The organism is Streptomyces sp. NPDC079141, from assembly GCF_040686775.1.
Classification (GTDB): domain Bacteria; phylum Actinomycetota; class Actinomycetes; order Streptomycetales; family Streptomycetaceae; genus Streptomyces.
This window is the reverse complement of record NZ_JBFBLP010000018.1, coordinates 1-115343: the sequence shown is the minus strand read 5'-3', so window position 1 is coordinate 115343 and position 115343 is coordinate 1. Positions and strand designations below refer to the sequence as shown.

The following is a 115343-nucleotide window of genomic DNA, read 5'->3' as shown; positions in this document are numbered from 1 at the left end:
GTGCATACATCGCTATGAACTCGCTCAGCTCACGCACGGTGCGGACCGTCCTGGTCGCGGTGGCGTCAGGCGCCCTGGTACTGACCGGGTGCTCCGAGAACAAGGGCAGCACGTCCGGAAAGGACTCCGAGGAAGACCAGAAGGAGGCGGCGGTCCAGTCGAAGGCGGTCACCTACGCCGACGAGACCGCCTCGACCGGCCCCGCCAAGGAGGTGGCGGGCGCGCGGAGCGGCGGCACCATCACGGTCTACCAGGAAGCGGGCCTCACGCACCTGGACCCGGGCCAGATCTACGTCTCCGACGCCGGCCAGGTCGCCAACCTGCTCTACAGAGGGCTCACCAACTTCCAGGAGGACGGCAAGGGCAACGTCACCGTCGTCGGTGACCTCGCCACCGACTCCGGCAAGTCCTCGGACGGCGGCAAGACCTGGACGTACACGCTCAAGGACGGCGTCAAGGACCAGAACGGCAAGCCGATCACGTCCGCCGACATCCGCCACAGCGTCGAGCGCACGTACGCGAAGTTCATCTTCGACGGCCCGACCTACCTCCAGACCTGGCTGAGCGGTCCCGAGTACCGGGACGCCCTGCCCGACGGAGGCTTCGGCGACAAGCACCTGCCGGACACCGTCCTGGAGACCCCGGACGACAAGACGGTCGTCTTCCATTTCGACACGGCGCGCCCCGACCTGCCCCAGACGCTGGCGATGCCGGGCTACACCGTCGTCCCTGAGGCGACCGACACCAAGGAGAAGTACGACAAGGCACCGGTCTCCACCGGCCCGTACAAGATCTCCGAGTACAAGATCGGCAAGTCCCTCAAGCTCGTGAAGAACGAGAACTGGGACGCCAAGACCGACCCCGTGCGCCACCAGTACGTGGACGGCTACGACTTCTCCTTCGGGATCACCGAGTCGACGCAGACCAAGCGTCTGATCGCCGACCAGGGTGTGTCCAAGAACGCCATCCAGTTCACCGGCAGCGTCGACTCCACCCAGGTCCAGGACGTCGTCGGCGACGCGGCCACCAACAAGCGCACGATCAAGGGCTACCAGCCCTACGTCATGGTGCTGAGCTTCAACCTCGACCGGGTGAAGAACAAGACGGTCCGCGACGCCGCCGCCTACGCGGTGAACTCCAAGTCGCTCATCGCCGGCGAGGGCGGCGCCTACGGCGGTGACGTGGCCCCGAACCTGTTCGCACCGACCCTGCCGGGCTACGAGGCGGACTACGACCCGTTCGGCCGGCTCAAGTCCCCGGCCGGCAACATCGAAAAGGCCAAGGAACTCCTCGCCGACGTCCCGGCCGCGGAGAAGAAGCTCGTCTTCGCCTACCCGAACACCGAGCAGGGCCAGCGCCGCAAGGTGGCCGTCGAGGACGCCCTGACCAAGGTCGGCTTCGACGTCGTCGCCAAGGAACTCGACGGCGCCAGCTACTACGAGCAGATCGGCAAGCTCGCCAACCCGTACGACATGTACATCACCGGCTGGGGCCAGGACTGGCCGTCGCCGGGCACGGTCGTCACGCCGATCTACGACGGTGACCAGGTCGCCGACGGCGGGTCGAACTACTCGCACGTCAACGACCCCAAGGTCCAGGAGTTGATCAAGAAGGCGCTCACCCAGGAGCCGACGGAGGCCGCGGCGACCTGGAAGGAAGCGCACCACTACATCCTGGAGGAGATCAACCCGGGGCCCCCGCTGTGGTACACGAAGCAGCTGCAGCTCTTCGGCTCCAACATCGGCGGTGCCCGCTACAGCACCGAGTCCAGCTACATCGACGTCAACAACCTGTTCCTGAAGTCGTAGCTCTCCACGGCTGACCGCGGGGGTGCGCACCAGGCGGAGCGCACCCCCGGGTTCCGCGAGACCTCCCCAACCACCCGGCAGAGAGCAGCCAACCCGCCATGGTTCAGTTCATCATCCGGCGCACGATCGGTGCCCTGGTCACTCTGTTCCTGATCGGTGCCGCCACGTTCTTCCTGTTCATCGCGGCCCCCTCCGACTACGCCTCACTGGCCTGCGGCCGGGACTGTTCTCCGCAGCGGCTTGAGGACATCCGTGAGGCGCTCGGCCTCAACCTGCCGGTCGCGCAGCAGTTCTGGGACTTCATGTCCGGCATCGTCACCGGACGCGACTTCCCCGACGGGCACTGCTCGGCGCCCTGTCTGGGCCAGTCGTTCTACTCGGGCGACTACGTCTGGGACACCATCAAGGACCGCTTCCCGCTGACCCTCTCCCTGACCATCGGGGCCGCGATCACCTTCCTCATCGTGGGCCTCGGGACGGGCATGCTCGCCGCCTACCGACGAGGATCCGTGGTCGACAAGACCGCCACGGGCGCCTCCATGGTCCTCAGCTCGTTCCAGATCTACTTCCTCGGCCCGATCGCCCTGATGATCTTCGTCTACAGCACGGGCTGGATGGAGGACCCGCACTACGTCCCGATCACCGAGAACCCGGTCGACTGGCTGATCGGACTCTCCATCCCCATGGTCGTGATGGCCACCATCTTCACCGCGCAGTACACCCGTATGGCACGCTCCTCACTGATCGAGCAGCTCGCCGAGGAACACGTACGCACGGCCAAGGCCAAGGGCATGGCACAGCGGTACGTGTTCTTCCGCTACGCCTGGCGCGGCTCCCTCATCCCCATCGTCACCGTGCTCGGCATCGATCTCTCCAGCCTGCTCGGCGGTGCCGTGGTCACCGAACTGACCTTCTCTCTCCAGGGAATCGGCCGGCTCGCCGTGGACGGCGCCGTCAACAAGGACCTCCCGCTCACGATGGGCGTCATGCTGGTCGGCGCCTTCGCGATCCTCATCCTCAACATGATCACCGACATTACGTACGCCTGGATCGACCCGCGTATCCGGCTTTCGTAGGAAGAGCGACCACGTGACCACACTGACCAAGGCCGAGGACGCGCCGGCGCCGACCGGGCCCGAGGGCTTTCTGTCGGTCCGCGATCTGAGTGTGCGGTTCGCGACGGAGGACGGCGTCGTCAAGGCAGTCGACGGTCTCTCCTTCGACGTCGCACGGGGCAAGACCCTGGGCATCGTGGGCGAGTCGGGCTCCGGCAAGTCCGTGACCAACTTGACCATCCTCGGTCTGCACAACCCCAGGACCACCACGATCGACGGCGAGATCGTCCTCGACGGGCAGGAACTGGTCACCGCCACCGAGAAGGAACTGGAGAAGGTGCGCGGCAACAAGGCCGCCATGATCTTCCAGGACCCGCTCACGGCCCTCTCGCCGTACTACACGGTGGGCCGGCAGATCGCCGAACCCTTCATGAAGCACACCGGCGCCTCGAAGAGGGCCGCCTGGGCACGGGCGGTGGAGATGCTCGGCAAGGTCGGCATCCCCAACCCCAAGGATCGGGCCAACGACTATCCGCACCAGTTCTCCGGTGGCATGCGCCAGCGCGCGATGATCGCCATGGCCCTGGTCTGCGACCCGGACCTGCTGATCGCCGACGAGCCGACCACGGCGCTCGACGTGACCGTCCAGGCGCAGATCCTCGACCTGCTCAAGGACCTCCAGCAGGAGTTCGGCTCGGCGATCGTCTTCATCACCCACGACCTCGGGGTGATCGCCGACATGGCCGACGACATCATGGTGATGTATGCGGGCAGCGCCATCGAGCGCGGCACCACCGACCAGGTGCTCCGCTCGCCGCAACACCCCTACACCTGGGGCCTGCTGAACTCCATGCCGCGTCTCGACTCCGACCTCGCGGCCCCCCTCGCCCCCATCCCGGGCACCCCGCCGTCGCTGCTCGACCCGCCGTCCGGCTGCCGCTTCCACCCCCGGTGCACCTTCCAGGACCGGGTGGGCGGCAACCGCTGCGTCACCGAGCGCCCGCTGCTGGGCCCGGACCGCTCCTCGGCCTGCCATCTGACGGCCGACCAGAAGCGGACCATCTTCATCGAGGAGATCCGGCCCCGCCTGGGCTAGGACGGCAGCACCATGAAGGACGACAACGTGAGGAAAGAGGAGTCATGACAGAGGACCTCGTCCTCCCCGCCCCGCGCGGGGCCGCCGTCGACTCGGCAGGGGAGCCGCTCCTGGTGGTCGAGGGGCTGGTCAAGCACTTCCCGGTCAGGGGCGGCTTCCCGATCCGCCGTACCGTCGGCCAGGTCCAGGCCGTCGACGGCATCGACCTGACCGTGCACGTCGGGGAGAGCTTCGGCCTGGTGGGGGAGTCGGGCTGCGGCAAGTCCACCACCGGCCGGCTGATCACCCGGCTCCTGGAGCCGACCGCCGGCACGATCTCCTACCGCGGCAAGGACATCACGCGTGCTTCGCGCAAGCAGCTCGCCCCCATCAGGTCCGAGATCCAGATGATCTTCCAGGACCCGTACTCCTCGCTGAACCCCCGCCAGACGGTCGGCAAGATCATCTCGAACCCGATGGAGATCAACGGGATCGAGCCGCAGGGCGGCCGGGAGAGGCGGGTGCGCGAACTCCTCGAAATCGTCGGCCTCAATCCCGAGCACTACAACCGCTTCCCGCACGAGTTCTCCGGCGGCCAGCGCCAGCGTATCGGCGTGGCGCGGGCGTTGGCCCTGGAGCCGAGGCTGATCGTCGCCGACGAGCCCGTCTCGGCCCTCGACGTCTCGATCCAGGCCCAGGTGGTGAACCTCCTCCAGCAGGTCCAGCAGGAACTCGGCATCGCGTTCCTGTTCATCGCCCACGACCTGGCTGTCGTGCGGCACTTCTCGCACCGCGTGGCGGTCATGTACCTCGGCAAGGTGATCGAGGTCGGCGACCGCGACTCCATCTACACCCGCCCCCGCCACCCGTACACCCACGCCCTGCTGTCCGCGGTGCCCGAGGTCAACCTGGCGGACGATGCGGCGCCCGCCCGGGAGCGGATCCGGCTCGCCGGCGATGTCCCGTCCCCGATCTCCCCGCCTTCCGGCTGCCGCTTCCGCACCCGCTGCTGGAAGGCCCAGGACAAGTGCGCCGCCGAGGAGCCGCCGCTGATCCGCCTCTCCGGCAACCACGACGGCCACTTGACGGCCTGTCACTTCCCGGAGGACCCGACGATCGAGGCGCGGGACGAGGACATCGTGCTGGATCCGGCGCTGGCTGCGCTGGAGGAGTCGCTGGAGAACAGCGGCGAGGACTGACTGCGACGAAGGCCCGCACCCGGGGAGGGCGCGGGCCTTCTGTCCCCTGGAACCGGACGATCATGGGCTCGGGTCAATGGGCCGGTGATGGTCCGTTCCGTGGGCGGCGGCTGACGAAAAGGGGTGTGTCAGGCCGTCGCCTGGGGGTCCTTGGAGAGACGCGGAGCCGGAATCGTCTCCTCCGTCTCGGGGTAGTGGCAGGCGGTCAGGTGGCCGGGCTTGTTGCCCTCGACCTGGACCAGCGGCGGCGCCTCCGTCGCGCACTTCTCGGTCGCCTTCCAGCAGCGGGTGCGGAACCGGCAGCCGGACGGCGGGTTGATCGGGGAGGGCACGTCGCCGGTCAGGCGGATGCGCTCGCGGGCGGGCGTGTCGTCGGCCGTGGCTTCCGGTACGGCGGACAGCAGGGCCCGCGTGTAGGGGTGGCGCGGGTTGCCGTACAGGTCCTCGCGGTCGGCGATCTCTACGATCTTACCGAGGTACATGACCGCCACGCGCTGTGAGAAGTGCCGCACGACAGCCAGGTCGTGGGCGATGAAGACGAACGCGATGCCGAGTTCCCGCTGCACCTGCTGGAGCAGGTTGACGACCTGGGCCTGGATCGACACGTCCAGCGCGGAGACCGGCTCGTCCGCGACGATCAGCTTCGGCTCCAGGGCCAGCGCGCGGGCGACGCCGATGCGCTGGCGCTGACCGCCGGAGAACTCGTGCGGGAAGCGGTTGAAGTGCTCGGGGTTGAGGCCGACGATCTCCAGCAGCTCGCGGACCCGCTTCTCGCGGCCGCCCTCGGGGTTGATGTCGTTGATCTCCATCGGACCCGCGATGATCTTGCCGACCGTGTGCCGCGGGTTCAGCGAGGCATACGGGTCCTGGAAGATCATCTGGATCTCGGAGCGGACCGGCGCCAGCTGCTTGCGGCCCGCGTGGGTGATGTCCTTGCCGCGGTAGGAGATCGTGCCGGCGGTCGGCTCCAGGAGCCGGGTGATCAGCCGGCCGGTGGTCGACTTGCCGCAGCCCGACTCGCCGACCAGGCCGAGGCTCTCACCCTCGTTGACCTGGAAGTCGAGACCGTCGACGGCCTGCACCGCGCCGACGGTCCGCCGGATCGGGAAGCCACCCTTGATGGGGAAGTGTTTGGTCAGCCCGGAGACGTCCAGGAGGGGAGGGGTGCTGCTCATGGTGGTGAAATCCCGTCTTGAGTACGTCAGTTGGCGCGGCTGCCGGCGAGGTCGCTGAAGAACTCGCGGCGCTGGTCGGCGGTCAGATGGCAGGCGGACCCACGTCCGTCGACGATCTCCAGGAGCGGCCGCTCCGACGAGCACAGCCCGCCCTCGACCTTCTCGGGGAAGGCGCACCGCGGGTGGAACCGACAGCCCGACGGCGGGTTCAGCAGCGACGGCGGCGAACCCGGGATCGGGTTCAGCGGGACGTCGACCGGGTGGTCCAGGCTCGGCATCGAGCCCAGCAGGCCCCAGGTGTAGGGGTGCTGCGGGTCGCGCAGCACCTCCTGCTTCGTGCCGCGCTCCACGCATCGGCCGCCGTACATCACCAGCACGTCGTCGGCGATGTCGGCTATCACGCCGAGGTCGTGGGTGATGAAGATGATCGCGGTGCCGAACTCCTTCTGGAGGTCCTTGAGCAGGTCCATGATCTGGGCCTGCACGGTCACGTCCAGCGCGGTGGTCGGCTCGTCGGCGATCAGCAGCTCGGGGTCGCAGACCAGGGCCATGGCGATCATCGCGCGCTGGCGCATACCGCCGGAGAACTGGTGCGGGTAGTCGTCCACCCGCACGTCCGGCTGCGGGATGCCGACCCGGGTCAGCATCTCGATCGCGCGGGCCCGGGCCACCTTCTTGGAGCAGCCGGTGTGCTTCCGGTACGTCTCGGCGATCTGCTGGCCGATGGTGTGGTACGGCGACAGCGAGGTCAGCGCGTCCTGGAAGATCATCGACATCTTGTTGCCGCGGAGCTTCTCCAGGGTCTTCTCCGGCGCCCCGTTCAGCTCCTCGCCGTCGAGGACGATCGAGCCCTCGACCGTGGTGCTGTCCGGGTTGTGCAGACCCAGGATGGTCAGGTTGGTGACCGACTTGCCCGACCCCGACTCACCCACGATGCCCAGCGTCTTGCCGCGTACGAGGTCGAAGGACAGACCATCGACGGCCTTGACGACGCCGTCCTCGGTCGAGAAGTGCACCTTCAGATCCTTGATGGACAGGAAGGGCTGCTGTTCGGTGCTCGTCACGGGGACGCTCCAGTAAGGGGTGATGCGGGGTAGCTGGTGGGGGCGAGGGTCAGGCGAGCCTGATACGGGGGTCGATGAGGGCGTAGCAGGCATCGACCACGATGTTGGCGACCACCACGAAGGAGGCGGTGAGGATCATGACGCCCAGCAGCATCGGAAGGTCGTTGGTGAAGACCGACTTGATGGCGAGCAGGCCGAGGCCCTGGATGCTGAAGGTCTTCTCGGTGATCATGGCGCCGCCGAGCAGTACGCCCAGGTCGATGCCGAAGATGGTGACGATCGGACCCATGGCGCCGCGCCAGGCGAACCGGAAGAAGACGGTGCGCTGCGACAGACCCTTGGCACGAGCCGCGCGAACGTAGTCCTCGCTGAGCGTCTCGACCATCTGGGAGCGCGTCATACGCGTGTAGTTCGCGGTGAAGATCAGGGCGAGGACCAGCCAGGCGAGCACCAGTCCGCCGAACCAGGCGGTGGGGTCCTCGGAGAAGGGTGTGTACGACGGCTGGGACAGGATGTGCCACTGGTACACGAAGAGGAACATCGCCAGCGTGCCGACGAAGTAGATCTGCATCGACGAGGCGACCAGCGAGGCACCGCTCGCGATCTTGTCGAGCGGCTTGCCCTGCTTGAGGGCGGCGAGCATACCCGTGCCGATACCGAAGACCAGGAAGACCACGGCCGCGCCGAGGGTCAGCGAGAAGGTCGCCGGGAAGCGGTCCAGGACGGTGTTGAGGACCGGCTCGCGGTTGATGAACGAGTAGCCGAGGCAGGGCGCGTCGCAGCTGCCGAAGCCCGGGTACTCACGGCCCAGGAAGATGCCGGTGAGCCAGTGCCAGTACTGCATCGGCACCGACTCGTCCATCCCCGTGTTGTGCTTGATGAGCGCGAGGGTCTCCGGGGTGCAGATCTTGCCGCACGCCATACGGGCCGGGTCGCGCGGCACCGCGTAGAAGAGCATGAACGTGATCGCGCTGATGATCAGCAGCGTGATCACGGCGCCGAGGAAGCGCCGGGTGAGGAAGCGAAGCATCGGGAGTGGCTTTCCTGGGAGGGCCGTCGTGCGGATCGGGCCGGGCCGGGATGACCGGGGGCCCGGAGGACGAGAGCCGAGGGTGGGGGCGGCCGGTTCGGTCGCCCCCACCGCTCAGGGATGGATCAGGCCTTGACGTACATCTTGTAGAGCATGCAACCGTCGAAGTTCGGGTCCATCTTCACGTTGCCGAGCTTGGAGCCGTGCATGTAGATGCGCTTCATGTAGACGTCGGGGATGAAGGCACCCGTCTCCGTGACCTGCTTGTCCAGGGCGGCCCACATGTCGTTCGCCTTGGTCTGGTCGACCTCGGCGGTCGCGGCCTTGATGGCGGCGTCGACGGCCGGGTCCTTCAGGTGCGAGTAGTTCTGGCCCTGGTCGACGACCTGGCTGCTCTCGAACAGCGGCTGGAAGACCGAGTAACCGGTCGGCCAGTCGGAGGACCAGCCACCCCAGTAGACGTCGAAGCCGTTGTCGAGCTTGCCGACCTGGTCGTACCAGGTGGTGGAGTCGATCGGCTTGGTGACGACCTCGAAGCCGGCGGCCTTCAGGGCGTTCTCGATGACGACCTTGATCTTCGCCTGCTGCTCGTCGTTCTGGTAGGCGTAGACGACCTTGTAACCGGACTTGCCGGCCTTCTCCAGGACCTTCTTCGCGGCGGCCGGGTCGCCCTGCGGCTTCTTCAGCTTGCCCCAGACGTCCTGCGACTTGTAGCCGGCGACGAGCGGGCTCATGATGCCGGTCGCGTAGTCACCGCGGTGGGTGCCACCCATCAGCTGGCGGATCTGGGCGGTCGGCCAGGCCTTGATGATGGCCTCGCGGACGGCGATGTCGTCGACCCGGGTGGTGTTGATCCAGTAGCAGCTGACGCCGGAGCCCAGCTCCTCGAAGACGCGGTCCTTGGCCTCGGTGGTGGCCTTCTGGATGCGCTCCTGGGGGATGGTGCGCCACGAGACGGCGTACTGGTCGTTGCCGGAGTCGGCGAGCAGACGGTCGATCGCGGTCAGCTGCTCGACACCGAAGGTGAAGTCGAACTGGTCCGGGTAGGCGTTGCGGATCGGGTCCGTCGCCGCGTCCCAGTGCTCGTTGCGGACCAGGACCATCGACTTGTCGGTGACGTGCGTCTTGATCTTGTAAGGACCGCTGGAGACAGGCTTCTTGTCGTAGTCCTGCTTCGTGTCCTTCTTCTCCGGGGTCGGCGCGTAGGAGTGCATCGCGACGACGTAGTTGAAGTCGGGACGCGCCTCGGAGAGGTGGAAGGTGATGGTCTTCCCGCTCGTCTCGATCGACTTCAGGTGCTTGCCCTTGTACGGGCCCGGGTACGACTTGCGGTAGTCCGAGGAGCCCGTCAGCCAGGTCTGGACGTAGAAGGCGCCCTCGGTGATGAAGTTGGCGAAGGCACGCTCGATGCCGTGGCGGACGTCGTCGACGGTGACGTCGGAGCCGTCCTCCCACTTGACGCCGTCCTTCAGGGTGAAGGACCAGGTCTTGCCGCCGTCCGTCATGGTGCCCGTGTCGGTGGCGAGGTCGCCGACCAGGGTCATCGTGCCGTCGTCGGCGACCTTGTAGCCGGTCAGCGTGCGGGAGAGCACGACCGCCGCGAGCGAGTTCCAGGCGTAGTAGATGCGCTGCGGGTCGAGGTGCGAGAAGTCGTCGTCGTTCAGCAGGTAGACGGTGCCACCCTTCTTCGCACCGGAGACCTCGGGGGCCGGGCCCTTGGAGTCCTCGGCGGTACCGATCTTGACCGTGGTCGTGTCGGCCTTGGCGGCCTCGGCCTTCCCGCCACCACCGGAGTTGCTGGTGGAGTCACCGCTGCTGCACGCGGTCAGCACGGAGCCGGACGCGGCGGCGACGCCGGTGGCTATCAGGAAGTTTCTGCGCGAGAAGGACATCGCAATCCTGCCTTGGAATGAGAGTTGATGAGAGAGGTGGTCCGGCACCCCGGCGCCTTTGCCGTGGTCCTGAAGGGCCGGAGTCAGCGCTTGGTCTTCGGGTCGAGCGCGTCGCGTACCGAGTCACCGAGCAGGTTGAACGCCAGCACGAAGATCACCATGGCCAGACCCGGGAAGAGCAGGAAGGTGATGTCGTCCTGGTAGAACTTGGCGGCGTAGCCGATCATTGCGCCCCAGTCGGGGGTCGGGTCCTGAAGACCGACGCCGAGGAAGGCGAGACCCGCTTCCGTGGTGACCATCAGCGGGAGCATGAGGGTCGCCTGGATCAGGATCGGCGTCCAGAGGTTGGGCAGCAGCTCCTTGAAGATGATGCGGGCCGGGGACGCGCCCGTGACCTTCGCGGCCTCGACGAACTCCCGCTCGCGCAGGGCCAGTACCTGGCCGCGCAGCAGTCGGGCGATGGAGGCCCAGCCGAAGGCGGTGAGCAGCAGGATCATCGCCGTGACGATGAGCCAGACCGGGGTGTTCTCCTCGGCGCCCACGAACAGGGCGATGACGACCGGCGTGAAGGCCACGAAGAACAGCTGCTGGGGGAAGGCGAGCAGGATGTCGATGACCCGGCCTATGAACCAGTCCGTCTTGCCGCCCACATAGCCGGCCGTGACGCCGATGGCCACACCGATGATCACGACGAGGATGGTGATGGCCGTGGCGATCAGCAGCGAGTTGCGCATCGCGTAGAGCAGGAAGGTGAAGACGTCCCGCCCGAGCTGAGGGTCGATGCCGAACCAGAACTCGCTGCTCACACCGCCGTTGGGTCCGACCGGGAAGCCGTTGTCGCCCAGCAGGCCAGGAGTGTTGATCCCGTACGTCGTGTACGGGTCCTTGCCGTACAGCTTGGAGATGAGCGGTGCGGCCAGCGCGATCACAAAGAAGAAGATCACGACGAACGCGGAGATGACGCCCGTGCGGTCGCGCTTGAACCGGCGCCAGGCGAGCTGCCCGGGAGACCGGCTCTCGTTCACCTTCGGGGCGTCAGAAGTGATCGACTTCTCGACGCTCTCGTCGGTCGCCTCAAGCGGCGCAGCCGCTGATGGAGTTGGGGGGGTCATGGTGCTCCTGGCCCAAGGGAGGGTCTGAATGACTCCGCAGGGCGCTCCCCTACGGGCTACGCCGGACTTTTTCAACGCAATTCATTCAAGGTCAATAAATTCTCGGTCGGCTTGGTTGTCTCTTTACTTTCTTTACTCGGGCTTGACTGTTCCGTAGCTACGCGGGTAGCCCAATGTGATCGACTCGTGTCTTGACTCGGACCAACTGGACTAATCGGGCAAGGAGTTCGTTATGCGGACGCCCGAGTGCCGAAATGCGTACATCGGAAGGTCACATTCCAACGGTTCGGCATCGGTTGCCGAAGATCCATTGCGCCCTGCATCCAAGATCCACTGACGGAGACCCGAATGGGTCTGTGTAGGCCCCCGAAAGGTGGGGTGCGTGTGCGATGGGAGGTATTTGCCCCGATATTTACCGATAACGGTTCAGGACCCCGGCGCTGGAAGCGCAGCGCAGTGAAGAGGAGGCACTCCATGCGTGGAGCCACGCACGCCAAATGGGCCGCATGCGCGGTGGCGGTAGCCCTCGCCGCGACGGCCTGCGGGGGCGGGGACGACGACGGCGGTGGCGGCAGCGGCGACGGCGGCGCGGTGCTCAGTGCCTCCTGGGGCGACCCACAGAACCCGCTGGAGCCCGCGAACACCAACGAGGTGCAGGGCGGCAAGGTCCTCGACATGATCTTCCGCGGCCTCAAGCGGTACGACCCGGAGAGCGGTGACGCCGAGGACATGCTCGCCGAGAGCATCGAGACCTCCGACTCGCAGACCTTCGAGGTCACCGTCAAGGACGGCTGGACCTTCAGCAACGGAGAGGAGGTCACCGCGAAGTCCTTCGTGGACGCCTGGAACTACGGTGCCAGCCTGAAGAACAACCAGCGCAACGCCTACTTCTTCAGCTACATCGAGGGCTACGACAAGGTCCACCCCGAGGACGGCGGCAAGCAGACCGCCGAGACCCTCTCCGGCCTGGAGGTCACCGGGGACCGGACGTTCACCGTCAAGCTCAGCCAGAAGTTCTCGACGTTCCCCGACACCCTCGGCTACCCGGCCTTCGCCCCGCTCCCGCAGGCCTTCTTCGACGACCACGACGCCTGGCTGTCCAAGCCCGTCGGCAACGGCCCGTACATGATCGACTCGTACAGCAAGGGCTCCCAGATGTCGCTGCGCGCCTGGGAGGACTACCCCGGCGACGACTCGGCCCAGAACGGCGGGGTCGACCTGAAGGTCTACACCGACAACAACACCGCCTACACCGACCTGATCGCCGGCAACCTCGACCTCGTCGACGACGTCCCGGCCTCCCAGCTGGCAAACGTCGAGAGCGACCTCGGCGACCGCTATCTGAACACCCCGGCCGGCATCATCCAGACCCTCGCCTTCCCGTTCTACGACAAGGACTGGGACAAGGCCGACTCCGACAAGGTCCGCAAGGGCCTGTCCCGGGCGATCGACCGCGACCAGATCACCAAGACGATCTTCCAGGAAACCCGGACGCCCGCCACCGACTGGACCTCACCGGTCCTCGGTGCGGAGGGCGGGTTCAAGGAAGGGCTGTGCGGTGAGTGGTGCGAGTACGACCCGGACGCCGCCAAGAAGCTGATCGAGGAGGGCGGCGGCCTGCCCGGCGGCCAGGTCACCATCACCTACAACGCCGACACCGGCTCCCACAAGCAGTGGGTCGACGCCGTCTGCAACTCCATCAACAACGCCCTGGACAACGACAAGGCCTGCGTCGGCAACCCCGTAGGTACCTTCGCCGACTTCCGCAACCAGATCACCGACCACAAGATGAGCGGACCGTTCCGGGCCGGCTGGCAGATGGACTACCCCCTCATCCAGAACTTCCTCCAGCCGCTGTACTACACCAACGCCTCCTCCAACGACGGCCAGTGGTCCAACGAGGAGTTCGACAAGCTCGTGGACCAGGCCAACGCCGAGACCGACACCGGCAAGGCCGTGGAACTCTTCCAGCAGGCCGAGGAGGTACTGCGGGACGACATGGGCGCCATCCCGCTGTGGTACCAGAACGGCAGCGCCGGCTTCTCGGAGCGGCTCTCCGACGTCAAGCTCAACCCCTTCAGCGTCCCCGTGTACGACCAGATCAAGGTCAGCTGAGCGCCCATGGGACGGTACGTCGTCCGGCGTCTGCTCCAGATGATCCCGGTGTTCATCGGGGCGACGCTGCTCATCTTCCTCATGGTGAACGTGATGGGCGACCCCATTGCGGGCCTGTGCGGGGACCGGCAGTGCGACCCGGCGACCGCCGCCCAGCTCAGGGAGGAGTTCGGCCTCGACAAGCCCGTGTGGCAGCAATACCTGACCTACATGGGCAACGTCTTCACCGGTGACTTCGGCACTGCCTTCAACGGGCAGGAGGTCACCGAGCTGATGTCGACGGCCTTCCCGGTCACCATCCGGCTGACCATCGTGGCGATCCTCTTCGAGATCGTCATCGGCATCACCCTGGGGGTGATCACGGGCCTGCGCCGCGGCCGGCCCGTGGACACCGGCGTCCTGCTGGTCACCCTCGTCGTCATCTCCGTCCCCACCTTCGTCACCGGCCTGCTGCTCCAGCTGCTGCTCGGTGTGGAGTGGGGCTGGATCAAACCGTCCGTCTCCCCGGACGCCCCCTTCGACGAGCTCATCGTCCCCGGCCTCGTCCTCGCCTCCGTCTCCCTGGCGTACGTCACCCGGCTGACCCGCACCTCGATCGCGGAGAACAAGCGCTCCGACTACGTTCGTACGGCGGTGGCGAAGGGCCTGCCGCGGCGCCGGGTGACCACCCGGCATCTGCTGCGCAACTCCCTCATCCCCGTGGTCACCTTCATCGGCACCGACATCGGCGCCCTCATGGGCGGCGCGATCGTCACCGAGCGGATCTTCAACATCCACGGCGTCGGATACCAGCTCTACCAGGGCATCCTCCGGCAGAACACCCAGACGGTGGTCGGCTTCGTGACCGTCCTCGTCCTCGTCTTCCTGGTCGCCAACCTGCTCGTCGACCTCCTCTACGCCGTACTCGACCCGAGGATCCGCTATGCCTGAGCAGCAGCCCTACGAACCCGAAGGCGTCATCGCCGGGACCGGCATGGGCGGCGCGATGGACCTGGCCGCGAGCGAGGCGACGACATTGGAGAAGCCCACCGGACCCGACGGCATCGGCCCGCAGGAGAAGCCGCGGTCCCTGTGGTCCGACGCCTGGCGCGATCTGCGCCGCAACCCGGTCTTCATCATCTCGGGCCTGATCATCCTGTTCCTGGTCTTCATCTCCCTGTGGCCCTCGGTGATCGCCTCCGGCTCCCCCCTCAAGTGCGACCTCGCCAAGGCCCAGCAGGGCTCCCAGCCCGGCCACCCCTTCGGCTTCGACGGCCAGGGCTGCGACGTCTACACGCGCACGGTCTACGGCGCCCGTACGTCGGTGACGGTCGGCGTCTGCGCCACGCTGGGCGTCGCCCTCCTCGGCAGCGCACTCGGCGGCCTGGCCGGCTTCTTCGGCGGAACCTGGGACTCGATCCTCTCCCGGATCACGGACATCTTCTTCGCGATCCCGGTCGTCCTCGGCGGTCTGGTCCTCCTCTCGGTCGTCACCAGCAGCACCGTCTGGCCGGTCATCGGGTTCATGGTGCTGCTGGGCTGGCCGCAGATCTCCCGTATCGCCCGCGGCTCGGTCATCACCGTCAAGCAGAACGACTTCGTGCAGGCCGCCCGGGCGCTCGGCGCCTCCAACTCCCGGATGCTGCTGCGGCACATCGCGCCCAACGCGGTGGCTCCGGTGATCGTCGTGGCGACGATCGCCCTCGGCACCTACATCGCGCTGGAGGCGACCCTGTCGTACCTGGGCGTCGGCCTGAAGCCGCCGAGCGTGTCCTGGGGGATCGACATCTCCGCGGCCTCCCCGTACATCCGCAACGCCCCGCACGCGCTGCTGTGGCCCTCGGGCGCCCTGGCGATCACCGTCCTGGCCTTCATCATGCTCGGCGACGCCGTACGCGACGCCCTCGACCCGAAGCTGAGGTGAGTCGTGCTCCTCGAAGTGCGTGATCTGCACGTGGAGTTCCGGACCAGGGACGGCGTCGCCAAGGCGGTCAACGGCGTCAACTACTCGGTGGACGCCGGGGAGACCCTCGCCGTGCTCGGCGAGTCGGGCTCCGGCAAGTCGGTGACGGCCCAGGCGGTGATGGGCATCCTCGATATCCCGCCCGGGCGGATCACCTCGGGCGAGATCCTCTTCCAGGGCAAGGACCTGCTGAAGCTGAAGGAGGAGGAGCGGCGCAAGGTCCGCGGCGCCGAGATGGCGATGATCTTCCAGGACGCGCTGTCCTCGCTGAACCCCGTGCTCTCCGTGGGGGACCAGCTCGGCGAGATGTTCACCGTGCACCGGGGCATGTCGAAGAAGGACGCGCGGGCGAAGGCCGTGGAGCTGATGGACCGCGTCCGCATCCCGGCGGCCAAGGAACGGGTCAGGCAGTACCCGCACCAGTTCTCCGGCGGTATGCGCCAGCGCATCATGATCGCCATGGCGATGGCCCTGGAGCCCGCCCTGATCATCGCCGACGAGCCGACCACCGCCCTCGACGTCACCGTCCAGGCCCAGGTCATGGATCTGCTCGCGGAGTTGCAGCGCGAGTACAACATGGGCCTGATCCTCATCACGCACGACCTCGGCGTGGTCGCGGACGTGGCCGACCGGATCGCGGTGATGTACGCGGGCCGGATCGTGGAACAGGCCCCGGTGCACGACATCTACAAGGCGCCGGCCCACCCCTACACCCGCGGTCTGCTCGACTCGATCCCGCGCCTGGACCAGAAGGGCCAGGAGCTCTACGCCATCAAGGGCCTGCCGCCGAACCTGATGCACATCCCGTCCGGCTGCGCCTTCCACCCGCGCTGTCCCATGGCCCAGGACGTCTGCCGCACCGACGAACCACCCCTGTACGAGGTGTCCGAGGAACGGGGCAGCGCCTGCCACTTCTGGCGGGAGTGCCTCCATGGCTGAGCCGATTCTGGAGGTCAGCGGGCTGGTCAAGCACTACCCGCTGACCACGGGCATCCTCTTCAAGAAGCAGGTCGGCGCGGTCAAGGCCGTCGACGGGGTGGACTTCGCGCTGGAGCAGGGCGAGACCCTCGGCATCGTGGGCGAGTCCGGCTGCGGCAAGTCGACGGTGGCCAGGATGCTGGTCAACCTGGAGAAACCGACGGCCGGTTCGATCAAGTACAAGGGCGAGGACATCACCAAGCTGTCCGGCAAGGCCCTGAAGTCGGTCCGCCGCAACATCCAGATGGTGTTCCAGGACCCGTACACCTCCCTCAACCCCCGGATGACGGTGGGTGACATCATCGGGGAGCCCTACGACATCCACCCCGAGGTGGCCCCGAAGGGCGACCGCCGCCGCAAGGTGCAGGAACTGCTGGACGTGGTCGGCCTCAACCCCGAGTACATCAACCGCTATCCGCACCAGTTCTCCGGCGGCCAGCGCCAACGCATCGGCATCGCCCGCGGGTTGGCCCTGCGCCCGGAGATCATCGTCGCCGACGAGCCGGTGTCGGCCCTGGACGTCTCCGTCCAGGCCCAGGTCATCAACCTCCTGGACCACCTGCAGAACGACTTCGACCTCTCCTACATCTTCATCGCCCACGACCTGTCGATCGTCCGTCACATCTCCGACCGGGTCGGCGTGATGTACCTGGGCCGCATCGTGGAGATCGGCAGGGACGCCGAGATCTACGACCATCCCACGCACCCCTACACCCAGGCGCTGCTCTCCGCGGTCCCCGTCCCCGACCCGGAGGCCCGCGAGCACCGCGAGCGGATCATCCTGGCGGGCGACGTGCCCTCGCCGACGAACATCCCCTCCGGCTGCCGCTTCCGCACCCGCTGCTGGAAGGCCCAGGAACGCTGCACAGTGGAGGTCCCGCTCCTTGCGGTCCCGCCGCATCTGGCGCTGCTGGAGGGCCCGACGGCGCACGACTCGGCGTGCCACTTCGCCGAGGAGAAGCAGGTCGTGCCCACCGAGGAGACAGGGGACACGGAGTAACACGGAAGCAACTCGGCCGACCCGGTTCCGATATACGGACGGGTCAGTCTGAACAACGTACGGCCGTGCGGGTGCCGTAAACGGACCGGGGTGCGCCATGTCACCCCGGTCCGTTGCCTTTACAGCAGGCCCAAGGACCGCTTCAGGAAGTCCACTTGGAGCAGCAGCAGGTTCTCCGCGACCTGTTCCTGCGGGGTCATGTGCGTCACGCCGGACAGCGGCAGCACCTCGTGCGGGCGGCCGGCCTCCAGCAGCGCGGCGGACAGGCGCAGGGCGTGGGCCACCACCACGTTGTCGTCGGCCAGACCGTGCACGATCATCAGCGGGCGGTGCTGCTCGGCGGGGGAGGACAGCCCCTCGTCGGTGACCAGGGAGGACTTCGCGTACGAGGCCGGGTGCGCGGCCGGGTCGCCCAGGTACCGCTCCGTGTAGTGGGTGTCGTACAGCCGCCAGTCCGTCACCGGCGCGCCCGCGATCCCCGCGTGGAAGACGTCCGGGCGGCGCAGCACCGCGAGGGCCGCCAGCCAGCCGCCGTAGGACCAGCCGCGGATCGCCACCCGGGTCAGGTCGAGCGGGTGGGTCTCGGCAAGGGAGTGCAGCGCCTCGATCTGGTCGTCGAGGGAGACGGTGAGGTCGTGGTGGATCTCCTTCTCCCAGGCGGGCGAGCGGCCCGGTGTGCCCCGGCCGTCGGCGACGACGACCGCGAAGCCCTGGTCGGCGAACCACTGCGAGGTGAGGTGCGCGTTGTGCGCCGCCACCACGCGCGGCCCGTGCGGACCCCCATAGGGGTCCATGAGCACCGGGAGGGGGGTGTCACCGTGGTAGTCCGTTGGCATAAGCAGGGCGCACGGGACACGGCGTGCGCCCCCCTGCGTGAGCGTCACGCGCGGGGACATACCGGGATCTTCGGCGTACGAGGTGACGGTCGCCGTCTGCTTCCCGTCGCGCAGCACCCGCACGCGCGCGCCGGGCCGGTCGAGCGCCGCGGAGACCAGCACCGTCACGCCCCCGGCGCGCACCGCGGAGTGCACGCCCGCCTCCTGCGACACGCGCTCCACCCCGAGCTCGTTCACCCGGTACACATGCACCTCACCGGTCTCCGGATCGGCCGCGGCCTCCCCGGCCGACGCCGAGACGAGGACGTCGTCGTCGGAGACGTCCAGCACCGCGCGCAGCTGCAACTGCGGGCCCGTCAGCGGCCGTTCCCCCACCGCGAGCACCCGGGCGCCACCCTCGTCGGCGATCCGCACGAGCTGCCCGGACGGGCTCCAGCACGGCACCCCAGGGAATAGTTCCAGCCAAATTGGATCTTCGTCCGCGTGCACCATCCGGGTCGCCCCGGTCTCGGCGTCCACGGCCAGGAACAGCTGGCTGCGCTGGTCGCGCGCCTGCACGAGCAGCAGCGGCGCACCCGCCGCTGACCAGTGCACATGCGCCAGATAGGGATAGCGCGCGCGGTCCCACACGACCTCCGTGCGCCCCCCGTCGAGGGTCATCACGAACAGCCGTACGTCCGCGTTGGCGGTGCCCGCCGCCGGATACGCCACCCGCTGCGGCTCGCGCTCCGGATGGGCCGGATCGGAGATCCACCACCGGCTCACCGGCGTGTCGTCCACCCGGGCCACCAGCAGCCGGTCCGACTCCGGACCCCACCAAAAGCCCCGCGAACGCCCCATCTCCTCGGCCGCGACGAACTCCGCCAGACCGTAGGAGACCCCCTCCGACTCCGGCTCGGCGAGCGCCCGTTCACCCTCGCCCTCGGCGCCGACGACGCGCAGGGCGCCCTGGGCGACGTAGGCGACCCGGCGTCCGTCGGGGGAGGGGCGCGGGTCGATCACCGGTCCCGGGACGGGGAGTTCGCGTGCCGTGCCGGCCGGCAGCTCCGCCACGAAAAGCCGCCCTGACAAGGCGAAAGACGCCAACTCCACGGCCACGTCGGTGGCGTAGCCGACGATGCCGGCCCCGCCCTCGCGGCTGCGTTCGCGGCGCGCCCGTTCCTGGGGCGACAGGTTCTCCTCCCCGCCGCCCAGCAGGGCGCGCGGATCCGCCGCCACGCGCTCCTGGCCGTCCGCCGGATCGAGTACCCACAGGGAGTTCGCCCGGTCCGTGCCGGACGTGGAGCGCAGAAAGGCGACACGCGAACCGTCGGGCGCCACGGTGAACGCGCGCGGCGCGCCGAGCGTGAACCGCTGGGTGCGGGCGTGCCGTCGGGGGAAGGAGTCGGACCTCGTCGTCATGCCCCGACCATATTGGCCATGCGCCCCCTTGTGCGGCCGTGCGCCGATCGATGCGCGCGTACGGATAGTTATGATCACTAGCGCATAGTGGGTATGAACCTGCTGGCTGCTGTATGGATTTATCTGCCCCCTTAGTTCCGTAGTTCCGTTCCGGTCCGATCCCCCACGTCCCTGGGTTCTTTGGAGGTGAGCCGCCGTGGCACTCTCGATTTCGGCGGTGGTGCTGCTGGCGATCATCGTCTTCTTGCTGATCAAGAAGTCAGGCCTGAAGGGCGGGCACGCAGTCGTCTGCATCCTGCTCGGCTTCTATCTGGCCTCCTCCACCATGGCGCCCACGATCAGCGACCTGACCACGAGCGTGGCCAGCATGATCGGCAGCATCAAGTTCTGACGCCACCCTTAGGGTGGGCTCCATGACGGAACTGCCCTCCCCGACCCTGCGGGCGGGGGGACCCCCATCTCGCGGCGCTCGGCGTCTGCTGCTGGTGCACGCGCACCCGGACGACGAGTCGATCAACAACGGCGCGACCATGGCCGCGTACGCGGACCGGGGCGCCCACGTGACCCTGGTCACCTGCACCCTCGGTGAACGCGGCGAGGTCATCCCGCCCGAGCTCGCGCACCTGTCCGGCCCGGCCCTCGGCGAGTACCGCCTGGGCGAGCTCACCGCCGCGATGCGTGCGCTCGGCGTCGACGACTTCCGTCTGCTCGGCGGCCCGGGCCGCTACCGCGACTCCGGGATGATGGGCCTGGCCGACAACGACGACCCCGACTGCTTCTGGCAGGCCGACGTCGACGAGGCCGCCGCCCACCTCCTGGAGGTCATCCGCGAGGTGCGCCCCCAGGTCCTCGTCACCTACGACGAGAACGGCGGCTACGGCCACCCCGACCACATCCAGGCCCACCGCGTCGCCATGCGCGCCGCCGAACTGGCCGCCGAGGCGGGCTGCCCGGTCGCCAAGGTCTACTGGAACCGGGTGCCGCGCACGGCCGGCGAGGAGGCCTTCGCGCGTCTGGCACAGGCGCTGCCGGGGCTGCCCTTCGGCAAGACGGGCGTGCTGGACGACGTCCCCGGTGTGGTGGACGACGAGCGGATCACGACGGTCGTCGACGGTACGGCGTACTCCGCCGCCAAGACGGCCGCGATGGCCGCCCACGCCACGCAGATCGAGGTGTCCGGCGAGTACTTCGTCCTCTCCAACGAACTCGCCCAGCCCGTCTTCACCACCGAGTACTACGAGTTGGTGCGCGGCAAGCCGGACGGGAGTCCGGAGACCGACCTGTTCGCGGGAATCGAGGACGCGCGATGACGAACGACCGGACCTCGATGCTCGCCCAGCCCCTCAGGCTCCCCTCCTTCGCGCGGGCCGCCGTCCTGCTGGGCCTCTTCCTGCTCGGCGTCGCGGTCGGCGTGGCCGGTGCACTGGTGCAGGGCGCCTGGTCCCCGTTCGGCCTGCTGCTGGCGCTCGCCGGCGAGGCCGGGCTCTGTCTGGGCGGGGCGCTCGCCCTGCGCGCCCGGGCCGGGGCCGTCGCCCCCGCCGGCGGCTGGCTGCTCGCCGTCATCCTGCTCACCACCAGCCGCCCGGAGGGCGACTTCGTCTTTGCCTCGGGCGGCGGTTCGTACATCTTTCTGCTCGGCGGTATGGCCGCGGCTGTGATGTGCGCCACCCTCGCGCCGACGCGGCAACCGGACGGCGGCCCGGTCCGACTTGGCAAGTGACGTACCACTTCTCCACTCCGCACAGGTGCGAGTCCGGTGTGGGTTTCCCCGGCGGTCGTGGGATACGCGCCAGAAGTGGCCAGTATGGTGGTGCGCGCCGCCGAGCCGCCCGAAGCAGTAGTGAGGTCGAAACGGGCGGTGGAGCCAACCGGGAGAACCTGCCTTGAGTCGTGAAACTGACAGTCCGTCCTCCGGGCCCAACGGGCGCGGCGGAGCCGCTTACCCCTCGGGCACGCCGCCGTACGGGACGCCCACGGCTCCCGACGGCGGTGCGGATGCGGGCCGTTCGGCCGCGCGGCCGGAGGAACGCAAGACCGAAACCACGCTGACGACCCGGATCCGGATCAACATCCCCGGATCGCGGCCGATTCCGCCGGTCGTCGTGCGCACCCCCGTCGCGGACGCCGAAAGCTCCGACGACACCGCCGAGACGCCCGCCATGGCCACGCCCACCGCCGAGGCCCCCGCCGAACCGGCGGCCGCGGCGGAGGACAAGACCAGCGACTGGTTCGCACCCCGCAAGTCCTCGGCCCCCAAGCCCGATCAGGGTGGCGGCCAGAGCAACGGGGCCGGTCTGCCCGGAGGTTCGGGCGCCGCTCCGGCCGCCGACGCAGGCAGCGCACCGCGCCCCGGCGGCGTGGTCGGCGCCATGAACCTGCCGGGCGGTTCCCGCCCCGGCGGCACGAACGGCGCCGGGCTCCCGGGTGCGACCGGCGGACCCGTGGCGCCCGGACACGGCGGCGGCACCGGCTCCTTCGACGTCACCGAGGCACTGGCGTCGGGCCCGCTCGGCACCGGCGCCCGCCCCGGCCCCTCCGGCGACGAACCGCGCCGCGACGACCTGCCGTACTTCTCCGACAACGGCGGCCCCCAGAACGGCCAGGGCGGCCCGACCGCTCCCGGCGGCTACGGCGGCCAGAGCGGACCCGGAGCCCCGGCCGGCCCCGGTGGACCCGGCGGCTTCGACGGACCCAGCGGCTTCAACGGCCCGGGCGGCCCCGCCGGCCCCGGCCGACCCGGCGGACAGCAGGGCCCCGCGGGCCCGACCACCGGTCCGGTCACCGGCGACGGCCCGATCGTGCCGCCCGTCACCGGCGGTCCGGGAGGACCGGGCGGTCCCGGAGGCATGGCCCCCTTCGGCGGCCCCGGTGGTCCCGGCGGCCCCGCAGGCATGGGTGCCCCCGCCGCCGGTCGCGGCCCCGGTGGCGGTCTGAGCGACGACACCGCGATCCTGACGCCGCAGAAGCCGGCCCCCGAGCCGGGCAGCCCCGGCTACGGCAACCCCGCCGACAACGTCTCCGGGCACACCGTCACCAGCGGTATCCCGGTCGTGCCGCCCACCGCCCAGAACGTGCCGTTCGGGCCGGGCGCGCACACCGACGGCCCGCTGCCGCACACGCCCCCGAAGCTGCCCGAGCCGGTCGCGCAGAACGTGCCCGCGGCCCCCGCGCCCAAGAAGAAGAAGGGCCGCGGCAAGCTGGGCCTGCTCACCGGCGGTGTGGTCGTCCTGGCCGGTGGCGTCTACGGCGCCGGCCTGCTGATGAACCACTCCGACGTGCCCAAGGGCACCACCGTGCTCGGCGTCGACATCGGCGGCGGCACCCACGACGACGCGGTCCAGAAGCTCGACGCGGCCTTCGAGGACCGGGTGAACAAGGCGCTGAAGCTGTCGGTCGGCGGCAAGACCGTCACCCTCAAGCCGGACCAGGCAGGGCTCCAGTTCGATGCCGCGGCCACGGTCAGCGAGGCCGCGAAGAGCGACTACAACCCGGTCTCCGTGGTCGGCTCGCTCTTCGGCCAGGAGCGGGTCGTCGAGCCGGTCATGCCGGTCGACGAGGAGAAGCTGCAGGCGGCCCTGGAGAGCGCCGCCGGCGGCTCCGGTTCGGTGACCGAGGGCACGATCAAGTTCGACTCGGGCAAGGCCGTCGCCGTGTACGGCAAGCCCGGCAAGGGCATCGACGTCGGCTCCTCCACCGAGGCGGTCGAGGAGGCGTACCGCACCCAGGTGGAGACCGGCACGGTCGCCCCGGTGCAGGTCGCTACGACGACCCAGCAGCCGACGATCACCAACGCCGAGGTCGACCGGATGATGAAGGAGTTCGCGGAGCCCGCGATGTCCGGCAACGCCACCGTGCAGACCGACGCCGCGCACAGCATCCCGTTCGGCGACCTGTCCCTGCCGAAGATCCTCGGCGTCAAGGCCGTCGACGGAAAGCTCGTGGACACGTACGACCTGGAGGCGCTGAAGGAGGCCTACGGCAGCACCTTCGACGGCGTGCAGATCCAGACCGCGACCGGCAAGCGCGGCGTACTGCCGCAGGACGTCGTCTCCGCGCTACGAAAGGCCCTGCGCGGCAAGACGGCGGCGGAGCGCGTCGCGGTCATCGACACCAACCCCAACTAGCGGATCGTCGCAACAGCCGAGAGGGCGCCCGGCGGACACCGGGCGCCCTCTTCGGCGTCAGTTCAGCATCGCCCGGGCCGCCCGCGCCTGCCCCCGGACCTGCTCGGCCGCGGGCTCGTCCACGGCGGCGACCAGCTCCGCGTACTCCTCCAGCTCGGCCGCTCCCGCGAGGAAGTCCCCCCGCTGCACCAGCAACTGAGCACGCTCGTAGCGCAACCGGGCCGCGTGCGAGGGCAGCAGCAGCGACAGCTCCACCGCCCACAGGGCGACATCCGTCCGCTCCGGCCGCGCCGCGGCCCACGCCCGCACGTTGTTCAGGATCCGCGACACGACCTCCAGCGGCGGCGCGGGCACCAGCATCGACGGATGCAGCGCCGCCCCCGTGGCCCCCGCGACCAGCAGCTCCGCATCGGCGCCGCTGAGCACCCGCCCCCCGTCGAAGGGATCGACGAGCACCTGCTCGCCCGGGGGCCCGAACCCGACCACGAAGTGCCCCGGCAGCGCGACCCCGTACACCGGGGCCCCCGCCCGTCGCGCCACCTCCATCCACACCACCGACAGCAGGATCGGCAGCCCCCGTCTGCGCCGCAGCACCTCGTGCAGCAGGGAGGACTCCAGCCGCTGGTAGTCGGCGGGGGAACCGCGAAAGCCCAGCCGGTCGCCGAGGAGCTCACGCAGCGCCACGGCCCACGAGCGCGGCCCGCCGGGCCGGAACGGCAGCAGCCCGGCCAGCCGGTCCAGCTCCACCTGGGCCGTGTCCATGCCCGCCTCGTCCAGCGTGCCGTCCGCCTCCGCTCCCATCAGCAGGCACAGCGTCGACAGATCGGGCCGCTCGGAGCGGGCCTCCTCGGCGAACCGCCGCCGCAGTTCGGTCGAGCGTTCGGGGGGCGGGGGGTAGGGGGGACGCATAGCAGGCTCGTGCCCTCTCACGGCGATCGGTTACCGGCCGGAGCCGGAGTTCCCGGTTCGAGGTAGTGCTGATACGCGTGATGCACCGAAAAGCCCAGTCCGGCGTAGAAGGCCCGCGCGCTCGCGTTGTCCGTCTCGACCTGGAGCCAGGCTGCCGAGGCGCCTTCGTCGAGCGCCCGCTGGGCCAGCGCCGCCATCACGGTGGTAGCCAGCCCCCGCCGCCGTAGCGCGGGATCCACCTCGACGGCGGCGAAGCCCGCCCACCGGCCGTCGACGACACACCGGCCGATCGCCGCGGGCGCACCCTCGCCGGGAACGGTGGCGAACCACACCGACGGCCCGCTGCTCAGCACCCTCAGGGCCACCTCGCTCACCCCCTTGTGCTGGTAGCGCGCCAGCCACGCCTCGTCCGCCTCCCGGGACAGGACGACCTCGGCCGGCTTCCCCCGGTCGGCGAGCGGCGCGAGCGCCCCGATCCACAGCTCGGAGGTCACGTCGTGCGTCCACCCGCGCTTCTCCAGCTCCGCGCAGAGCAGCTCCTGCGTGCCCTCGGCGCCGGTCGCGGTCTGGACGTAGGCGGGCAGACCCCGTTCGGCGTACCAGCGCCGTACGACGGTCAGGGCCTCGTCCAGTGGCAGGCCGGGGTCGCCGAGCGGCAGCACCGAGTTGGCCCGCCGGGTGAACCCGGACGCGGCCCGCAGCTCCCACTCACCCAGACGCTCGCTCTCCACCGGCCGCCAAGCGCGCGTGGCGATGCGCGCGAGCTCCGCGTAGGAGGCGGCGGGCCCGCGCCGACGGGCCGGAGCGGCGGGCACGACCTTGCCCGCGACCAGCGAGGATTCCGAAATACGGACGGTCTCGCCACTCTTCCGTGTGATCAGCAGCACACCGTTGTCCCATGATGCGAGAACACCCACCGTGTCGGTGAACTTCTCACCCTCCTGCGCAGGATCGGTCAGGCATCGTACGGAGACCCGTTTACCCACGTCAGCAGCGGTGATACGGACCTCAAGGCGCCCCGTCGCAGAGATTTCCACAGGTCAGTTCACCCCTCCTGTTCGGATCATGCCCAAGAACGGAGATACTAGGGGCGGGCATCGACGACGCCGCGCTCCCGCGCGCCAGGCGGCGGAGCCTGTGGAGGCCCGCCAGCGCCCTATCGAGGAGGAACGACAGCGTGACCTACGTCATCGCGCAGCCTTGTGTCGACGTCAAGGACAAGGCGTGCATCGAGGAGTGCCCGGTCGACTGCATCTACGAGGGCTCCCGGTCCTTGTACATCCACCCGGACGAATGCGTCGACTGTGGGGCCTGTGAGCCGGTGTGCCCGGTCGAGGCCATCTTCTACGAGGACGACGTGCCGGAGGAGTGGAAGGACTACTACAAGGCGAACGTCGAGTTCTTCGACGAGCTCGGCTCTCCCGGTGGCGCCAGCAAGCTGGGCCTGATCGAGCGGGACCACCCGTTCGTCGCCGCGCTGCCGCCGCAGGCCGAGTAACCACGCAAGCGGCCCGCACAGCTGTGCCGCCTCGGTCCCGTACGGCCCGATCGTCCGCGATCGCCGTACGGGGCCGAGGCGTTTGCCGTACGGACGAGAAAGTGAGCCAGATCCCGTGTCCGCAGTCTCCGACCGCCTCCCCACCTTCCCCTGGGACAAGCTGACGCCCTACAAGGCGACGGCCGCGGCCCACCCGGGCGGCATCGTCGACCTGTCCGTCGGCACCCCGGTCGACCCGGTCCCCGAGCTGATCCAGAAAGCGCTGATCGCGGCGGCAGACTCCCCGGGCTACCCGACCGTCTGGGGCACGCCCGAGCTGCGCGACGCGATCACCGGCTGGGTCGAGCGCCGCCTGGGCGCCCGCGAGGTCACCCACCGGCACGTCCTGCCGATCGTCGGCTCCAAGGAACTGGTCGCCTGGCTCCCCACCCAGCTGGGCCTCGGCCCCGGCGACCGCGTCGCCTACCCGCGCCTGGCCTACCCGACCTACGAGGTCGGCGCCCGCCTGGCCCGCGCCGAGTACGAGGTCTACGACGACCCCACCGAGCTGGACCCGAAGGGCCTGAAGCTCCTCTGGCTCAACTCCCCGTCGAACCCCACGGGCAAGGTCCTGTCGAAGGAGGAGCTGACCCGGATCGTCGCCTGGGCCCGGTCGCACGGCATCCTGCTCTTCTCCGACGAGTGCTACCTGGAGCTGGGCTGGGAGGCCGAACCGGTCTCGGTCCTGCACCCGGACGTCAACGGCGGCTCCTACGACGGCATCGTGGCCGTCCACTCCCTCTCCAAGCGCTCCAACCTGGCCGGCTACCGCGCCGCCTTCCTGGCGGGCGACCCGGCGGTCCTCGCCCCGCTGCTGGAGATCCGCAAGCACGGCGGCATGATGACGTCGGCTCCGACCCAGGCAGCCGTGGTCGCCGCCCTCGGCGACGACGAGCACGTCCACGTCCAGCGCGAGCGCTACGCCGCCCGCCGCGAGGCGCTCCGGGCCGCACTCCTGAACCACGGCTTCCGCATCGAGCACAGCGAGGCCAGCCTCTACCTCTGGGCCACCCGCGACGAGTCCTGCTGGTCGACCGTGGCCCACCTCGCCGAGCTGGGCATTCTGGTGGCGCCGGGCGACTTCTACGGCGAGGCGGGCGAGATGTACGTACGCGTGGCGTTCACGGCCACGGACGAGCGGGTGAGGGCGGCGGTGGAACGGCTGGCCTGAGCCGGACCGCTGATTTCGCACTTCCGCACGAATAAACGGCGACGGGACCCGGGGAGGAATCCCCGGGTCCCGTCGCCGTTCAGGCCACGCGGTTGATCAGCCGCCCAGCGGGAGTCCCTTCAGCGGCAGCGAGTCCGCCGCCGGCAGACCGCCCTGGGTGAGGGACTCCGTCGGCAGACCGCCCTTCGTCGCGGTCGACGTCGTGTCGCCGACGATGTCACCGGCCGACCCGGCCGCGTCACCCGCGGTCCGCTGCGCGGCGGGCGCCGCCTTCTTGACGGCCTTGCCGCTGGTCTTGCCGGCGGCCGGCACCGACTTCTTGACCGCCTTGCTGCCGGCTTCGCCCGCGAGCCCGGTGACGTTCTGCGCCGCACCGTCGACCGTGTTGCCGACGGTGGTCCCGTCCAGGGCGGTCAGCCCGCCCAGGTTCGGGGCGGCCGGCAGATCGGGGGCCGCACTGGCGGAGCCGGCCGCACCGACCCCGGCAGCCGCTCCCGCAGCGACGAGCAGCGCGGCACGGGCGATCCGGCGGGTCAGGGGGAGGGTCATGATGCTCCTTCGACGGGTGTGTCTGCTTCGAACGATGAGGTGTCCGACCGGACTTGATCTCCGGCCTCGGACGCAGTGACTACCGCTCGAAGTCCGCGAAGGTTGCGGCGGCCCAACGTAAAGAGTTGGCAATGCGTCGCATTATCGGCTGCGGATAAAAACGGGCAAAGAGTGCCCGGTCGGAAAGTCCGCCGAATCCTTACAGCCCTTTGTTCCCAAGGGATTCGGCGGATTCAGGGGTGACCGCACGAAAACCTGCGCACACCGCCGCCCGCCGCGGCCCGGGCTAATTCCCCCGAGTGACGCCCCGTACTACTGCGCGGTCACGATCCGGACCGAGCCGGTGTCCTTCTCCGCCCCGGAGGCGCCCTCGGACGCACTCGCACGCCACTGGCTGTCCGTGTTCCCGGCGGTCCACTCCCGCCCCGCGTACGACACCCGCTCGATCCGCAGGGCGGAGGCGTTGGCCACCGCCCAGTGCGCCAGCTGCCAGCCGCGCTGCGTCAGGCTGCGCCCGGCGTCCGCGGTCTCCTCGGCCACGGGGAGTGTGACGACCCTCTCGTCGCCGTCGCCGGAGGCGGCGCTCGCCGAGGGGGTCGGCGACGCCTTGTCCACCTGCGCACCGGCCGGGGCCAGCACATCGCGCCCGAAGTCCCGTACCAGCGCCGCCCGCACCGGCTCCGTGCCCGTGGCCCCACTGGCGCCCGGGCGCCCTTCGCAGGTCAGCGTGGCCGCGGACCGGCCGGTCAGGGCGGCCGCCAGCAGCGTGGCGTCCGGCTCGTGCTTGGCGTAGGCCTGCGGGTAACCGCTGCGCTGCACGCGCTGTGCGGCGACGGTCAGCGGGAGGCGGGTGTAGTCGGGAACGTCGACGAGATGGTCGTAGAAGATCCCCGCCGAGTAGGCCGGGTCCATGATCTCCCGCTCCGTGCCCCAGCCCTGCGACGGCCGCTGCTGGAACAGGCCCAGCGAGTCCCGGTCGCCGTAGTCGATGTTGCGCAGCGCCGACTCCTGGAGCGCGGTGGCGAGCGCGATCGTCACCGCCCGCTCGGGCAGCTCCCGCCCGGTGCCGACGGCGGCGATGGTCGCCGCGTTCACCGCCTGCTCCGGCGAGAACTCGTACGTCGCCCCGTCGCCGTCGCCCGAGACGACCTTGCAGCCGGGTCCGCCCCTGCCCCCGGTGACGTACTGCACCACGAGGTAGCCCGCGACGGCGAGCAGGACCACGAAGGCCGCCCCGAAACGGAACAGGCGGCCGCGACGCTTGACGGTGGATGACGGCTCTGGCACGCGTACAAGGTACTGGAGGGTAGGAGAGGGTCCACCCCCGGTGTGGACAGTGGGCCGCACGGCCGGGGCGTTAGGGTCGAGGCCATGGCCGATACCCCGCTTGACCTCACGCTGGACGCCGCGCGGCTGACTGCGCAGCTCGTCGACTTCCCCTCGGAGAGCGGCACCGAGAAGCCGCTCGCGGACGCCGTCGAGGCCGCCCTGCGGGCCCTGCCGCACCTGACGGTGGACCGGTACGGCAACAACGTGGTCGCCCGGACGAACCTGGGCCGTGCGGAGCGGGTCGTGCTGGCCGGTCACATCGACACGGTCCCGATCGCGGACAACGTCCCGTCCCGGCTCGACGAGAACGGCGTCCTGTGGGGCTGCGGCACCTGCGACATGAAGTCGGGCGTCGCGGTCCAGCTGCGCATCGCCGCGACCGTCCCCGCCCCCAACCGCGACCTCACCTTCGTCTTCTACGACAACGAAGAGGTGGCCGCGGAGCTGAACGGCCTCAAGCACGTGGCCGAGGCCCACCCGGAGTGGCTGGAGGGCGACTTCGCGGTGCTGCTGGAGCCGTCCGACGGCCAGGTGGAGGGCGGCTGCCAGGGCACGCTCCGGGTGCTGCTCAGGACGACGGGCGAGCGGGCCCACTCGGCGCGCAGCTGGATGGGCTCCAACGCGATCCACGCGGCGGCGCCGATCCTGGCCCGGCTGGCGGCCTACGAGCCGCGCTACCCGGTGATCGACGGCCTTGAGTACCGGGAGGGCCTGAACGCCGTCCGCATCGGCGGCGGGGTGGCCGGCAACGTCATCCCCGACGAGTGCGTGGTCACGGTCAACTTCCGCTACGCCCCCGACCGCACGGAGGAGGAGGCGCTGGCGCACGTCCGCGAGGTCTTCGCGGACTGCGGGGTCGAGGAGTTCGTGGTGGACGACCACAGCCCCGGCGCGCTGCCCGGCCTGTCCCACCCGGCGGCCGCGGCCTTCATCGAGGCGGTCGGCGGCACCCCGATGCCCAAGTACGGCTGGACGGACGTGTCGCGCTTCTCGGCGCTCGGCGTCCCGGCGGTCAACTACGGTCCCGGCAACCCGCATTTGGCGCACAAGCGGGACGAACGCGTCGACACGGCGAAGATCCTCGCGGGTGAGGAGCGCCTGCGGAGCTGGCTGACGTCCTGAAGCGGCGCGGTGGCGCTTTACGGCGGACATGCGTACGTCCCCCCTCCGTAACCCGCGTAGATCTACGCTGAGGTGGAAACACGGCAAGCGGAGGGAGCGCACATGGCTACCGGCAACCCCGAGGGATCGCAGCAGCCACCGTCGGAACAGCGCCTGGGACCGGTCCTCCGGAGGCGGAGCCAGGTGACGTCGAGTACGACGGACCAGCGCCTGCTGGATGCGGGCGGCCCCTCGGACTGGGTCCACACCGACCCCTGGCGCGTGCTCCGCATCCAGTCGGAGTTCATCGAGGGCTTCGGGACGCTGGCCGAACTCCCGCCCGCGATCAGCGTGTTCGGCTCCGCGCGCACGACGGTGGACTCACCTGAGTACGAGGCGGGCGTCCGGCTGGGCCGGGGCCTGGTCGAGGCCGGCTTCGCGGTGATCACCGGCGGCGGCCCGGGCGCCATGGAGGCCGCCAACAAGGGCGCCTGCGAGGCGAACGGCATCTCGGTCGGCCTCGGTATCGAGCTCCCCTTCGAGCAGGGCCTCAACCCCTACGTCGACATCGGCCTGAACTTCCGCTACTTCTTCGTCCGCAAGATGATGTTCGTGAAGTACGCGCAGGGCTTCGTGGTCCTGCCGGGCGGCCTGGGCACCCTGGACGAGCTCTTCGAGGCACTCACCCTCGTCCAGACCCAGAAGGTCACCCGCTTCCCCATCGTCCTCTTCGGCAGCGAGTACTGGGGCGGCCTGGTCGAGTGGCTCCGCAACACACTCGTGGCCCAGGGCAAGGCCTCGGAGAAGGACCTGCTCCTGTTCCACGTGACGGACGACGTCGAGGAGGCGGTGGCGTTGGTGTCGAAGGAGGCGGGCAGGTAGTTCCGGCCGGTCCGGACGGTTCTTCCGAAGCGGGGTCCGGGGGCGCAGCCCCCGGGGACGGGACGGGTAGGGGCGGCGGGGGCGACAAACGCCCTACGCCAGCCCCCGCCGGGCCACAGCAGGCGGACGATGCCCCGCGATCGACGCCACCATCTCCAGCACCTGCCGCGTCTCCGCGACCTCGTGCACCCGGTACACCTGCGCCCCCAGCCACGCCGACACGGCGGTCGTGGCCAGCGTCCCGATCACCCGCTCCTTCACCGGCTTGTCCAACGTCTCCCCGACAAAGTCCTTGTTGGACAGCGACACCAGCACCGGCCACCCCGTCTCGACCATCTCCCCCAGCCGCCGAGTCGCCTCCAGACTGTGCCGCGTGTTCTTCCCGAAGTCGTGCCCGGGATCGATCATCACGGACTCCCGCGGCACCCCCAGCGCCACCGCCCGCTCGGCAAGCCCCAACGTCACCCGCAGAATGTCGGCCATGACGTCGTCGTACGTCACCCGATGCGGCCGCGTACGAGGCTCCGCGCCCCCCGCATGCGTGCACACCAGCCCGACCCGGTACCGCGCGGCGACCTCCGCCAGCCGCGGATCGACGCCACCCCACGCGTCGTTCAGCACATCCGCGCCGGCCTCGCAGACCGCCTCGCCGACGTCGGCCCGCCAGGTGTCCACACTGATGACCACATCGGGGAACCGCCGCCGCACCTCCGCCACGAAGCCGACCGTCCGCCGCGCCTCCTCCTCGGCGGTCACCTCCTCGCCGGGCCCGGCCTTGACCCCGCCGATGTCGACGATGGCCGCCCCCTCCGCCACCGCCTGCTCCACGCGCGCGAGGGCGGGCTCGTCCCGGAAGGTCGCCCCCTGGTCGTAGAAGGAGTCCGGGGTCCGGTTCACGATCGCCATGATCACCGGCTCGTGCGTGTCGAACTCACGCCTGCCCAGCCTGAGCATCCCCTGTGAACCTCTCCCGTACGTCCTGATCATCGCCGCCTGCGACCCTAACTGTCAGACTCGCATGGCACGATCGGACCCTGACACATTCGACCGCACACATGCACCGACCGTGGGGACCTCAGCGATGGTTATGTTCTTGTTCCTGGTCGTCGCGCTCGCCGTCGTGGTCGCCGCGGTGACCCTCGCGGTGGTGGGCGGCGGCGAGGGCGGCGGCCCGCTGCCGGAGGCCGCCCCGGAGCGCCTCAAGGACCCGCTGCCGTACGACCGCCCGGTCAACCGCGCCGATGTGGAGGGGCTGCGCTTCCCGCTGGCCGCCCGTGGCTACCGCATGGCGGACGTCGATGACGCCCTCAGCCGCCTCGGCGCCGAACTCGCCGAGCGCGACGCCCGCATCGCCGATCTGGAGTCCGCACTGGCCGGCGCCCAGGCCACCGCCCACATCTCCATGGAGAAGCCGGCGCCGGAGGACCAGCAGTGAGCGACGGAACGGCGGTCGCGGGTCCGGACGGCCGGCTGCGCTGCCCCTGGGCCCTGTCCACCGCGGACTATGTGACGTACCACGACGAGGAGTGGGGCCGCCCGGTCCACGGCGACGACGCCCTCTACGAGCGCCTCTCCCTGGAGGCCTTCCAGTCCGGCCTGTCCTGGATCACCATCCTGCGCCGCCGCCCCGGCTTCCGTACCGCCTTCGCCGACTTCAGGATCGAGAAGGTGGCGGCCTTCACCGACGAGGACCGCGAACGCCTCCTCGCCGACGAGGGCATCATCCGCAACCGGGCCAAGATCGACGCCACCCTCGCCAACGCGCGCGTGCTGGCCGACTGGGCCCCGGGCGACCTGGACGAGCTGATCTGGAGCCACGCCCCGGACCCCGGCCCGGCCCCCAAGACCCTCGCGGACGTCCCGGCGGTCACCCCGGAGTCGACGGCCCTCTCCAAGGCCCTGAAGAAGCGGGGCCTGAGGTTCGTGGGCCCCACGACGGCGTACGCCTTGATGCAGGCGTGCGGACTGGTCGACGACCACCTGGAAGCGTGCGTGGCGAGAAACAGCGCCCCATAGGGGAGGGGTGTGGGGGCTGCATCGACAGCCCCGAGCCCTACCGGCCCAAGTACTTCGGCTTCTCCTTGTTCACAAAGGCCCGCACGGCGATCGCGTGATCCTCGGACGCCCCCGCCCGAGTCTGCAGCTCGTCCTCCTTCTCCAGCGTGTCCGCCAGGGAGTGGGAGAACCCGTAGGCCACGGCTTCCTTGATCGCCGCGTACGCCACCGTCGGCCCCTCGGCCAGCGCCCGCGCCACCTTCTCCGCCTCGCCCCGCAGCTCATCCGCGGGCACCACCCGGTTGGCGATACCCAGCTCAAGAGCCTCCTGAGCCTTGATATTGCGAGGGAAGAGCAGCAGGTCAGCGGCCCGCCCCGGCCCGACGACCCGCGGCAGCGTCCACGAGATCCCCGAGTCCGCGGTCAGCGCGACCCCCGCGAACGACGTGTTGAAGGCAGCCGAGTCGGCCACGACCCGGTAGTCCGCGGCCAGGGCGAAACCGAACCCGGCCCCCGCCGCGACACCGTTCACCCCGGCCACCACGGGCTTGCGCATCTCCGTCAGCGCCCTGGTGATCGGGTTGTAGTGCTCCTTGACCGTGCTCATCACCTGACCGGACCCCTCGGCCAGCAGCCCGATGTGCTCCTTCAGGTCCTGCCCCACACAGAAGGCCCGCTCCCCGGCGGCCGTCAGCAGCACGGCCCGTACGGCGTCGTCCGCGCCCGCCGCGGTCACCGCCTCCCGCAGGGCGACCTTCGTCTCGATGTTCAGCGCGTTCATCGCCTCGGGGCGGTTCAGCGTGATCGTCGCGAGCCCGTCGCTCACCTCGTAGAGCACGGTGTCGGCCATGGCGTATCCCCTCCGGTGTCGCGGCTCATGTCTGAGGACAGCATGGCGGAGATCGCCGGGAGCGGACGTGTGACCTGTGTCAAAGAAATCGGGCCGGTTTCCGTTCGGCGGACGCGCGTGCGGCGGCGCAGTATCGCAGTCACATCGCCGAATTGAGTGGTTTTGCTCGCGCGCGTTGCCCAAGCGATGCCGACCGATGTTGGTCATCGGGTCCTGAGATGCGGGATAATGGCTTGGAAGCAATGTGTTCGATGCCGGTGTCGCGTGTCCCGCCAGGACTACGCGTGCCCTCCCAGGGGCCGTCGGCTTTGACGATGAGCTGGTTTCAGGAAGGGGAACGAGCATGGCGGCCATGAAGCCGCGGACGGGCGATGGCCCGCTCGAGGTGACCAAGGAGGGGCGGGGCATCGTCATGCGCGTTCCGCTCGAAGGCGGCGGTCGGCTCGTCGTCGAGCTGACCCCTGACGAGGCCGACGCGCTCGGCGACGCCCTCAAGAAGGTCGTCGGCTGACGCGGAACGCGACCATACCCCTTCAGCTGCCCCGGTATCGCATGCGGTACCGGGGCGGTTGTTTGTCACTCAGCGCTTGACCGCGCACAGCAGCCCGTCGCCCACCGGCAGCAGCGACGGCACCAGGTCGGGGCTCTCGCGCACCGCGCGCAGCAGTTCCCGCAGTCGCAGGACCTCCGTGGGCTGCGGGCCCGAGTCCACCGTCCGGCCGCTCGCGAAGACGCCCTCGAACGCCACGAGGCCACCCGGACGCAGCAGGCGCAACGATTCAGCTAGGTATTCCAGGAACTCCAGCCGGTCGCCGTCGCAGAAGACGAGGTCGTAGCCGGCGTCCGCGAGCCGGGGCAGCACGTCCAGCGCCCGGCCGGGGATGAACCGGGCCCGGTTGCTGGCGAAGCCGGAGGCGCGGAAGGCCTGTCGGGCGAACTGCTGGTGTTCCGGCTCCGGGTCCACCGTGGTCAGTACCCCGTCCGGCCGCATGCCGTGCAGCAGATGGATGCCGGAGACGCCGGTCCCGGTGCCGATCTCCGCGACCGCCTTCGCGTCCACGGTGGCGGCGAGCAAGCGCAGCGCGGCGCCCGTGCCGGGCGACACCGAGCGCAGCCCTGCCTCGCGGGCCCGGTCACGGGCCCAGCGCAGTGCTTCGTCCTCGGCGACATAGGCGTCGGCGAACGCCCAGCTCGTCTGCCGGTTGCCGGTAATGACCCTCTCCTGTCCCCGTGGTTGCCTGGGCGTGACTGTATCCGTTGCGGCCGGGAACCCGCAGATGGGACCGGGCGTTTAAGGGGGTGGGAGACGACAGGGGGGACACGGTTGGATCACGATGAGGGGCGAGAGCCGCAGCAACTGCTGACGCAGTCGCATGAGCCGTATCAGCCCAGATCAAATTCTCGTAAAACCGCTTATCCGGAGCTAACGGGCGAGGTGGCTATGGTAGGGGCTCCACTGGACACCACCAGAGCCGACAGGGGAGGTGCGGCTGCGCCTGTGGATCGGGGAGGAGTGCTACGGCGCTTTCTCGGATCGGCGGGTAGGCCGAAATCCGTGAACGACACCGCTGCTGACCCCAGCCACGCCGACGTCTACACCCAGACCGCGACCTTCTCCACCGACGCGGACGGGCAGGCGTGGACTCCGCCCACGTGGGAGGAGATCGTCAGCACGCACAGCGGCCGCGTCTACCGCCTGGCGTACCGCCTCACCGGCAACCAGCACGACGCCGAGGACCTCACCCAGGAGGTCTTCGTCCGCGTCTTCCGCTCGCTGTCCACCTACACACCGGGCACCTTCGAGGGCTGGCTGCACCGCATCACGACCAACCTCTTCCTGGACATGGTCCGTCGCAAGCAGCGCATCCGCTTCGACGCGCTCGGCGAGGACGCGGCGGAGCGCCTGCCCAGCCGCGAGCCGTCGCCCCAGCAGGTCTTCAACGACGCGCACTTCGACGCCGACGTCCAGCAGGCCCTCGACACCCTCGCGCCCGAGTTCCGTGCCGCGGTCGTCCTGTGCGACATCGAAGGACTGTCCTACGAGGAGATCGCCGCGACCCTCGGCGTCAAGCTCGGCACCGTCCGGTCCCGTATCCACCGCGGCCGCTCGCAGCTGCGCAAGGCCCTCGCGCACCGCTCGCCCGAGGCTCGCGCCGAGCGCCGCTCCTTCGTGGCGCCTGTGCCCGCACTGGGGGGAGGGGGCGCGACCGCGTGAGTGGATCACGGCCCGACCCCGGCGAGCGACGCCTCGCCGAGCAGCATCTGGGAGACCGACTCTCCGCCCTGGTGGACGGGGAGCTCGGCCATGAGTCGCGCGACCGGGTCCTCGCCCATCTGGCCACCTGCGCCAAGTGCAAGGCCGAGGCCGACGCCCAGCGCCGACTGAAGAACGTCTTCGCGGAGGCGGCCCCGCCGCCTCCCTCCGAGAGCTTCCTGGCCCGCCTCCAGGGCCTCCCCGCGGGAGGTGACCCGGACGGCGGTGGCTCGCCGCTGGGCGGGGGGCCGTTCGGCGGACTGTCCGAACGACCCGGCGCCACCGGGGTCTTCGGAGTGAAGCGTGGCGAGCGGTTCGAGTTCGACTACGTGCCCTCGCACGCCCCCGCGCTCGCGCCCGCCTCGCAGGGCGGCTTCCGTATCCACCCCGTCGGCCGCCAGGACGCCGAGCGGTCGGCCTCGCGCGGGCTGCGGTTCACGCTCGTCGCCGCCGGAGCGGTGTCGCTGGCCGCCATCGCGCTCGGCGGAGTCACCACCGGCACGCCGACGGACGCGGAGGCACGCGGCGGGTCCGGTTCCGGGAGCAATGTGACGCCGATGCGATCCCAGGGCGCGGGCGCCACGACGGCCCCCGACAGCCAGCGCCGCCGGGGAGCCGGACCGCTGCTGGTACAGGGCCAGGGCCAGCGGGCCCTCGGCGACGCCCCGGCCGCCCCGACCGTGGTGTCAGCGCCGCTGCTGCCGGGCGTACCGGCCCCCGCCGCGGACGAGGCCCAGGCGTCCGAGCACTCGCTGACCACGCCCGTCGTGGCCGGCGCGGCCGCCATGTCCCCCCTGATACGCCCGCTCAGCGCCACCCCGCCGCTCACCCTCACGTCCTGGCACAACGCCCCGGAGGTCACGACCCCCGGTCTGCTCGCCGCACCCGTCCCCGACACCGCCTCCTCGCCTTCCACCACCGGTCGCTGACCCGGCCTCTGCGCGGCGGCCCACGAACCTGGTTGAATCCAGGGTGGGCCGCGCTCACGGCATCAGCCGGGCGCGGAGGCGGAGTTCGACGAGCCGCGGCCACCGCCGACGAGCCGTGCCGTGGCCAGCTGTGGGGAGAACATGGACGAGGGGAAGCCCACGAAGGCGAAGTGGTGGAGCCGGCCTCGGCTCCAGGGCCCTGCGGCCCGGACGGAAGGGGCTTCGCCGACACCGGTTCCGAACGAGGACGGCGACTTCGAGCTGGAGCGGCCCGCGGGCACGGGGGTGGAGGCGGTTCCCTCGGACACCTCCGAGAGCGGCGACTTCGAGCTGGAGCAGCCCGTGGCGCCGAGTTCCTCCGACGGTGACTACGAGCTGAGCCGGCCCACAGCCGAGGCTCCGTCCGCCGCGGAGGCCGTCGTGGAGGCCGTCGCCGAGGCCGCAGCGCCCGCTGCCGGTGCCGCCGCCCCCGCGGACGAGCGACCCCGGCCCCTGCACGACCCCGACCCCTACAGCACCCCGCCGTACGGTGAGCCGGGCCCCTGGGCACCCGCCCCGCCCGTACAGCACCCGGCGACGACACCCGCCAACGGCACGGCGATACCGGCGCCGCCGTCCACACCGGGCCTCGGCACGCCGCCGGCCCCGGTTCCGGCGACGCCGACCCCGCCGCAGGTTCCCGGCATGCAGACCCCGACGCCGGTTCCAGTAACGCCAACCCCGCCGCAGGTCCACGGCACGCAGACCCCGCCGCCGGCCCCCGGCGCCCAGCCCTCCGTCGGCACCCCGGCCCCCGTCGCTGCCCCGGCCCCCACCCCCTGGCAGAACTACGACCCCTGGTCCGCGACCCCCCTCGCCGCCGCCCCCCTCCAGCAGAACGGTGCCGCGGTCCCCACCACGGAGCAGCGGCGCAAGAGAGGGCGGAAGGTCCTGCTCACCGGAGCCGTGCTGCTCGCGCTCGTCTCCGGTGGCGTCGGAGGCGCCGTAGGGGCGTACCTGGAGCGCAACGGCGGCGTCGGGGACGTGGAGCTGCCGCAGGCGGCGGCGGAGCCCACCGGGCGGGCCCCGGACACCGTGGCCGGGATCGCCGCCCGTGCCCTGCCCAGCGTCGTCACCCTGCATGTGTCCGGCGCCGAGGAGCAGGGCACCGGCACCGGCTTCGTCCTCGACGACAAGGGGCACATCCTCACCAACAACCACGTCGTCGAACCGGCCGGGGCCGACGGCGAGATCTCCGTGACCTTCCACAGCGGCGACACCGCCAAGGCCACCGTCGTGGGCCGGGACAGCGGATACGACCTCGCCGTGGTGAAGGTGACGGGCGTCAGCGGGCTGACCGCCCTGCCGCTCGGCAACTCCGACAACGTCCAGGTAGGCGACCCCGTCGTCGCCATCGGCGCCCCCTACGACCTGGAGGGCACCGTCACCTCCGGCATCATCAGCGCCAAGGAACGGCCGATCACCGCCGGCGGCGAGAGCGGCGACGGAAGCGATGTGTCGTACGTGGACGCGTTGCAGACCGACGCGCCCATCAACCCCGGCAACTCCGGCGGCCCGCTCCTGGACGCCAAGGCCCGGGTGATCGGCATCAACTCCGCCATCCGCTCCGCCGACAGCGGCTCCGACCCGGAGGGCGGTCAGGCCGGTTCCATAGGGCTCGGCTTCGCCATCCCGATCAACCAGGGCAAGCGCGTCGCCGAGGAGCTGATCAACACCGGCCGGGCCACGCACCCGGTCATCGGCGTCACCCTCGACATGGACTACACGGGCGACGGCGCGCGCGTCGGCACCAAGGGCAGCGACGGCGGATCCGCGGTCACCTCGGGCGGCCCCGGCGACAAGGCCGGAATCGAGCCCGGCGATGTGATCACCGAGGTCGACGGGCAGCGCATCCACTCCGGCGAGGAACTCATCGTCAAGACCCGCGCCCACCGTCCGGGCGACCGGCTGGAACTGACGCTGGAGCGCAACGGCAGGGAAATGACCATTTCGCTGGTTCTCGGCTCCTCCGCCGGCAGCTGAGGAGCCGCAGGACTCACAGAAACCTCACAGCGCGGCCCCCGGGAGCGGCCGCACACAGGGCCTGACAAGGCAAAAAGCCCGGAAAACCGCACGCATGCCCGCACTCGGAAGCCTCGGGACAGTACCGGTCGTAGGGGATCGCCGGGTACCGTGGACCCGGCCCGGATCGCAAGGAGCTTCAGGTGTTCAATGACATAGGTGCGCTAGAGCTGGTGACGCTCATCGTCCTTGCCGTGCTCGTCTTCGGTCCGGACAAGCTCCCGAAGGTCATCCAGGACGTCACACGGACGATCCGGAAGATCCGTGAGTTCTCCGAGAGCGCCAAGCAGGACATCCGGCAGGAACTCGGGCCGGAGTTCAAGGACTTCGAGTTCGAGGACCTCAACCCCAAGACGTTCATCCGCAAGCAGCTGGACAACGACGACCTGGGGATCAAGGAGATCCGCAACGGCTTCGACCTGAAGAAGGAGATGGCCGAGGTCACCGACGCGGTCCACGGCCGCGACTCCGAGTCGTCCTCCTCCTCGTCCAGCTCCTCCGGCGACCGCGTCGACATGACGAAGAAGCCCGACGAGCGGCCCGCCTACGACACGGACGCCACCTGAGCCGTAGCGGCACGACGCGCGGGCGCGCGGCGTCGTACGTGATGCGTTTCATACTCCGCCCGGGGGCACGCGCGGCCTGAACCCGCCCCCGCAGCGCCCCGCGCGTCGGCCGGTTTCCCGGCTGCTCTCAGCGGTGTGGCTATGCTGCCGAGTTGTTGTGGGACCGGACGAGTACGCCCGAAGGGGGGCGGGCCGCCCGGATCCGACGAGAGCGAGGAGGCGTCCGGGCACATGGAGACGACGAGTAGGGCAGTCGCGCAGGCGCCGGCCGCGGAGGGCGGACAGCAGGTCCCCTCCGCCCGGCGTACGGTCGACGGCTACCTGCTGGCGCCCTTCCCGTGGTACGGCCTCGACGAGGCGTTCACGGGGCCGCGCTGGCTGATGCAGGTCGGTACGGCGGCCGACGGGGCCGTCGAGCACGGATCGATCGGACACGGCGACGAACCCTCCGTACGGAACGAGGCGACGGAGGACCGGGAGAAGTTCGCGGTCGTGGTGACCGTCGCCGCGAACCCCTCCCGGCGGAGTGCGGACGGCACGGGGCTGCTGGAGGCGACGTCGGTCTCGTCGGCCGCGTGGCTGGCCGGCGTCGGGCTGCTGTCGTTCACCTGGCCCGGGCAGATGGACCACTCACTGCGGGACGACTGGCTGGATCAGCAGACGGAGACGGCGTGGGCGCTGGCCGACGATCTGGACGGCCCCGAGTGGTCGACGCTGTCCCTGCCGGTGGACGGGGTGCCGACGCCGTTCCACTACCGCGAGTCGGAGTTCGGCTGGGTGCTCGCCGGGTCCACCCAGGAGGGTGTGCACGTGGGGGCGTACGGCAGAGGCATGAGCGCCTACGGGCTCGGCTTCGCCATGGTCAAGGACATCGGCGAGTACGCATGAGAAAAGGGGCGCCGCCGGGTGTGCGGCGCCCCCTTTGTCGTAGGGCTAGAACTTGTTCTTCGGGGTGATCCCCAGCGACAGTCCCGAAAGACCCCGCTGCCGTCCGCCCAGCTTGCCCGCGATGCCCCGCAGGGCCGCGCCCGCCGGGCTGTCCGGGTCCGTCAGGACGACCGGCTTGCCCTCGTCGCCGCCCTCGCGCAGGCGGACGTCGATCGGGATGGAGCCCAGGACCGGGACCGTGGCGCCCGTCGTGCGGGTGAGGCCGTCGGCGACCGTCTGGCCGCCGCCCGTGCCGAAGACGTCGACCATCTCGCCGCAGTGCGGGCAGGGCAGGCCGGACATGTTCTCGACGACACCGACGATCTTCTGGTGGGTCTGGACGGCGATGGAGCCCGCGCGCTCGGCGACCTCGGCCGCCGCCTGCTGCGGGGTCGTCACGACCAGGATCTCGGCGTTCGGCACCAGCTGGGCGACGGAGATCGCGATGTCACCCGTGCCGGGCGGCAGGTCCAGCAGCAGGACGTCCAGGTCGCCCCAGTACACGTCCGCCAGGAACTGCTGGAGAGCCCGGTGCAGCATCGGGCCGCGCCACACGACCGGGGCGTTGCCCGGCGTGAACATGCCGATGGAGATGACCTTCACGCCGTTCGCGGACGGCGGCATGATCATGTTCTCGACCTGGGTCGGACGGCCGTCGGCGCCCAGCATGCGCGGCACGCTGTGGCCGTAGATGTCGGCGTCCACGACACCGACCTTCAGCCCGTCCGCGGCCATCGCCGCCGCCAGGTTCACCGTCACCGACGACTTGCCGACGCCGCCCTTGCCGGACGCGACCGCGTACACGCGGGTCAGCGAGCCCGGCTTGGCGAACGGGACCTCGCGCTCGGTCTGGCCGCCGCGCAGCGCGGTCGCCAGCTCCTTGCGCTGCTCGTCGCTCATCACGTCGAGCGAGACGCCGACGCCGGTGACTCCCTCGACCCGGGATACCGCCTCGGTGACGCGCTGCGTGATCGTGTCCCGCATCGGGCAGCCGGAGACCGTCAGGTACACCGTGACCGCGACCGCTCCGTCCGCGCCGATCTCCACCGACTTGACCATCCCGAGTTCGGTGATGGGGCGGTTGATCTCGGGGTCGTTCACCGTCGACAGTGCTTCGCGCACCGCGTCTTCCGTAACCATAAGGACGATGGTACGGCGCACTGCGGGGGCCTCGGGATGCCCGTCACCGGTCGTCTACGTCACGTCCGTGGGACCGTTCTGCCGGGAATACGACATGGCTGCCGTCCACCCGGTGTCCGTCCAGGTCCTTCATCAGGTCGGTGAGCTCGGAGCGGATCCAGTCGCGGGTCGCCACCTCGCCGAGGCCGATCCGCAGCGCGGCGATCTCGCGGGTCAGATACTCGGTGTCCGCGATCGACCGCTCGTTCTGCTTGCGGTCCTGTTCGAGGTTGACCCGGTCGCGGTCGTCCTGCCGGTTCTGCGCGAGCAGGATCAGCGGGGCCGCGTAGGAGGCCTGGAGGGAGAGCATCAGGGTCAGGAAGATGAAGGGGTACTCGTCGAACTTCAGGTCGCGCGGCGCGAAGATGTTCCACAGCACCCACACGATGATGACGACCGTCATCCAGACGATGAACCGTCCGGTGCCGAGGAAGCGTGCGATGCGCTCCGAGAGCCGTCCGAAGGCCTCCGGGTCCCACTCGGGCAGCAGCCGCCGGCGCGGCGGCCGCGGCTGGTCGAGCCGGGCCCTGGGACGGCCGGCCGCGGTCGCCCCGGACACCGCGCGCTCGCGGGTGCCCTCTCGCTCAGGAGCCATGTGCCGCCGCCCCCTCGTCGAGGTGGAACTCGGTCTCCCGCCAGTCCTCGGGCAGCATGTGGTCCAGTACGTCGTCCACGGTGATCGCGCCCAGCAGCGACCCGGACTCGTCGACGACGGGCGCCGCGACCATGTCGTACGTGGCGAAGAACCCGGCGATGACCGGCAGCGCGGCGTCCGGGGCGAGCGCTTGCAGGTCGTCGTCGAGCAGGGCGCTGACCAGGGTGTACGGCGGGTCGCGCAGCAGGCGCTGGAAGTGGACCGTGCCGAGGTACTTGCCGGTCGGCGTCTCGTCGGGCGGGCGGCAGACGTAGACCTGGGCGGCGAGCGCGGGGGAGAGGTCGGGGTTGCGGACCCGGGCGAGGGCGTCGGCGACGGTGGCGTCGGGCCGCAGCACGATCGGCTCGGTCGTCATCAGACCGCCGGCCGTGTGCTCCTCGTACGCCATCAGCCGCCGCATGTCGGCCGCGTCGTCGGGCTGCATCAGGCTCAGCAGCCGCTCCTTGTCCTGCTCCGGCAGCTCGGAGAGGAGGTCGGCCGCGTCGTCCGGGTCCATGGCCTCCAGGACGTCGGCGGCCCGCTCCTCCTTCAGCTTGCCGAGGATCTCGATCTGGTCGTCCTCCGGCAGCTCTTCGAGCACGTCGGCCAGCCGGTCGTCGTCGAGGGCGGCGGCGACCTCGGCGCGCCGTTTGGGGGAGAGGTGGTGCAGCACGTTGGCGAGGTCGGCGGGGCGCAGCTGCTCGAAGGTGGCGAGCAGGTTCTCGGCGCCCTGGCCCTTCTCCTCCAGGGAGAACCCGGTGACGGCGGACCACTCGACGGTCAGCGACTCGCCCTTGGCCCGCCTGAGCGGCCCGCTCTTGCCGCCCTTGCGCACGAAGACACGGTCGATCTCCCAGTCCCGCCGGGCCGGCAGCTGCTGCACCGACAGATCCAGGACGGTGACCTCCTCGCCGGTCTCGACGAGCGTGACCCGCCGGTCGAGCAGCTCGCCGAAGACCAGCCGCTCGGTGGGCCGCTGCTCGAAGCGGCGGACGTTGAGCACTCCGGTGGTGATGACCTGTCCGGACTCGATGCTGGTCACCCGGGTCATGGGCAGGAAGATGCGGCGCCGGGTGGACAGTTCGACGACGAGCCCGAGCAGCCGCGGGGGCCGTCGGCCGACCCGCAGCATGACGACGAGATCGCGTACCCGCCCCACCTGGTCACCGTTCGGGTCGAAGGCGGCGACGCCGGAGAGGTGCGAGACGAAGACCCGGGGTGCGCCGGCTGCCATGTCCCACCTCCTCCTTGCCGTTCCTATGTCCCTTTTGCCCGCTCGGATGGGCTTCAGGCTAGCCCGTCCCGATCGGATACGCCCTGGTGAGCGGTCCGGACGGTCTGGCTCCGCTCGGCTTCCGCGACCCCGGTACGCTGCCGTACGCCGTTCCGCACCCCCTCAGAAAGGCAGCCCACCTGTGACTGCGATTCCCCAGGGCCGTACCCGCCGGGCCGCGCTGGTGAGCGCGATGTGCGCCCTGGTCGTGACGGGAACGGGGCTGACGGGATGCGGCGGTGACGACCCCGACGCGGGCACGAACGGGGTGGGCAAGCTGCCCGCCGACCAGATCCAGCGCAAGACCCGTACGGCCGCCGAGTCCGCCGACGCGGTGCGTCTGTCCGGGAACGTGGTCACCAGCGGGCGCACTTACAAACTCGACATGCGGCTGAAGGCCGACGGCGGCATGGGATCCGTCACCTCCGAGGGGGCGACCTTCCAGCTGCTGCGGATCGACGAGCAGCTGTTCCTCATGGCCGACGCGGGCTTCTGGAGCCACCAGGACGGCAAGGGCGACGACGAGAGCGCGGACGCGGCGGCCGCGGAGAAGCTCGACGGCAAGTACGTCAAGGTGCCCAAGGGTGACCCCTCGTACAAGAAGTTCAGCGGCTTCACGGACATGGACGTGCTGCTCGACGGCCTGCTGACCCTGCACGGCAGCCTGGCGACGGACGGCCATCACGAGCAGTCCGGCATCCGCACCATCCGCATCACCGGCGACGACGGCTCCGGCGGCACCCTGGACGTCTCCCTGGAGGGCAAGCCGTACCCCCTGCGCCTGGTCCGCGGCGGCGGCGCCGGCACGCTCACCTTCTCGGCCTGGGGCAAGGACTTCACCCTGGAGAAGCCGAAGAAGAACGAGACGGTGGACTACGGCGTGCAGCTGCCGACGTCCTAGCCCTTGCGGCGCTTCTTCAGCAGCAGCCGGGGCAGCCCCGCGGGAATCGGCTGACGCGTCGTCGCAGGCGACGGCACCGGCGCCGCCGCCAGGTCGCCGTCAGGCAGGGGCGCTGTGGTCCCCGTCGGCTCCAGGCGGAGCACCCGGCACTCGCGCGACCAGCGGTGCGGCATCTCCTCGCCGTCGGGCGCGTTCAGCCGCTTGCCCTTGAGCTCGGCGACCGTCGCCTCCCACTGCTCGGAGCCCGACGTCAGCTCCACGACCTTCGCCGTCCAGGAGACCAGCCGGCCCCCCTTGTCCTTGCTGCGCACCGTCACCTCGGCGGCGGCCCCGTCGGAGAGCCCGGACAGCGGCTGCTCGCCGGGCCCGTCGCCGACGACACAGGCCGCGCCGTCGTGCCACACGTGCCACAGGGCCCGCGCGGGAACACCCGGCCCCTTGACCCAGATGAGCCCGGACTTCTTCGTGGCCTCCTCGACGAGGGCCTGGTCGAGCAGCTCGCTTGTCATGAGCCCAGCCTATCCAGGCGTGCTCAGAGCCAGCCGTTGCGCTTGAGGGTGCGGTGGATACCGAGACAGATCATCACGGTGACGCCGAGCACCAGCGGGTAGCCGTACTTCCAGCGCAGCTCCGGCATGTGCTCGAAGTTCATCCCGTAGACGCCACACACCATCGTCGGTACGGCGATGATGGCGGCCCATGAGGTGATCTTCCGCATGTCCTCGTTCTGCGCCACGGACGCCTGCGCGAGGTTGGCCTGGAGGATGGAGTTGAGGAGCTCGTCGAAGCCGATGACCTGCTCGTGCACCCGGGCGACATGGTCGGCGACGTCCCGGAAGTACTTCTGGATGTCCGGGTCGATCAGCCGCATCGGCCGCTCGCTGAGCAGCTGCATGGGCCGCAGCAGCGGCGACACCGCGCGCTTGAACTCCAGGATCTCGCGCTTGAGTTGGTAGATCCGGCCGGCGTCCGTGCCGCGCGGGCTGCCCTTGCGGCCCGGCGAGAAGACGTCCGTCTCCACGTCGTCGATGTCGTCCTGGAGCGCGTCGGCCACCGCGATGTACCCGTCGACGACATGGTCGGCGATGGCGTGCAGCACGGCCGAGGGGCCCTTGGCGAGCAACTCCGGGTCGTCCTGCAGCCGGTGGCGCAGCGCCCGCAACGAGCCCTGCCCGCCGTGCCGGACGGTGATGAAGAAGTCCCGTCCGGTGAAGCACATGACCTCGCCGGTCTCCACGACCTCGCTGGTGGCGGTGAGTTCGTCGTGCTCGACGTAGTGGACGGTCTTGAAGACGGTGAAGAGGGAGTCGTCGTAGCGCTCCAGCTTGGGGCGCTGGTGGGCCTGGACCGCGTCCTCCACGGCCAGCGGGTGCAGCCCGAACTCGCTGGCGATACCGGCGAATTCGGCCTCGGTCGGCTCGTGCAGCCCGATCCACACGAAGCCGCCGTCGCGCCGCACCTGGCGCATCGCCTCGTGCGGGCTCAGCGACCTGCCGCACTCGACGCGGGCACCGTCGCGGTAGACGGCGCAGTCGACGACGGCGGAGGGCGTCGAGGGGTCGCGCGTGGCGTCGTACGCGCCGCTGTCCAGGCGCGTCCCCTTGGCGAGCGAGGGACGGGACGGGCGGACCGCGGCGCGCAGGTCACGGATCATCGACATGGCAGGCTCCTTCGCGGGAGAGCAACGAAAGGCCGCCCGCGGCGGGTGGAACTGCCCGGAATGGGGACGTCCAGACTGCGGATGTTTGGCACGTCCACAAAGCGGGGAGCACCGCACCGTCGCGGTGGCGAGCTTCGTTGCTGATTCAGCTGCTGCTACTGACAGGCAGATCAGGCAAAACGAGACAAAGGCTCTTCCGCGGTGAAAGGCAGACGAGAGGTGGCAGCCGGCTAGGAAGCAGAGCAGCTACGTCAGCGGCGGGAAGAGCGGGTGCTACTGCACGGTCGACTTCGATCCATGACAGCCCCACCTCCTCCGGCCGGTCCCCCGTAGGGGAGTTTCGTCGGCGTCGGGGCCTGACCGCGACGCTTCTGCGTGCTGCCCCGAACCACCGGGCAAGAGTATCAGCCGACTGAAGTGTCAAGGCGCGGCTTTGCCCGGTACTGACGAGTTCTATGCTCGCCGCATGACTGATGTTCTTCCTCTGGTCGAGGCCCGGTTGCTCTCCGCGCTGGGTGAACCGGACGCCCGCGCCGCGGTCACCTTCCTCGGCACGGACCGCATCGAGGTGCTCCGTTTCCACGAGGACGACATCGTCCGCTACGCCACGCTAGGCATGTCCGCCCAGCCGATGACGGACCCCAACGCGATGCTCGCCGACCCGGTCAAGGGGCCCCGCGCCGAGCTGGTCCTCTCCGTGCGCGCCGGCCTCGCCGACACGGACAAGGTGCTCCGGACGCTGGCGGTGCTCGCCGCGTCCCCGCAGGTGGAAGGTGTCGTCGTGGCCCCGGGGGCGTCCCTGGACGTCGGCGAACCCCTGTGGCCCGGCGCCCCGTTCACCTCGGTCCTGGTCGCCGAGCCGGGCGGCCTGGTGGAGGACCTGGAGCTGGACGAGCCCATGGACCCCGTGCACTTCCTGCCCCTGCTGCCCATGACCCCGAACGAGGCCGCCTGGAAGCGCGTGCACGGCGCCCAGGCCCTCCAGGAGCGCTGGCTGACGAACGGGACGGACCTCAGGGATCCGTCCCGCGCCCCGGTCTCCCTGGCGTGAGCAAGCTCACCAACGGGCGGCTGGTGTACGTCAGTTGGTGAGCACCGGATGCGCACGGCATGTTAGTCGACCTAATTAATGCCATATGCATCCAAAATTGGCCGGTGAAGCGGTTCCGCCCGGACGGGTGATCGTCCTTGACGTGAGGAGGAAGGGGTAGGACCGTGGGGCCCTATGAGGGGCGAACCCAGTTGCCCGAAGTGTGGTGGCCGGGTCAGGGCTCCCGGACTCTTCGCCGATTCCTGGCAGTGCGATGTGCACGGCACCGTGCATCCGCTGCAGCCCGTGATCCCGCCCAGCGTCGAGGCCCTCAGCGTCGTGGTGCACCGCACGCAGGTGCCGGTGTGGATGCCATGGCCGCTGCCGGTCGGATGGCTTCACACGGGTGTGGCGTGCGCGGGGGACGACCGCAGTGGCGGGCGGGCGACCGCCGTCGCCTGTACCGGTCCCGGTCCGCTCGGCGGCATGGGTGAGCTGATCCTGGTGGCCGAGGAGCTCGGGGTCGGGCTCGGCGCGCGGTACGCGGGCATCGACGGACCGGACCCGGGGCCGTACATGAGCGTCGAGAAGCCCCCGCAGGCGAAGGTGCTGGCGGCGGGCCGGCCTACTCCGCTCTGGCATGTCACCGGGACGCCCGACGACCGTGCCGTCTTCGCGGGCGAGGCGCTGGGGCTGTGGCTGTGGGCGGTGGTGTGGCCCGAGCAGACCGGGCTGCTGATGTACGACGAGCTGGTGCTGACGGATCTGCGGGATGCGGGGGCCGAGGTGGAGCTGGTGCCGTGCGGAGCGCTTTCGCCGCGCTTGCTTGAGCCGTAGCGCCCAGTGGCTCGGGTGGTTGGAGCTGTTCTGCGGGTGCGGGTGTGTGGTGGTTTCTCGCGCAGTTCCCCGCGCCCCTTGCGCGCATGTCACGGACGTTAGTAACAAGTGAACCCTGGGTTCGACTGTGACAAGTGGGTCTCCGGAGCCGTTATGCTGGAGCGTCCGCTCCCGTACCGTCACCCTTTGGAGTTCGCGAGTGCGTATCGACCTGCACACCCACTCCACTGCTTCCGACGGTACGGACAGCCCCGCCGAGCTGGTGCGCAACGCTGCCGCTGCCGGGCTGGACGTCGTGGCGCTCACCGATCACGACACGACCCGTGGGTATGCGGAGGCCATTGCCGCGCTGCCGCAGGGGCTCACTCTGGTCACCGGCGCCGAGCTGTCCTGTCGTATCGACGGTGTCAGCATGCACATGCTGGCCTACCTCTTCGACCCCGAGGAGCCGGACCTGCTCGCCGAGCGTGAGCTCGTGCGGGACGACCGGGTGCCGCGCGCCAAGGGGATGATCGCCAAGCTGAACGAGCTGGGCGTGCCCGTGACCTGGGAGCAGGTCCTGCGGATCGCCGGGGACGGGTCCGTCGGGCGGCCGCATGTCGCCTCCGCGCTCGTCGAGCTCGGGGTCGTGCCGACCGTGGGTGACGCGTTCACGCAGGACTGGCTGGCCGACGGCGGGCGGGCCTTCGTGGAGAAGCACGAGACCGACCCCTTCGAGGCCATCCGGCTGATCAAGGGCGCGGGCGGCGTCGCGGTGTTCGCGCACCCCGCCGCCGTGAAGCGCGGGCAGACGGTGCCGGAGTCGGCGATCGCCGAGATGGCCGCCGCCGGACTCGACGGCATCGAGGTCGACCACATGGACCACGACCCGGACACCCGGGCGCGGCTGCGCGGCCTCGGCAAGGAGCTGGGTCTGCTGATGACCGGCTCCAGCGACTACCACGGCAGCCGCAAGACCTGCGTGCTCGGCGAGAACCTGACCGACCCCGAGGTCTACGGAGAGATCACGCGGCGCGCGACCGGGGCGTTCCCGGTGCCCGGGACCGGCGGGGCCTGAGGCACCACCTCCAGGCTCGTCCCGTTCGTTTCTTAGCAAGGCCCCTTCACTGATGTTCGACGTTGCCGTCTTCGGCTCTCTGTTTCTGACCCTTTTTGTCATCATGGATCCCCCTGGGATCACCCCGATCTTCCTTGCGCTGACCTCCGGCCGTCCGGCCAAGGTGCAGAAGCGCATGGCCTTCCAGGCCGTCTGTGTGGCCGGCGGAGTGATCACGGTCTTCGGGCTCCTCGGCCACCAGATCCTGAACTACCTGCATGTGTCCGTGCCCGCGCTGATGATCGCGGGCGGGCTGCTGCTCCTGCTCATCGCCCTCGACCTGCTCACCGGCAAGACGGACGAGCCGAAGCAGACCAAGGACGTCAACGTCGCCCTCGTGCCGCTGGGCATGCCGCTGCTGGCCGGGCCGGGCGCGATCGTGTCCGTCATCCTGGCCGTGCAGAAGGCCGACAGCGTCGCGACGCAGGTGTCGGTGTGGTCGGCGATCCTCGCCATCCATGTCGTGCTGTGGCTGGTGATGCGGTACTCGCTGCTGATCATCCGCGTCATCAAGGACGGCGGCGTGGTCCTGGTGACCCGGCTCGCGGGCATGATGCTCTCCGCGATCGCGGTGCAGCAGATCATCAACGGCGTCACCCAGGTGATCCAGGGCAGCTGAGCCCCGTGGACACAAGCGGAGCCCCGTACGGCGTCGATGCCGTACGGGGCTCCGAAGTATGAGGGACTCGCGGGTTACGAGGCCGTGGTGTCGGCCGGGCGAATCCACAGTCGCTGCCCGATGGCGGCGGCCTGCTGAACGATCCGGTTGACGGAGGCGGCGTCCACGACGGTGGTGTCCACGGTGGTGCCGTCGACCTCGTCGAGTCGCATGATCTCGAAGCGCATGGCTTCTCCCTTCGTCTGGTCATCCTCCTGCGGAGAATTTCTGCGTACGTGAGGAGTCAACGGGCTGCGTGTTACAAACATTCCCTACGCTAAAGAAATTTTTCGAACGGCTAACTACCAACGGGTAAGCCGGGTGTTCCGGGACGCGCTGGGACCGGTTGTGTTCGCAGCGTGACCGCCGGGACAATGGGGGTGATGAACGACGACCTCGCGGCCCTGAGTGCCCGCATCGACCGCACCAACGAACTGCTCACGCGCATGCTCGCCGAGGTGGCGAAGACACCCTCGACCCATGCGATCTTCGTCGACGCGGGGTATCTGTACGCGGCCGCGGGCCGGCTGGTCGCCGGCACGGAGGACCGGCGCGCCTTCGACCTGGACGCCGAGGGGCTCATCGAGGCGCTCATCGACCGCGCCCGGACGATCTTCGCCGACAGCAGGCTGCTGCGGGTCTACTGGTACGACGGTGCCAGGCGCCGTATCCACACCGCCGAGCAGCAGTCGATCGCCGAGCTCCCGGATGTGAAGGTCCGGCTCGGCAACCTCAATGCCAACAACCAGCAGAAGGGCGTCGACTCGCTGATCCGTACCGATCTGGAGTCCCTCGCCCGGCACCGCGCCATCAGCGACGCGGCACTGCTCGGCGGCGACGAGGACCTGGTGTCCGCGGTGGAGGCGGCGCAGGGCTACGGCGCGCGGGTCCACCTGTGGGGCATCGAGGCCCCGGAGGGCCGCAACCAGGCGGAGCCGCTCCTCTGGGAGGTCGACAGCCAGCGCACCTTCGACCTCGAATTCTTCAAGCCGTACGTCTCGCGCCGCACCGCGGCCGCCTATGAGTCGGCGGCGACCCGGCCCTCCCGGGAGGACGTCCGCTTCGTGGGCGCCCAGATCGCGGCGAAGTGGCTGGCGGAGCGGGGGCGGGACTCGCTCGTCGAGCTGTTGCCCGGGCATCCCTATCTGCCGGGTTCGGTGGACCAGGACCTGCTGGTGGAGGCGGAGGGCCTGCTGCAGTACTCGCTGCGGGGGCAGGCGGATCTGAGGAGGGCGCTGAGGGACGGCTTCTGGGGTCACCTTCAGTCGCAGTATTAGGCGGTTTCAGGGGTGCGGGGCCCCGCTGACCTGCACCTTCAAAGACCGATCCAACTCGGCGTTGCATATTCATGCGATTCCATGCATACTTGTGTGCATGTCCAAAGTGCTCACCTCCCTGCCCGTCGGCTCACGCGTCGGGATCGCCTTCTCCGGCGGCCTCGACACCTCCGTAGCGGTCGCGTGGATGCGCGACAAGGGCGCCATCCCGTGCACCTACACGGCCGACATCGGGCAGTACGACGAGCCCGACATCGCCTCGGTGCCCGGCCGCGCGAAGACCTACGGCGCCGAGATCGCCCGCCTGGTTGACTGCCGCGCGGCGCTGGTCGAGGAGGGCCTGGCCGCGCTCACCTGCGGCGCGTTCCACATCCGCTCGGGCGGGCGTGCCTACTTCAACACCACGCCGCTCGGCCGTGCCGTCACCGGCACCATGCTGGTGCGGGCGATGCTTGAGGACGACGTCCAGATCTGGGGCGACGGCTCGACCTTCAAGGGCAACGACATCGAGCGGTTCTACCGCTACGGCCTGCTCGCCAACCCGCACCTGCGGATCTACAAGCCCTGGCTGGACGCGGACTTCGTGACCGAGCTCGGCGGCCGCAAGGAGATGTCGGAGTGGCTGGTCGCCCACGACCTGCCCTACCGGGACTCGACGGAGAAGGCGTACTCCACCGACGCCAACATCTGGGGCGCCACCCACGAGGCCAAGACCCTGGAGCACCTGGACGTCTCGCTGGAGACCGTCGAGCCGATCATGGGCGTCAAGTTCTGGGACCCGTCGATCGAGATCGCCGCCGAGGACGTGACGATCGGCTTCGAGCAGGGCCGCCCGGTCACCATCAACGGCAAGGAGTTCGCCTCCGCCGTCGACCTGGTGATGGAGGCCAACGCCATCGGCGGTCGGCACGGTCTCGGCATGTCGGACCAGATCGAGAACCGGATCATCGAGGCCAAGAGCCGCGGCATCTACGAGGCGCCCGGCATGGCCCTGCTGCACGCCGCGTACGAGCGTCTCGTCAACGCCATCCACAACGAGGACACCCTCGCCCAGTACCACAACGAGGGCCGGCGTCTCGGCCGGCTGATGTACGAGGGCCGCTGGCTGGACCCGCAGGCGCTGATGATCCGTGAGTCGCTCCAGCGCTGGGTCGGCCAGGCCGTCACCGGCGAGGTGACGCTGCGGCTGCGGCGCGGCGAGGACTACTCGATCCTCGACACGACCGGCCCGGCGTTCTCGTACCACCCGGACAAGCTCTCCATGGAGCGCACCGAGGACGCGGCCTTCGGCCCGGTGGACCGGATCGGCCAGCTCACCATGCGCAACCTCGACATTGCCGACTCCCGCACCAAGCTGGAGCTGTACGCCGGTCTCGGCATGGTCGGCGGCCCGCAGGCGGCGGCGGTCGAGGCCGCGGGCGCGACCAGCCTGATCGGCGCGCTCACCGAGGGCGGGGCCGAGGCGATCGCCTCCGGCGGCAAGAGCCCCGAGGACGACGAGCTGCTCGACAACGCGGCGATGGAGTTCGGCACCGACTGACGGTTCCGCTCCCGGGAGGGCCTGTCCGGCGTACGGCGCCGGGCGGGCCCTCCTGTTTGTGCTCGTCCTATTCGTGCTCGTCCCAGAAGTCGGCCATCGCTCGGGCCGTGGGCTCCGGCCGGTCGATGTTGGGGGAGTGCTCGGCGCCCGCGACGACCGTCCGGCGCGCCTTCAGCCGTACGGCCATGTCGTCGAGGACCGGTACCGGCCAGGTGTCGTCGCGGGCGCCCGACACCACGTGGAACGACAGCGGCACGGCGGCGAGTTCGGCGACGCGGTCCGGCTCGGTGCACAACTGCTGCCCCGTCGCGCGCAGTTGGGCGGGCTTGTTGCCCATCCAGCGGCGGCGCAGCTGCTCCAGGCCGCCGAGGCCGCGGGCGGGTCCGCCGACCTCCTCGGGCGGGCCCATGGCCAGGATGGCGTCCCACGTCTCGGCCATCGTCATCACGGCCAGCGCGTCCCGCAGGAGCGTGACGCGCTGCTGCTGCGAGTCGGAGATCCGGGCCGGCCCCGACGCGATGAGCGTCAGGGACCGGAAGGGGGAGTGGTCGAGCAGTACGGCGGCCCTGGAGACCTGGCCGCCCAGAGAGTGCCCGACCAGATGGAGCGGGACACCGACGGCCTCCGCCTGCGCGAGTACGTCCCTCGCCAACTCGGCCTGCGCATAAGCGGATTCGTCTTCCGCGGGCCCGTCCGACTGGTACTGGCCCCGTCCGTCCACGGCGACCGTACGGTACCCGCGCGCCGCGAGCGGCTCGTGCAGGAGGCCGAAGTCCTCCTTGCTGCCGGTGAACCCGGGCAGCAGCAGCGCGACACCGCGCGGCTCCACACCCACGGCCACGGGACAGTCGACGACGGCGAAGTCTCCGCGGGCGGTGCGCAGAGGGTGGGCGCGGGCGCCGGGCGGCGCGGCGAGGGGGGTGTCGGGGCTGGTCACGGGGCGAGGTTAGCGGGGTTTGGTGGACGCGTTCTTCCTCGGCGGTGCGGGGGCGGGGCCGGGAAAGCGAACGGCCCGTTCCCACGCGGTGTGGGAACGGGCCGTCCGGCCGGTAGATCAGCCCTCCGCGGGCTCCGCAGCGGCCGCGGCCTTGCGGGTGCGGCGCACCGCGGGCTTGGCCTCGGCGCCCTCGACCGTGGCCGCCGCCTTGCGGGTCCGACGCGGCTTGGCCGTCGGCTCCTCGGCGGCCTGGGCCGGGATGTCGGCGGTCTCGGCGGTGGCGGCCGTCTTGCGGGTGCGCCGGGGCTTGGCCTCCGTGCCTTCGGCGGTGTCGACCGCGGCGGCCGTCTTGCGGGTCCGACGCGGCTTCGGCTCGGCCTCCACGGGCTCCGCGACGGCCGTGGCCTTACGCGTACGCCGGGGCTTGGCCTCGACGGCTTCGGCCGTGTCCACGGCGGTCTCCGCGGCCTTACGGGTACGGCGCACCGCCGGCTTGGCCTCGGTTGCCTCGGCTGTCTCCACCACGGCTTCCGCCGCCTTGCGGGTCCGACGCGGCTTGGCCGTCGGCTCCTCGGCGGCCTGGGCCGGGATGTCGGCGGTCTCGGCGGTGGCGGCCGTCTTGCGGGTGCGCCGGGGCTTGGCCTCCGTGCCTTCGGCGGTGTCGACCGCGGCCGTCGCCTTGCGCGTACGACGCGGCTTGGCCTCGACGGCTTCGGCCGTGTCCACGACGGCTTCCGCGGCCTTGCGGGTACGGCGCGTTGCGGGCTTGGCTTCGACGGTCTCCGCCGTGTCCACGACGGCCTCCGCGGCCTTGCGGGTACGGCGCGTCTTCTGCTTGGCCTCGACGGCTTCGGCCGTGTCCACGGCGGTCTCCGCGACCTTGCGGGTGCGGCGCGTTGCGGGCTTGGCTTCGACGGTCTCCGCCGTGTCCACGACGGCTTCCGCAACCTTGCGCGTCCGTCGCGGCTTGGCCTCAGTGGCCTCCGGCGCGACAGCCTCGACCGTGTCCACAACGGCCTCGGCGGCCTTGCGGGTGCGGCGACGCGGTGCGGCCTCGACGGCCTCCGGCGCGACGGCCTCGGTCGTCTCCACGACGGTCTCCGCGGCCTTGCGGGTGCGGCGGCGCGGCTTGGGCTCCGTGGCCTCCGGTGCGCTCTCCTCGGTCACCGTGGGCTCCGAGACCTGCACGGCCTGCGTCTCCGCCGACTTGCGGGTGCGGCGGCGACGCGGCTTCGCCGATGCCTCGGTCGTACCCTCCGCCGTGGTCACCGCGGCTTCCGCCGCCTCGGCCGGTGCCGACTCGACCGTCGTCGAGGCCGTGACCGGCGCCGACTCCGCCGTAGCCCCGGCGCGGGTGCGGCGACGGCGGCGCGGGGTGCGGGTGACGGTGGCATCCTCGGCGGCCGAGGGAGCCTCGGCCGCGGGCGCGGTCGCGTCCAGCGGGGTTCCGCCGCGCGTACGACGGCGGCGGCGCGGCGTACGTGCCGGACGCTCGCGCTCGGCGGGACGGGACTCCTCCCGGCCGCCACGACCACCGCGTCCGCGCGCACCGCGGCCGCCGGTCTCGCCGAGGTCCTCCAGCTCCTCCGCCTCCAGCCCGGCGCGCGTGCGCTCCGAGCGCGGCAGGACACCCTTGGTGCCCGCGGGGATGTTCTGCTCCTCGAAGAGGTGCGGGGAGGTGGAGTACGTCTCCACCGGGTCGTTGAAGTCCAGCTCCAGCGCCTTGTTGATGAGCTGCCAGCGCGGGATGTCGTCCCAGTCGACGAGCGTGATCGCCGTACCCTTCGCGCCCGCGCGGCCCGTACGGCCGATGCGGTGCAGATACGTCTTCTCTTCCTCGGGGGACTGGTAGTTGATGACGTGCGTCACGCCCTCGACGTCGATGCCGCGCGCGGCGACGTCGGTGCAGACGAGGACGTCGACCTTGCCGTTGCGGAAGGCGCGCAGCGCCTGCTCGCGGGCGCCCTGGCCGAGGTCGCCGTGGACCGCGCCGGAGGCGAAGCCGCGGCGCTGGAGCTGCTCGGCGATGTCGGCGGCGGTCCGCTTGGTGCGGCAGAAGATCATCGCCAGACCGCGGCCCTCGGACTGCAGGATGCGGGCGACCATCTCCGGCTTGTCCATGGAGTGGGCGCGGTAGACGAACTGCTTGATGTTCGCGACCGTCGCGCCCTCGTCGTCCGGCGCGGTGGCGCGGATGTGGGTGGGCTGCGACATGTAGCGGCGCGCGAGGCCGATGACCGCGCCCGGCATGGTCGCCGAGAACAGCATGGTCTGGCGGCGGGCCGGCAGCATGTTGATGATCTTCTCGACGTCGGGCAGGAAGCCCAGGTCGAGCATCTCGTCGGCCTCGTCGAGGACGAGCGCCTTGACGTGCTTGAGGTTGAGCTTCTTCTGGCCGGCGAGGTCGAGCAGTCGGCCCGGGGTGCCGACCACGACGTCGACGCCCTTCTTGAGGGCCTCGACCTGCGGCTCGTAGGCGCGGCCGCCGTAGATGGCGAGCACGCGGACGTTGCGCACCTTGCCCGCGGTCAGCAGGTCGTTGGTGACCTGGGTGCACAGTTCGCGCGTGGGGACGACGACGAGCGCCTGCGGGGCGTCGGTCAGGTCCTCGGGCGCGGCGCGGCCGGCCTCGACGTCGGCGGGAACGGTGACGCGCTCAAGGAGCGGAAGACCGAAGCCGAGCGTCTTGCCCGTGCCGGTCTTGGCCTGGCCGATGACGTCGGTGCCCGAAAGGGCAACGGGGAGCGTCATCTCCTGGATGGGGAAGGGGGTGACGATACCGACGGCCTCAAGCGCCTCGGCCGTCTCGGGGAGGATTCCGAGCTCTCGGAAAGTCGTAGTCAGGGTGCTGCCTCTTCTGTGTACGCGGTGCGAGGCGAGCGCGGGGGTCTTTGACGGACCGTGCCGGGGACGTCGGCTGCCTTACGGGCAAGCCGTAGGGCACGGGACCACTGCCGACGCTCTAGCGCTCGTACCGCTGAGGGGGTCCCCCCGGGAATCCGTACGCACAGTGCCGTACGGACGAGGGGGCTGTCGGGTCGGAGCCGATCGGGCCACCGACCGGGCATCCTCATACGTGCGGCCCGTCGAGACACCGTCGAACTGCGTCGACGTACTCAGCAGGCGCATTACCACCATACCCCGGAATCCCGCACATGCGATGGCCGATTTGGTCACGTAGTCGTCGTCACACTGATTGACCAGGGCCTTCCGCCTTGCGGCGAGCGGGCTATTGTGCGCTTCATGACCTCCTCTGACAAGCCTGAAGCTCCTGTCGAACACACCGGAGTCGCTGCCCAGGACTGGACGACGGCCTCCGCCGACCCGCAGTACCGTGCCGCGGTCGTCGACCTGCTCGGCGCGCTCGCGTACGGGGAGCTGGCGGCGTTCGAGCGGCTGGCCGAGGACGCCAAGCTGGCGCCGACGCTGGAGGACAAGGCGGAGCTGGCGAAGATGGCCTCGGCCGAGTTCCACCACTTCGAGCAGCTGCGCGACCGGCTGACCGAGATCGGCGAGGAGCCCACGGCGGCCATGGAGCCGTTCGTCGCCGCGCTGGACGGCTTCCACAAGCAGACGGCGCCCTCGGACTGGCTGGAGGGGCTCGTCAAGGCCTACGTCGGCGACTCGATCGCCAGCGACTTCTACCGGGAGGTCGCCGCCCGGCTCGACGCGGACACGCGCGAGCTGGTTCTGGCCGTGCTGGACGACACCGGGCACGCCGGGTTCGCCGTGGAGAAGGTGCGCGCCGCGATCGACGCGGACCCGCGCGTGGGCGGGCGGCTCGCGCTGTGGGCGAGGCGGCTGATGGGTGAGGCGCTGTCGCAGTCCCAGCGGGTGGTCGCCGACCGGGACGCGCTGTCGACGATGCTCGTGGGTGGGGTGGCCGACGGGTTCGACCTTGCCGAGGTCGGCAGGATGTTCTCGCGGATCACTGAGGCGCACACCAAGCGGATGGCTGCGCTGGGGTTGGCCGCGTAGCGCTGCCCCTAGGGGGCGTCCCCGTCAGGTCCTTTGGCTAAGCCGTCGCTGAGCGGCGGCCCAGTCTTCCCCGCGACGGGCGCAGCAGGAGCGACAGCGATGCCGCCGAGACCGCCGCGGCGCCTGCCAGGATCAGCAGCAGGTTGCCGAAGCCGAGGGCGGTGTGGGTGATGAAGGCGCCGAAGAGGGCGCCCGCCACGCCTGTCGACAGCACGAGGGAACGGGCGGGGAGACGGTGGGGCAGGCGGTGAGCCGCCGCCCACGCCAGGGCCAGGCCGAGGATCGCGGAACTGAGCGCTTCCAGGAGCATGGTGGGGGTCCCTCCCGCATGGCCGGCCTGCTCGAAACGGTCGTAGCCCGTCATACCCCTGACCTGCGGAATCCAATCCTCCCCTGTGTTCGAGTTGTGCTCCATCCGTGAAGGAGAGCGGGTGGAGGGGCAGTGCCGGAACGCCGGAGGGCCCGGCGGTCGTGACCGCCGGGCCCTCCGTGTGTCGTCCGCTGTCTACAGCGCGCCGAAGCCCACCTTGCGCGGGGCCGGCTCGCCGAGCTCGACGTACGCGAGACGGTCGGCCGGGACGAGGACCTTGCGGCCGTGCTCGTCCACGAGGCTCAGCAGCTGCGACTTGCCGGCCAGCGCCTCGGACACCGCCCGCTCGACCTCCTCGGCACTCTGACCGCTCTCCAGAACGATCTCGCGGGGCGCGTGCTGCACGCCGATCTTGACCTCCACGGCTATGTCCCTCCGACGGTCAGTGAAGTGCGCGACCTTCCGCGCCGTACCCAGCACACATTAGCCCGGTGAGGGGACGTACACGCTCCGCGCAAGAACGCCAGGAGCGAACAGCGGGCGGGAACAAACGGTCGGTCAGTGGTGGTCGATGCCGTGCAGCGGGAATCCGGCGATGCCCCGCCACGCCAGTGACGTCAGCAGCTGCACCGCCTGGTCGCGCGGGACGCTGCGGTCGCTGTGCAGCCAGGAGCGGGCCACGACCTGGGCGAGGCCGCCCAGACCGGACGCGAGGAGCATCGACTCCGCGCGCGAGAGGCCGGTGTCCTCGGCGATGACGTCGCAGATCGCCTCGGCGCACTCGTTCGTGACCTTGTCCACGCGCTCGCGTACCGCGGGCTCGTTGGTCAGGTCCGACTCGAAGACCAGCCGGAAGGCGCCGCCGTCGTCCTCGACGTAGGCGAAGTAGGCGTCCATGGTGGCCCGCACGCGCTGCTTGTTGTCGTTCGTCGACGCCAGAGCGTTGCGCACGGACTGGATCAGGGACTCGCAGTGCTGGTCCAGCAGGGCGAGGTACAGGTCGAGCTTGCCCGGGAAGTGCTGGTAGAGCACCGGCTTGCTGACGCCTGCCCGCTCGGCGATGTCGTCCATCGCGGCCGCGTGGTAGCCCTGCGCCACGAAAACTTCCTGGGCGGCGCCCAGCAGCTGGTTCCGACGGGCACGGCGCGGCAGGCGCGTACCTCGTGGGCGTGCCGCCTCTGTCTGCTCGATGGCTGTCACGCCGCCTCCCAAAGTCGTCCATATGCGGTGTGCGCCGCGCCGCCATCGTACTTTTCGGTAACCCTGGTGTGCGCGGTGCGAGCGCAGAATTTCACGGACCGGACGATGACGAAAGCGGTACGGAAGGTTTGAAACAGGGGCGAGGCGGGCAAAAATTTGCCTCCCTCCTGCTCAGCGCTGCCCCTCCGGCACCGTCCGTCACCGATAGTCGTCCTCGTCGAGGGACACGACCCGGGCCTGCTCCATCAGGTCCGCCTCGTTGGCGCGGTCCGGGTTCATGCCGGTCAGCGAGTCGTCGCGGTCGGATGCCACGTCGGTGTGCTGCTCGGCCGTGTCGGCCGCGGGGGCCTCGACGTCGAACTCCTCGGCTTCCTGGGTGTCGTCGTCCTCGAACGTCTCGGGGTCGGTGGGGTCAACGGCCATGGTGGGCTCCCTTCCTACGAACGTCCCTGGGGAAAGCAGGGGCCACACGCGGGTGCCCTCACTACGAGCCTAGGAGACACCCGATCGGGACGCTATGCGATCCGCGTCCGAGGGGTCACTCCCTGCGCATCAGGGGACTCTTCGACTGCTTGTGACGGCGAACACACGAACCACTGCGTGATCGTCTCGTAACATTGCCGCATGTCTTCGACCGAGCTGCCGTCCGCCTTCCCGGCGGCCAACGTACTGCCGAAGGTGGCGACCGTCCGGGTCGCGGAGGGGGAGCGGCTGCGATCGGTCGGGCTGCCGGGCATCACACTGACGGTGCGGTCGAGGCCTCCCGCGCGCGAGAGCCTGCCGCCCGCGCTCTACGTCCATGGACTCGGCGGTTCATCGCAGAACTGGTCAGCGCTGATGGAGCAGTTGGAGGGGGTCGTCGACGGTGAGGCCGTCGATCTGCCCGGCTTCGGCGACTCCCCGCCACCGGACGACGGCGACTACTCGGTCACCGCCCACGCGCGCGCGGTCATCCGTTACCTCGACGCTTCGGGGCGCGGACCCGTGCACCTCTTCGGCAACTCACTCGGCGGTGCGGTCACCACACGCGTCGCCGCGGTACGACCCGACCTGGTCCGTACGCTCAGCCTCGTGTCGCCCGCCCTGCCGGAGATCCGCGTCCAGCGCACCGCCGTTCCGACGGCGCTGCTGGCGCTGCCCGGCGTGGCCGCGCTCTTCACCCGGCTCACCAGGGAGTGGACGGCGGAACAGCGGGTCCGTGGCGTCACGGCACTCTGTTACGGCGATCCCGGACGGGTGTCCCCGGAAGGGTTCCGCGACGCCGTGGAGGAGATGGAACGGCGGCTGCAACTGCCGTACTTCTGGGACGCGATGACGCGTTCCGCGCGCGGGATCGTCAACGCGTACACCCTCGGCGGCCAGCACGCGCTGTGGCGCCAGGCCGAGCGCGTCCTCGCCCCGACGCTCCTCGTCTACGGAGGCCGGGACCAGCTCGTCGGCTACCGCATGGCCCAGCGCGCGGCCCGCGCCTTCCGCTACTCCCGACTGCTCAGCCTGCCCGACGCCGGGCATGTGGCGATGATGGAGTATCCGGACACGGTGGCCCGGGCGTTCCGTGAACTGCTTGCGGATACGGGCGAGTTGGCGGGTGGCGACGCGTCGGCGGGTGGTGAGGCTTCGGCGAGTGGCGGTGCGTCGGCCGTCGACAGTGGGGCCGTGACCGAGAACGCGGGGAGCTGAGGCGGGACGTGGGACGCCACAGCCGCCGGGGGCCGGCCCCCAAGGGCGCGACAGCGGAGACGGGCACGGGGTCCGGTTCGGGGCGCGGGCCTCGGGAGGGGCGGGCAGCGCAGGGGGTGCCCCAGGGGGCGCCGGGTTATGGGGTGCCCCGTTTCGCGGATGGGACCCCGGCTCATGGGGTTCCTCGTCTGCCGGACGGTACGCCTGCGCATGGCGTTCCCCGTTTCCCGGATGGCACGCCTGCGCATGGCGTTCCCCGCTTTCCGGACGGTACGCCTGCCCATGACGTGCCGCGGTTTGCCGACGGTACGCCTGCTCATGGGGTGCCGCGTTTTGCGGATGGGACCCCGGCTCATGGGGTTCCTCGTCTGCCGGACGGTACGCCTGCGCATGGCGTTCCCCGTTTCTCCGACGGCACGCCCGCCCACGGCACTCCTCAGGTGCGTGGTGGGCATCCCGAGCAGTGGGAAGCCGGGGGTGGCTGGGGTGAGTTGAGGGGGGCCGGTGCGCCTTCGGCGGCCGGGGCCGGAGTCGGCTTTCCGCGGCAGCGGCAGGCGCCGGGAGGCGGGCGTGGGCCGCGGCAGGACTACGTCGACGCCTTCGAGGACGTCGACGTGTTCGAGCCACGTACGGCCGCCGACCCGTACACCGCCGTCACCGACTGGTCCGCCGTCGGCGCCGGTGTCGCGAACGACGTGGACGCCGACGACGCCCCGCCGACCGGCGCACCCGCCCCCGCCAAGGGTTCCAAGGGGCGGACCTTCACCGGGATCGCGGCCGCCGCCGTCACCACCGTCCTGGCGGTCGTCGTGGCCGGGCAGGTCACGGACCGGGGCGACGACACCGACGTACAGTCGCAGTCGGCCGATGACCGGGCGCGGGACACGCGGGACTCCGCCTCGCGCAGCGACGGGCGGCCGACGCCCGCCGGGGAGCCGAGCGCGGCGGCGCCGCTGACGTACACGCAGAAGATGGACAAGAAGTACGCGCTCAGCGCCACGCTCGACGGCTCGGGGAAGTTCGACGCGATCCAGGGGATCGACAAGGCGCCCGGTACGGGGCAGAAGTTCACGTACCGCGTGGACGTGGAGCAGGGGCTCGGGCTCGACGGCGAGCTCTTCGCGCAGGCCGTGCAGAAGACGCTCAACGACGACCGGAGCTGGGCCCACAACGGCGCGCGCACCTTCGAGCGCATCCACTCCGGCACGCCCGATTTCGTGATCACCCTGGCCAGCCCCGGCACGACCGCCGACTGGTGCTCCAAGTCCGGTCTGGACACCACCGTGGACAACGTGTCCTGCGACTCGGCCGCCACCGAGCGCGTGATGATCAACGCCTATCGGTGGGCGCAGGGGTCGGAGACCTACGGCGATCAGATTCATGCCTACCGGCAGATGCTGATCAACCACGAGATCGGCCACCGGCTCGGCTACCACCACGTCACCTGCGACAAGGACGGCGACCTCGCGCCGGTCATGCAGCAGCAGACCAAGTTCCTTGAGCGCAACGGGGTCAGCTGCCGCGCCAATCCCTGGGCGTATCCCGGGGACTGACGGGCGCCGCGCGCCGGGAGTTGGCCGTGACCTAACGAAACGTAACTGCATGATCTCTTAGCGCGATCGAACGCGACCCGCGCGGGAAAGTTACGACCGTTCACCCCTTTTGGTGGCGCGATGGACAACCGTCCGTCGCGCCACCGCCTTGTCCGCATACGTTCGTCCCGCTGCGAGCCGCCGGGTCAACGGCGGCTCCCCTAACGGGAGATCGGGGGTGTACTCGTGCGCATCGGACTGCTCACGGAGGGTGGCTATCCGTATGTGAACGGTGACGCCGGACTCTGGTGCGACCGGCTCGTGCGCGGGCTCGGGCAGCACGAGTTCGACATCTACGCGCTCAGCCGCAGCGAGCGCCAGGAGGACGAGGGCTGGGTCCCGCTGCCGCCGCAGGTCAGCCGGGTTCTGACGGCTCCGCTGTGGACGGCCGGGGACGACGGGGTGGTGCACGGCCGCCGCGCGCGCCGGCGCTTCGCGGAGCACTACGGCGAACTGGCGGCCGTCGTGTGCGCCGGAGCCGCCCAGGACCACTCCGGCGCCTCCGAAGGGACGACAACCGCTGAGGCGGACCGTTTCGGCAACGCGCTGTACGGACTCGCCGAACTCGCCCGCGACGAGGGCGGCCTGGTGACGGCGCTCCGCTCCGAGACCGCCGTACGCGCCCTCGAACGCGCCTGTCGCGCGCCCGGCGCCCTGCGCGCCGCCCGCGAGGCGCGCGTCCCCGATCTGCTCGCCGTCGCCGCGCACCTGGAACGCGCCCTGCGCCCCCTCTCCCTCGACTGGTACGAGGACGACCGCCTCGGCTCGGTCGACCTGTGCCACGCCACCTCCGGTGGCCCGGCTGCCCTGCCCGGACTGCTCGCCCGCCACTTCAGCGGCGTACCCCTGCTGGTGACCGAGTACGGAGTGCGGCTGCGGACGCACTACCTGGCCGCCGGCGACTCCGCGCCCGCCGTGCGGTCCCTGCTCGCCGCCTTCCACGGCCGGCTCGCCGCCGAGATCTACCACCGGGCCGCGGTCGTCACGCCCGGCAACGCGCACGCCCGCCGCTGGCAGGAGCACTGCGGCGCCGACCGCGCCAAGCTGCACACCGTCTATCCGGGCATGGACGCCTCCCGCTTCGCGGAGGTCGGGGAGTCCCCGGAGTGTGCGGACCCGGACACCCTCGTCTGGGTCGGCCGCGTCGAACCCGCCAAGGACCTGGTGTCCCTGCTGCACTCCTTCGCCGAGATCCGCAAGGAGGAGCCCAAGACCCGCCTGCGGATCGTGGGCGCCCCGGCGGGCCCCGAGGGCACGGCCTACCTCGGTCACTGCAAGGTGCTGGCCGCGCAGCTCTTCCCCGACGAGGCCGACGGTCTGCACGCCGTCGGTGACAACCCGGTGTCCTTCGAGGAGATCGGCGGCCCCGAACTCCCCACCATCGCCGACGCGTACGCCGCGGGTGCCGTGACCGTCCTGTCCAGCGTTGTCGAGGGCTTCCCGACCGGCCTGGTCCAGGCCATGTTCTGCGGCCGCGCGACGGTGTCCACGGACGTGGGCGCGGTGGTGGAGGTCATCGGCGGCACCGGGCTCGTCGTACCCCCGCGCAATCCGCGGGCGCTCGCCGAGGCGTGCGTGGCGCTGCTGCGCGACCCGGAGCGCCGCGAGCGCCTGGGCGCCGCCGCACGCGCGCGTGCGCTCGAACTGTTCACCGTCGAGCAGAACATCACGGCATTTCACGGCATTTACCTGGAGATCATCTCGCGCTGCCCGGTCCGCCGGGTCGTCCTTGACGAGGCCGGCGAACCCCTGCCGTTCGCCGTTCCCGCCGAGGCGCACGTTCCCGGCCGCTGGACCGGTCCGATGGCGCGCGTCGTCGCCCGGGGCGGTCCGGGCTGGGCGGCAGGACCACCGGTCCGCGCCACGACCCCGGTCCCGGCCACGGAGGCAGCGCGATGAGCGGACTGGGCGAACTGGACCGCCCCGGGACCCCGACCAGCCCCGGCGCATGGGACGCGCGGTCGGAGGAGTGGCTTGTGGTGGAGGAGGGGGAGGGGGTTGCTTCTTCCGCGGGCGTGGTGGCGGGGGAGGACGAGCCCGCGGTAGCCGTGCGGCGCAAGCCGGCCGCCGGCGGCGAGCAACCCGTCGCCGCGACCGAGCGCGGCCGGACCGCCGCACGCCGCACGGCCGTGGACCCCGTGAAGGCACTGATGCACCGTCACCGGGAGCTGTGCGAACGGGCCGTGGACCCCCTGGAGATCGCGGCGGGTCTTGAGGCGCACGGCGTCACCGACCGGACCGCGGCACGCTTCCGGCACCGGGACGTCTTCTCCCTCGCGGAGGAGATGTACGCCCGTGTCTCCCGCGACGGTGACACGTCACCGCGGACCACAGCCCCTTCGACGCCGCGCGCGCGGGCCGACTGGGCCCTCCTCGCGTTGCTCCCCGGCGCGCTGTGCGCCGTGACCGTGACCGTCCTGCGCCTCGCCCACGGACAGGCCCGCCTGATCGCCGCCGCTCTGGGCACCCTCGCCGTGGCGTCGGCCCTGCGCGCGGCCCTGTCCCGCGGTCCGCTCGGCGCCACGGACCGCCCGGCGCGCCCCACAGCCGCCTGGACCTGTTGGCTGATCGCCTACGCGGCTCTGGGCGACGGACTGCTCCGAGCGGCCGTCAGCGGCGGTCCCGAGGCCCCGCCCACGGGCTCCCCGGACGGCAACTGGCCCCTGGCCGCCGCCGGCGTCCTCGCCCTCGCTCTGTCCTGTGCCCCCGCGGCATGGTGTGCCCACCTCTTCGCCGTACGCGCCCGCCGCAAACTCGCCGCCAGTCGGCACCTGGAGGAGTTCGCCGCCTCCGTACAGCCCCTGCTGCTCGGCACGTTCGCGCTGTTCCTGGTCGCGCTCACCGCTCTCCTCGCCCTGTCCGGCACCGCCCTGGACGAGCGGGCCGGCTACGCCCAGGTCCTCACCCTGGGCGCCCTGCTCCTCCTCGCCCGGCTGCTCACCGCGCACGGCTTCACGCATGCCCCGGCGGTGGTCCTCGCCACCGCCGCCACGGCCGAGGCGGCGGCCCTCGCCTCGGTCTTCGCGGCCCGCCTGCCCGGCTGCGGCTTCCTGGACGGGCCCGTGGAGGCACTGGTCACCGCATGGGGCCCGGGCGCCGTTCCGGCCCTCGTCTGCGGAGCCGGAGCACTGACCCTCCTGGTCCACTCCTCTCGCACCCTGACCCGCGCCTCGGCGCACGCCACGCCGGACCGGCCGTGCTGACGCGCCGGGCACCCCGTCCCCACCCCGGGCCCAGGCCGCCGCAGGCACCCGGCGGGACCGCCGGAGGTACGCGCACTCGCATCACCCCCCTCTGTAAGGAGAACCTCACATGATCACCTCCCGACCCGAGCTCTCGGCCCCGGGAGCCGCGCGATGAGAGTCCTGCTGATCGGAGCCAACGGCTACCTCGGCCGGTTCGTCGCCGACCGCCTGCTCGCCGACCCCGCCGTCCAGCTCACCGCGCTCGGCCGGGGCGACGACGCCGACGTCCGCTTCGACCTCGCGTCCGGCAGCCCCGGCGCCCTGACCCGTTTCCTCGACGCGGTCCACCCCGGCGTCGTCATCAACTGCGCCGGTGCCACCCGCGGCGGCGCCCGCGAACTCACCCGCCACAACACGGTCGCCGTCGCCACCGTCTGCGAGGCCCTGCGCCGCAGCGGCTGCGGCGCCCGCCTGGTGCAGATCGGCTGCGGAGCCGAGTACGGTCCGAGCCAGCCCGGCTCCTCCACCGCGGAGGACGCCGTCCCGCGCCCCGGCGGCCCGTACGGCGTCAGCAAGCTGGCCGCCACCGAACTCGTCCTGGGCTCCGGCCTCGACGCCGTGGTCCTGCGTGTGTTCTCGCCCGCGGGTCCCGGTACCCCCGCCGGCTCCCCCCTCGGCCGCCTCGCCGAGGCCATGCGCCGCGCCATGCAGTCCGGCGACGGCGAACTCAAACTCGGCGGCCTCGGCGCGCAGCGCGACTTCATCGACGTCCGCGACGTGGCCCGTGCCGTGCACGCCGCCTCGCTCTCCGCCGCCCAGGGCGTCATCAACATCGGCTCGGGCCGCGCCGTGCGCCTGCGCGACGCCGCCGCGGTCCTTGCCCGCGTGGCCGGATACGGCGGCGCCCTCCACGAACTCGACGGACCGCCCGGCCCGCTGAGGGCATCCATCGGGCACCCCCGTTCCGAATCAGACCACGCGGCCCCGGTCGCGTACCCGTATCCGGACGGCTGCGGCAGCTGGCAGCAGGCCGATGTGCGCACCGCACGCGACCGGCTCGGCTGGCGGCCCCGGATCAACCTTGAGGAGTCCCTCGCCGACATCTGGATGGAGGCGGCATGCCGCATCTGACCAGCACCAAACCAGGAACCGCCAGTACCGACCTGCGCGCCGGGATCGGCGTCCCCGGGTTCGCCCACCCCCTCGTCGCCCCGGCCGAGTGGGCCGAACTCACCCGCCCCGGAACACCCGTGCACTGGGCCGTACTCGACGTCGCCGACGGCCCCGGCTCCCGCCCGGACCCGCACTGCCTGCAGACGGCCGCGCGCCTGCGCAACGCCGGCGTCCGCATGCTCGGCCACCTCGACACCACCTACGGAGCGCGCCCCTTCGGCGAGATCATCTCCGAGGCGCACCGGTACCTCGACTGGTACCAGGTCGACGGCTTCCTCCTGGACCGCAGCCCCACCGAACGTGCCGCGCTCCCGGAGATCCGCCGCACAGTCGCCACGCTGCGCGCACTGTGTGACGACGCCCATGTCGTCCTCGGCCACGGCACCCACCCGTACCCGGGATACGTCGAGAGCGCGGACCAGCTCGTCACCTTCTCCGGCCCCTGGAGCGACTACCGCTGGTCGCAGGTGGCGGAGTGGACGGCCGACTATCCGCCCGAGCGCTTCTGCCACTTCGTCCACGGGTTGCCCCGCGGCCACCTGGACGAGGCGCTGCGCATCGCCCGCTGGCAGGGCGCCTCCACGATCTGGTTCACCGACCGCACGGACGGCGCCGGCCGCACCGATCCGTGGGAGACCATGCCCGGCTACTGGGACGAATTTGTCTCGCGGATCGGAACAGGTGTCTCGGAATGAAAAAGGCCATGGCACTGTTACGGGAAGAACAACCGTAATGATTGACCGACCAACGGAGTCCCCGTGTCGCTGCCACCCCTGGTCGAGCCGGCCCCCGAGCTCACCGTAGACGAGGTCCGCAGGTACTCCCGCCACCTGATCATCCCCGACGTCGGGATGGACGGGCAGAAGCGGCTGAAGAACGCCAAGGTGCTCTGTGTGGGCGCCGGCGGCCTGGGCTCGCCGGCACTGATGTACCTGGCCGCCGCGGGCGTGGGCACGCTCGGCATCGTGGAGTTCGACGAGGTCGACGAGTCGAACCTGCAGCGCCAGATCATCCACAGCCAGGCCGACATCGGCCGCTCCAAGGCCGAGTCCGCCCGTGACTCCGTCCTCGGTATCAACCCGTACGTGAACGTGATCCTTCACGAGGAGCGGCTTGAGGCCGACAACGTGATGGACATCTTCAGCCAGTACGACCTGATCGTCGACGGCACGGACAACTTCGCCACGCGCTACCTGGTCAACGACGCCTGCGTGCTGCTGAACAAGCCGTACGTGTGGGGCTCGATCTACCGGTTCGACGGCCAGGCCTCGGTCTTCTGGTCCGAGCACGGCCCCTGCTACCGCTGCCTCTACCCGGAGCCCCCGCCCCCCGGCATGGTCCCCTCCTGCGCCGAGGGCGGCGTCCTGGGCGTGCTGTGCGCGTCCATCGGCTCCATCCAGGTCACCGAGGCCATCAAGGTCCTCACCGGCACGGGCGAGCCGCTGGTCGGCCGCCTGATGATCTACGACGCCCTGGAGATGCAGTACCGCCAGGTCAAGGTCCGCAAGGACCCGGGCTGCGCGGTCTGCGGCGAGAACCCCACCGTCACCGAACTCATCGACTACGAGGCCTTCTGCGGCGTCGTGTCCGAGGAGGCCCAGGAGGCGGCCGCCGGCTCCACGATCACTCCCAAGCAGCTCAAGGAGTGGATCGACGACGACGAGAACATCGAGATCATCGACGTCCGCGAGATCAACGAGTACGAGATCGTCTCGATCCCCGGCGCCAAGCTGATCCCGAAGAACGAGTTCCTCATGGGCGCCGCCCTTGAGGGCCTCCCGCAGGACAAGAAGATCGTCCTGCATTGCAAGACGGGTGTCCGCAGTGCGGAAGTCCTCGCGGTCCTGAAGTCCGCGGGCTTCGCCGACGCCGTGCACGTCGGCGGCGGCGTGATCGGCTGGGTCAACCAGATCGAGCCGCACAAGCCGGTCTACTAAACGCGCGTTCCGCTGATCAGCGGGACTGACGAAGCCCACGGCTCCGACTTGGTCGGATGCCGTGGGCTTCTGTCGTTGGTGGGTGCCGATCACGCCGGAGCGGACGGGCCCGGGAGCGTTGCGAGGTCGGCCAGCATGCAGGCCGCCGGCGCCGGGTCGACCAGCCACTTCAGGTGGCTTCCCGGCAGTGTGCGGACGTCGTACGGGTTGTCCGGCGTCAGCTCGTTGCCCTCGCGGATCAGCCGGTCCTGCAGGGCGAGAGGCAGGCTCGTGTCGTCGGCCAGGCGGATGTAGGTCTTGGGGACGCGGCCCCAGGTCGCGGCCTGCGCCCGGTCGGCGGAGCCACCGGCGTCCAGGTTCTCGTCGGGCTGGAAGGTGTTCAGGAAGGTGAGGAACTGCTCGTCGGTGCCGTCGGCGAAGAAGGCCCCCTTGAGCGCCGCGAGCGCGTCCGGGTTCGCCGTGCGGAAGTTGACGCGGAGCAGGCCGAGCTCGGCAGGGTTTCCGGCCAGTGCCGAAGCGAAGGCGGCGGGGTCGACCGTGGCCATCTCCGGCTCGGCGTAGTAGTCGTTGACGTCGAGGTCGACCGGGCACCAGGCCGAGACGTAGACGACGCGGTCGATCAGATCCGGGCGGGCGTTGGCCGCGGCCGTGGCCGTGACACCGCCGCGGCTGTGGGCGACGAGGATCACGGGGCCGTTCCGCTTGGCCCGTTCGAGGATCCCGATCAGGTGCGCGGCGTTGTCGGCGAGCGTCACGCCCTTGATCGAGCCGGGCGTGGTGGCGAGCCCCTCGGGGTCCTGAGGCGACTGGTAGGCGCGGGTGAAGGTCGCCTGGAAGCCGTGGCCGGGCAGGTCGACGGCGACCGAGCGGTGCCCGAGGAGACCGAGCTCCGCCTGGAGGGGCGCGAAGGAGAAGGAGTTCGCGAAGGCTCCGTGGACCAGTACGAACGTCGGTTGCATCTGTGTACTCACTTCCGGGTGCTCACTTTCCGGTCGTCATGACGGGTGTCTCGCGCAGGACCAGGCAGAGGAAGCCGAAGCTGTCCCGGTAGCCGTGGAGCCACTGCGAACGCCGAGCGTTGGCCGTCTCCAGCACCTGAGCGCCGGCCGGATCGGCAGCACGGTCCAGAGCCCAGTCGGCCAGCGAACCCCAGCAGGCCCACTCGTAGGCGTCCAGCTCGCTGCGGGTGCTGACATGGCCGTGGACAGGGGTCCAGCCGTCGGCGACGACGCGGTCCACCGTGGTCGCCAGGTTGTGGAGGTCGCCGAACGCCTCGATCGCCGCCGGCGAAGGGGCGCGGTCCCAGAACGACTCGCCGATCAGTACGCGGCCGCCGGGGGCCAGGTGCTTGCGGGCCGCCGCGAGGGTGGGGAGGAGACCGCCGAAGGCGTGGGTGGCGCCGACGCTGATCACCAGGTCGAACGGCTGCTCGGAGACGAAGTCCGCGGCTTCCTGGTGGTGGAGGACCAGGCGCTCCTCGACCCCGAGTTCGCTCGCTGCCCGACGGGCCCGGGTCAGCGCGACCTCGGAGACGTCGACGCCCTCGGCGTGCAGGCGCGGGCGGGTCTCCAGGGCGCGCAGAAGCCACTCCGCGGTGCCGCATCCGAGGTCGAGCACACGCTCGTCGCCACGCGGGAGGGCGCGTTCGAGCAGGGCGCCTACCGATGCGTCGTCGAGCGGGGACTTGATCGGGTGGTCGGCGTGCGCGATGTCGGAGATCTGTTCGCGGCTCACCGGCGCAGCGGGCGCCGCGTCGAGAAGCAGCTGCGCTGCCACCGCCGTTCCGTCGCCCCGGACCGTGCCCGCGACGGCCTTCGCCCGGGCCGCGGTCTCGGGAGCCAGCGCCGTGCTGAGCGCGGCCGACAGGGACTCGAAGGTCGGGACCGGGCCGTCGTGGGCCGCGCCGATGCCCAGTTCGGCGATCTGGGCCGCCCAGTACGGCTGGTCCACGAACTGCGGCACCACGACCTGCGGTGCACCGGCCCGGGCGGCCGTCGTCGTCGTGCCCGCGCCGCCGTGGTGGATGACGGCGGCCACTCGGGGGAACAGCGCCTGGTGGTTGACGTCGCCGACGGCGAAGCAGTCGTCCGCGTCGTCGACCAGACCCAGGTCGGCCCAGCCGCGCGAGACGAGTACGCGTCGGCCCTGCGCGCGGACCGCCTCGACGGTCACCCGGGCGACGTCCGTCGCGGCGCGCATCGGCATGCTGCCGAAGCCGACGAACACCGGCGGTGTGCCGGCGTCCAGGAACTCCTCCAGGTCGGCCGGCAGCGGGCGCTCGTCCGGCAGGATCCACGCGCCGGTCTGCACGAGTTCGAGGTCCGTCAGCTCCTTCCACGGCGCCAGGACCGGGTCAGCCGCCAGCCACGGCCGGTCGCCGAAGACGTGGTCGCGGACGTTGTCGACCGGCGGCAGCCCGATCTCCGCCCGGTGGGCGTTGAGCGGGGCCTGGTACAGCGCGTTCACCTTCCGGACGTCCAGGTCCCACAGGGCCCGGTTGTCGGTCATGTCGATCCCGTCGGTGGCGATCTCCGGGCCCGGCCGTGACCCCGGCAGGTAGTGCGTCGACGGCATCTCGAACGGGTGGAAGCAGGCGTACACGTAGCGGATGCCCAGCTTCTCCGCCACCGACCGGGCGCCGGCCGGCATCAGGCCGCTCGCCACCAGCACGTCGCATCCCTCGGCCGCCGCGGCGATCGTGCCGAAGTGTTCTGCGACCAGCTCGGCCGTGAACTCGGTGGCGAAGTCGGGGGACGGCGGCGCGCCAGTCACCAGCGCACGCACCGGCCGGCCGAACGGCACGTGTTCCACGCCGACACCGGCCAGCAGCCGGGCGAACTCCTCGTCCGGCGGCGCGCACACCCGTACCTCCGCGCCGAGTTTCCGCAGCTGTGCCGCGAGGGCGGCCGGCGGCATGATGTCGCCGCGTGACCCGTAGGCCATGATCAGCACACGCATGTCGTCATTCTCGTTTCTGTGTATCCCGGCCTCGGCCGGTGATGGTGCGGGACGGTTCCGGATCGCTCCTGAAGCCGCCGGGAGACGGGCTGGTGTGCGGTGGTCGCGGTCACTGGGCCCAGGGAAGCTCGCGGGTGCCCTCCGTGCCGGGAACCGAGGCGACTCCGTCGGAGCGCATGGAGACGTGGGCCTCGGCCCGCTCCGGAGCGTGGATCCGGCGGACGAGGGCCGGCGGCAGGACCAGGCTCTGGCCGGCCTGAACCTTCTCGGTACGGCCGTCGCAGGTTACTTCCAGGGCGCCCGCCGTGACCGTCCAGACCTGCTCACGGCTGATGGCATGCTCAGGTCCGGTCGCGCCGGCTTCCATCAGGACCGTCCAGGTGCTGAGTTCGGCGCTACCGCGGCTGGGGGCGGCGAGGCCGGTCATGGTGGCGTTCGGGGAGACGGTGACGTCGTCGGCCGACGGAGTGATCACCTGGACGGCGGTGCCTTCGCTCCCGTCCGTGCCGGGGTCGGGGACGGCCCATTCGACGAGCTGGACGACGACCCCGTTGGGGTCGGTCATCTGGAACAGCCGCTCACCCCAGGGCTCCTCCCGCAGGGGCATGGTGATGGGGGCGCCCGCCGCGCGCAGCCGGGCTTCCTCCGCGGCGAGGCCGGTGACCGTGAGCGCGACGATCAGCCCGCCTGCTTCCCGGTCCCGCTGCTCGGCGGGCAGCACCTCGGTGCCCTTGCGGAGCAGGACGATGTCGACCGCGGCGTCCCCGCGGGTCAGCGAGCAGAAGCCGTCGTCGGCCATGGCCACCTCGTAGCCGAGGTGGGTGCGGAAGAAGTCTCGGGAGGCGTCGACGTCGGCGACGGTCAGGGAAAGGGTGGATGCGGACACGTGCATGACAGCTCCTGGAAGTGTGTGCGCTGTGGTGAGTGAGGAGTGGGGGTGAGTACGGGGATCAGGCCGCGGGCACGTCCAGCTGGAACTCGCGGGTGCGCCGGTACGAGCGGAAGCCCAGCTCCCGGTTGACCGCGAGCATGTGGACGTTGTCCTCGGCGTTGTCGGTCTCGATCTCGACGACACCAGGGTGCTCGGCGCGCAGCCGGCGCACCATGGCGGTCTTGAGCCACAGCCCGAGGCCGTGGCCGCGGTGCGCGGGCACGACAGCGGTGTCGTACTGCTGCGCCCGGGGCGCCGCGCCCCGCGGGAGCAGGATCTCGGTGTATCCGGCCATGGCGCCGTCGTCGTGGACGGCGGCGAGGGTCAGCAGGGTGTCGCCGCGGTCGGCGATCACCTGGGCCATGGCCCGTACGCGGTCGGCGTCCCAGTCCTCGGTGCCGTAGTCCAGGTCTCCGACAGGCATGTCGTTCATCGCGTTCTTGGCGGTGGCGAAGGCGGCGGCGAGGGCGTCGGGCACCGTGCCGGTCCAGCCCGTCAGCCGGTAGCCGGGGTGCTCGGCCTCGGCGGCCTGGAGGATGGCAGCCCCGTCCAACTGGTCCAGGTGCAGGATCAGATGGTCAAGGGCCAGTGCCTGGCGGAAGTTCCGCTTTTCGCAGAAGGCTTCGCCCGGGCTGTCGGCCGCCGCTTCGACGATCAGGCTGCGCCGCTCCTCGGCGCGACAGACCGCCACGACCGCCGACAGCAGGAGGGAGCCGGTGCCCAGGCGTCGGTACGCGGGGTCGACGTGGAGTTCCAGTTCGGCCAGATGATCCCGCCCCGGGGAGGTGAACAGCCGCAGGCCCGCGACTCCGACCGGGCTGCCCTCCGACCCGGTGGCCAGCCAGGTCAGCCGGTGGCTGTTCAACGTGGGCTTGGTGAGCTGGGCGTGGATCTGCTCGGGGCCGGGAGGCGGTACGTCCGGCAGGTCATGGGCCATCGAGGCGGCGACGACCTGGTGCCAGGCGGCTGCGTCGGTGGCCGAGATGTCGTGGAGCGGGGTGAGGCGGATGCGCTCGGGCAAGGCGATGACTCCAGGGATCTTCTGAGGGGAACGTAAGTCCGGGTTCCGGACGTTGCGCACGCATGCCGTGTGCACGGCTGCGGGGCCCGGCTTTTGGTTTCAGTGCCTCGGGGCGCTGCCAGGGCTCCAGCGGTCCATGGCGGTGTAAGCCGGGGCCCACTCGGTCGCGTAGGCGGCGCGAACGGATGCGGGCAGGGCAGCGAGCAGCTTCGCCGCCGTCCGCTCGTCGGCGCCGTCCAGCAGCCACGGCAGCATCAGCGGTGCGTCCGGGCAGATCAGCTGCGCTTGGGCCTGACGGAAGCGGTCCCACTGCTCGGCCGTCAACGCCCGCCGGACCAGCGGCAGGGCCGTGTCCTCCTCGTGCTTGAGGTGCCCTGCCAGGCCGGTGGCCAGTGCGTCGATCAGGATGCCCAACCCCAGCTGGTCGACTTCGGGAGCGGCGAGAGCCGCGTCGATGGCCTTGATCAGCGGGACGATGGCGGCGTGTTCGGCCTCCAACGCCTCCAGAAGAGCCAGATCCTTCGGGCGGCCGGCCAGACGTTCGCGCAGTACCGGCCACAGGGCCTCGTCCTCGGCCGTGTCGTGGGCGTGGAGAGCCTTCTTGAACAGCGCCCATCCGGCGGTGGCCGGTAACTGCCCGGGGTCACGGTCCGCGCTGGTGGTCATCCGGTCCAAGTGGGCCAGCTCCCGGCGCAGGGCATCGTGCATCGCGTACATCACGGTCAGGTCGACGGCATCGCTCATGGCCGGCGTCGGCTCCAGGACGTGCCGGCCGGTTCACGGACCTCAGTGGTGCGGCAGTCGAACATGTTGGTCACGCCGATCGACAGGATCAGAGCGGACAGCTGCTGCTCGTCGAAGTGCGCGGACAGCTGCTCCCACAGCTCGTCCGGCACCGCGTCCGGCACCGCGTCCGGCATGGCGTCAGGCAGCGCGTCCGGGGAGCGGTCGGCCAGGCGCGTGAACTCCTCGGCCAGCTCCAGCGCGGCGCGCTCGGCATCGGTGAAGAACGGTGCCTCCCGCCAGGCGGCCACCGCCGTCACCCGCTCATCGCTCTCGCCCGCCTCGCGCAGGCTCTGCACGTGAGCGTCCACGCAGTCACCGCAGCCGTTGACCTGGCTGGCGCGCAGAGCCACGATCTCGGGCAGCTGGTCGGAGAGGGCGCCTTGGTTGACCGACTTGAAGAAGCTGCCGATGCTCGTGAGCGCGTCCGCCAGGACGAGCACCGGGTCCTTCAGGCGTGATTGCATGCCCTCAACCTTCCTGCGGGTCGCAATCATGATCAATGTAAGCTTCCGCGCGGTTCGATAACCGCTGGGTTATCGACGGGGGGTTGGGGGGCCGGTGGAGCTGCGGGACATCGAGATATTTCTGGTGCTGGCGGAGGAGCTGCATTTCGGCCGGACGGCACAGCGGCTGCACGTCTCCCAGGCACGGGTCAGTCAGGCCATCAAGAAGCAGGAGCGGCGCATCGGTGCCGAGCTGTTCGCCCGCACCAGTCGCTCGGTGTTCCTGACCGAGGTCGGCCGGCAGTTGCGTGACGATCTGCAGCCGGTGTACGCGGGCCTGCACGAATCACTGGAGCGTGCCCGGCTGGCGGCCAACGGGATCACCGCGCAGCTACGCGTCACCACGATGCCCTTCAACGTGGTCGATCTGCATCCCTACTGGAAGACGTTCCGCGCGCGGTACCCACAATGGGAACTGCAGATCCGTCTTGCGACCTTCAACGACGTGTTCGGCCAGCTCCGTTCCGGCGCCACGGACGTCCTTGTCGCTTGGCTGCCGGTGGAAGAGCCGGACTTCACCGTCGGTCCGTCGTTGTGCACCGACACCAGGATCCTTGCCGTGGCCGCCGACCACCCATTCGCGCAACGGGATTCCGTGCCGATCGAGTTGCTCGCCGAGTTCCCGCACGCCATGGCCCCCGACCTGCGGCCGCCGGACTACTGGGAGGACAGCTACCTGCCCTTCTACACCCCAGGAGGCCGGAAGATCGAGCGCATCGGGGTCGGGGACAACGCCGACGAGCTGATCAGCCACGTCGGCATGGGCGACATCATCCACACCTTCCCCGGTCATGTCACCAGGTACTGGGGCATGTCGAACATCCGATGGCTTCCCCTCCCCGACATGGCCAGCCTGCACTTCGCTCTGGTCTGGCGGACCGAAGCAGAGAACGACCTCATCCGCGCTCTGGCCGACACGGTGCGCGATCTCGGCGTCTTCCACTTCTGACGCACCATGCGGCGCGGAACTCCGCTTCGGAACCGGTTCGTGCAACGGCCGCCGACCTCCCGGCCTGAACGGCGGGGGCTTCGGGTGCCACGGGAGCCACGGCTGCCCGGAGCCCCCGCCGTCGTCATGAGCAGATCTTGCCGTCCTCGGGCACCGTGCCCTGCAGCAGGTACGCGTTCACCGCGGAGTCGACGCAGTCGCTTCCGCTCCCGTAGGCGCCGTGGCCCTCGCCCTTCCAGGTGAGTACCACTCCGACGTCCTTGCCCAGTTCGTCGGCCATCTTCCGGGCGCCCTCGACCGGTGTCGCCGGGTCGCCGGTGTTGCCCACGACGAGGATCGGGGCGGCACCCGGCGCGCTCACCTCCGGGGTGTCGAACTGCCCGGCCACCGGCCACTCGTGGCACCAGCCGGCCGTGTCCCAGCCCAGGAACCTGCCGAAGACGGGGGAGATCTTCTCGAACTCGGGCAGCCGCTTCTTCGTCTCCTCGGCGGTCGGCCGCTGCTTGGCGTCCAAGCACGATATGACGCGCTGCGAGTGGGTGGTCGTGCCGTAGTGGCCCGACGGGTCACGGTCGTTGTAGCCGTCGGCGAGCGTCAGCAGCTCCGAACCGTCGCCTTCCTCGGCCGACTCCAGCGCGCTGGTCAGGGTCGGCCAGCTGGACTTGCTGTAGAGAGGCAGCACGATGCCGGTGAGGGCCAGTGTCTCCGTCAGCTTCCGCCCGGACGACGTCGGCAGCGGGTTGGCGTCGATGCGGTCCAGCAGGTCGGCGATCTCCCGTGAGCCCTCTGCGGGGTCCTGCCCGGTGGACTTCAGGTAGTTGTTCAGGGCGCGCTGGAAGCCCCTGGACTGGTTCTCGGCGTGCTCCACGATGCCCGCTTCGGGGTCGACGACCGCGTCGAGGATGAGCCGTCCGACGTTCTTCGGGAACAGGTTGGCGTAGACGCCGCCGAGTTCGGTGCCGTAGGAGATGCCGAAGTAGTGCATCTTCGCGTCGCCGAGAACCTGCCGCATGAGGTCCATGTCGCGGGCGGTGTCGGTGGTCGACACGTGTGCCATCAGCTTCCCGGCGGACTCCTGGCAGCCCTGGCCGAAGTCGGCGGCGTCCCGCAGGTACGCCGCCTCCTCGGCGGAGGTGTCCGGTGTGGCGTCCACGGTCTCCGCGGCCTGGATCTCCTTGTCGCTGCGGCAGCGCACGCCCTCGCTGGCGGCGACCCCGCGCGGGTCCCAGCTCACCAGGTCGTAGCGCTCGTGCAGGGTGCCGACGGTGGAGGCGTAGTACGGCATCATCGAGATGCCCGAGCCGCCGGGGCCGCCGAAGTTGAACAGCAGCGAGCCGATCCGGTCGTCCCCGCGGGCCTTGGCGCGGATCAGGGCGAGCCCGATCGTCTCGCCCTCCGGCGCGGCCCAGTCCAGCGGCACCTTGAGCGTCGCGCACTGCCAGTCGCCGCCCGGGGCGGGGGAGTCGTCGGTGGCCTTGCACTCGCCCCAGTCGAGCTTCTGCGAGGTCAGGGAGGAGGGCAGCGTGGATGACGCGGGACCGGAGGCGTCGGCCGACGCACTCGCGCTGGTCTCCGAGCCGCCCTTGCCGTCGCCGTCCTGGCCGTCGTCGGACGAGCCGCCGCTGCAGCCCCCCACCAGGAGCGCGGTGGCGGCCGTCAGAGCCGCCCACCGTACGAAACGCGCCATGTGCACTTCCCCCCTCGCAGGCCGTCCGCTTCGTCCCGCGGATGGCGGTCAGGCCATAGTAGGCGGATCACGCGACAGCCGTTCCACCCTGTGGATAACTCTCTGACCTGCGACTTTATGGGGAACTTAGGGGTGATGTCAGGAGCAGACGGTCCCGGCCGCGGGCACCTTCCCCGCCAGCAGGTAGCCGTCCACCGCGCCCTGCACGCACTTGTTCTTGCTGTCGTAGGCGCCGTGGCCCTGACCCTTGTACGTCAGCTCCACGCCCACGCCGTCGCCCAGCGCCTGCACCATCTTGCGCGCCCCCTCGTACGGCGTGGCCGGGTCGCCGGTGTTGCCCACGACGAGGATCGGCGCCGATCCGGGCGCGCTGACGTCCGGGTGGTCGCCGGCGCCCGCCACGGCCCAGTCGGTGCAGCTGACCATGGACCAGGCCAGGAAGTCGCCGAACAGCTCGGAGGCGGCCCGGAACTCCGGCAGTTTCTGCTGCACGAACTCGGCGGTGTAGCGCGGCTTGTCGTCGGCGCAGTTGATGGAGACGTTGGCCGCGGTGATGTTGCTGTACTCGCCGTTCTCGCTGCGCCCGTTCATGGAGTCGGACAGCAGCAGCAGGATCCTTCCGTCACCGTCGTACGCCCGGTCCAGGCCCTCGGTCAGGATCTCCCAGAAGTCCTGCGAGTACAGCGCCTGGGCGATGCCGTTGGTCGCGGCGGTCTGGGTCAGTTCGCGCGGGAAGATGCCCGGCAGCGGCTTGCTGTCGAGGTCCGACAGCAGCTTGGCGATCCGGTCCTTGACGTCCTGTGCGCTGTCGCCGATCGGGCAGTCCTCGACCTTCGAGGTGCAGTCCTCGGCGTAGTTGTCGAGCGCCAGCTGAAAGCCCTTCGCCTGCCCGAGCGAGCCCTGCTCCGCGGTCTGCGTGGGGTCGACGACCGCGTCGAAGACGGCACGTCCCACGTTCTTGGGGAACAGATGGGCGTAGACGCCGCCGAGTTCGGTGCCGTAGGAGATGCCGAAGTAGTGCAGCTTGTCGTCGCCGAGGACCTGGCGCATCAGGTCCATGTCGCGGGCCGCGTCGGTGGTGCGCACATGCGGCAGCATCTTCTGGGAGTTCTTCTCGCAGGCCCCGTTGAACTCCTTCGTGTTGTCCAGCAGTTCGGTGCGCTCAGTGGCGTCGTCGGGCGTCGCGTCCTGCTGGAAGTAGGCGTCGAGCTGCTGGTCGTTCTCGCACAGCACAGGAGCGCTGCGGCCGACCCCGCGCGGGTCGAAGCTCACCAGGTCGTAGCGGGTGCGCAGCTTCGCGTAGTCCTCGCCGAAGGCGGGCAGCGTGGTGACGCCCGAGCCGCCGGGCCCACCGAAGTTGAACACGAGCGAGCCGATGCGCTTGCTCTCGTCGCCGCTCGTCTCGGCCCGGATCAGGGCGAGGTCGATCGTGTCCCCTTCGGGGTCGTCCCAGTCGAGGGGCGCCTTCATGGTGGCGCACTGCCACTCGTCGCCGTTGGGCAGCGGCGAGGGAGCGTCACCGCCGCCCTCCGCCTGGGACGGCGCCGGACAGTCCTTCCAGCTCAGCTTCTGGGCCGTCAGATCCTCGTCCTTGGAGTCGGCGTCGTCACTGCACCCCGCCAGCACGGAGGACAGCAGCACGGCGGTGGCGGTCAAGACTGCGGCGCGCAGGCGGGAGGGGTTCGGCATGATCCCATCCTGCGGTCGCGCACGGCGGGACGCTCGGGGCACGGGCCGTACGAGGTACGACCCGGCCCGGGTCGTACTAGAGCGCGCCCTTGCGTGTCAGGTGGTTGAAGGCCAGCCAGCCTGGCAGGACGGGCAGCCACAGGGTCAGCAGCCGGAACAGCAGCACCGACGGGGCGGCGACCTCGCTGGGCAGGCCTACGGCGATCAGACCGACCGTCAGGGTCGCCTCGACCGCGCCGACACCGCCCGGGGTCGGGGCCGCGGAACCGAGCGCGTTGCCCGCCAGGAACACGACGGCGACGCTGGCGATGCTGATCGACGTGTCGGGGTCGCCGAACGCGCGGATCGACGCGTCCAGGCACATCACGAAGCACGCCGTCAGCAGCAGCATGCCGCCGATGCCGGTGATCAGCTTCTGGGGGCGCTGCAGCACGTCGAGCATGCGCGGCACGACGCCCGCGAACAGCGACCTCACGCGCGTGACGAGGAATTTCCGCAGGAACGGCACCGAGGTCACCACGAGGACGAGCACCGCGACCGTCAGCAGGCCCGCGATGACCGTCCGGGACGGCGACAGCGAGGGTGTCTTCTCCGTGCCGGTCAGGTAGCCGAAGGCCAGCAGCATCAGGATGTGGCAGCCGAGGCCGAACAGCTGGGACGCGCCGACGCTCGCCACCGCGAGCCCCGGGCGCACGCCCGCGCGTTGCAGGAACCGCGTGTTGAGGGCCACGCCGCCCACCGCGGCCGGCGCGACGATCTTCACGAAGGAGCCGGCGACCTGCGCCGCCACGGTGCGCAGGAACGGCACCCGCTCCGGCACGAACCCCAGCAGAGCCATCGCCGCGGCGAAGTAGCTGGCCGCCGAGAACAGCACGGCCGCTGCCACCCAGCCCCACTCGGCATTGGCGACGAGCGGCCCGAACTCGATGTGGGTGAGCTGCGTCAGCAGGAAGTACGCGCCGATGGCGCCGGCGATGAAGCTGATCAGCGTGCGCGGCCGCACCCGTTCCAGGCGGGCCGGCTCGACCGGCGCCTGCGGCCTGATCCGCAGCACCTCGTGCCGAATCTGCGTGAGCAGGTCGTCCTCGCGCGCCCCGTCCAGCGCCTCGTCGATGGCCCGCTTCTCGGCCCGCGCCTGCGCGCGTACGGCCTTCTTGCCGGGCTTTTCGAGGAGTACGGGCTTGGTGACGTCCTCCGCCGCGCTCTCGGCGCGGGCCTGCTTGGCCAGCCGGGAGGCCTCCAGCACCGCCTCGCGTTCGCGTTCCGCCCGCTCCCGGGCCAGTCTGCGCAGCGTCGCGCGCGTGGAGCGCGTCAACGCGATGGGCTGGAGCATCGGCAGACAGTCGGCGACGGTGTCGGGGCCGAGGACGCCGACCGCGGAGGCCACGGCGCGTTCGGCGCCCACCCGGAGGCCGAGTGTCGTCACCAGCTGCGCGATGTCCATGCGCAGCAGCAGCTCCCCGGCCGCGATCTCACCGCCGCGCAGATCGGTGAGGATCACCCTGCCGGAACGATCCACCAGAATCGCGTCACCCGCGAGCCTGCGGTGGGCGATGCGCCGGGACTGCAGCGCCCGCACCTGGTGCCAGGTGTTGTGCAGCAGCTCGTCGGTGATCTCCTCGTCCGCGAGCGAGTCCAGTGTGCGGCCGCCGCTGTGCTCGTAGACCAGCATCACGGCGTCCGGGCCGAGCTCGGAGGTGGCGATCAGCTTGGGCGCGTTGGCGCCGGCCGCGATGGCCGCGTAGGCGAGCAGCGCCTCCTGTTCCAGGGCCTGGCGCAGGGACTGGAGGCTGCGCCGGGTGGCGAAGCCGCGGAGCGTCAGATTGCGCCACACGCGGTAGAAGAAGCCCTGCGCCTGCTGCTCGCGGTCCACGACCGTGACGTCCAGCGGCGGGCCGTCCTCCAGGGTGACGAAGTAGCGCCGGCCGCGATCGCCGGTGTCCGTGTGGTCCGGGGTCTCCTCCCGGGCCGCGCTCACCGGGTGGAAGCCGACGGTCCGCAGGCCCGCCATCAGCGTCCGCCCGGTCGGACGGACATTGGGGGAGCCGACGGCGTAGAGCGTGCCGTAGGCGACCGTCCAGCCGATCAGGACCGTCAGGATGATCGAGAAGGGGGTGGTGTACCCGGTGACGAGCATCGAGAAGGCGTCGAGCAGCAGCACGATCCATAGCACCGCGCGCCAGCGCGGACGGCGGGACATGCCGACGGCCGTCATGTAGGCGATGACGGGGGCCAGATAGCCGTGCACCGGGTCCGTGAGGGCGTTGATGTCGCCGGGGGAGGGCTGGGTGAGCGCCTCCTGGATGGAGTCGGGAGCGGCCTTGGCGACCCACAGGTCGGTGGCGAGCGTCACTCCGTGCGCAAGGACGGCGGCCAGGACGCCGTCGGCGATGCGCAGTCCGTCGCGCTTGATCAGCCGTTCGATGGCGAAGGCGACGGGGACCAGCAGGATCGCGATGCTGGAGGCCAGGCCGGCGATCTTGATGAGCAGGTCGGGTGCCTGGCCGGTGCCCTTGTTGATGTCCTGCTCGAGGCCGGAGGTCGTGCCGTGCGCGAACGCGGCGATCGCCAGCAGTACGACGACGGCCAGCACGCCCACCAGGAGGCGCATCAGGTCGGACGGGCGGTGCACGCGCGCGGGGAGCAGCGGTTCGTCGCCCTCCACCTCGTCGGTGTGCAGCTCGTCGGGATCGGGCGCGGTACTGCGTCCGGCATCCACCGCGTCCGTGACCTCCGTGCCGTCGGCGCCCGTGGCGCCTTCCGGGCGCGACGAAGCCTCAGAGGTGCTCTCCGCATCCTCGGGGTGCACACCCTGCTGCTTCATCGTCTCTTCTTGATCTCGTATCAACGGTCACCGCCCGCACGATGGTGGCATGCCCCACCGACGCGCGGGGGCGTCAGGGTGCACATGCGGGGGCGCACAGTCTGCCGGAAGCGCCGCTCCGGGGCGAGGGCCACGCAGGGTCACGAGCCCGTCACATTGTCGGTGGGGTGCGGCAGGATGGGGCGGATGAGCGAGGAGAGCCTTCCGGAGGACGCCCGCCCGGAGTACGCGGACGCGCTGCCGGAGTACGCCGAGCGGGTCCTTGAGGTCGCCGAACTGATCCCGCCGGGGCGCGTCATGACGTACGGGGACGTCGCCGAATGGCTGGGGGAGGGCGGCCCGCGACAGGTCGGCCGGGTGATGGCGCTGTACGGGGGAGCCGTTCCGTGGTGGCGTGTCGTCCGCGCGGACGGCGTGCTGCTCCCCGGGCACGAACTGCGTGCTCTTGGTCACTACCGCGCCGAGGCCACGCCTCTGAAGGAGGCGAGCCGAGCGGCCGAGGGGCATCTGCCGCGCCTCGACATGAGGCGGGCTCGATGGGACGGCGAAGGGCGCGCGGAAGGTCACACCTGACAGCTTCCGCCATCGCACGGGCCTCGGTGGGGCCTGTGATCCGTACGGGGGAACAGGGGCACGTCCGTGGCATGACGTACGTTCGTGAGGCGAGGGACGCATGTTCCACGAGAGCCCCGAGGGATGAACCGGAAGTCCTGCTTCCGCCCGGTCCGTCGGCGTAGCGTCGGCTGCACGTGTCCCCGTCACCCCGCCGTCACCGCCCTCCACGCGCGGTGGCCAGTCAACCAGCACACCCTCCAGGACCGGCGAACCACGTGAGCTCCTCTTCCTCCACCGGACGCCTGCCGCACCCCCAGGTGCGGCAGGGGAGTCGTGGCGCTTACCGACTGGTCCGTACCCCGCCGGCCCGCATGGATCCCCCTCGTCTGGACGCCGCACAGCGCTCCGTGGTTGACCACGGCAGCGGGCCGCTGCTCGTTCTCGCAGGTCCGGGCACCGGAAAGACCACCACACTGGTCGAGTCCGTGGCGCAGCGGATCGCCCGCGGAGTGGACCCCGCGCGCGTGCTGGTGCTGACGTTCAGCCGCAAGGCGGCCGTCGAACTGCGCGACCGCATGGCACTGCGCATAGGGGCGGCACGCGCGCCCCAGGCGACCACCTTCCACTCGTTCTGCTACGCCCTGGTCCGTGCCCACCAGGACAGCGACCTGTTCGTGGAACCACTGCGGCTGCTCTCGGGCCCCGAGCAGGACGTGGCCGTACGCGAACTCCTCGCCGGTCAGCCGGACCTGGAGCGGCTCGGCCTCGCGCACGTGCGCTGGCCCGACGAACTGCGCGCCTGCCTGACGACCCGCGGCTTCGCCGACGAGGTCCGCGCGGTCCTCGCCCGCAGCCGCGAACTGGGCCTGGACCCCGCTGCCCTGGACGCCTTCGCCCGTCGGATCGGCCGACCCGACTGGCGGGCCGCGGCCGCCTTCCTCGCCGAGTACCTCGACGTCCTCGACCTCCAGGGCGTGCTCGACTACGCCGAACTGGTCCACCGCGCGGTCCTCCTCGCCCGTCGCCCCGAGGTCGCCCGACAGCTCGCCGCCCAGTACGACGTCATCCTCGTCGACGAGTACCAGGACACCGACCCCGCCCAGGTACGGCTGCTGCACACGCTCGCCGGCGGGGGCCGCACCCTCGTCGCCTTCGGCGACCCCGACCAGTCGATCTACGCGTTCCGGGGAGCCGACGTGAACGGCATCCTGGAGTTCCCGCGCGAATTCCCGCGCGCGGACGGCCGTCCCGCCCCTGTCGCGGTCCTGCGGACGTCCCGCCGCTCCGGTGCCGCGCTGCTCGCCGCGACCCGGCTGCTCACCCAGCGGATGCCGCTGACCCGTCTGCCCGCAGACAAGGTCCGCGCCCACCGGGAGCTCACGCCCGTCCGCGAGGGGGGCCGCGTCGAGGTGTACACGTACCCCACGCCCGGCACGGAGCTGGACAACATCGCCGACATCCTGCGCAGGGCACACCTGGAGGACGGTGTCCCCTGGCGCGAGATGGCCGTCCTCGTACGCGCCGGCTCCCGCACGATCCCCACGGTCCGCCGCGCCCTCACGGCAGCCGGCGTCCCCCTGGACATCGACGGCGACGACCTGCCGCTGCGGCACGAACCGGCGGTGGCACCGCTGCTGACGGCGCTGCGAGCCGTGGCTACGGCGGAGGCGGGGGGAGGCGATGCGGCGGACGCCGCCGCCGTCGAGGACGAGCCGTCCCTCGCCGCCGAACCGGACGCACCCCCCTGCTGGCTCGACACCGAAACCGCCTTCACCCTCCTCGCCTCCCCCCTCGCGGGCATGGACGCCGCCGACCTGCGCCGCCTCGGCCGTGCCCTGCGCGACGAGGAACGGGCCGCCGGCGTCGCCCTGCCGCCGCCCTCGGACGAACTGCTCGCACGCGCGCTGGCCGAGCCGGAGCGGCTGGTCGCGCACGACCCCACGTACGCGCGTGGCGCCCAGCGGCTCGGTGCGCTGCTGCGCAAGGCCCGTGAGCGCCTCGCGGGCGGCGGCACGGCCGAGGAGGCGCTGTGGGACCTGTGGGAGGGCACACCGTGGCCCACGCGCCTGGAGCGCGCCGCCCGGCGCGGCGGCGCGGCGGGCCGCAACGCGGACCGTGACCTGGACGCCGTCTGCGCGCTGTTCGCGACCGCGGCCCGCGCCGAGGAGCGCACCGGTGGCCGCGGCGCCCTGAACTTCCTGGAGGAGATCGAGGCCGAGGACATCGCCGCCGACACCCTCACCCGGCGTGCCGTGCGCCCCGACGCGGTCCGCCTGATGACCGCGCACCGCTCAAAGGGCCTGGAGTGGCGCCTCGTCGTCGTCGCGGGCACTCAGGAGGGCCTGTGGCCCGACCTGCGCCGACGCGGCTCCCTCCTGGAGGCCGACCGGATCGGCCGCGACGGACTCGCCGAACCACTCACGCCTGGAGCTCTGCTCGCCGAGGAGCGCCGTCTGTTCTACGTCGCCGCCACGCGCGCGCGTGAACGCCTCGTCGTGACCGCCGTGAAGGCCCCCGCGGACGACGGCGACCAGCCCTCCCGGTTCCTGGCCGAACTCGGCGTCGAACCGAAGGACGTCACGGGACGGCCGCGGCGCCCCCTGTCGGTCGCGGCGCTCGTCGCCGAGCTGCGCGCCACCACGGTCGACCCGCGCGTGTCCGATGCCCTGAGGGAGGCCGCCGCCCGCCGCCTGGCCCGGCTCGCCGCACTCGCCGACGAGGAAGGCCGCCCCCTGGTCCCCTCCGCCCACCCCTACCGCTGGTGGGGCATGTTCGAGCCGACCGAGAGCAAGGTGCCGCTGCGCGACCGCGACCAGCCCGTCGTGCTCTCCGGCAGCGCACTCGACCAGCTCGCCAACACCTGCGCCCTCCAGTGGTTCCTGGGCCGCGAGGTGAAGGCCGACGCGCCCGCGACCGTCGCCCAGGGCTTCGGCAACGTCGTGCACGTCCTCGCCGACGAGGTCGCCTCCGGGCACACCCCGGCCGACCTCGCCGTCCTCATGGAGCGCCTCGACTCCGTGTGGAACGCGCTCGCCTTCGACGCGCCGTGGAAGTCGGCGCAGGAGAAGGAGAACGCGCGCGCGGCGCTCGAACGCTTCCTGAAGTGGCACGTCACCGACCGCACCGGCCGCACCCCGGTCGCCAGCGAGCACGACTTCGACGTCACCCTCGAAGCGGGCGACTACGAGGTGCGCATCCGCGGCCAGATGGACCGCGTCGAGGCGGACGGCGAGGGACGCGCCTACGTCGTCGACTTCAAGACCGGCAAGCAGGCACCGAGCGCCGCGGAGGTGGCCCGGCACCCGCAGCTCGCCGTGTATCAGCTCGCCGTCCGTGAGGGCGCCGTCGACGAGGCCTTCGACGGGCTGCGCCCGGAGCCCGGCGGTGCCGAACTGGTCCAGCTGCGCCAGGGCGCCGCCAAGCGGGACGGCGGTGAGACCCTGCCCAAGGTGCAGGCCCAGGAGCCCCTCGAAGGCGAGTGGGTCGGCGACCTGCTGGCCACCGCCGCAGGCAAGGTCCTCGACGAGCGCTTCACGCCGACGGCCGGTCAGCACTGCGCGCACTGCTCCTTCCGAGCGTCGTGCAGCGCGCGGCCCGAGGGGCGTCACGTCGTCGAGTGACGCACGGCACCACCCGTGCTGACCAGCGCTTCTTCCAACTCGACAGCCGATTCGGCATCCGCTGTCAGTGCCCGCCGCTAGCCTCTCTGAGGTGCCGCCACGTATCACCGATCCCGATCAGCTCAAGGAGCTCCTCGGCATCCCGTTCACCCCGGAGCAGACGGACTGCATCACCGCGCCGCCCGCCCCGCAGGTGATCGTGGCCGGAGCCGGATCGGGCAAGACCACGGTGATGGCCGCGCGCGTGGTCTGGCTGGTCGGCACCGGCCAGGTCGCCCCCGAGCAGGTCCTCGGCCTGACCTTCACCAACAAGGCCGCCGGTGAACTCGCCGAGCGCGTCCGCAAGGCGCTGATCAAGGCGGGCGTCACCGACCCCGACGTCATCGACCCGGACAACCCGCCGGGCGAGCCGGTGATCTCCACCTACCACGCCTTCGCGGGCCGACTCCTGACCGACCACGGCCTGCGCATCGGGCTGGAACCGACGGCACGCCTGCTCGCCGACGCCACCCGCTACCAGCTCGCCGCGCGCGTGCTGCGCGAGGCCCCGGGCCCGTACCCGGCGCTGACCCGCACGTTCGCCGACCTGGTCAGCGACCTCCTCGCGCTCGACGCCGAGCTCGCCGAACACCTCGTACGTCCCGAGGCCCTGCGGGCGTACGACGCGCAACTCCTGCTCACCCTCCAGGGCGCCAAGCTCACCAACGCCGATCTGCGCAAGGTGCCCGAGACGGCCGCCGCACGCCGCGAACTGGCCGACCTGGTGGTCCGCTACCGGGCCGCCAAACGTGACCGCGACCTGCTCGACTTCGGCGACCAGATCGCCCTGTCCGCGCAGCTCGCCCGGATCCCCGAGGTGGGACGCGTCCTGCGCGACGAGTTCCGCGTGGTCCTCCTCGACGAGTACCAGGACACCTCGGTGGCCCAGCGCATTCTGCTGGCGGGCCTGTTCGGCGGTGGCACGGGCCACCCGGTGACCGCCGTCGGCGACCCCTGCCAGGCGATCTACGGCTGGCGCGGCGCCTCCGTCGCCAACCTCGACGACTTCCCCGAGCACTTCGCCCACGCCGACGGCAGCCCCGCCACCCGGCAGGCCCTCAGCGAGAACCGCCGCAGCGGCGGCCGCCTCCTCGACCTCGCCAACGGCCTCGCGGAGCCCCTGCGCGCCATGCACGCGGGCGTGGAGGCCCTCCGCCCGGCGCCCGGCGCCGAACATGACGGCACCGTCCGCTGCGCCCTGCTGCGCACCCACGCCGAGGAGATCGACTGGGTCGCCGACTCGATCGCCCACCTGGTGAACACCGGGAAGGCGCCCGGCGAGATCGCCGTCCTGTGCCGTACGGCCACCGACTTCGCCGAGATCCAGGGCGCGCTGGTGGCCCGGGACATCCCGGTCGAGGTGGTCGGCCTGTCCGGGCTGCTGCACCTGCCGGAGATCGCCGACCTCGTCGCCGTGTGCGAGGTCCTCCAGGACCCCGGCGCCAACGCCTCCCTGGTCCGCGTCCTGACCGGCCCGCGCTGGCGCATCGGCCCGCGCGACCTCGCCCTCCTGGGGCGCCGCGCCCGCCTGCTCGTGTCCCACGCGCGCGTGGACGGCGACGACGACCCGGACCGCCGGCTCGCCGAGGCGGTCGAGGGGGTCGACCCCGCCGAGGTGATATCGCTGGCGGACGCCCTCGACACGTTCCTGGAGACCCCGCTCGACGGCGCCGGGGACGACGACGGGCTGCCCTTCTCGTCGGACGCGCGCGTGCGGTTCGCGCGCCTGGCCGCCGAACTGCGCGACCTGCGCCGCTCCCTGTCCGACCCCCTGATGGACGTCCTGCACCGCGTCCTCGCCGTCACCGGCCTGGAGGTCGAACTGTCGGCGTCCCCGCATGCCCTGGCCGCCCGTCGCCGCGAGACTCTGTCGAACTTCCTGGACGTCGCCGCCTCGTTCGCCGCCGGCGACGGCGAGGCGACCCTGCTGGCCTTCCTGGGCTTCCTGCGTACGGCCGCCCAGTACGAGAAGGGCCTCGACAACGCCCTCCCCGGCGGCGAGAACACCGTGAAGGTCCTCACCGCCCACAAGTCCAAGGGCCTGGAGTGGGACGTCGTCGCCGTTCCCGGGCTGGTCACCGGCACCTTCCCCAGCAGCCAGGGCCGCGAGAAGTGGACCTCCCAGGGCAAGGTGCTGCCGCACGAACTGCGCGGCGACACCGACACCCTGCCCGACGTCGCGGCCTGGGACTCGCGGGGCCTGAAGGCCTTCCACGAGGCCATGAAGGACCACCAGCACACCGAGGAACTCCGCCTCGGCTATGTCACCTTCACCCGCCCGCGCTCCCTGCTCCTCGGCTCGGGCCACTGGTGGGGCCCCAGCCAGAAGAAGCCGCGTGGCCCCTCCGGCTTCCTCCAGGCCCTGCACGACCACTGCGCGGCCGGGCACGGCGAGATCGAGGCCTGGGCGGACGAGCCCGCCGAGGACGAGGAGAACCCGGCCCTCCACGCGGCGACCGTCGACCAGGTCTGGCCCCTGCCCCTGGATGACGCGGCGCTGACGCGACGCCGGGCAGCCGCCGAGACGGTCCTCGCCCACCTGGAGGGCCTCGCCTCCCACGAGGACGGCCACCCCGCCGCCACCCACGACCCGGACCGCTACGACGACCCGGACTGGCCCCCACCGCCGGACGACGACGAAGCCCGCCACGACGCTCCCGACGAGGATCCCTTCGCGGACGACGTGCCCCTCGACGACCCGTTCGACCACCCCTTCGAGGACGACCGGGCGGACGACCAGGCCGACTGGGACTCATGGACCACGGACCGTCCGACCGTCCCGCACCAGGCGGCACCGCCCGAGCCGGACGCCCCACGCGCCCACCCCTCGGAGCCAGAGCCGCAACCCGAGCTCACCCGCCGCCCCAGCACCTCCCACCACACCCGCCTCACCCCGGAGGAGGCCCGCACCATCGCCTCCTGGGACCGCGACCTGGACGCGCTCACCGGCGAGCTCCTGCGCGCCCGCGCAGGCGTCACCGACGTACCCCTGCCCGCCTCCCTGACGGCGTCCCAGCTGATGCGCCTCGCCGACGACCCGGACGGCCTGGCCCAGGAGCTGGCGCGCCCCATGCCCCGCCCGCCGCAGCCCGCCGCCCGCCAGGGCACCCGATTCCACGCCTGGGTCGAGGCCCGCTTCGAAGAGCTCACCCTGCCCATGCTGGAGCCGGAGGAACTGCCCGGCAGCGAGGCCGAGATCGCCGACGAACGCGACCTGGAGGCCCTCAAGGACGCCTTCGAACGCACGACCTACGCCCAGCGCACCCCGTACCGCGTGGAAGCCCCCTTCCAGCTCGCGATCGCCGGCCGCGTCGTGCGGGGCCGCATCGACGCCGTCTACAAGGAAGGCGACGGCGAGACGGCGACGTACGAGATCGTCGACTGGAAGACCAGCCGCACCCGCAGCGCCGACCCGCTCCAGCTGGCCGTGTACCGGCTTGCCTGGGCAGAGCAGCAGAACGTGCCCCTGGAGTCGGTCACCGCCGCGTTCCTGTACGTGCGCAGCGGTGAGGTCGTGCGGCCGGAGGACCTCCCGGACCGTGCCGCACTGGAGCGGCTGCTCACCGGGGAGCCGCAGTGTGACGAACCGCCCAACAAGGATGTCGGTGCGGGCCGATAGGCTCGTGACCATGAGCCATCCCGTTGACAGCGACGTCAGCGCCGTCCGTACGTACGTCGAACAGCACCGCGCCGTCTTCCTCGACGACCTCGCCGCATGGCTGCGTATCCCCTCCGTGTCGGCCCAGCCCGACCACGCGCCCGATGTGCACCGCAGCGCCGACTGGCTCGCCGCCGCACTCAAGGAGACCGGTTTCCCGACCGTCGAGGTCTGGCAGACGCCCGGCGCCCCGGCCGTCTTCGCCGAGTGGCCCTCCGGCGACCCGGAGGCCCCCACGGTCCTGGTCTACGGCCACCACGACGTGCAGCCCGCCGCCCGCGAGGACGGCTGGGACAGCGACCCCTTCGAGCCCGTCGTCCGGGACAACCGCCTCTACGCGCGCGGGGCGGCCGACGACAAGGGCCAGGTGTTCTTCCACACACTCGGCGTCCGCGCCCACCTCGCCACCACCGGCCGCACCACCCCGGCCGTCAACCTGAAGCTCATCGTCGAGGGCGAGGAGGAGTCCGGCTCCCCGAACTTCCGCGCGCTCGTCGAGGAGCACGCGGACCGGCTCGCCGCCGACGCCGTGATCGTCTCCGACACCGGCATGTGGTCCGAGGACACCCCGACGGTGTGCACCGGCATGCGCGGCCTCGCCGAGTGCGAGATCCAGCTGTACGGACCCGACCAGGACATCCACTCCGGTTCGTTCGGCGGCGCCGTGCCCAACCCGGCCGCCGTCGCCGCCCGCCTCGTCGCCGCCCTGCACGACGAGCACGCACGCGTGGCGATCCCCGGCTTCTACGACGGCATCGTCGAACTCACCGACCGCGAGCGGGAGCTCTTCGCCGAGCTGCCCTTCGACGAACGGCAGTGGCTGCGCACCGCCAAGTCCTACGCCACCCACGGCGAGGCCGGGCACACCACCCTGGAGCGCATCTGGGCCCGCCCGACCGCCGAGGTCAACGGCATCGGCGGCGGCTACCAGGGCCCGGGCAGCAAGACGATCATCCCGTCCTCCGCCGTGGTGAAGCTCTCCTTCCGGCTGGTCGCGGGTCAGGACCTGCAGCACACCGAGGAGGTGGTCCGCGCCTGGGCCGCCGAGCAGGTGCCCGCCGGTATCCGCTGCGAGATCGCGTTCTCGGCGGGCACGCGCCCGTGCCTGACGCCGCTGGACCACCCGGCCCTGCAGTCCGTCGTCCGCGCCATGGGCCGCGCCTTCGAACAGCCCGTTCGCTACACCCGTGAGGGCGGCTCGGGACCGGCCGCCGACCTTCAGGACGTCCTCGGCGCTCCGGTGCTCTTCCTGGGCATCTCGGTCCCCTCCGACGGCTGGCACGCCCCGAACGAGAAGGTCGAGCTCGATCTCCTGCTCAAGGGCGTCGAGACCACCGCGTACCTGTGGGGCGACCTCGCGGAGAACTGGCGCCATGCACCCTGAGCACCCCGAACCGTCCGAAGCGGTACCGCGCGCGGGGCACACTGGAAGGGCCGCCCCTTACCCCGCCCCGCCGGACCCGGTCCCCTCCCGTCCCACGTCCCGCTGAACCGCCTGCCGAAACCAACCGTTCCACCGGGGGAGTTGGAAGCACCCGTGACCACCTGGACCGACCACACCGCCGACCGCCCCATCTCGCTCACGGCCCCGAGCGGCATCGACCGCGCCGCCCACCACCGCCTCGACGAGGCCTGGCTGGCGGCGGCATGGAGCCACCCCACGACCCGCTGCTTCGTGGTTTCCGGCGGCCAGGTCCTCATCGACGAGACGGCGGACGGCCGTACCGAACTCGTCATGACCCCGTCCTTCGAGGCCCCCCTCACCGAGGCGCACCGCTACTTCCTCGGCATCGACGAGGACGGCATCAGCTACTTCGCCCTCCAGAAGGACGCCCTGCCCGGCCGTATCGACCAGTCCGCGCGCCCGGCGGGCCTGCGCGAGGCGGGCCTGCTGCTGTCGCCGCGCGACGCCGGCCTGATGGTGCACGCGGTCGGCCTGGAGAACTGGCAGCGCACCCACCGCTTCTGCTCCCGCTGTGGCGAACGCACCGTCATCGCCGCGGCCGGCCACATCCGCCGCTGTCCGGCCTGTGGAGGCGAGCACTACCCGCGGACCGACCCAGCCGTGATCATGGCCGTCACCGACGAGGACGACCGCATCCTGCTGGGCCGCCAGGTCCACTGGCCGGAAGGCCGCTTCTCCACGCTCGCCGGCTTCGTCGAGCCCGGCGAGTCCATCGAGCAGGCCGTACGCCGCGAGGTCTTCGAGGAGGCGGGCGTCACCGTCGGCCAGGTCGAGTACGTCGCCAGCCAGCCCTGGCCCTTCCCGTCCAGCCTCATGCTGGGTTTCATGGCCCGCGCCACCTCGACCGACATCGACGTCGACGGTGACGAGATCCACGAGGCCCGCTGGTTCTCCCGCGACGAGCTGCGCGCCGCCTTCGACTCGGGCGAGGTGCTGCCGCCCTACGGCATCTCGATCGCGGCCCGCCTCATCGAGCTCTGGTACGGCAAGCCGCTGCCGACGCGCAGCGTCTGACCGGCATACGAAGAGGGTGCCCGCCCCGGCTCGGGGCGGCCACCCTCTTCGTGTTTCTGCGCGTCGGTCAGACGCCGATCTTCTGCTTCACCTGAGCCAGCGACGGGTTCGTGAGCGTCGAACCGTCGGAGAACAGCACGGTCGGGACCGTCTGGTTTCCGCCATTCGCCTTCTCCACGAACGCCGCGGACGCCGGGTCCTGCTCGATGTTGATCTCGGTGTACGCGATGCCCTCGCGCTCCAGCTGCTTCTTCAGCCGCTGGCAGTAGCCGCACCACGTGGTGCTGTACATCGTCACAGTGCCCTGCATGTCTCGCGCGCTCCTCTGGTGGCTCGGGGACGGGGTCGTCCTGAGAAGGAACGTATGCGATCGGGCGGCCATTCCCGCCCGGGGTATGCCCGGCCACGTGACGCCTGCCGCATTAGTACGACTGCGAGGCCCTGCCTGTGGACAACCGGCTCATCCGTCTCCGGCGACCTGGCAGCATGGCCATGTGACAGCAGCAACGCACTCCCCGCTCTTCCCGCAGGTACCGGACTCGGCCGACGCGGTGCTCGACGGGCTCGACCCCGAGCAGCGCGAGGTGGCCACCGCCCTGCACGGTCCGGTGTGCGTGCTGGCCGGAGCCGGCACGGGCAAGACACGGGCGATCACGCACCGCATCGCCTACGGAGTGCGCGCCGGGATCCTCCAGCCCTCCAGCGTGCTCGCCGTCACCTTCACCAACCGCGCCGCCGGAGAGATGCGCGGCCGGCTGCGCCAGCTCGGCGCCGGAGGTGTCCAGGCCCGTACGTTCCACTCGGCAGCCCTGCGACAGCTCCAGTACTTCTGGCCGAAAGCGATCGGTGGCTCCATGCCCCGGCTCGTCGACCGCAAGATCCAGCTCGTCGCGGACGCGGCCGCCGCCTGCCGCATCCGCCTGGACCGGGGCGAGCTGCGGGACACCACCGCCGAGATCGAATGGTCCAAGGTCACCCAGACCGTCCCCGCCGACTACCAGCTCGCCGCCGCCAAGGCCGGCCGGGAGGTCCCCCGCGACCCGGCCGAGATCGCCCAGCTCTACTCCGCCTACGAGGACCTCAAGCGGGAGCGCGGCGTCATCGACTTCGAGGACGTCCTGCTGCTGACCGTGGCGATCCTCCAGGACCGCCACGACATCGCCGAACAGGTCCGCTCCCAGTACCAGCACTTCGTGGTCGACGAGTACCAGGACGTCAGCCCCCTCCAGCAGCGTCTGCTGGAACTGTGGCTCGGCGAGCGCGACAACCTGTGCGTGGTCGGCGACGCCAGCCAGACGATCTACTCGTTCACGGGAGCAACCCCGGACCATCTGCTCGACTTCCGCACCCGCCACCCCGGTGCCACCGTCGTCAAGCTGGTCCGCGACTACCGCTCCACGCCCCAGGTCGTCCACCTCGCCAACGGCCTGCTCGCCCAGGCCCGCGGCCGGGCAGCCGACCACCGCCTGGAGCTGATCTCCCAGCGCGACCCCGGACCCGAGCCCGTCTACACCGAGTGCACCGACGAGCCCGCCGAGGCCGAGGGCGCCGCCCGCCGTATCCGCGAACTGCTGGACTCAGGGATCCCGGCCAGCGAGATCGCCGTCCTGTTCCGCACGAACTCCCAGTCCGAGACCTACGAACAGGCCCTCGCCGACGCCGGTATCCCGTACCAGCTGCGGGGTGCGGAGCGCTTCTTCGACCGCCCCGAGGTGCGCAAGGCCGGCATCGCACTGCGCGGCGCAGCCCGCTTCGGCGGCAACGACTCCCTCCTCGACGACGCCGTCGACCTGCCCTCACAGGTGCGTGCCGTGCTCTCCGGGGAGGGCTGGACGCCCCAGCCCCCGGCCGGCTCCGGCGCCGTCAGAGAGCGCTGGGAGTCGCTGGCCGCCCTGGTCAACCTCGCCCAGGACTTCGCCGCGGCCAGACCCGGTGCCACCCTCGGCGACCTCGTCGCGGAGCTCGACGAGCGCGCCAATGCCCAGCACGCCCCCACCGTCCAGGGCGTCACCCTCGCCTCCCTGCACTCGGCCAAGGGTCTGGAGTGGGACGTCGTCTTCCTGGTCGGCGTAGCCGAGGGCATGATGCCGATCACCTACGCAAAGACCGACGAGCAGATCGAGGAGGAGCGCCGTCTTCTCTACGTCGGAGTCACCCGTGCCCGCCGGCACCTCCACGTCTCCTGGTCCCTCGCCCGCGCACCCGGCGGCCGCCCGAACCGCCGCCCCAGTCGCTTTCTCGACGGGCTGCGCCCCGGCTCCACCGGCACGGCGGGCGGTACCGCCGCGGGCCGCGCGGGGGGCGTCGAGCGCGGCTTCACGAGCAGACCCGGCGCCGTGCCGCGCCGCACTCAGCGCATCCCCGCCCGCTGCCGGGTCTGCGGACGCACCCTCACCGACGCCGGCGAGATGAAACTGATGCGCTGCGAGGACTGCCCCTCCGACATGGACGAGGGCCTGTACGAGCGGCTGCGCGAGTGGCGGGCGGTCCAGGCGAAGCGCAGCGGGCAGCCGGCCTTCTGCGTCTTCACCGACAAGACACTGATGGCGATCGCCGAGGCCACGCCCGACGACGAGAACGAGCTGGCCCGGATCCCGGGCGTCGGCCTGCGCAAGCTCAACCGCTACGGAGCCGAAGTCCTGGACATCTGCGCAGGCCGGCAGCCCGAGGAAGAAGAAGACGAGGTCTGATACGAACTCGTCGAAAAAATAGTTTGCGCATGCCCCAGCAATCCCCATAGGTTCTTAGGCACGGGAACGGAGGCCTTCCTGGAGGCCCCAATTCCGTGTTGTACTTGCATACCCGCCGGACTGGCTCACCCCCAGTCCCCCGATACGCCGAGAGGAGGCGAGTCCAGTGATCAGCATCAACACCAGCTCCATCGTCAGCACCGTGAAAATGACCGATCGCTCGGTCGTCGCCTCCCTGTGCATGCTCGGCGTCTCGAACCCGGGCACCGGTCTGTCCGGCATTCGTGCCGTGCGTCCGGAGTCCTCCCTGTCCCTCGCGGGTCTCCCTGTCCGCGAGCGGAATGAGCGACCGACCAAGGCACTGGAAGCAGCAGTAGCGGCACAGGCCCAGGCCTATGCCTTTACGGCGACCGGTGCCGGATTCCGGAAGCAGACGACGCAGCACCACCAGATGTGGGCCTTCCGTGGGCCAGAACCCTGGAGTGATCCAGCCTGATCGCCGATCAGGCCGGCGCCTTCAGGGCCGCGGAACCCCATCCGGGATCCGCGGCCCTTCTGTTTTCCCTCAAGCGGGAGAACGGAGCGAAGGGGCCTCGGGACAAGAAAAGAACCCGGTACCAGCCGCCACCCGGTCCAACAGGACCGGAACGACCAGACGAGGAAGACCAACCGTGCAACTCGAAGCGCACGCCCCGTCCGTACCGCCTTCCGAAACGATCCCCCCGCCCGGCCTCACGGAGGACTCCACCTTGACCCCGCTCACTGCGCTCACCGCGCTCGACGACGCCATCGAGAACCTCGGCGTACCCGTCCCCTGCCGTTCCTACGACCCGGAGGTCTTCTTCGCCGAGTCGCCGGCGGACGTGGAGTACGCCAAGTCCCTCTGCCGCACCTGCCCGCTGATGGAGGCCTGCCTCGCCGGCGCCAAGGAGCGGCGTGAGCCCTGGGGCGTCTGGGGTGGCGAGCTGTTCGTCCAGGGTGTTGTCGTCGCCCGGAAGCGGCCGCGTGGTCGCCCGCGCAAGAACCCGGTCACGGCATGAACACCGCAGGAACGATCGACCGCCCCCTCACGCACGACCCCAAGAAGCAGGCCCCGATGAAGCCGTCCACCAACGAGCACGCAGGCACCACGCCTGAAGACTTCACCACCAGTGGTGCGATCGACTCGCGCCAGAACAGGACCCGCGAAATGCAACTCATCCCAGAAGCCCTGGCACGTGCGCATATGCACGAGCGCCTGCATGAGGCCGAGCGGGAACGCCGGGCCATGCGCCTGGTGACCGCGCGCCGTATGCAGCGTCGCGCCGAGCGCGCCTCGCTGCGCGCCCGCCGCGCGCTCGCCATGGCGGTCATGCAGTAATCGACCACACCTGAAGCGGTGGCCTCCCCGACCGGGAGGCAGTAGCTCTCCACGCGGGGGCCGGTCCGTCCGAACGGACCGGCCCCCGCGGTGCGTTGTGCCCGCGCAACCGCTGACCGCGGCGATATCGTCGCCGGGTGACGAGTCTTCCCGGAGGCAGTGACAACGGCGATTCCGGCGCGGAGCGGCAGCCCCTTGTGTGCGCCCGCTGCGGAACCCAGGCCGAGGCCCCCCAGCCCACCTGGGTCTGCTCCATGGAGAACGGCGTCCGCCGCTACTTCTGCGACGCCTGCTCCCGGGAGAACCTCAGGGCGATCGAGGGGCGGTTGGACTCGGCCTGGTGGTAGGGCTCATGCCTCCACCACCGACTCCTCCGGCGTCTCCTCCTCCGCCACGAAGCCCGGCAGCCAGTCCTCCAGCTCGTCGCGCAGCCGAACCGTCGCGCCGAGCTGGCACAGGACGCCGATGGTGCTCAGCGTCACCCGGTGGATCAGAAGGTAGGCAGGGGGCAGGTTGAGCTGCTTGCCGAGTTGGTAGGCGGGAGACCGGGGATCGGCGACCCGGGCCGCCTGGCTGCGCATCCAGCCCCGGCTGAAGGTGAACTCGTCGACCTGAGCCGGCTCGATGATCGGCAGGAGGTAGTCGAGGACGGCATCCGGGTCCAGCTCTATGGACTCCTTGACGAAGCCCTCCGCGCACAGCAGCTCGTAGACCTCTTCCGCCTCCCCGTCGAGGGTCATCCGCAGAGATTCGCCGATGGGTGTCGGCAGGCCGCCCGGGAGGCGGTCGACCGTGCCGAAGTCCAGGACGCCCAGACGCCAGTCGTCCTCACCGTCCGGCTCGCCGGGCAGGAGACGGAAGTTGCCCGGGTGCGGGTCGGCGTGCAGCAGGCCGGTGCGGGCCGGGCCGGAGAAGAGGAAGCGCGCCAGGAGCTGCCCGGCCCGGTTGCGCTGCTCCGGTGTGCCGTCGGCGATGATCTCCGACAGCGGGATGCCGCCGATCCACTCGGTGACCAGGACCTGCTCGCACTGATGGACCACGTCGGGAACCACGAAGTCCGGGTCGCCCGCGAACTCCTGCGCGTGCACCCCCTGGGCCTGGGCCTCCAGCCCGTAGTCCAGCTCCTCGGAGACGCGGTCCTTGAGCTCCGTGATCAGCGGCTTGATGTCCATTCCGGGGACCAGCGGCCCCAACAGACGGGCGAACCGGCTCAATTGGTTGAGGTCGGACAGCAGGGCCTCACCGGCGCCCGGGTACTGGACCTTGACCGCCACCTCGCGACCGTCGTGCCACACGCCCCGGTGCACTTGGCCGATGGAAGCCGCCGCGGAGGGCTTGTCGTCGAACTCGCGGAACAGCTCGTGCCAGTCCTCCCCGAGCCGCTCGGAGAGCACCGCGTGCACGGTGCGCGTCGGCATCGGAGGGGCCGCCTCCTGCAGTTTCGTCAGCGCCGCACGATAGGGGCCGGCGACCTCCTCGGGCAGTGCGGACTCGAAGACGGACAGCGCCTGCCCGAACTTCATCGCGCCGCCTTTGAGCTCGCCGAGCACTTTGAACATCTGCTCCGCGGTGCGCTGCTGCAGCTCGCGGCTGACGATCTCCGCGGACTCGCCCACGATCCGCTTGCCCAGTCCCCAGGTCGCCCGTCCGGCGAAGCCGAGCGGGAGCGCGGCGAGTTTGGCGGTACGGGTGACCGCTTTCCGGGGAAGATCAGACATGCGCCCTCCAGGTCCCAGCCGGCCGCGCCGTGTCTGCCTGACGGCGTGACTTACTCGACGGCCGTTGCACCGCCATTGTCTCGTGTGCCTCCCCCTGCTTGGCGGTGTGTTCCTCCTTACCTTTCTCCGCGGCCCCGCACGGGCATGCGGGATGCGGCCGGACCGGACGCGCATGCCAGGTCAGACCGGGCAGGGACACCTCCCAGCGGGCGCCGGCGCTCGACGGTGTTTGGCCGTCGAGGAACGCCAGCGCGTGCGCGGCCGCCAGCCCCGCGACCGTCGTGGCCAGCGCCAGATCACAGGACGGCACCTGACGCCGTCCGCCCGAGCGCCACTGAGTGATCATGCGGGGCCAGGCCGGATCCCGGTCGGTACGCCCTTCGTCCAGACAGCCCGCGCAGCTCGTCTCGCCGGGCAGGACGAGTGGACCGACGACGCCGGTTCCCTCCACCACGCCGGCGTACAGATGCGGCGTACCGGAGGCGATCAGCGGGTCGGCGGCGGACGGGGCGGGTGCGTGCACGGCGACGTCGTCCCGTGGGGCGAGGATCACCAGGGAGTGACCCGGGCTGCCGGTGTCCGGCGGCGACCGGTGCCCGCGGCGCGTCGGCCGGTCCGGTGCCGCCCGGCGCACGGCCCGGCGGGCGGCTTCGTCCCGCCGGTCGCCGACCGCCTCGGCGGACAGCCCTCCGGGCGCCACGTCCCATGGCTCGACGCGACCGCCGTCGCATACGTCGACCTCAGCGACCCCCGCGCCCGACAGCACGGAGGCCAGCAGCGCGCCCACCCGGCCGGCGCCTCTCACCTGCACGTGCAAGGACCGGCGGGCGGTCAGTCGGCGCATGGCCTCGCCCGGCTCGGATGCGGTCAGGGAGAGTGAGGCCAGATCGGGGCGGAGCCGGTCCAGGACCTCCTTCTTCTCCCGCAGGTCGGCCGCGCCCGGGCCGCCCCCTCGCGCGTCGTCGAGCAGTCCGGCCCGCGTCAGCCGCTGCACCAGCCCGTCGACATGGCCGTCGGGCAGATGCATGCGGCGCCCCTCCGCGCGCAGCAGCTCCAGGCCGCGGGTGCCGTTGAGCAGGTCGAGGAAGCTGCCCGTGGCCGTGTCCATCGGGCCGAGCGTCATCGCGTGCGCGGGAGTCATCCCGAACTGCACGGTGTTGAGATCGCGCCAGCCGCGCCGGAGCGCGGGCTTCACCATCGGATGCATGACAGGCCCCCGTACGTCATGGTTCGTCCTCGTGTGCCGGTGGGCTCGGTCGTAGCTCCGCCGACGAGAGCCAGCATGCCGGGATCCGCGGCCCGGCGCCGAAAGTTGTCCACAGGCGGCGGGTGTTCGTCGTACAAATCCAACGCATGGCGGGGGATCAGTGCCGAACCGTCCCGGACTCGGGACTTCCCGCGTGTGCAGCGGGTAACGTCGGGGCGTGTCCGTCGACCCACTGCACCGCGCCGGAACGCCACAGCGCAGCACGACGAGCCCGCCGCCGAGCAGTCCGGGGGCGAGCGCGATCGAGGTGCGCAGGAGCGCCCGTCGACGCAGGACGGTCTCCGCGTACCGCGAGGGCGATCGCACTGTCGTGCTCATCCCCGCCCGGATGTCCGAGGCGGAGGAGCAGCGCTGGGTGAGCGTCATGCTCGACAAGCTGGCCGCCCAGGAGAGCAAGCGGGTGCTCGGCGACACCGAGTTGGCGGAGCGTGCGGAGCGGCTGTCGGCCCAGTACTTCGGCGGTCGTGCCCGGGCCGCGTCGGTCCGCTGGGTCACCAACCAGAACACGCGCTGGGGCTCGTGCACCCCGGCCGAGGGCAGCATCCGGCTCTCGCACCGCCTCCAGGGCATGCCCGAGTACGTCGTCGACTACGTCCTCCTCCACGAGCTCGCGCATCTGCTGGTGCCCGGCCACGGCCCCCGCTTCTGGCGCCTGTTGGAGGCGTACCCGCGGACCGAGCGGGCCCGGGGTTACCTCGAAGGTGTGGTCGCCGCCGACAGGTTGCCCCATCTGCCCGGCGCGCGCGGAGAGTGACCGTTCCTGGAAGAGGAGCTTCCGGTACAGCGGGGCTCCTGTTCTGTACCGGCTGTGTACCGACTTCGTCCGGTGTCCGAGTTTGCCGTTAGCCTTGCGCGACGCACTCATATTCGGGATGGGGGACGGTCGTTACGCATGGCCAGGGAATTCCAACGCGGCCACAAGGCCAGGATCAGTGACCTCACCGCGGGCACGGATCTGTACGTAGGTGTGCAGATCTCCGGCCCCGGGCTGACCTTCGACATCAGCTGCTTCGGTCTCGACGCCGACGAACGGCTCTCCGACGACCGCTACTTCGTCTTCTTCAACCAGCCGAAGTCCCCCGAGGAGTCCGTTCAGCTCCTCGGCGCCCAGGCCGGCGACACGGAGTCGTTCCGGGTCACGCTGGACCGGATCCCGCCGCAGATCCAGAAGTTGTCGTTCACGGCGACGATCGACGGCGCCGGACAGATGTCGCAGGTGGGCCCCGGATACATCCGCATCGTCGCCGGCGGCGAGGAGGTGGCCCGCTACGCGTTCAACGGTTCGGAGTTCTCCACCGAGCGCGCCGTGATGCTGGGCGACTTCTATCTCAAGGACGTCTGGCGGTTCGCCGCGGTCGGACAGGGCTTCGACGGCGGGCTGGACGCGCTGTTGAAGAACTTCGGCGGCGAGGTCATGGAGGAGGAAGCCCCCGCGCCGCAGCAGCAGCCGCAGGCCGGTGCCGCCCCGGGCTTCGCGGCGCCCGCCTTCGGGGCCCCGGCAGCTCCGGCTCCCGCACCGGCTCCGGCGCCCGCCCCGCAGGGCTTCGCGCCCCCGCCGGGAGCCACGCCGCCCCCGGCCCCGGCGCCCGCGCCCTCGGTGCACGCCGCGCCGACCATCATCGCTCCCATGACCCCGCCCGGTGGCACCCAGGCCCCGCCGCCCGCCCCGGCGCCCGCGCCCTACGGCCAGCCGGCCCAGCCGCAGCCGCCGTACGGCCAGCCGCCCGCCCCCAGCGCCCCGATGCCCCCCGGCTACGGCCAGCCTCAGGCGCCGCACGCTCCTCAGGCACCGCCCGCGCCGCCCGGCTACGGCCAGCAGCCTCCCTACGGGCAGGTCCCGGGCCAACAGGCCGCCCCTTACGGTGCGCCGCAGGGTGCCCCTCAGGGCGCACCGCAGGCCCCCGGTGTGGCGGCCGCGCTCCAGCAGTTCAAGGAGACGCCCGCCGGGCAGCGCTGGACGCCGCAGAACAAGAAGATGGTCCGCGTCGACCTCAGCGTCGGCGGGCAGGCCGTGCTGGCCCGGCAGGGCAGCATGGTGCTCTACCAGGGCAAGGTCGACTTCAGCTACAAGGGCGCCGGGTTCGCCGGCCGGATCGTCGGCAACGCGACCGGCCAGGAGATGCAGCTGATGCGCTGCACGGGCTACGGCCAGGTGTTCCTCGCTGAGAACTCCACGATGCTGCACCCCATCGAGCTCCAGGGCGACGGCATCTGCATCTCCGCCGAGAACGTCCTCGCCTTCGACGAGAGCCTCCAGTACGAGGTCCGCCGTATCGAGGGCCACGGCATCCCCGGCGGCGCGCTGTTCACGATGCAGTTCACCGGCACCGGCACGATCGTCGTCAAGACGCACGGCACGCCCGTGGTCCTGCCGGTCACGCCCACGACGTTCGCCGACGCCAACGCCGTGGTCGCCTGGTCGTCCGCCGCCCAGGTGGTCGTCTCCAGCCAGGTCCGCATGCGCCGCAACGCCTACCCCGGCGACACCGGCGAGAGCGTGAACCTGCAGTTCCGGGCCGCGCCCGGCAACTTCATCGTCGTCCAGCCGTACGAGATCTGAGGGAGAGCCCGTCATGAACCAGCCGCTCGCGGGCTACGCTCCCGCTCCCGTGACCGCCCGCATGGAGAACCACGGCAACCACATGCTGAAGGTCGCCATGCAGACCGGGAACGACCTCCTCGCGCGCGTGGGGTCGATGGTCGCCTACGAGGGGTTCGTCCAGTACGAGCCCAACCCGCCGGCCGTGCGCCAGATCGCCAAGGACTGGATGACCGGTGAGGGCGCGCCCCTGATGAAGTGCTCCGGCGACGGACTGCTCTACCTCGCCGACTACGGTGCGAACGTCGTCGTGATCAACCTCAACGGCGACGGGATCTCCGTCAACGCCACCAACCTGCTCGCCTTCGACGCGCACCTCACGTGGGGCGCCGAGCGGGTGAAGGGCATGGCCAAGTTCGCCGGACAGGGCCTGTGGAACACCAAGATCTCCGGGCAGGGCTGGGTCGCGCTGACCTCCCGGGGCAAGCCGATCGTCGTCGACTGCGGCGGCGGCGAGAACGAGACGTACGTCGACCCCGACGCGCTCGTCGCCTGGTCCCCGAACCTCAAGGTGAAGGGCAAGCGCAGCTTCAAGGCGCAGTCGCTGATCGGCCGCGGCAGCGGTGAGGCCTACCAGATGGCCTTCTCAGGACAGGGCATCGTCGTCGTCCAGCCCAGCGAGGACAGCACCGACCGCCTCCGGGTTCGGGGCTGAGGGGGAGCACCACACCATGCAGAGTCCGCTTTTCGCCTACAACGACCAGCAGACCCAGGATCGCTGGAGCCTGCAGAACAAGCAGATGCTCCGGCTCACCCTGGAGGGCCACGACGACATCCTCGCCCGCAAGGGCACGATGGTCGCCTACCAGGGCCTCGTCGAGTTCGACGCCGAGTTCCAGAGCAACCAGCAGGGACGCGCGCGTGCGAACACCGGCGAGGGCCTGGACCTCATGCGCTGCCACGGGCAGGGCACGGTCTACCTCGCCAACCTCAAGCAGCACCTCCATCTGATGGAGGTGGACCAGGACGGGCTGACCGTGGACAGCAGCTATGTGCTGGCCATGGACTCCTCGCTGCACCACGAGGTCATCGCCGTCGACAGCCAGTACGGCATCTCCGGCTCCGGGAAGTACCAGCTCAACATCACCGGCCGCGGCAAGGTCGCCCTGATGACCTCGGGCATGCCGCTGCTGATGCAGGTCACGCCCGACAAGTACGTCAACTGCGACGCCGACGCCATCGTCGCGTGGTCCACCGGCCTGCGCGTGCAGATGCAGGCCCAGACGCACTCGTCCGGGGTGTGGCGCCGCCGCGGCAACACCGGTGAAGGCTGGGAGCTCAGCTTCATGGGCAGCGGCTATGCGCTCGTGCAGCCCAGTGAGCTGCTCCCGCCGCAGAACGCCCAGATCGGCTCGGGCCTCGCCGCCCAGTACGGCGTGGGCCAGCAGGGGGCCCGCGGGCAGAACCAGGGCAACGTCTGGAGCTGACCGTCCGGAAAACAGACGTAAGGGGTGGCCACCTGGTGGCCACCCCTTACGCGTTCACAGCCGCGAGCGGGTCGTCTCCAGCAGTCGTACGACCGACTCGTCGGCGACGTTCGCGACCTCGTCGTAGGCGAACCAGCGCAGGTCCAGCGACTCGTCGCTGATCTCCTGGACCGCGCCGGGCGGGGCCACGACGGCGTACTGGACGTCGAGGTGCCAGTTGCACGGCGACGGAATCGGATGGCGGTCGAGCCGCACCGGGCCGCCGGGCAGGAGGGACAGGCCGGTGGTGATGCCGGACTCCTCGGTGGCCTCCCGCAGGGCCGCAGCCTCCAGCGAGGCGTCCTCCGGCTCGCAGTGGCCGCCCATCTGCAGCCACATGCGCAGCTTCCTGTGGAGGGTCAGCAGGACACGCCCGCGCGAGGGGTCGATCACCAGGGCGCTCGCCGTGATGTGCCCGGCCTCGCAGGCCTTCCACATGCCGTCCGGGTGAGCCGCGAGGTGGTCCAGGTAGGTCTGGCGCAGCTCGGCCTGGCCCTGGTCCTCGTAGCCCTTCAGCACCAGGACGGCGTCGTCGTACAGGCTCACTCGGTGTCGTCGTCCTTGGTGTCGTCGTCCTTCTTGCGCAGGTCGGGCTTCTCGGCCGCCTCGCCGAGCATCTTGTCCAGCTCGGAGAAGTCCAGCTGCTCGCGGTGCACGAAGCCGTCCGGGTCGTCCAGATCGGACGCCGTCGGCAGCATGTCCGGGTGGGCCCACAGGGCGTCGCGGCCGTCGACCCCGCGCGCGTCCGTGAGCGAGGCCCACAGCCGGGACGCGTCGCGCAGCCGGCGCGGGCGCAGCTCCAGACCGATCAGCGTGGCGAACGTCTGCTCGGCCGGGCCGCCCGAGGCGCGGCGACGGCGCAGCGTCTCACGCAGGGCGTCGGCGGACGACAGACGCGGCTTCGCGGCCGCGTGCACGACCGCGTCCACCCAGCCCTCGACGAGGGCCAGAGCCGTCTCCAGACGGGCCAGGGCGGCCTTCTGCTCGGGCGTGTCCTCCGGCTGGAACATGCCCTGCTGAAGGGCGTCCTGGAGCTGCTCGGGGTTCTGCGGGTCGAACTGGCCGACCACGTCCTCCAGCTTGGCGGTGTCGACCTTGATCCCGCGCGCGTAGCCGTCGACCGCGCCGAACAGGTGCGAGCGCAGCCACGGCACATGCGCGAAGAGGCGCTGGTGGGCGGCCTCGCGCAGGGCGAGATACAGCCGCACCTCCTCCTTGGGCACGCCCAGGTCCTTGCCGAACGTCTCGATGTTCACCGGCAGCAGCGCGGCCTTGCCGGCCGGGCCGAGCGGCAGGCCGATGTCGGTCGAGCCGACGACCTCGCCCGCGAGCACGCCCACGGCCTGCCCGATCTGCGTGCCGAACATGGCACCGCCCATCGAGCGCATCATGCCGATCAGCGGGCCCGCCATGGCCTGCATCTCCTCCGGCAGGACGTCGCCCATGGCCGTGCCGACGCGCTCGGCGACCGGGTCGACGAGCTCCTTCCAGGCCGGCAGGGTCGCCTCGACCCACTCCGCGCGGCTCCAAGCCACCGCCGAGCCGGCACCCGAGGGCAGCGACGTCGCGTCGTCGAGCCACAGGTCGGCCAGGCGGACGGCCTCCTCGACCGCGGTGCGCTCGGCGGGGCCGACGCTCGCGTCCTTGGTGCCGTCCGACGTGCCCTGGGAGACCGTCTGGCGGGCGATCTGCTTGGCCATGTCCCAGTTCACCGGGCCGCCCTCGTAGGAGAGCATCTGGCCCAGCTGCTGGAACGCGGCGCCCAGGTCGTTGGGGTTCAGCGAACCGAACATGGCAGCGAACGGGTTGTCCGCGCCGGGGCCGCCAAAGCCCCCGGCGCCGGGCAGCCCGCCGAAACCGAACGGGTTGGCCGGTCCCTGACCACCACCGCTCTGCTGGTCCTTCTTCTTGCCCTCGTCGCCGTCGTCCGGCTCCTCCGGCGGAAGGCCGAATCCGAATGGGGTGTCACTCACGGGATTCCTCGGCTGGTAAGGCCGCCGGTTGTCACCGACGGCGCGGCTGCCCGATAACACCACCCAGCGTAGACACCACGGGGCGGTTAGGGCCTCGGTGCTTCGCCGACTCTTGGCCTGCGGCAGGATGGATGCCACCTGGTACGTACGCGTCACTTGTGCACGTACTGAAGACAACCGCTGGAGACGCCCGGTGAGTTCCCCTGATCCGCAGGTTCGCGCAGCGCGAAACCAGTCAACCCCGCCCGCCGCGCGCGGGCCAGTCGTCGCGGTAACCGGTGCCGCGTCCGGCGTCGGAGCGCTGCTCACCGAGCGGCTCGCCGCGTCCGACGAGGTCAAGCAGGTCATCGCCATCGACGAGCGGCGCGGCGAGTGCGCGGCGGCGCAGTGGCACATCCTGGACGTACGGGATCCGGCCATCGCGGACAAGCTGCGCGGCGCCGACGTCGTCGTGCATCTGGCGCTCGACCTGGACCTTGAGACCGACGCGGCCGCCCGTACGGCCTACAACGTCCGGGGGACGCAGACCGTGCTGACCGCTGCCGCGGCGGCCGGCATCCACCGGGTCGTGCTGTGCACGTCCTCGATGGTCTACGGCGCCCTGCCCGACAACGAGCTGCCGCTGTCCGAGGACGCGGAGCTGCGCGCCACGGCGGAGGCCACCGGGGTCGGGGACCTGCTGGAGATCGAACGGCTCGCGCGGCGCGCACCGCGCGCGCACCCCGGGCTCAATGTCACCGTCGTACGCCCGGCCGTACTGGTCGGTGGCGGCACGGACACCGCGCTGACCAGGTACTTCGAGTCGCCGCGGCTGCTTGTGGTGGCCGGGTCGCGGCCCGCGTGGCAGTTCTGCCATGTCGAGGACCTGTGCAGTGCTCTGGAGTACGCCGTCCTGGAGAAGGTCGACGGCGAGCTCGCCGTCGGGTGCGAGGGGTGGCTGGAGCAGGAGGAGGTCGAGGAGCTGAGCGGGATCCGGCGGATGGAGCTGCCGTCGGCGGTCGCGCTCGGGGCGGCGGCGCGGCTGCACCGGATCGGGCTGACGCCGTCACCGGCCGGGGATCTCGCGTACACGATGTACCCCTGGGTGGTGAGCGGCAGCCGGCTGCACGACGCGGGGTGGCGGCCGCAGTGGACGAACGAGGAGGTGCTGGCCGAGCTGCTGGAGGAGGTGGCCGGGCGGCACACGGTGGCCGGGCGGCGGCTGGGGCGCAAGGACGCGACGGCTGCGGGTGCGGCCGGTGCGACGGTCGCGCTGTTGGGCGCGGCGGCTGTGGTGCGGCGGGCGCGGAAGGCTCGGCGGCGGATCTGACAAGGCGCCCGGTGTTGCAGTGGGCCGGGGTGGGTGCACTCGCCGGCGCTTGCCGGGTGCCGCCTGCGCCCACCCGTGCCGCCCCAGGCGGCACGACTGCCCGCAGGCTCAGCGGCTGCATCGGTACCGCCTGCTGGGGTGGGAGTCGGACCAGGCGGCACGACTGCCCGCAGGCTCAGCGGCTACAGGCTGCGCACGTCTGTAGGAGGCTCCAAAGCGGCACACGCGTGTGCCGGGCGATAGCGCTATTCCCGCTTCTCCTCGGCGTGCGGCACGATGGGCATATGGCACCCATGAACGACCACCCTGGTGAGCAGGCCGCGCAGGATTCCATCAAGTTGATCTCCATCAGGGAGACCGCGCTCTCCCTGGACGAGGTCTTCCGGGCCGTCGGGGACGACGCCGCAGGTGGGACCGCGTTGTTCGTGGGGACCGTGCGGAACCATGACGGGGGTGCCGACGTCGACCGGCTCGGGTACTCCTGCCATCCCAGTGCCGAGGCCGAGATGCGGCGGATCGCCGAGAAGGTCGTCGCCGAGTACCCGGTGCGCGCGCTGGCCGCCGTGCACCGCATCGGCGACCTTGAGGTCGGGGATCTCGCGGTCGTCGTCGCCGTCTCCTGCCCGCACCGCGGCGAGGCCTTCGAGGCCTGCCGGAAGCTGATCGACGACCTCAAGCACGAGGTGCCCATCTGGAAGCACCAGACGTTCTCCGACGGCACAGATGAATGGGTCGGCGCGTAGCGCCGTCCTTGAGGGGTGGCGGTCGGGCGACGGGAGGGTGGGTCGGCGCCTGCTGAGCGGAACCTGGCCCGTCCTCCGGTTGCGTAACCGCACCCCGGCCCCGAGCGTTGTCAGTGCGGATGGTTAATCTGCTGATCAGTCAGTTGCGGTCGCTCATTGGGGTTGGGAGGACGGGATGGCGGCGCTCGCCTGGTTGCTGATTCCGCTTGTCGCTGCGATCGGCGCCGGTCTGTGGGGCAGTTGGGCCAATCGGACCCGGAAGGTGCGCAGCGACGGGCCCGAGCTCGACGGGTACGCCCGCTTCCGCGAGGCGATGGAGCGACAGCCCTGACGGGACGCTGACAGACACGTCCCGTACTGTCGAGGCATGCCACGCCGCACCGCGACGATGCTCGCCTCCACCCTGATGCTGATCGCGCTCCTGTGCGCGGGAGTGTTCATCCCCGTGCCGTATTCGGAGATGTCCCCGGGGCCGACGGTGAACACGCTCGGCGATCACGACGGTGAGCCGGTGCTGCAGATCTCCGGGCGCAAGACGTACGCGACCAGCGGAAATCTGAACATGACCACCGTGCGGGTCACCAGCGCCGACTACAAGATGAACCTCGTGGCCGCGGTGTACGGCTGGCTTGCGCACGACAACAAAGTCGTGCCCCACGAGACGCTCTACCCGGACGGCAAGACCGAGGAGGAGTCGACCCAGGAGAACGCCGAGGAGTTCAGCCAGTCCCAGGAGAGCGCGAAGGTCGCCGCCCTGAAGGAGCTGGACATCCCGGTGCAGTCCTGGGTGATCGTCTCCACGGTGGTCAAGGACTCCCCGGCCGAGGGCAGGCTGCACGCCGGTGACGTGATCAAGGCGGTCGACGGCAAGGCAGTGAAGGAGCCCGCCGACGTCGCCGAGCTGGTGACCAAGCACAAGCCCGGCGAGGACGTCGCCTTCACGATCGTGCCCGCCAAGGAGCAGGCCGCGGCCGAGAAGGAGCAGCGGACGGCGACGAAGACCGAGGACGTCACCATCACCACGGCGACCTCGGACGACGACGGCGAGAAGCGCGCCATCGTCGGGATCTCCGCCGGGACCGACCACACCTTCCCGTTCACCATCGACATCAAGCTCGCCGACGTGGGCGGCCCGAGCGCCGGTCTGATGTTCGCGCTCGGCATCTACGACAAGCTCACCCCGGGCAGCCTCACCGGCGGAACGTTCGTGGCCGGCACCGGCACGATCGACGACGACGGCAAGGTCGGCCCGATCGGCGGCATCGAGATGAAGACCGTAGGCGCCCGCGACAACGGTGCCGAGTACTTCCTCACCCCGGCCGACAACTGCGCGTCCGCCGCCAAGGACACCCCCAAGGGGCTCACCCTGGTCAAGGTCGACACCATCGACGACGCCCTGGGCGCCCTCAAGGACATCCGCAGCGGCGACACCGCCGACCTGCCGACGTGCGCGAAGAGCTGACCGACCGGCCTTCCCACGGCGACGGGGGCGCCCCCCGTCGCCGTAGCCGAAGCGCTCAGTCCGCGAAGGTTGCCGCCAGGGCCTGGGCCAGGCCCGGGACCAGGTCGGCGCCCGTGAGGACGTCCGTCGGGGTGTCCTTCTCGCGCAGCCGCAGGGCCGACTCGCGGGTGCCGTCGCGCAGCACCGCGACCGTCATCCGGACCTCCTGACGGTCCGGGTGCTCGGCCACCCACTTCGTCAGCGCGGTCTCGCTCAGATTCTTCGGAACCTGCGCCTCGGCGGACGGCGGCAGCATCAGCCGCTCCACCGTGAGCGCGCAGCCGACCACCGCGTCGGGCCAGGCGATGGTGCCGAGGAACTCGTCGAGCGGCTTGCCCGTTGGAATCTCATCCTGCTCGATGGGGGTCAGGCCGGGGTTCTCCTGCTCGTCCTCCAGGCCGAGCTGGGCGGCGAGGCCGGGTTCCTGGGCCCGCAGCCGTGCGGTGTCTACGAGGGCGAAAAGGCGGGCGGGCTGGTCCCAGCCGAGGCCGGAGGCGTACTCGTCGATCTCAAGTACGGCCCGGGTGAGCGGGCTCGCCGCCATGGGAGTGTTGGACATGGTCACAATCCTGCCTCGTTCCCGGCCCGAATCGGGAACCGAGTAAAGCGTGAGTAAGTTGCATAGGTGTGGGCCCGCGATCACGGGGGGCCACGGAGGGTCCACGAAGACGCGGGCCTGACGGATCAACAGCGAACTTCGGGGTGCGAACCTTGGCTTTCCAGATGCCGGACCGCGGCGGAGGCCCCACCGGGCCACGGATCAGAGTGGGCCGCCCGTCCCGGCGTGTCCGGACCCTGCTCATGACACTGGGCGTCCTAGCCGTACTCGGCATGGCGTTCACCATGTTCGCGGGCTTCTGGACGGACTGGCTCTGGTACCGGTCGGTGAACTACTCGTCCGTCTTCACGACCACCCTGTGGACGAAGATCGGGCTCTTCTCCGTCTTCGGCCTGCTGATGGCCCTGGCGGTCGGCTTCAACATCTGGCTGGCACACCGGCTGCGCCCGCCGCTGAGCGCCATGTCGATGGAGCAGCAGAGCCTCGACCGCTACCGGATGGGCATCGCGCCGTACAAGAAGTGGCTGCTGCTCGCGATCACCTCGCTGGTGGGCCTCATCGCCGGCGCCTCGGCTTCCGGGCAGTGGCGCACCTGGCTGATGTGGGTCAACGGCGTCTCGTTCAACCAGAAGGACCCCCAGTTCCACCTGGACGTCTCCTTCTACGCCTTCGACCTGCCCTGGTACCGGTTCCTGCTCGGCTTCGGCTTCGCCGCCGCGATCCTGTCCCTGATCGCCGCCGCGCTCACCCACTACCTCTACGGCGGGCTGCGCATCACCAGCCCGGGCGCGCGCGCCACCGCGGCGGCCACCGGGCACCTGTCGGTGCTGCTGGGCATCTTCGTCGCGCTGAAGGCGGTCGCCTACTGGCTCGACCGGTACGGCCTCGCCGTGAAGTCCAGCGACTTCAAGGCGACCGACAGCTGGACGGGCCTGCGCTACGTCGACGCCAACGCCTACCTGCCGGCCAAGACGATCCTGTTCTGCATCGCCGTCATCTGCGCCCTGCTGTTCTTCGCCACGCTGTGGCGGCGCACCTGGCAGCTGCCCGTCATCGGCTTCGGCCTGATGGTGCTCTCCGCGATCCTCATCGGCGGCCTGTACCCGGCCATCGTGCAGAAGTTCCAGGTCCAGCCGAACGAGCAGGCCAAGGAAGCGCCGTACGTCAACAAGAACCTCAAGGCGACGCGTGAGGCCTACGGCATCGACGACGCGCAGGTCACCGAGTACTCGGGGCAGAGCAAGACCGAGGACAAGACCAAGCTGCGCGACGATGTGGACGCGGCGGCGAGCATCCGCATCATGGACCCGAACGTGGTCTCGCCGACCTTCCAGCAGCTCCAGCAGATCAGGAACTACTACGGGTTCCCGACCAACCTGGACGTCGACCGGTACAGCAAGGACGGCAAGAACGCCGAGGAACAAGACACGGTCATCGGTCTGCGTGAGCTGAACCTCAACGGCATTCCGAAGAACAACTGGATCAACGACCACTTCCGCTACACGCACGGCTACGGCGTGGTCGCCGCCGAGGGAACCAGCGCCGACTCCCAGGGCCGCCCGGTCTTCACGGAGTCCGACCTGCCCTCCAAGGGCGACCTCGGCACGTACCAGCAGCGGGTCTACTACGGCGAGAAGACCACGGAGTACTCGATCGTCGGCGGTCCCCAGAAGGAGATCGACTACTCCGACGACAGTGGCGAGAAGACCTACAGCTACGAGGCCAAGAGCGGGGTCAACCTCTCCAACCCGATAAACCGGGCGGCGTACGCGGTGGCGTTCAGCGAGCCGCAGATCCTGTACTCCGGGGCGATCGGCGAGGGTTCGCGGATCCTTTACAACCGCACGCCCAAGGAGCGCGTCGAGGCGGTCGCCCCGTGGCTGACCATCGACGGTGACGCCTACCCGGCGGTCGTGGACGGCAAGATCCAGTGGATCGTCGACGCCTACACGACGACCAACGGCTACCCGTACGCCTCCCGCACGACCCTCGGTGACACGACGGCCGACTCGCTGACCGCGACCAACAACTCGCGCGCGGTGGTGGCCCAGCAGAACCAGGTCAACTACATCCGCAACTCGGTGAAGGCGACCGTCGACGCGTACACCGGTGAGGTCAAGCTCTACGAGTGGGACACCAAGGACCCGGTCCTGAAGACCTGGATGAAGGCGTTCCCGAACACGGTGGAGCCCCGCAGCGAGATCTCCCAGTCACTCATGGCCCATATGCGCTACCCGCAGGACCTGTTCAAGGTCCAGCGCGAGCTGCTCAGCCGCTACCACGTGGACGACGCACAGACGTTCCTCAGCGGCAGCGAGGTGTGGCAGGTGCCGGACGACCCGACCAACAAGTCGGGCAACGCGGTGCCGCCGTACTACCTGAGCATGAAGATGCCGGACCAGACGGCCCAGGCGTTCTCGCTGACGACGACGTTCACGCCGAACGGCCGCGACAACCTGAGTGCGTTCATGGCGGTCAACGCCGAGGCGGGCACAAGTGATTACGGCAAGATCAGAATCCTGAAACTGCCGACGAACACCACCGTCAACGGGCCCAAACAGGTGCAGAGCCAGTTCAACTCCGAACAGGACATCGCCGAGACGATCAGCCTGCTGAGCAGAGGCGACTCGAACGTCGAGTACGGCAACCTGCTGGCGGTGCCACTCGACGGCGGACTGCTCTACGTCGAACCGGTCTACGTCCGTGGTGGCGGGCTCAAGTACCCGCTGCTGCGCAAGGTTCTGGTGACCTACGGAGGCGCGACCGCCTTCGAGGACACTCTGGAACAGGCCCTCGACAAGATCTTCGGAGCGGAGGGTGCGCCCAGCGAGCCACCGGAGGACGAGGGCGGTGACACCCCGGAACCGACGCCACCGCCGACATCCGACAATCCGACGGTCAAGGAGGCCCTCCAGGACGCGCAGAAGGCCTTCGACGCCGGCCAGGAAGCCCTGAAGAACGGCGACTGGGACGCGTACGGCGAGGCGCAGAAGGACCTTGAGGACGCGCTGCGACGGGCCGAGGAGGCGCAGGGCGACGCCGAGGATTCCGGCGGCGGTCAGAGCGGCAGCAGTCCGAGTCCGACTCCGAGCGGCAGTCCCGACAGCGGTTGATCATCGTGGTTGATCACAGAGGCTGATCAAATGCCCCCTCCGCGCCGTGATACGGTTGCCGAACAACGGCGCGGGGTGGAGCAGCTCGGTAGCTCGCTGGGCTCATAACCCAGAGGTCGCAGGTTCAAATCCTGTCCCCGCTACTGATGGCGAAGGCCCGGATCCTGAAAGGGATCCGGGCCTTCGTGATGTGCGAACGCATGTGCCGACGGAGGGGATGGCCGTGCCGCTGTGGGGAGTTGGGGGAACTGTGTTTGACTTGTCTCTCTGTGGGCATGTCGACAAAACGCTGAAGTGACCTCACTGGCTGCGGTATACCAGGTGTACCCAGGTTGCAGGTGGTGCGACGATGGACGTTATGGGGGACAAGGCAACTCTGTTGGAGACAGGGCGTTTTGTGCAGCCTTCCGACCGGGACGAAGCCGGCGAGGCCGCTGAGGAGCTGCGCCTGCGGCTCGCCGCCGACGCCGGCGATGCCGAGGCGATGAGCGTCCTCGGGGCCATGCTGCTGCGCCGCGGTGATCTCGACGGAGCCGAGCCCCAGTTGCGTGCCGCGACCGCCGCCGGTGACCGCGCCGCCGCCAACAACCTGGGAGTCCTCCTTCACCAGCGCGGGTACGCCGACGAGGCCGCCGGCTGGTGGCGGATCGCCGCCGTCGCCGGATCGGCCGCGGCCGCGCATGCGCTGGGCCGCCATCACCGTGAGCGCGGGGACGAGCCGGCCGCCGAGTACTGGCTGCGCCAGTCCGCAGAGCAGGGGCACACGCTGGGCGCGTACGCGCTCGCCGATCTGCTGGAGCACCGTGGCGACGCCGGGTGCCAGCAGTGGATGCGGGTTGCGGCCGAGCGGGGGCACCGGGAGGCGGCGTACCGGCTGGCGAGAGCGCTGGACCGGCGGGGCATGGGGGAAAACGACGGTGACAACGGTGTCGGGGCGGGCGTCGCCGGGGGTTCCTCCGGCGTGGGCTCGCCCGCCGAGGCCGGGTCCGACGTCGAGTCCGAGGTCGATGCCGAGGCCGGTACCGAGGCCGGTACCGAGGCCGAGCAGTGGTACCGGCAGGCCGCCGCGCGCGGGCACCGCCGGGCCGCGCTGCACCTCGGGGCGATCCTGGAGCGGCGCGGAGAGCTCAAGGAGGCCGGGCGCTGGTATCTGACGTCCGCCAAGGACGGTGAGGCGCGGGCGGCCTGCGCGCTGGGGTTCCTGCTGCGGGACGCCGGCGACACGGAGAGCGCCGCCGTGTGGTGGCTGCGGGCCGCGCAGGACGGGGACGGCAACGCGGCCAACGCGCTGGGCGCGCTGCATGCCGAGCGCGGAGAGACGCAGACCGCCGAGCGGTGGTACCGGGCCGCGATGGACGCAGGGGACGTGAACGGCGCGTACAACCTCGGGCTGCTCTGTGCCGAGCAGGCGCGGACCGCGCAGGCGGAGCAGTGGTACCGGCGGGCCGCGTACGCGGGGCACCGGGAGGCGGCCAACGCGCTGGCGATCCTGCTGCTGCAGGGCGGGGACACGGCCGGGGCGGAGCCATGGTTCTCCAAGGCGGCGGAGGCGGGGAGTGTCGACGCCGCGTTCAACCTCGGGATTCTCTTCGCGGGGCGGGGCGAGGACGTCGTCGCGCTGCGCTGGTACGAGCGGGCCGCGGCCGCGGGGCATACGGAGGCGGCGCTCCAGGTCGGTATTGCGCTGCTGCGGGACGGCGACGAGTCCGGGGCGGAGCGGCATCTGCGGTGTGCGGCGGGGGGCGGCAGCGCGGAGGGGGCGTACCGGCTGGCGACCGTGCTGGACGCCCGGCGTCCGCCGGCGCCCGCGCATGAGCTCGGGGAGTCCGTGCACGAGAAGAGCGAGTGCGAGGAGTGGTACGAGCGGGCGGCCTCGCAGGGGCATCGGCGGGCGCAGGTGCGGGTCGGGATGCTGGCGGCGGCGCGCGGGGATGTCGTGGAGGCTGCTCGCTGGTACCGGTCGGCGGCCGAGGCCGGGTCGCGCAATGGTGCCTTCAATCTGGGGTTGCTGCTGGCGCGGGAGGGGAGCGAGCCGGAGGCGGCGGTGTGGTGGACGCGGGCCGCTGATGCGGGGCATGGGCGGGCGGCGTTGCGGTTGGCCCTGGTCTACGCGCGTCGCGGGGAGCTGGCGGAGGGGCAGCGGTGGGCTGACCGGGCGGTGTCGCTGGGGCCGGCGGAGGTTGCTGAGCGGGCGGCGCGGTTGCGGGATGCGTTGCGGGAGGAGTTGTCGGCGTAGCCGCTGCGCTGCGCTGCGCTGGGCTGGGCTGGGCTGGGCTGGGGGTGGGTATTGGTCGGCCTGGGCTGTGGCTGGCGTCCGGGTTTTTCGCCCCCGCCGCCCCTACCCGTCCCGTCCCCGGGGGCTGCCGCCCCCGGACCCCCGCTGTCGGCCCTGAACGGGCCTCG

101 protein-coding genes, 1 tRNA gene and 1 pseudogene are annotated in these 115343 nt (G+C 70.8%); 62 read left to right on the top strand and 41 right to left on the bottom strand.

The features are described 5' to 3' along the window. Positions 1-14: 14 nt before the first annotated feature. From AB0Q90_RS35085 to AB0Q90_RS35070, 4 genes are all read left to right on the top strand, one after another. Positions 15-1808 carry an ABC transporter substrate-binding protein gene (locus tag AB0Q90_RS35085; protein ID WP_363161844.1) on the top strand — a complete coding sequence of 598 codons (1794 nt, stop codon included), beginning with the start codon at positions 15-17 and terminating at the stop codon, positions 1806-1808. A 98-nt stretch (positions 1809-1906) separates the two neighbouring features. Next, the gene (locus tag AB0Q90_RS35080; RefSeq protein ID WP_363161843.1) at positions 1907-2884 is read left to right on the top strand and encodes an ABC transporter permease; all 978 of its coding nucleotides are present in this window, start codon (positions 1907-1909) and stop codon (positions 2882-2884) included. Between the two features lie 13 nt (positions 2885-2897). Beyond that, entirely contained in the window at positions 2898-3959 is a 1062-nt protein-coding gene (locus AB0Q90_RS35075) for an ABC transporter ATP-binding protein (RefSeq protein WP_363161842.1), read from the top strand. Between the two features lie 44 nt (positions 3960-4003). Next, a complete protein-coding gene (locus tag AB0Q90_RS35070) occupies positions 4004-5137 on the top strand; it encodes a dipeptide ABC transporter ATP-binding protein (RefSeq protein ID WP_363161841.1) in 1134 nt (377 codons plus the stop codon). Between the two features lie 128 nt (positions 5138-5265). Here AB0Q90_RS35070 and AB0Q90_RS35065 read toward each other — a convergent pair whose 3' ends face one another. The 5 genes from AB0Q90_RS35065 to AB0Q90_RS35045 all read right to left on the bottom strand — a co-directional run bounded on the left by AB0Q90_RS35065 (position 5266) and on the right by AB0Q90_RS35045 (position 11410). Beyond that, a complete protein-coding gene (locus AB0Q90_RS35065; RefSeq protein WP_363161840.1) occupies positions 5266-6312 on the bottom strand; it encodes a dipeptide ABC transporter ATP-binding protein in 1047 nt (348 codons plus the stop codon). A 26-nt stretch (positions 6313-6338) separates the two neighbouring features. Further along, positions 6339-7376, bottom strand: a complete 1038-nt coding sequence (locus AB0Q90_RS35060; protein WP_363161839.1) for an ABC transporter ATP-binding protein — start codon at positions 7374-7376, stop codon at positions 6339-6341. Positions 7377-7425: 49 nt separating this feature from the next. Next, entirely contained in the window at positions 7426-8406 is a 981-nt protein-coding gene (locus AB0Q90_RS35055) for an ABC transporter permease (protein ID WP_363161838.1), read from the bottom strand. Positions 8407-8531: 125 nt separating this feature from the next. Beyond that, complete coding sequence (locus AB0Q90_RS35050; RefSeq protein WP_363161837.1) at positions 8532-10298, bottom strand: ABC transporter substrate-binding protein; 1767 nt, start codon at positions 10296-10298, stop codon at positions 8532-8534. 83 nt (positions 10299-10381) lie between these two features. Then, positions 10382-11410, bottom strand: coding sequence for an ABC transporter permease (locus AB0Q90_RS35045; protein ID WP_363161836.1), 1029 nt, complete (start codon positions 11408-11410; stop codon positions 10382-10384). Positions 11411-11884: 474 nt separating this feature from the next. On the opposite strand from AB0Q90_RS35045, the gene AB0Q90_RS35040 reads away from it, so the two are divergent. Genes AB0Q90_RS35040 through AB0Q90_RS35020 form a run of 5 tightly spaced genes read left to right on the top strand, consistent with a single transcriptional unit; the run spans position 11885 to position 17445 of the window. Next, positions 11885-13525, top strand: coding sequence for an ABC transporter substrate-binding protein (locus tag AB0Q90_RS35040; RefSeq protein ID WP_363161835.1), 1641 nt, complete (start codon positions 11885-11887; stop codon positions 13523-13525). 6 nt (positions 13526-13531) lie between these two features. After that, entirely contained in the window at positions 13532-14455 is a 924-nt protein-coding gene (locus AB0Q90_RS35035) for an ABC transporter permease (protein WP_363161834.1), read from the top strand. Next, positions 14448-15428 carry an ABC transporter permease gene (locus AB0Q90_RS35030; protein ID WP_363161833.1) on the top strand — a complete coding sequence of 327 codons (981 nt, stop codon included), beginning with the start codon at positions 14448-14450 and terminating at the stop codon, positions 15426-15428. Before AB0Q90_RS35035 ends, AB0Q90_RS35030 begins: the two co-directional genes overlap by 8 nt. Positions 15429-15431: 3 nt before the next feature. Further along, on the top strand, positions 15432-16406 hold the full coding sequence (locus tag AB0Q90_RS35025) for an ABC transporter ATP-binding protein (RefSeq protein WP_363161832.1): 975 nt from the start codon (positions 15432-15434) through the stop codon (positions 16404-16406). Continuing rightward, the gene (locus AB0Q90_RS35020) at positions 16399-17445 is read left to right on the top strand and encodes a dipeptide ABC transporter ATP-binding protein (RefSeq protein ID WP_363161831.1); all 1047 of its coding nucleotides are present in this window, start codon (positions 16399-16401) and stop codon (positions 17443-17445) included. The genes AB0Q90_RS35025 and AB0Q90_RS35020 overlap by 8 nt, the downstream gene beginning before the upstream one ends. A gap of 119 nt (positions 17446-17564) precedes the next feature. On the opposite strand, the gene AB0Q90_RS35015 is transcribed toward AB0Q90_RS35020, so the two are convergent. Then, a complete protein-coding gene (locus tag AB0Q90_RS35015) occupies positions 17565-19682 on the bottom strand; it encodes a prolyl oligopeptidase family serine peptidase (protein ID WP_363161830.1) in 2118 nt (705 codons plus the stop codon). A gap of 196 nt (positions 19683-19878) precedes the next feature. Between AB0Q90_RS35015 and AB0Q90_RS35010 the strand changes: the two genes are divergently transcribed. The 4 genes from AB0Q90_RS35010 to AB0Q90_RS34995 all read left to right on the top strand — a co-directional run bounded on the left by AB0Q90_RS35010 (position 19879) and on the right by AB0Q90_RS34995 (position 23806). After that, positions 19879-20073, top strand: coding sequence for a hypothetical protein (locus tag AB0Q90_RS35010; RefSeq protein WP_186280602.1), 195 nt, complete (start codon positions 19879-19881; stop codon positions 20071-20073). A gap of 22 nt (positions 20074-20095) precedes the next feature. Beyond that, on the top strand, positions 20096-20992 hold the full coding sequence (gene mshB, locus AB0Q90_RS35005) for an N-acetyl-1-D-myo-inositol-2-amino-2-deoxy-alpha-D-glucopyranoside deacetylase (RefSeq protein WP_363161829.1): 897 nt from the start codon (positions 20096-20098) through the stop codon (positions 20990-20992). Continuing rightward, positions 20989-21402 carry a DUF6113 family protein gene (locus tag AB0Q90_RS35000; RefSeq protein ID WP_363161828.1) on the top strand — a complete coding sequence of 138 codons (414 nt, stop codon included), beginning with the start codon at positions 20989-20991 and terminating at the stop codon, positions 21400-21402. Before mshB ends, AB0Q90_RS35000 begins: the two co-directional genes overlap by 4 nt. Positions 21403-21565: 163 nt before the next feature. Beyond that, positions 21566-23806, top strand: coding sequence for a hypothetical protein (locus tag AB0Q90_RS34995; protein ID WP_363161827.1), 2241 nt, complete (start codon positions 21566-21568; stop codon positions 23804-23806). A 57-nt stretch (positions 23807-23863) separates the two neighbouring features. Here the strand turns inward: AB0Q90_RS34995 and AB0Q90_RS34990 are convergent, their stop codons facing one another. Both AB0Q90_RS34990 and AB0Q90_RS34985 read right to left on the bottom strand, forming a co-directional pair. Next, positions 23864-24715 (bottom strand): transglutaminase-like domain-containing protein, encoded by an 852-nt coding sequence (locus AB0Q90_RS34990; RefSeq protein ID WP_363161826.1) that lies wholly within the window; start codon positions 24713-24715, stop codon positions 23864-23866. Positions 24716-24732: 17 nt separating this feature from the next. Further along, a complete protein-coding gene (locus AB0Q90_RS34985; protein ID WP_363161825.1) occupies positions 24733-25752 on the bottom strand; it encodes a GNAT family N-acetyltransferase in 1020 nt (339 codons plus the stop codon). 140 nt (positions 25753-25892) lie between these two features. Here AB0Q90_RS34985 and fdxA point away from each other — a divergent pair, with 140 nt between their 5' ends. Beyond that, entirely contained in the window at positions 25893-26213 is a 321-nt protein-coding gene (gene fdxA, locus AB0Q90_RS34980) for a ferredoxin (RefSeq protein ID WP_003998156.1), read from the top strand. 115 nt (positions 26214-26328) lie between these two features. Then, on the top strand, positions 26329-27423 hold the full coding sequence (locus AB0Q90_RS34975; RefSeq protein ID WP_363161824.1) for a bifunctional succinyldiaminopimelate transaminase/glutamate-prephenate aminotransferase: 1095 nt from the start codon (positions 26329-26331) through the stop codon (positions 27421-27423). 96 nt (positions 27424-27519) lie between these two features. On the opposite strand, the gene AB0Q90_RS34970 is transcribed toward AB0Q90_RS34975, so the two are convergent. Further along, positions 27520-27972, bottom strand: a complete 453-nt coding sequence (locus tag AB0Q90_RS34970) for an ATP-binding protein (RefSeq protein WP_363161823.1) — start codon at positions 27970-27972, stop codon at positions 27520-27522. A gap of 312 nt (positions 27973-28284) precedes the next feature. Next, positions 28285-29259 (bottom strand): heavy metal transporter, encoded by a 975-nt coding sequence (locus AB0Q90_RS34965; RefSeq protein ID WP_363161822.1) that lies wholly within the window; start codon positions 29257-29259, stop codon positions 28285-28287. Positions 29260-29343: 84 nt separating this feature from the next. Between AB0Q90_RS34965 and dapE the strand changes: the two genes are divergently transcribed. Next, a complete protein-coding gene (gene dapE, locus AB0Q90_RS34960) occupies positions 29344-30423 on the top strand; it encodes a succinyl-diaminopimelate desuccinylase (protein ID WP_363161821.1) in 1080 nt (359 codons plus the stop codon). 102 nt (positions 30424-30525) lie between these two features. Further along, a complete protein-coding gene (locus AB0Q90_RS34955) occupies positions 30526-31284 on the top strand; it encodes a TIGR00730 family Rossman fold protein (protein WP_363161820.1) in 759 nt (252 codons plus the stop codon). A gap of 93 nt (positions 31285-31377) precedes the next feature. Here the strand turns inward: AB0Q90_RS34955 and folP are convergent, their stop codons facing one another. Then, positions 31378-32238, bottom strand: coding sequence for a dihydropteroate synthase (gene folP / locus AB0Q90_RS34950; RefSeq protein ID WP_363161819.1), 861 nt, complete (start codon positions 32236-32238; stop codon positions 31378-31380). Positions 32239-32371: 133 nt separating this feature from the next. On the opposite strand from folP, the gene AB0Q90_RS34945 reads away from it, so the two are divergent. Together AB0Q90_RS34945 and AB0Q90_RS34940 are read left to right on the top strand one after the other, a co-directional pair. After that, complete coding sequence (locus tag AB0Q90_RS34945; RefSeq protein ID WP_363161891.1) at positions 32372-32719, top strand: DivIVA domain-containing protein; 348 nt, start codon at positions 32372-32374, stop codon at positions 32717-32719. Next, positions 32716-33300, top strand: a complete 585-nt coding sequence (locus AB0Q90_RS34940) for a DNA-3-methyladenine glycosylase I (RefSeq protein ID WP_363161818.1) — start codon at positions 32716-32718, stop codon at positions 33298-33300. The genes AB0Q90_RS34945 and AB0Q90_RS34940 overlap by 4 nt, the downstream gene beginning before the upstream one ends. A gap of 37 nt (positions 33301-33337) precedes the next feature. Here the strand turns inward: AB0Q90_RS34940 and AB0Q90_RS34935 are convergent, their stop codons facing one another. Continuing rightward, a complete protein-coding gene (locus AB0Q90_RS34935) occupies positions 33338-34129 on the bottom strand; it encodes an enoyl-CoA hydratase-related protein (protein WP_363161817.1) in 792 nt (263 codons plus the stop codon). A gap of 343 nt (positions 34130-34472) precedes the next feature. Here AB0Q90_RS34935 and AB0Q90_RS34930 point away from each other — a divergent pair, with 343 nt between their 5' ends. Beyond that, on the top strand, positions 34473-34640 hold the full coding sequence (locus AB0Q90_RS34930; protein WP_003966491.1) for a DUF3117 domain-containing protein: 168 nt from the start codon (positions 34473-34475) through the stop codon (positions 34638-34640). 69 nt (positions 34641-34709) lie between these two features. On the opposite strand, the gene AB0Q90_RS34925 is transcribed toward AB0Q90_RS34930, so the two are convergent. Next, positions 34710-35408, bottom strand: coding sequence for an O-methyltransferase (locus AB0Q90_RS34925; protein WP_363161890.1), 699 nt, complete (start codon positions 35406-35408; stop codon positions 34710-34712). 234 nt (positions 35409-35642) lie between these two features. Here AB0Q90_RS34925 and sigE point away from each other — a divergent pair, with 234 nt between their 5' ends. The 5 genes from sigE to AB0Q90_RS34900 all read left to right on the top strand — a co-directional run bounded on the left by sigE (position 35643) and on the right by AB0Q90_RS34900 (position 40827). Next, complete coding sequence (gene sigE / locus AB0Q90_RS34920; protein ID WP_363161889.1) at positions 35643-36344, top strand: RNA polymerase sigma factor SigE; 702 nt, start codon at positions 35643-35645, stop codon at positions 36342-36344. Beyond that, positions 36341-37312, top strand: coding sequence for an anti-sigma factor (locus AB0Q90_RS34915; protein WP_363161816.1), 972 nt, complete (start codon positions 36341-36343; stop codon positions 37310-37312). Before sigE ends, AB0Q90_RS34915 begins: the two co-directional genes overlap by 4 nt. Before the next feature lie 141 nt (positions 37313-37453). After that, complete coding sequence (locus AB0Q90_RS34910; protein ID WP_363161815.1) at positions 37454-39334, top strand: trypsin-like peptidase domain-containing protein; 1881 nt, start codon at positions 37454-37456, stop codon at positions 39332-39334. A 182-nt stretch (positions 39335-39516) separates the two neighbouring features. Then, positions 39517-39939 carry a sec-independent translocase gene (locus tag AB0Q90_RS34905; RefSeq protein WP_363161814.1) on the top strand — a complete coding sequence of 141 codons (423 nt, stop codon included), beginning with the start codon at positions 39517-39519 and terminating at the stop codon, positions 39937-39939. Positions 39940-40170: 231 nt separating this feature from the next. After that, positions 40171-40827 (top strand): hypothetical protein, encoded by a 657-nt coding sequence (locus AB0Q90_RS34900; protein WP_363161813.1) that lies wholly within the window; start codon positions 40171-40173, stop codon positions 40825-40827. 45 nt (positions 40828-40872) lie between these two features. On the opposite strand, the gene AB0Q90_RS34895 is transcribed toward AB0Q90_RS34900, so the two are convergent. Genes AB0Q90_RS34895 through AB0Q90_RS34885 form a run of 3 tightly spaced genes read right to left on the bottom strand, consistent with a single transcriptional unit; the run spans position 40873 to position 43913 of the window. After that, the gene (locus AB0Q90_RS34895) at positions 40873-42006 is read right to left on the bottom strand and encodes an Mrp/NBP35 family ATP-binding protein (protein ID WP_363161812.1); all 1134 of its coding nucleotides are present in this window, start codon (positions 42004-42006) and stop codon (positions 40873-40875) included. Between the two features lie 43 nt (positions 42007-42049). After that, positions 42050-42640: a DUF1003 domain-containing protein gene (locus tag AB0Q90_RS34890; protein WP_363161811.1), complete on the bottom strand. Its 591-nt coding sequence runs from the start codon at positions 42638-42640 to the stop codon at positions 42050-42052. Further along, positions 42630-43913, bottom strand: a complete 1284-nt coding sequence (locus AB0Q90_RS34885; RefSeq protein WP_363161810.1) for a CBS domain-containing protein — start codon at positions 43911-43913, stop codon at positions 42630-42632. Before AB0Q90_RS34885 ends, AB0Q90_RS34890 begins: the two co-directional genes overlap by 11 nt. A gap of 181 nt (positions 43914-44094) precedes the next feature. Between AB0Q90_RS34885 and AB0Q90_RS34880 the strand changes: the two genes are divergently transcribed. Next, positions 44095-44853, top strand: coding sequence for a hypothetical protein (locus tag AB0Q90_RS34880; RefSeq protein ID WP_363161809.1), 759 nt, complete (start codon positions 44095-44097; stop codon positions 44851-44853). Here AB0Q90_RS34880 and AB0Q90_RS34875 read toward each other — a convergent pair. Both AB0Q90_RS34875 and AB0Q90_RS34870 read right to left on the bottom strand, forming a co-directional pair. Beyond that, entirely contained in the window at positions 44850-45362 is a 513-nt protein-coding gene (locus AB0Q90_RS34875) for a hypothetical protein (protein ID WP_363161808.1), read from the bottom strand. The genes AB0Q90_RS34880 and AB0Q90_RS34875 overlap by 4 nt on opposite strands. 23 nt (positions 45363-45385) lie before the next feature. After that, positions 45386-46513 (bottom strand): magnesium and cobalt transport protein CorA, encoded by a 1128-nt coding sequence (locus AB0Q90_RS34870; protein WP_363161807.1) that lies wholly within the window; start codon positions 46511-46513, stop codon positions 45386-45388. Positions 46514-46979: 466 nt separating this feature from the next. Here AB0Q90_RS34870 and AB0Q90_RS34865 point away from each other — a divergent pair, with 466 nt between their 5' ends. The 4 genes from AB0Q90_RS34865 (at position 46980) to AB0Q90_RS34850 (ending at position 50095) form a co-directional block, all read left to right on the top strand. Continuing rightward, entirely contained in the window at positions 46980-47564 is a 585-nt protein-coding gene (locus tag AB0Q90_RS34865; RefSeq protein WP_363161806.1) for a suppressor of fused domain protein, read from the top strand. A gap of 174 nt (positions 47565-47738) precedes the next feature. Beyond that, positions 47739-48380, top strand: coding sequence for a DUF6758 family protein (locus AB0Q90_RS34860; protein ID WP_363161805.1), 642 nt, complete (start codon positions 47739-47741; stop codon positions 48378-48380). A 199-nt stretch (positions 48381-48579) separates the two neighbouring features. After that, entirely contained in the window at positions 48580-49437 is an 858-nt protein-coding gene (locus AB0Q90_RS34855; RefSeq protein ID WP_363161804.1) for a PHP domain-containing protein, read from the top strand. A gap of 52 nt (positions 49438-49489) precedes the next feature. Next, entirely contained in the window at positions 49490-50095 is a 606-nt protein-coding gene (locus AB0Q90_RS34850) for a MarC family protein (RefSeq protein ID WP_363161803.1), read from the top strand. 74 nt (positions 50096-50169) lie between these two features. Here AB0Q90_RS34850 and AB0Q90_RS34845 read toward each other — a convergent pair whose 3' ends face one another. Then, positions 50170-50322, bottom strand: a complete 153-nt coding sequence (locus tag AB0Q90_RS34845; protein WP_018544351.1) for a hypothetical protein — start codon at positions 50320-50322, stop codon at positions 50170-50172. A 195-nt stretch (positions 50323-50517) separates the two neighbouring features. Here AB0Q90_RS34845 and AB0Q90_RS34840 point away from each other — a divergent pair, with 195 nt between their 5' ends. Together AB0Q90_RS34840 and argG are read left to right on the top strand one after the other, a co-directional pair. Beyond that, entirely contained in the window at positions 50518-51411 is an 894-nt protein-coding gene (locus AB0Q90_RS34840; protein ID WP_363161802.1) for an NYN domain-containing protein, read from the top strand. A 97-nt stretch (positions 51412-51508) separates the two neighbouring features. Next, positions 51509-52951, top strand: a complete 1443-nt coding sequence (gene argG / locus AB0Q90_RS34835; RefSeq protein WP_363161801.1) for an argininosuccinate synthase — start codon at positions 51509-51511, stop codon at positions 52949-52951. A gap of 67 nt (positions 52952-53018) precedes the next feature. Here the strand turns inward: argG and AB0Q90_RS34830 are convergent, their stop codons facing one another. Both AB0Q90_RS34830 and AB0Q90_RS34825 read right to left on the bottom strand, forming a co-directional pair. Beyond that, positions 53019-53888, bottom strand: coding sequence for an alpha/beta hydrolase (locus tag AB0Q90_RS34830; RefSeq protein ID WP_363161800.1), 870 nt, complete (start codon positions 53886-53888; stop codon positions 53019-53021). A 117-nt stretch (positions 53889-54005) separates the two neighbouring features. Further along, on the bottom strand, positions 54006-56639 hold the full coding sequence (locus tag AB0Q90_RS34825) for a DEAD/DEAH box helicase (protein ID WP_363161799.1): 2634 nt from the start codon (positions 56637-56639) through the stop codon (positions 54006-54008). Between the two features lie 483 nt (positions 56640-57122). On the opposite strand from AB0Q90_RS34825, the gene AB0Q90_RS34820 reads away from it, so the two are divergent. Beyond that, entirely contained in the window at positions 57123-57866 is a 744-nt protein-coding gene (locus AB0Q90_RS34820; RefSeq protein ID WP_363161798.1) for a ferritin-like fold-containing protein, read from the top strand. Positions 57867-57903: 37 nt separating this feature from the next. Here the strand turns inward: AB0Q90_RS34820 and AB0Q90_RS34815 are convergent, their stop codons facing one another. From AB0Q90_RS34815 to AB0Q90_RS34800, 4 genes are all read right to left on the bottom strand, one after another. After that, positions 57904-58176, bottom strand: coding sequence for a hypothetical protein (locus AB0Q90_RS34815; protein ID WP_363161888.1), 273 nt, complete (start codon positions 58174-58176; stop codon positions 57904-57906). 195 nt (positions 58177-58371) lie between these two features. Beyond that, complete coding sequence (locus AB0Q90_RS34810; RefSeq protein ID WP_019754243.1) at positions 58372-58599, bottom strand: DUF3107 domain-containing protein; 228 nt, start codon at positions 58597-58599, stop codon at positions 58372-58374. 135 nt (positions 58600-58734) lie between these two features. Beyond that, a complete protein-coding gene (locus tag AB0Q90_RS34805; protein WP_363161797.1) occupies positions 58735-59376 on the bottom strand; it encodes a TetR/AcrR family transcriptional regulator in 642 nt (213 codons plus the stop codon). 198 nt (positions 59377-59574) lie between these two features. After that, positions 59575-59799 carry a hypothetical protein gene (locus AB0Q90_RS34800; protein WP_363161796.1) on the bottom strand — a complete coding sequence of 75 codons (225 nt, stop codon included), beginning with the start codon at positions 59797-59799 and terminating at the stop codon, positions 59575-59577. Between the two features lie 201 nt (positions 59800-60000). On the opposite strand from AB0Q90_RS34800, the gene AB0Q90_RS34795 reads away from it, so the two are divergent. From AB0Q90_RS34795 to moeZ, 7 genes are all read left to right on the top strand, one after another. Then, a complete protein-coding gene (locus AB0Q90_RS34795) occupies positions 60001-61056 on the top strand; it encodes an alpha/beta hydrolase (RefSeq protein ID WP_363161795.1) in 1056 nt (351 codons plus the stop codon). Positions 61057-61064: 8 nt separating this feature from the next. After that, a complete protein-coding gene (locus AB0Q90_RS34790; protein WP_363161794.1) occupies positions 61065-62609 on the top strand; it encodes a DUF3152 domain-containing protein in 1545 nt (514 codons plus the stop codon). Between the two features lie 225 nt (positions 62610-62834). Then, positions 62835-64547 (top strand): DUF3492 domain-containing protein, encoded by a 1713-nt coding sequence (locus AB0Q90_RS34785; protein ID WP_363161793.1) that lies wholly within the window; start codon positions 62835-62837, stop codon positions 64545-64547. After that, positions 64544-65851 carry a hypothetical protein gene (locus tag AB0Q90_RS34780; protein ID WP_363161792.1) on the top strand — a complete coding sequence of 436 codons (1308 nt, stop codon included), beginning with the start codon at positions 64544-64546 and terminating at the stop codon, positions 65849-65851. Before AB0Q90_RS34785 ends, AB0Q90_RS34780 begins: the two co-directional genes overlap by 4 nt. 153 nt (positions 65852-66004) lie before the next feature. After that, positions 66005-66964 carry an NAD-dependent epimerase/dehydratase family protein gene (locus AB0Q90_RS34775; protein WP_363161791.1) on the top strand — a complete coding sequence of 320 codons (960 nt, stop codon included), beginning with the start codon at positions 66005-66007 and terminating at the stop codon, positions 66962-66964. After that, positions 66952-67701: a spherulation-specific family 4 protein gene (locus AB0Q90_RS34770; RefSeq protein ID WP_363161790.1), complete on the top strand. Its 750-nt coding sequence runs from the start codon at positions 66952-66954 to the stop codon at positions 67699-67701. The genes AB0Q90_RS34775 and AB0Q90_RS34770 overlap by 13 nt, the downstream gene beginning before the upstream one ends. A gap of 63 nt (positions 67702-67764) precedes the next feature. Beyond that, positions 67765-68943, top strand: a complete 1179-nt coding sequence (gene moeZ, locus AB0Q90_RS34765; protein WP_363161789.1) for an adenylyltransferase/sulfurtransferase MoeZ — start codon at positions 67765-67767, stop codon at positions 68941-68943. 89 nt (positions 68944-69032) lie between these two features. On the opposite strand, the gene AB0Q90_RS34760 is transcribed toward moeZ, so the two are convergent. From AB0Q90_RS34760 to AB0Q90_RS34730, 7 genes and pseudogenes are all read right to left on the bottom strand, one after another. Continuing rightward, on the bottom strand, positions 69033-69902 hold the full coding sequence (locus AB0Q90_RS34760; RefSeq protein WP_363161788.1) for an alpha/beta fold hydrolase: 870 nt from the start codon (positions 69900-69902) through the stop codon (positions 69033-69035). Positions 69903-69924: 22 nt separating this feature from the next. Beyond that, the gene (locus AB0Q90_RS34755; protein WP_363161887.1) at positions 69925-70677 is read right to left on the bottom strand and encodes a class I SAM-dependent methyltransferase; all 753 of its coding nucleotides are present in this window, start codon (positions 70675-70677) and stop codon (positions 69925-69927) included. 18 nt (positions 70678-70695) lie between these two features. Next, a pseudogene (locus AB0Q90_RS34750) lies at positions 70696-71901 on the bottom strand (glycosyltransferase); the annotation flags it as partial. A gap of 109 nt (positions 71902-72010) precedes the next feature. Then, positions 72011-72793, bottom strand: a complete 783-nt coding sequence (locus AB0Q90_RS34745) for a VOC family protein (protein WP_363161787.1) — start codon at positions 72791-72793, stop codon at positions 72011-72013. Positions 72794-72851: 58 nt separating this feature from the next. Continuing rightward, positions 72852-73853, bottom strand: a complete 1002-nt coding sequence (locus AB0Q90_RS34740; protein ID WP_363161786.1) for a GNAT family N-acetyltransferase — start codon at positions 73851-73853, stop codon at positions 72852-72854. 99 nt (positions 73854-73952) lie between these two features. After that, complete coding sequence (locus tag AB0Q90_RS34735; protein WP_363161785.1) at positions 73953-74597, bottom strand: hemerythrin domain-containing protein; 645 nt, start codon at positions 74595-74597, stop codon at positions 73953-73955. Then, the gene (locus tag AB0Q90_RS34730; protein ID WP_363161784.1) at positions 74594-75103 is read right to left on the bottom strand and encodes a carboxymuconolactone decarboxylase family protein; all 510 of its coding nucleotides are present in this window, start codon (positions 75101-75103) and stop codon (positions 74594-74596) included. The genes AB0Q90_RS34735 and AB0Q90_RS34730 overlap by 4 nt, the downstream gene beginning before the upstream one ends. Positions 75104-75197: 94 nt before the next feature. On the opposite strand from AB0Q90_RS34730, the gene AB0Q90_RS34725 reads away from it, so the two are divergent. Beyond that, positions 75198-76091 carry a LysR family transcriptional regulator gene (locus AB0Q90_RS34725; protein ID WP_363161783.1) on the top strand — a complete coding sequence of 298 codons (894 nt, stop codon included), beginning with the start codon at positions 75198-75200 and terminating at the stop codon, positions 76089-76091. A gap of 124 nt (positions 76092-76215) precedes the next feature. Here AB0Q90_RS34725 and AB0Q90_RS34720 read toward each other — a convergent pair whose 3' ends face one another. From AB0Q90_RS34720 to AB0Q90_RS34710, 3 genes are all read right to left on the bottom strand, one after another. Continuing rightward, the gene (locus tag AB0Q90_RS34720; RefSeq protein WP_363161782.1) at positions 76216-77778 is read right to left on the bottom strand and encodes an alpha/beta hydrolase; all 1563 of its coding nucleotides are present in this window, start codon (positions 77776-77778) and stop codon (positions 76216-76218) included. 138 nt (positions 77779-77916) lie between these two features. Continuing rightward, a complete protein-coding gene (locus AB0Q90_RS34715; RefSeq protein WP_363161781.1) occupies positions 77917-79467 on the bottom strand; it encodes an alpha/beta fold hydrolase in 1551 nt (516 codons plus the stop codon). 76 nt (positions 79468-79543) lie between these two features. Then, positions 79544-82291, bottom strand: a complete 2748-nt coding sequence (locus AB0Q90_RS34710) for a lysylphosphatidylglycerol synthase transmembrane domain-containing protein (protein ID WP_363161780.1) — start codon at positions 82289-82291, stop codon at positions 79544-79546. A gap of 186 nt (positions 82292-82477) precedes the next feature. On the opposite strand from AB0Q90_RS34710, the gene AB0Q90_RS34705 reads away from it, so the two are divergent. From AB0Q90_RS34705 to nudC, 5 genes are all read left to right on the top strand, one after another. Beyond that, a complete protein-coding gene (locus AB0Q90_RS34705) occupies positions 82478-82864 on the top strand; it encodes an MGMT family protein (protein ID WP_363161779.1) in 387 nt (128 codons plus the stop codon). A 257-nt stretch (positions 82865-83121) separates the two neighbouring features. Next, entirely contained in the window at positions 83122-86466 is a 3345-nt protein-coding gene (locus tag AB0Q90_RS34700; RefSeq protein WP_363161778.1) for an ATP-dependent DNA helicase, read from the top strand. 91 nt (positions 86467-86557) lie between these two features. Continuing rightward, positions 86558-90124: an ATP-dependent DNA helicase gene (locus AB0Q90_RS34695; protein ID WP_363161777.1), complete on the top strand. Its 3567-nt coding sequence runs from the start codon at positions 86558-86560 to the stop codon at positions 90122-90124. A gap of 10 nt (positions 90125-90134) precedes the next feature. Next, on the top strand, positions 90135-91547 hold the full coding sequence (locus AB0Q90_RS34690) for a dipeptidase (protein ID WP_363161776.1): 1413 nt from the start codon (positions 90135-90137) through the stop codon (positions 91545-91547). 153 nt (positions 91548-91700) lie between these two features. Beyond that, entirely contained in the window at positions 91701-92642 is a 942-nt protein-coding gene (gene nudC, locus AB0Q90_RS34685; protein WP_363161775.1) for an NAD(+) diphosphatase, read from the top strand. A gap of 67 nt (positions 92643-92709) precedes the next feature. Here the strand turns inward: nudC and AB0Q90_RS34680 are convergent, their stop codons facing one another. Continuing rightward, positions 92710-92952, bottom strand: coding sequence for a mycoredoxin (locus tag AB0Q90_RS34680; RefSeq protein ID WP_363161774.1), 243 nt, complete (start codon positions 92950-92952; stop codon positions 92710-92712). A gap of 184 nt (positions 92953-93136) precedes the next feature. Between AB0Q90_RS34680 and AB0Q90_RS34675 the strand changes: the two genes are divergently transcribed. From AB0Q90_RS34675 to AB0Q90_RS34655, 5 genes are all read left to right on the top strand, one after another. Next, entirely contained in the window at positions 93137-95332 is a 2196-nt protein-coding gene (locus AB0Q90_RS34675; RefSeq protein WP_363161773.1) for an ATP-dependent DNA helicase UvrD2, read from the top strand. Positions 95333-95498: 166 nt separating this feature from the next. After that, a complete protein-coding gene (locus AB0Q90_RS34670) occupies positions 95499-95828 on the top strand; it encodes a hypothetical protein (RefSeq protein ID WP_363161772.1) in 330 nt (109 codons plus the stop codon). 175 nt (positions 95829-96003) lie between these two features. After that, positions 96004-96372: a WhiB family transcriptional regulator gene (locus AB0Q90_RS34665; RefSeq protein WP_005480495.1), complete on the top strand. Its 369-nt coding sequence runs from the start codon at positions 96004-96006 to the stop codon at positions 96370-96372. Then, complete coding sequence (locus tag AB0Q90_RS34660) at positions 96369-96692, top strand: hypothetical protein (protein ID WP_363161771.1); 324 nt, start codon at positions 96369-96371, stop codon at positions 96690-96692. Before AB0Q90_RS34665 ends, AB0Q90_RS34660 begins: the two co-directional genes overlap by 4 nt. A gap of 137 nt (positions 96693-96829) precedes the next feature. After that, positions 96830-97039: a hypothetical protein gene (locus tag AB0Q90_RS34655; RefSeq protein ID WP_363161770.1), complete on the top strand. Its 210-nt coding sequence runs from the start codon at positions 96830-96832 to the stop codon at positions 97037-97039. A gap of 3 nt (positions 97040-97042) precedes the next feature. Here AB0Q90_RS34655 and AB0Q90_RS34650 read toward each other — a convergent pair whose 3' ends face one another. Both AB0Q90_RS34650 and AB0Q90_RS34645 read right to left on the bottom strand, forming a co-directional pair. Beyond that, on the bottom strand, positions 97043-98410 hold the full coding sequence (locus AB0Q90_RS34650; RefSeq protein ID WP_363161769.1) for an AarF/ABC1/UbiB kinase family protein: 1368 nt from the start codon (positions 98408-98410) through the stop codon (positions 97043-97045). Beyond that, the gene (locus AB0Q90_RS34645; RefSeq protein WP_363161768.1) at positions 98403-99617 is read right to left on the bottom strand and encodes a TOMM precursor leader peptide-binding protein; all 1215 of its coding nucleotides are present in this window, start codon (positions 99615-99617) and stop codon (positions 98403-98405) included. Before AB0Q90_RS34645 ends, AB0Q90_RS34650 begins: the two co-directional genes overlap by 8 nt. 217 nt (positions 99618-99834) lie before the next feature. Between AB0Q90_RS34645 and AB0Q90_RS34640 the strand changes: the two genes are divergently transcribed. From AB0Q90_RS34640 to AB0Q90_RS34625, 4 genes are all read left to right on the top strand, one after another. After that, positions 99835-100431 (top strand): M48 family metallopeptidase, encoded by a 597-nt coding sequence (locus AB0Q90_RS34640; protein ID WP_363161767.1) that lies wholly within the window; start codon positions 99835-99837, stop codon positions 100429-100431. 138 nt (positions 100432-100569) lie between these two features. Further along, positions 100570-102237 (top strand): TerD family protein, encoded by a 1668-nt coding sequence (locus AB0Q90_RS34635; protein WP_363161766.1) that lies wholly within the window; start codon positions 100570-100572, stop codon positions 102235-102237. 13 nt (positions 102238-102250) lie between these two features. Beyond that, the gene (locus AB0Q90_RS34630) at positions 102251-102931 is read left to right on the top strand and encodes an AIM24 family protein (protein WP_363161765.1); all 681 of its coding nucleotides are present in this window, start codon (positions 102251-102253) and stop codon (positions 102929-102931) included. Positions 102932-102947: 16 nt separating this feature from the next. Continuing rightward, positions 102948-103703 carry an AIM24 family protein gene (locus AB0Q90_RS34625; RefSeq protein ID WP_363161764.1) on the top strand — a complete coding sequence of 252 codons (756 nt, stop codon included), beginning with the start codon at positions 102948-102950 and terminating at the stop codon, positions 103701-103703. 54 nt (positions 103704-103757) lie between these two features. Here AB0Q90_RS34625 and AB0Q90_RS34620 read toward each other — a convergent pair whose 3' ends face one another. Both AB0Q90_RS34620 and AB0Q90_RS34615 read right to left on the bottom strand, forming a co-directional pair. Beyond that, entirely contained in the window at positions 103758-104288 is a 531-nt protein-coding gene (locus tag AB0Q90_RS34620; RefSeq protein WP_363161763.1) for an NUDIX hydrolase, read from the bottom strand. Beyond that, entirely contained in the window at positions 104285-105715 is a 1431-nt protein-coding gene (locus AB0Q90_RS34615; RefSeq protein ID WP_363161762.1) for a zinc-dependent metalloprotease, read from the bottom strand. Before AB0Q90_RS34615 ends, AB0Q90_RS34620 begins: the two co-directional genes overlap by 4 nt. A gap of 193 nt (positions 105716-105908) precedes the next feature. On the opposite strand from AB0Q90_RS34615, the gene AB0Q90_RS34610 reads away from it, so the two are divergent. The 4 genes from AB0Q90_RS34610 (at position 105909) to AB0Q90_RS34595 (ending at position 109229) form a co-directional block, all read left to right on the top strand. Then, the gene (locus tag AB0Q90_RS34610) at positions 105909-107024 is read left to right on the top strand and encodes an SDR family oxidoreductase (protein ID WP_363161761.1); all 1116 of its coding nucleotides are present in this window, start codon (positions 105909-105911) and stop codon (positions 107022-107024) included. Positions 107025-107308: 284 nt separating this feature from the next. Next, complete coding sequence (locus tag AB0Q90_RS34605; RefSeq protein WP_363161760.1) at positions 107309-107767, top strand: molybdenum cofactor biosynthesis protein MoaE; 459 nt, start codon at positions 107309-107311, stop codon at positions 107765-107767. 175 nt (positions 107768-107942) lie between these two features. Continuing rightward, entirely contained in the window at positions 107943-108098 is a 156-nt protein-coding gene (locus AB0Q90_RS34600; protein ID WP_363161759.1) for a hypothetical protein, read from the top strand. A gap of 36 nt (positions 108099-108134) precedes the next feature. After that, positions 108135-109229, top strand: a complete 1095-nt coding sequence (locus AB0Q90_RS34595; RefSeq protein WP_363161758.1) for a PDZ domain-containing protein — start codon at positions 108135-108137, stop codon at positions 109227-109229. Between the two features lie 55 nt (positions 109230-109284). Here AB0Q90_RS34595 and AB0Q90_RS34590 read toward each other — a convergent pair whose 3' ends face one another. Then, complete coding sequence (locus AB0Q90_RS34590) at positions 109285-109827, bottom strand: PPA1309 family protein (RefSeq protein ID WP_363161757.1); 543 nt, start codon at positions 109825-109827, stop codon at positions 109285-109287. A 164-nt stretch (positions 109828-109991) separates the two neighbouring features. Between AB0Q90_RS34590 and AB0Q90_RS34585 the strand changes: the two genes are divergently transcribed. The 3 genes from AB0Q90_RS34585 to AB0Q90_RS34575 all read left to right on the top strand — a co-directional run bounded on the left by AB0Q90_RS34585 (position 109992) and on the right by AB0Q90_RS34575 (position 115176). Then, complete coding sequence (locus tag AB0Q90_RS34585; RefSeq protein ID WP_363161886.1) at positions 109992-112940, top strand: UPF0182 family protein; 2949 nt, start codon at positions 109992-109994, stop codon at positions 112938-112940. A 69-nt stretch (positions 112941-113009) separates the two neighbouring features. Then, positions 113010-113083 (top strand) — tRNA-Met (locus AB0Q90_RS34580). A gap of 206 nt (positions 113084-113289) precedes the next feature. Continuing rightward, positions 113290-115176 (top strand): tetratricopeptide repeat protein, encoded by a 1887-nt coding sequence (locus AB0Q90_RS34575; protein ID WP_363161756.1) that lies wholly within the window; start codon positions 113290-113292, stop codon positions 115174-115176. Positions 115177-115343: the final 167 nt, after the last annotated feature.

Excerpts from the sequence above, each read along its gene's own strand:
- AB0Q90_RS34585 (WP_363161886.1), top strand. The coding sequence starts at position 109,992 with ATGCCGGACCGCGGCGGAGGCCCCACCGGGCCACGGATCAGAGTGGGC.
- AB0Q90_RS35065 (WP_363161840.1), bottom strand. The coding sequence starts at position 6,312 with ATGAGCAGCACCCCTCCCCTCCTGGACGTCTCCGGGCTGACCAAACAC.
- AB0Q90_RS34735 (WP_363161785.1), bottom strand. The coding sequence starts at position 74,597 with ATGAGCGATGCCGTCGACCTGACCGTGATGTACGCGATGCACGATGCC.
- AB0Q90_RS34730 (WP_363161784.1), bottom strand. The coding sequence starts at position 75,103 with ATGCAATCACGCCTGAAGGACCCGGTGCTCGTCCTGGCGGACGCGCTC.
- AB0Q90_RS34900 (WP_363161813.1), top strand. The coding sequence starts at position 40,171 with ATGGAGACGACGAGTAGGGCAGTCGCGCAGGCGCCGGCCGCGGAGGGC.
- AB0Q90_RS34760 (WP_363161788.1), bottom strand. The coding sequence starts at position 69,902 with ATGCAACCGACGTTCGTACTGGTCCACGGAGCCTTCGCGAACTCCTTC.
- AB0Q90_RS34635 (WP_363161766.1), top strand. The coding sequence starts at position 100,570 with ATGGCCAGGGAATTCCAACGCGGCCACAAGGCCAGGATCAGTGACCTC.
- AB0Q90_RS34890 (WP_363161811.1), bottom strand. The coding sequence starts at position 42,640 with ATGGCTCCTGAGCGAGAGGGCACCCGCGAGCGCGCGGTGTCCGGGGCG.
- AB0Q90_RS34710 (WP_363161780.1), bottom strand. The coding sequence starts at position 82,291 with ATGAAGCAGCAGGGTGTGCACCCCGAGGATGCGGAGAGCACCTCTGAG.
- AB0Q90_RS34595 (WP_363161758.1), top strand. The coding sequence starts at position 108,135 with ATGCCACGCCGCACCGCGACGATGCTCGCCTCCACCCTGATGCTGATC.
- AB0Q90_RS34715 (WP_363161781.1), bottom strand. The coding sequence starts at position 79,467 with ATGCCGAACCCCTCCCGCCTGCGCGCCGCAGTCTTGACCGCCACCGCC.
- AB0Q90_RS34770 (WP_363161790.1), top strand. The coding sequence starts at position 66,952 with ATGCCGCATCTGACCAGCACCAAACCAGGAACCGCCAGTACCGACCTG.
- AB0Q90_RS34935 (WP_363161817.1), bottom strand. The coding sequence starts at position 34,129 with ATGGCCGACACCGTGCTCTACGAGGTGAGCGACGGGCTCGCGACGATC.
- AB0Q90_RS34745 (WP_363161787.1), bottom strand. The coding sequence starts at position 72,793 with ATGCACGTGTCCGCATCCACCCTTTCCCTGACCGTCGCCGACGTCGAC.
- AB0Q90_RS34955 (WP_363161820.1), top strand. The coding sequence starts at position 30,526 with ATGGCTACCGGCAACCCCGAGGGATCGCAGCAGCCACCGTCGGAACAG.
- AB0Q90_RS34850 (WP_363161803.1), top strand. The coding sequence starts at position 49,490 with ATGTTCGACGTTGCCGTCTTCGGCTCTCTGTTTCTGACCCTTTTTGTC.
- AB0Q90_RS34990 (WP_363161826.1), bottom strand. The coding sequence starts at position 24,715 with ATGCGTCCCCCCTACCCCCCGCCCCCCGAACGCTCGACCGAACTGCGG.
- AB0Q90_RS34680 (WP_363161774.1), bottom strand. The coding sequence starts at position 92,952 with ATGCAGGGCACTGTGACGATGTACAGCACCACGTGGTGCGGCTACTGC.
- folP (WP_363161819.1), bottom strand. The coding sequence starts at position 32,238 with ATGCTCAGGCTGGGCAGGCGTGAGTTCGACACGCACGAGCCGGTGATC.
- AB0Q90_RS35045 (WP_363161836.1), bottom strand. The coding sequence starts at position 11,410 with ATGACCCCCCCAACTCCATCAGCGGCTGCGCCGCTTGAGGCGACCGAC.
- AB0Q90_RS35000 (WP_363161828.1), top strand. The coding sequence starts at position 20,989 with ATGACGAACGACCGGACCTCGATGCTCGCCCAGCCCCTCAGGCTCCCC.
- AB0Q90_RS35055 (WP_363161838.1), bottom strand. The coding sequence starts at position 8,406 with ATGCTTCGCTTCCTCACCCGGCGCTTCCTCGGCGCCGTGATCACGCTG.
- AB0Q90_RS34590 (WP_363161757.1), bottom strand. The coding sequence starts at position 109,827 with ATGTCCAACACTCCCATGGCGGCGAGCCCGCTCACCCGGGCCGTACTT.
- AB0Q90_RS34895 (WP_363161812.1), bottom strand. The coding sequence starts at position 42,006 with ATGGTTACGGAAGACGCGGTGCGCGAAGCACTGTCGACGGTGAACGAC.
- AB0Q90_RS34705 (WP_363161779.1), top strand. The coding sequence starts at position 82,478 with ATGAGCGAGGAGAGCCTTCCGGAGGACGCCCGCCCGGAGTACGCGGAC.
- AB0Q90_RS34575 (WP_363161756.1), top strand. The coding sequence starts at position 113,290 with ATGGACGTTATGGGGGACAAGGCAACTCTGTTGGAGACAGGGCGTTTT.
- AB0Q90_RS34780 (WP_363161792.1), top strand. The coding sequence starts at position 64,544 with ATGAGCGGACTGGGCGAACTGGACCGCCCCGGGACCCCGACCAGCCCC.
- AB0Q90_RS34815 (WP_363161888.1), bottom strand. The coding sequence starts at position 58,176 with ATGCTCCTGGAAGCGCTCAGTTCCGCGATCCTCGGCCTGGCCCTGGCG.
- dapE (WP_363161821.1), top strand. The coding sequence starts at position 29,344 with ATGGCCGATACCCCGCTTGACCTCACGCTGGACGCCGCGCGGCTGACT.
- AB0Q90_RS35040 (WP_363161835.1), top strand. The coding sequence starts at position 11,885 with ATGCGTGGAGCCACGCACGCCAAATGGGCCGCATGCGCGGTGGCGGTA.
- AB0Q90_RS35015 (WP_363161830.1), bottom strand. The coding sequence starts at position 19,682 with ATGACGACGAGGTCCGACTCCTTCCCCCGACGGCACGCCCGCACCCAG.
- AB0Q90_RS34630 (WP_363161765.1), top strand. The coding sequence starts at position 102,251 with ATGAACCAGCCGCTCGCGGGCTACGCTCCCGCTCCCGTGACCGCCCGC.
- AB0Q90_RS35050 (WP_363161837.1), bottom strand. The coding sequence starts at position 10,298 with ATGTCCTTCTCGCGCAGAAACTTCCTGATAGCCACCGGCGTCGCCGCC.
- AB0Q90_RS34690 (WP_363161776.1), top strand. The coding sequence starts at position 90,135 with ATGAGCCATCCCGTTGACAGCGACGTCAGCGCCGTCCGTACGTACGTC.
- AB0Q90_RS34645 (WP_363161768.1), bottom strand. The coding sequence starts at position 99,617 with ATGCATCCGATGGTGAAGCCCGCGCTCCGGCGCGGCTGGCGCGATCTC.
- mshB (WP_363161829.1), top strand. The coding sequence starts at position 20,096 with ATGACGGAACTGCCCTCCCCGACCCTGCGGGCGGGGGGACCCCCATCT.
- AB0Q90_RS34845 (WP_018544351.1), bottom strand. The coding sequence starts at position 50,322 with ATGCGCTTCGAGATCATGCGACTCGACGAGGTCGACGGCACCACCGTG.
- AB0Q90_RS34825 (WP_363161799.1), bottom strand. The coding sequence starts at position 56,639 with ATGACGCTCCCCGTTGCCCTTTCGGGCACCGACGTCATCGGCCAGGCC.
- AB0Q90_RS34775 (WP_363161791.1), top strand. The coding sequence starts at position 66,005 with ATGAGAGTCCTGCTGATCGGAGCCAACGGCTACCTCGGCCGGTTCGTC.
- AB0Q90_RS34660 (WP_363161771.1), top strand. The coding sequence starts at position 96,369 with ATGAACACCGCAGGAACGATCGACCGCCCCCTCACGCACGACCCCAAG.
- AB0Q90_RS34860 (WP_363161805.1), top strand. The coding sequence starts at position 47,739 with ATGAGGGGCGAACCCAGTTGCCCGAAGTGTGGTGGCCGGGTCAGGGCT.
- AB0Q90_RS35030 (WP_363161833.1), top strand. The coding sequence starts at position 14,448 with ATGCCTGAGCAGCAGCCCTACGAACCCGAAGGCGTCATCGCCGGGACC.
- AB0Q90_RS34865 (WP_363161806.1), top strand. The coding sequence starts at position 46,980 with ATGACTGATGTTCTTCCTCTGGTCGAGGCCCGGTTGCTCTCCGCGCTG.
- AB0Q90_RS34870 (WP_363161807.1), bottom strand. The coding sequence starts at position 46,513 with ATGTCGATGATCCGTGACCTGCGCGCCGCGGTCCGCCCGTCCCGTCCC.
- AB0Q90_RS34795 (WP_363161795.1), top strand. The coding sequence starts at position 60,001 with ATGTCTTCGACCGAGCTGCCGTCCGCCTTCCCGGCGGCCAACGTACTG.
- AB0Q90_RS35085 (WP_363161844.1), top strand. The coding sequence starts at position 15 with ATGAACTCGCTCAGCTCACGCACGGTGCGGACCGTCCTGGTCGCGGTG.
- AB0Q90_RS35080 (WP_363161843.1), top strand. The coding sequence starts at position 1,907 with ATGGTTCAGTTCATCATCCGGCGCACGATCGGTGCCCTGGTCACTCTG.
- AB0Q90_RS34625 (WP_363161764.1), top strand. The coding sequence starts at position 102,948 with ATGCAGAGTCCGCTTTTCGCCTACAACGACCAGCAGACCCAGGATCGC.
- AB0Q90_RS35020 (WP_363161831.1), top strand. The coding sequence starts at position 16,399 with ATGGCTGAGCCGATTCTGGAGGTCAGCGGGCTGGTCAAGCACTACCCG.
- AB0Q90_RS34720 (WP_363161782.1), bottom strand. The coding sequence starts at position 77,778 with ATGGCGCGTTTCGTACGGTGGGCGGCTCTGACGGCCGCCACCGCGCTC.
- AB0Q90_RS34885 (WP_363161810.1), bottom strand. The coding sequence starts at position 43,913 with ATGGCAGCCGGCGCACCCCGGGTCTTCGTCTCGCACCTCTCCGGCGTC.
- AB0Q90_RS34600 (WP_363161759.1), top strand. The coding sequence starts at position 107,943 with ATGGCGGCGCTCGCCTGGTTGCTGATTCCGCTTGTCGCTGCGATCGGC.
- AB0Q90_RS34875 (WP_363161808.1), bottom strand. The coding sequence starts at position 45,362 with ATGACAAGCGAGCTGCTCGACCAGGCCCTCGTCGAGGAGGCCACGAAG.
- AB0Q90_RS34605 (WP_363161760.1), top strand. The coding sequence starts at position 107,309 with ATGGCACCCATGAACGACCACCCTGGTGAGCAGGCCGCGCAGGATTCC.
- AB0Q90_RS35035 (WP_363161834.1), top strand. The coding sequence starts at position 13,532 with ATGGGACGGTACGTCGTCCGGCGTCTGCTCCAGATGATCCCGGTGTTC.
- AB0Q90_RS35070 (WP_363161841.1), top strand. The coding sequence starts at position 4,004 with ATGACAGAGGACCTCGTCCTCCCCGCCCCGCGCGGGGCCGCCGTCGAC.
- AB0Q90_RS34945 (WP_363161891.1), top strand. The coding sequence starts at position 32,372 with ATGTTCTTGTTCCTGGTCGTCGCGCTCGCCGTCGTGGTCGCCGCGGTG.
- AB0Q90_RS34650 (WP_363161769.1), bottom strand. The coding sequence starts at position 98,410 with ATGTCTGATCTTCCCCGGAAAGCGGTCACCCGTACCGCCAAACTCGCC.
- AB0Q90_RS34800 (WP_363161796.1), bottom strand. The coding sequence starts at position 59,799 with ATGGCCGTTGACCCCACCGACCCCGAGACGTTCGAGGACGACGACACC.
- AB0Q90_RS34910 (WP_363161815.1), top strand. The coding sequence starts at position 37,454 with ATGGACGAGGGGAAGCCCACGAAGGCGAAGTGGTGGAGCCGGCCTCGG.
- AB0Q90_RS34970 (WP_363161823.1), bottom strand. The coding sequence starts at position 27,972 with ATGACCCTCCCCCTGACCCGCCGGATCGCCCGTGCCGCGCTGCTCGTC.
- AB0Q90_RS34930 (WP_003966491.1), top strand. The coding sequence starts at position 34,473 with ATGGCGGCCATGAAGCCGCGGACGGGCGATGGCCCGCTCGAGGTGACC.
- argG (WP_363161801.1), top strand. The coding sequence starts at position 51,509 with ATGTCCAAAGTGCTCACCTCCCTGCCCGTCGGCTCACGCGTCGGGATC.
- AB0Q90_RS34840 (WP_363161802.1), top strand. The coding sequence starts at position 50,518 with ATGAACGACGACCTCGCGGCCCTGAGTGCCCGCATCGACCGCACCAAC.